The organism is Streptomyces durocortorensis, from assembly GCF_031760065.1.
In the GTDB taxonomy this organism is placed as follows: domain Bacteria; phylum Actinomycetota; class Actinomycetes; order Streptomycetales; family Streptomycetaceae; genus Streptomyces.
The window spans coordinates 5156490-5268856 of sequence record NZ_CP134500.1; the positions used below are offsets into that span (position 1 = coordinate 5156490).

Sequence of the window (112367 nt, forward strand, 5' to 3'; positions counted from 1 at the left end):
GCCCACCCCGGGCTCAATGTCACCGTCGTGCGTCCCACCGTCCTGGTCGGCGGCACCGACACCGCCCTGACTCGCTACTTCGAGTCGCCGCGCCTTCTGGTCGTCGCCGGATCGCGGCCCACCTGGCAGTTCTGCCACGTCGAGGACCTGGTGACAGCCCTGGAGTACGCCGCCCTGGAGAGGATCGACGGCGAGTTCGCGGTCGGCTGCGACGGCTGGCTGGAACAGGAGGAGGTCGAGGAGCTCAGCGGCGTACGCCGGATGGAACTGCCCTCCGCCGTCGCACTCGGGGCTGCCGCCCGGCTGCACCGGATCGGCCTCACCCCCTCCCCGGCCGGTGACCTGGCGTACACGATGCACCCCTGGGTGGTCAGCGTCAGCAGGCTGCACGACGCGGGATGGCGGCCGAAGTGGACCAACGAGGAGGTCCTCGCGGCGCTGCTCGAAGAGGTCGAGGGACGCCACACGCTCGCCGGCCGCCGCCTCGGCCGCAAGGACGCCACCGCCGCCGGAGCCGCCGGAGCCACGGTCGCCCTGCTCGGCGCCGCCGCCGTGGTCCGCCGTGCCCGCAAGGCCCGCCGACGCATCTGACCGGCCACACCGCAGCGGGCCGCTGGGCGAGTCCCTGTAGGAGGCTCCAACCCGGGAGGCCTGCCGCCGGGCGAACACGCAATTCCGGGATGTCAGTGCCGTACGGCACGATGGAGGCATGGCACGCACCCACGACCACCCCGGTGAGCTGGCGGCTTCGGACCCCATCAGGCTGCTGGCGATCCGGGAGACCCCGCTCTCCGTCGACGAGATCTTCCGCGCCGTCGGGGACGACGCGGCGGGCGGCATCGCGCTCTTCGTCGGCACCGTGCGCAACCACGACGCGGGACAGGACGTCGGCGCCCTCGGCTATTCCTGCCACCCCTCCGCCGGGGACGAGCTGCGCCGGGTGGCCGAAAAGGTCGTGGCCGACTTCCCGGTCCGGGCCCTGGCAGCAGTCCACCGTGTGGGTGAACTGGAGGTGGGCGATCTGGCCGTGGTCGTGGCCGTCGCCTGCCCACACCGCGCCGAGGCCTTCGAGGCCTGCCGCAAGCTCATCGACGACCTCAAGCACGAGGTTCCGATCTGGAAGCACCAGCGTTTCTCGGACGGCACGGAGGAGTGGGTCGGAGCCTGCTGAGCGCAAACCGGACCGCGGCGTATCAGCCCCGATTTGCGTAACCGCCCCCCCGCCATGAGCGTTGGTCTTCCGGATCGTTAATCTGCTGATCGGGCATCCGGTCGCTCATGGGGTAGGGAGGTCGTGATGGGAGCACTCGCTTGGCTGCTGATTCCGTTTTTCGCTGCTGTCGGCGGTGCGATATGGGCGAGCTGGGCTGCTCGTAATCGCACGACCGGCGATGTCACCGAACTCGCCGGCTATGCCAGGTTCCGTGACGCGATGGAGAAATCGCACTCCGGTTCCGAGGCTCTCTGAAGACCGTCGAACGCCGCGTGAGGCCCTGCCGCCGCGTACCGGTCTCCCCGTACGGACCGGCCCCGGCGGTGCACTGACAGGCCCTTCCCGTACTGTCGTTCCATGCCACGCCGCACCGCGACGATGCTCGCTTCCACCCTCGTCCTCATCGCGCTGCTCTGCGCCGGCGTGCTGATCAAAGTGCCGTATGCGGAGATGTCTCCCGGACCGACGGTCAACACCCTGGGCGAAGCGCGTGGCGAGCCCGTACTGCAGATCTCCGGTCGCAAGACGTACCCGACCTCCGGGCACCTCAACATGACGACGGTCCGCGTCACCGGAGCGGAGTACCGGATGAACCTCGTCGAGGCCGTCTACGGCTGGATGGCCCACGACAGCGTTGTGGTGCCGCACGACACCCTCTACCCGGACGGCAAGACCGAGGAGGAGTCCACCCAGGAGAACGCCGAGGAGTTCAGCCAGTCCCAGGAGAGCGCCAAGGTGGCCGCCCTGGAGGAGCTGAAGATCCCGGTGTCCACGCAGGTCGTGGTCTCCTCGGTGGTCAAGGACAGTCCCGCCCAGGGCAAGCTGCACGCGGGCGACGTGATCAGGGCCGTCGACGGTACGGCGGTCAAGGAACCCGGTGATGTGGCGAAGCTGGTCACCGAGCACCGGCCCGGCGAGGACGTCACCTTCACCATCGTCCCCGCCAAGGAGGCCGTGGCGGCCGAGAAGACGGGCCGGCCCCCCGAGGGCGAAGAGAGGATCACCATCACCACCGCCAAGGCTCCCGCCTCCAAGGACGGCGGCGACGGCGGTGAGGAGGGGCGCGCGATCGTCGGGATCGCGGCCGGGACGGACCACACCTTCCCGTTCGAGATCGACATCAAGCTGGCGGACGTCGGAGGGCCGAGCGCCGGGCTGATGTTCTCCCTGGGCATCATCGACAAGCTCACCCCGGGCGATCTGACCGGCGGGAAGTTCGTCGCGGGCACCGGCACGATCGACGACGCGGGCAAGGTCGGCCCGATCGGCGGCATCACCATGAAGCTGGTCGGCGCCCGCGAGGCCGGCGCACGCTACTTCCTCACCCCCGACGACAACTGCGCATCGGCCGCGGCCGACACCCCGAGCGGGCTCACCCTGGTCCGGGTCAAGACCATCGAGGACGCCAAGAAGTCGCTGGAGCAGATCCGCGCCGGGAAGACCGACGCCCTGCCGAGCTGCTCGGCAGGCTGACGGCCGTGCCGCCCGGGCCCCGTACGACGGACCCGGGCGGTAGCCCGGTCAGGACTCGAACGTGGCCGCGAGCGCCTCGGCAAGACCGGGGACCAGACCGGCGCCCGTCAGCACCTCGGTGGGGGAGTCCTTCTCGCGCAGCCGGACAGCGGACTCGCGCGCCCCGTCCCGCAGGACGGCCACGGTCATCCGCACCTCCTGCCGGTCGGGGTGCTTGGCCACCCACTGGGTGAGCTGCTTGTCGCTGAGCCCTTCGGGTACGGAGGCCTCGGCGGACGGCGGCAACATCAGCCGCTCCACCGTCATGGCGCAGCCGACCACCGCATCGGGCCAGGCGATGGTGGCGAGGAACTCGTCCAGCGCGGTGCCCGGGGGCAGCTCGTCCTGCTCGATCGGGGTGAGGGCGGCGACGGAGGACCCGGGGTCGTCCAGGCCGAGCTGAGAGGCGAGGCCGGGCTCCTGGGACCGCAGCCGGTCGGTGTCGACCAGGGCGAACAGCCGCGCGGGCCGGTCCCAGCCGAGGGTGGAGGCGTAGGCGTCGATTTCGAGGACGGCGACGGTGAGCGGACTCGCGGCCATCGGGGGTCCTGCGGGGGAAACATTGGGCATGGGCAATATCCTGCCTCGTCCTACCCCGGAGACGGGAACTAGGTAAAGCTTCAGTAAGTTGCATAGGTGGGCTCTAGGATCGCTGGGCCTGTTCCACTCGACCGCGAACTTCGAGGTGCGCACGTTGGCTTTCCAGATGCCGGACCGCGGCGGAGGCCCGACCGGGCCACGGATCAGAGTCGGCCGCCCGTCCCGGCGCGCCCGAACCCTGCTCATGACTTTGGGCGTCCTGGCGGTTCTCGCCATGGCCTTCGTCATGTTCGCCGGGTTCTGGACGGACTGGCTCTGGTACAGGTCGGTCGCGTATTCATCCGTCTTCACCACCACCCTGTGGACCAAGATCGGGCTCTTCCTCGTCTTCGGACTGCTGATGGCCGTGGCCATCGGCGTGAACATCTGGCTCGCGCACCGGCTCCGGCCGCCGCTGAGCGCGATGTCCCTGGAGCAGCAGAGCCTGGACCGCTATCGCATGAGCATCGCCCCCTTCAAGAAGTGGGTGCTGCTCGCCGCCACGGCGCTCGTCGGGCTGATCGCCGGAGCATCCGCCTCCGGCCAGTGGCGCACGTGGCTGATGTACGTCAACGGCGTGCCGTTCAACCAGAAGGACCCCCAGTTCAATCTGGACGTCGCCTTCTACGCCTTCGACCTGCCGTGGTACCGCTTCCTGCTGGGCTTCGGCTTCGCGGCGACCGTGCTGTCGCTGATCGCCGCCGCCCTGACCCACTATCTGTACGGCGGGCTGCGCATCACCAGCCCCGGCGCCCGTGCCACCGCGGCGGCCACCGGCCATCTCTCGGTGCTGCTCGGCATCTTCGTCTCCCTGAAGGCCGTGGCGTACTGGCTCGACCGGTACGGTCTGGCGGTGAAGTCCAGTGACTTCAAGGCCGCGGACAACTGGACGGGCCTGCGGTACGTCGACGCGAACGCCTATCTCCCGGCGAAGACCATCCTGTTCTGCATCGCGGCGATCTGTGCCGTGCTGTTCTTCGCGACGCTGTGGCGCCGCACCTGGCAGCTGCCGGTCATCGGCTTCGGCCTGATGGTGCTGTCGGCGATCCTGATCGGCGGGCTCTACCCGGCGATCGTGCAGAAGTTCCAGGTCCAGCCGAACGAGCAGGCCAAGGAAGCGCCGTTCATCCAGAAGAACATCGACGCGACACGCGATGCGTACGACATCGACGACGCGGTGATGGAGGATTACGCGGGCCAGGCCACCAAGGGGGACGGCACCAAGTTGCGGGCCGCCGCCAACACGGCCGCCAGCTACCGCGTGATGGACCCCAACGTCGTCTCCCCGGCCTTCCAGCAGCTCCAGCAGCGCAGGAACTACTACCAGTTCCCCAAGACGCTGGACGTCGACCGCTACAAGGGTGCGGACGGCAAGGAGCAGGACACGATCATCGGTCTGCGTGAGCTGAACATCCAGGGCCTGCCCAAGCGGAACTGGATCAACGACCACTTCACGTACACCCACGGCTACGGCGCCATCGCGGCCCGCGGCACCACCACCGGCACCAACCCGACGGGGTCCCCGGACTTCATGGAGTCGGGTCTGCCGTCCACCGGTGAGTTCGGGGAGTACGAGCAGCGGGTCTACTACGGCGAGAAGACCGAGCAGTACTCCATCGTCGGCGGGCCCCAGAAGGAGCTCGACTACGAGGAGGACGGCGAGAAGACCACCAGCTACAAGGGCGGCAGCGGGGTCAGCCTCTCCAACGGCTTCAACCGTGCCGCGTACGCGGTCGCTTTCAGCGAGCCGCAGATCATGTACTCGGGAGCCATCGGTGAGGGCTCGCGGATCCTGTACAACCGCACGCCCAAGGAGCGCGTCGAGGCGGTCGCCCCGTGGCTGACCATCGACGGCGACGCCTACCCGGCGGTCGTCGACGGCCGGATCCAGTGGATCGTCGACGCCTACACCACGACCAACGGCTACCCGTACGCGTCCCGCACGACGCTCGGCGACACCACGGCCGACTCGCTGACCACCAATCAGCGCGCGGTCGTCGCCCAGGAGAACCAGGTCAACTACATCCGCAACTCGGTGAAGGCCACCGTCGACGCGTACGACGGCAAGGTCAAGCTCTACGAGTGGGACACCAAGGACCCGGTCCTCAAGACCTGGCGCAAGGCGTTCCCGGGCACCGTGGAGGCCCGCTCGGAGATCCCGCAGACCCTCCTGGACCACCTGCGGTATCCCCAGGACCTCTTCAAGGTCCAGCGTGAGCTGCTCACCCGCTACCACGTCGAGGACCCCGCGCAGTTCTACAGCGGCTCCGACGCGTGGCAGGTGCCGGACGACCCGACGAACCAGGAGCCGGGTTCCGTCCCGCCGTACTACCTGAGCATGAAGATGCCGGGCCAGAGCGAGCAGGAGTTCTCCCTGACCACCACGTTCACCCCGAGGGGGCGCCCGAACCTCGGGGCCTTCATGGCGGTGAACGCGGACGCGGCCAGCAAGGACTACGGCACCATGAGGCTCCTGCGGGTCACCTCAACGGTGAAGGGCCCGGGCCAGGTACAGAGTGAGCTCAACGGTAACGACGACGTCGCCGAGTTCGTGAGGAACCTCAAGGGCACCGACTCGGACATCGAGTACGGAAACCTGCTGACGGTTCCCCTCGAAGGCGGCTTCCTCTACATCGAGCCGGTCTACACGCGCGGTGGCACACAGAACTACCCGCTGCTGCGCAAGGTGGCCGCCTCGTACGGTTCGGAGATCGTCTTCGAGAACAATCTGGGAGACGCGCTCAACGCGGTCTTCGGGGTCGACGGCGATTCGGACACGACACCGCCCGACCCCAGTGAGCCGGACGAGCCCACCAAGCCCCCGGCCACCGGCGACGAGGCACTCAAGAAGGCCATCGCGGACGCCCAGAAGGCGTACACGGACGGCGAGAAGGCGCTGAAGGAGCAGGACTGGCCCGCCTACGGCAAGGCGCAGGACGCTCTCCAGGAGGCTCTTGAGCGGGCCGCCGCCGCGCAGCCCAAGCCGGGCAGCGAGGGCGAGAAGGCGGACGGCGCAGCCAAGCCGGACGGTGCAGACAAGCCGGACGGCGATGCCGAGCCGGAGGGTGAGGGCGAGCCGGAGAGTTCGGCCAAGCCCGCGAGCGTCGGCAGGTCGGCGCCCGCCGAGGGAGCCGGGGAGGGCAGCGGCCAGGGCAGCTGAGAATGACCCACTCCGCGTCGTGGTACGGTTTGAACACAACGACGCGGGGTGGAGCAGCTCGGTAGCTCGCTGGGCTCATAACCCAGAGGTCGCAGGTTCAAATCCTGTCCCCGCTACTGAAAAGACGAAGGCCCGGATCCCATGGGATCCGGGCCTTCGTCGTGCCGTCGTCCGTGCGTGCCGTGCCTTTCGCGAGTCGAGGGCGTGAAGTGCGGTTCGCTGGGCACCAGTTGGGTCCGGACGTGTTTGACTTGTCTCCCTGTGGGCATGTCGACAAAACGCTGAAGTGACCTCACTGGCCGCGGTATACCAGGTGTACGCGGGTTGCAGGTGGTGCGACGATGGTATTTATGGGGGACAGGGCAACTCTGTTGGAGACAGGGCGGTTTGTGCAGCGGCGCGGCCAAGATGCGGAAAACACGGTAGATGCGGCTTTCGCTGCCGCCATCGCCGGCGCGGCCGTGCCGGGTATCAGCACACCCGCGGGGGAAGCCGCCGCGTTGCAGGCGAGGGCCTCCGACGAGGCCACCACGGACGCGGTCGACGCGGCGGACAGCGCCGAGACCGAGGCGCGGCACCGACGCGCCGCCGACGCGGGGGACACCGCGTCCATGAGCGTCCTGGGCGCATTGCTGCTGCGCCGGGGCGAGCTGGACGGCGCCGAGAAGTATCTGCGCGCCGCCACCGCCGACGGGGACCGGGCCGCCGCGAACAACCTGGGCGTCCTGCTGCACCAGCGCGGCTACCCGGACGAGGCCGCGGGCTGGTGGCGCATCGCCGCTGTGGCAGGATCCGCCGCCGCCGCGCACGCCCTGGGTCGGCACTTCCGCGAGCGCGGCGACGAGCCGGGTGCCGAGTACTGGCTGCGCCAGTCCGCCGAGCAGGGACACGCGCTGGGCGCCTACGCGCTGGCGGACCTCCTGGAGCACCGCGGCGACGTCGGCGCCGAGCGCTGGCTGCGTGCTGCCGCCGAGCAGGGCCACCGCGAGGCGGCCTACCGGCTGGCCCGCGCCCTGGAGCGGAACGCAGTGGAGGACCCGCACGACGCCTTCGGCCTGGGCCGGGGCACCGGTTCCGGTAGGACCGGAACGGGCCTCGGCCTTCCCGGCGATCCGGCTGTGCCCGTGGCCGATGCCGGTGAGGCGGGTGCGGCGAACACCGAGAACGCCGCCGACGCGAAGAGTGCCGGGAGCGTGGCGAACGCGGCGCAGGCCAAGGGCGGTAGGAACGCCAGGAGCGCGGGCGACGGCGACAGCCCCGTGGCGGGGCCCGCCGCCGGCCGGGTCGGCGAGGCCGAGCAGTGGTACCGCCAGGCAGCCGCCCGCGGTCACCGGCGGGCCGCGCTGCACCTCGGCGCGATCCTGGAGCAGCGCGGCGAGCTCAAGGAGGCGGGCCGCTGGTATCTCACCTCCGCCAAGGACGGCGAGCCCCGTGCCGCCTGCGCCCTCGGCTTCCTGCTGCGCGACGCGGGCGACGAGGAGAGTGCCGCCGTGTGGTGGCTGCGCGCCGCCCAGGACGGCGATGGTAACGCGGCCAACGCGCTGGGCGCCCTGCACGCGGCGCGCGGTGAGCAGCAGACCGCCGAGCGCTGGTACCGGGCGGCCATGGACGCCGGAGACGTCAACGGTGCGTACAACCTGGGGCTGCTCTGCGCTGCCCAGGACCGCACCCCGCAGGCCGAGCAGTGGTACCGCCGGGCCGCGTACGCCGGCCACCGCGAGGCCGCCAACGCACTCGCCGTGCTGCTCCTCCAGGCCGGGGACCACACCGGGGCCGAGCCCTGGTTCTCCAAGGCGGCCGAGGCGGGCAGCGTGGACGCCGCGTTCAACCTCGGCATCCTGCACGCCGGGCGCGACGAGGACCGTACGGCGCTCGGCTGGTACCAGCGGGCGGCCGCTGCCGGGCACACCGACGCCGCGCTCCAGGTCGCCATGGCCCTGCTGCGCGACGGCGAGGACCGCGAGGCCGAGCGGCACCTGCGGTGCGCGGCGGGTGGCGGCAGCGCCGAGGCGGCGTTCCGGCTCGCCGGGGTGCTGGACGCGCGCCAGCCGCCGCCGGGGCCGCCCGCGCTCGGCGAGCCGATGCCGGAGAAGACCGAGTGCGAGGAGTGGTACGAGCGGGCCGCCCAGCAGGGCCACCGCCGCGCCCAGGTCCGCGTCGGCATGCTCGCCGCCGCCCGCGGGGACATGGAGAGCGCCGCCCACTGGTACCGGGAGGCCGCCGAGGCGGGCAGCCGCAACGGGGCGTTCAACCTCGGGCTGCTGCTCGCCCGTGAGGGCAGCGAGCGCGAGGCCGCCCTGTGGTGGAGCCACGCGGCGAACGCGGGCCACGGCCGTGCGGCCCTGCGCCTGGCGCTGCTCGCCGCCCGCCGGGGCGAGCTCACCGAGGGGCAGCGCTGGTGTGCGCGGGCCGTGGAGCTGGGCCCGGCCGAGGTGGCGGAGCGGGCGGCCCGGCTGCGCGAGGCGCTCCACCAGGAGCTCACCGCGTAACGCCCGGGAAGGCTGGACCGCCGGACGGCCCTGGATCGCCGAAAGGCTGGACGGCCGGACGGCCCCGGGTGGTCGGCTGAATGAATTTGCGCCGTTCGACCTGCTGACGTAATGTTGCATTCATCGACGCGGGGTGGAGCAGCTCGGTAGCTCGCTGGGCTCATAACCCAGAGGTCGCAGGTTCAAATCCTGTCCCCGCTACTGAAAAGACGAAGGCCCGGATCCCATGGGATCCGGGCCTTCGTCATTCCCGGAGGAAGAAGGCGAAGCCCGCCTCGTGCGAGGCGGGCCCCGAAGTGCTCGGATGAGAAGTAATCAGGCTGCGGCAGCGCAGTTCGGGCAGACGCCGCGGTACGTCACTTCCACGCCGGAGACCGTGAAGCCGTAGCGCTCGTCCGTCGGCAGGTCCGCCAGCGGGTTGCCCGCGGGATGCACGTCCCTGATCGCGCCGCACTGGGCGCACACCAGGTGGTGGTGGGGGCGGTGCGCGTTCGGGTCGTAGCGCTTGGCCCGGCGGTCGGTGGAGACCTCCAGCACCTCGCCGAGGGACACCATCTCGCCGAGGGTGTTGTAGACGGTGGCGCGCGAGATCTCGGGCAGCCTGGAGACGGCCCTCGCGTGGACCTCGTCCGCCGTCAGGTGCACGTGGTCCCCGTCAAGGACCTCGGCCACGACACGCCGCTGCGCCGTCATGCGCCAGCCGCGTCCACGAAGTCGTTCCAGCAGGTCGCTCATGGGGCCCAGCCTAACAGTGGGGGAACGGAGTCCCGATCGGGTGTGACTTTGGATGCTCGCTTGACTTAGACATTGTCCATTGTAGGATCGGAAACGGCATTGGCCAAGGGACAGGGCTGTACGGAAGCTGTGCAGATAAGGACCGCTGTGCAGGGACATGACGCAGGAGGCGCACGTGACGCAGGGACCGCTCACCACGGAGGCCGGGGCTCCGGTCGCCGACAATCAGAACAGTGAGACCGCGGGTGCCGGCGGTCCGGTTCTCGTCCAGGACCAGGCGCTGCTGGAGAAGCTCGCCCACTTCAACCGTGAGCGCATACCGGAGCGCATCGTGCACGCCCGCGGCGCCGGTGCGTACGGCACGTTCACGCTGACCCGCGATGTCTCGCAGTGGACCCGGGCGAAGTTCCTCTCCGAGGTCGGCAAGCAGACCGAAACGTTCCTGCGCTTCTCCACCGTCGCGGGCAACCTCGGCTCCGCCGACGCGGTGCGGGACCCCCGCGGCTTCGCGCTGAAGTTCTACACCGAAGAGGGCAACTACGACCTCGTCGGCAACAACACCCCGGTGTTCTTCATCAAGGACGCCATCAAGTTCCCCGACTTCATCCACACCCAGAAGCGCGATCCGTACACCGGCTCGCAGGAGGCGGACAACGTCTGGGACTTCTGGGGCCTGTCGCCGGAGTCGACGCACCAGGTGACCTGGCTCTTCGGTGACCGGGGTATCCCTGCCACGCTGCGCCACATGAACGGCTACGGCTCGCACACGTTCCAGTGGAACAACGAGGCGGGCGAGGTGTTCTGGGTCAAGTACCACTTCAAGACCGACCAGGGCATCAAGAACCTCACCCAGGAAGAGGCCAACAAGCTCGCCGGTGAGGACCCCGACAGCCATCAGCGCGATCTGCGCGAGGCGATCGAGCGCGGTGAGTTCCCGTCCTGGACGGTGCAGGTCCAGATCATGCCCGCGGCGGAAGCGGCCACCTACCGCTTCAACCCGTTCGACCTCACCAAGGTGTGGCCGCACGAGGACTACCCGCCGATCGAGATCGGCAAGCTGGAGCTCAACCGGAACCCGGAGAACATCTTCGCCGAGGTCGAGCAGTCGATCTTCAGCCCCGCGCACTTCGTGCCGGGCATCGGGCCGTCCCCGGACAAGATGCTCCAGGGCCGGCTGTTCGCGTACGGGGACGCCCACCGCTACCGCGTCGGCATCAACGCCGACCACCTGCCGGTTAACCGCCCGCACGCCACCGAGGCGCGGACCAACAGCCGGGACGGCTTCCTCTACGACGGCCGCCACAAGGGCGCCAAGAACTACGAGCCGAACAGCTTCGGCGGCCCCCGCCAGACCGACCGGCCGCTGTGGCAGCCGCTCCCGGTCACCGGCGGCACCGGAAACCACGAGGCCCCCAGCCACGCCGAGGACAACGACTTCGTGCAGGCGGGCAACCTCTACCGGCTCTTCTCCGAGGACGAGAAGTCCCGGCTGATCGAGAACCTCGCCGGGTTCATCGCCCAGGTCTCGCGCGATGACATCGCCGAGCGCGCGATCAACAACTTCCGCCAGGCGGACGGTGACTTCGGCAAGCGTCTGGAAGCCGCGGTCCAGGCCCTTCGCGGCTGACCGGACGCCTGTCGTCGACGGTGGGCCGGATCCCCTCACGGGGGTCCGGCCCACCGGTCGTTCGCGTCGTTCGCGCGAGGAGCGGCCGTCAGCCCGCCGTGGCGACCGCGCGACGGGTGGGCGCCCAGCAGCGGATGATGTCGCGCACCGACACGATCCCCACCGGGCCGTCGTCGTCCAGCACGATCAGATGCCGGAAACCTCCGTGCGTCATGGCTTCCGCGGCCTCCTCCAGGGTCCAGGCCGGGGCGGCGAACACCACGTCGGTGGTGGTGTGGGCGGACGCGGTCTCCCGATCGGGATCCTGGCCGGATCCGATCGCGTCGAGGATGTCGCGCTCGGTGATGATCCCGAGCCCGCAGGTGTCCGGGTCGTGGACGACGGCTGCTCCGATGCGCCGGGCCGACATCAGCCGGGCCGCCTGGCGGAGCGTGTGGGTGGGGCCGATGGTGAGGACCACCGTACTCATGGCGTCACGGACGAGCATGAAACGAGCCACCTCCTCGGTGAGCCGACTGTGTGAGTCGATTCACAAGTTCACAAGTGGGGGGACTCTCAGAGTTGCACCCTTGGGGCGGGGCGACAAGGGGTGGACCGGGCGTGCGCCGGGGGAGTGCGCACGCGCGCGGAACTCAGTAGCGCTGGTTGAGATAGCCCAGCAACTCGTCGTGGAGCAGCCCGTTCGAGGCCGCCGCATCGGCGCCGCCCGGGCCGTCGACCCCGTCCAGGCCGGTGAACCGGCCGCCCGCCTCCTGGACGATGATCGCGTTCGCCGCCATGTCCCACAGCGACAGCTCCGGCTCCGCGCAGATGTCCACGGAACCCTCCGCGACCATCATGTACGGCCAGAAGTCCCCGTAGCCCCGCGTCCGCCAGCAGGCCCGGGTCAGGTCGAGGAGCCCGTCGAGGAGGCCCTTCTCCTCCCAGCCGGACAGCGAGGAGAACGCGAACGAGGAGTCCGCGATGTTCTCCACCTTCGACACCTGGAGGCGGGTCGCCGAGGTGAGGCTGCGGCCGGAGAACGCGCCCGCGCCCTTCGCCGCCCACCAACGCCGGTTCAGCGCGGGCGCGGAGACCACTCCGACCACCGGCTGGAAGCCCTGCTCTCCCGCCTCCATCAGCGAGATCAGCGTCGCCCACACCGGCACACCGCGTACGTAGTTCTTGGTGCCGTCGATCGGGTCGATCACCCAGCGCCGGGGCCCGCTGCCCTCGACCCCGTACTCCTCGCCCAGGATCGCGTCCCTCGGGCGGGCCCGCTGCAAGTGGCCCCGGATCAACGCCTCGGCGGCCTTGTCGGCCTCGGTCACCGGCGTCATGTCCGGCTTGGTCTCGACCTTGAGGTCGAGAGCCTTGAACCGCTCCATCGTGGCCGCGTCGGCGGCGTCGGCCAGTACATGGGCAAGGCGCAGATCATCGTGGTAGTCGGGCATGCCGTCACAGTATCCAGCGCCGCGGGCCGCGGGCTACAGCACCCCCGGCCCGCCTCCCGGCCCGCGACGTGGACCCTTGACAGCCCCCGGGAGCACATCAACTCTGAATCGCAAGGTTCCGGGGCGGGGGAGGCGATGATGCCGACAGCACGGCAGGCCCTGCTGGACGCCGCCCTCAGAGCGCTCGCCGACCGGCCCTGGCGCACCGTGCGCCTGGTCGACGTCGCCGCACTGGCCGGGGTGTCCCGGCAGACCCTCCACAACGAGTTCGGCACCAAGGACGGGCTGGCCGGGGCCCTGCTGCGGCGGGCCGCCGACCGCTATCTCGCCGGGGTCGACCGCGCCCTGACCGCCCCCGCGCCCGACCGTCCGGCCGCCGTCGCGCTCTGGACCGTACGGGCAGCCCGCCAGGACGCGCTGGTCAAGGCCCTCCTCACGGGGTTCTGGGCGGACGGGCTGCCCCGCCCGAAGCGGCCCCCGGCCCCCGGGGCGCTGCTCGCGCTGGTACGGGACAGGATGCGGGCGGTCCCGCCCCCGGCGCCCGGCAGCACGGCCGAGCGCGGCTACGCCACCGACGACACCGAGCGCTACGAGATCGCGTTACGGATCGCACTGTCCTGTGTGATCGCCCCGGTGCCGGGGGACGACGCCGCGGACGGCCACGCGCTCCGGCTCGTACGGCAGGCGTCCGGCACCGCCGACCAGCGCCAGGCGGCCGGTACCGCTCGGGTCAGTGCGCGGAGCCGGACAGCTGGAGGCCCATGACTCCGATGATCACCAGGGAGATCGACACCAGCTTCAGCGTCGAGACGACGTCACCGAGGAAGACCATGCCGTAGATCGCCGTACCGGCCGCGCCGATCCCGGTCCACACCGCGTACGCCGGGCCCACGTCCAGCTTCTTCAGCGCCATGGTCAGCAGACCGAAGCTGCCGAGCGCGAACGCGGCGAACGCGATCGTCGGCCAGAGACGGGTGAACCCGTGGGAGAGCTTCAGACACACGGCGAAGCCGGTTTCCAGCAGTCCAGCGACCACGACCAGCAGCCACGCCATCGTCGGTGCCCTCCAGATAGGTGACGGCTTCGTCCAGCTCGGTGCGATTATGCCTTTACCAGTCGTTGAATCGCGCAAACGTCCCGCGGGACGCACCGAACGATTCCGGTCAGTCGCCCTCGCGCCGTTCCCGCGTCGCGAGCAGCCGGTGCAGGGAGTCCAGCCGGGCCGGATCGGCGTGCCCCCCGGCCACCCAGGCGGGCAGTGCGCATTCGGGCTGGTTCTCGTCGTGGGTGCAGCCGCGCGGGCAGTTCCCGGTGCCCGGTTCCAGGTCGGGGAAGGCGTGGATGACGCGCGAGGGGTCGACGTGGTGCAGCCCGAAGGAGCGGACGCCCGGGGTGTCGACCACCCAGCCCCGGTCGCCCGGCAGCGGCAGCGCGAGGGCGGAGGTGGTGGTGTGCCGGCCCCGGCCGGTGACCGCGTTGACGATGCCCGTGGTGCGCCGCCGGTCCTTCGGCACCAGGGCGTTCACCAGGGTCGTCTTGCCGACCCCGGAATGGCCGACGAAGGCGGTGACCCGGCCCTCCAGCTGCTCGCGCACCCGGTCCGCCGCGTCCCCGTTCTCCAGCTCCTCGCGGCTCGTCACGATGTACGGGACGCCGAGCGGGGTGTACGCCTCCAGCAGCTTGTCCGGCGGGGCCAGGTCGGACTTGGTGAGCACCAGCAGCGGGGTCAGCCCGCCGTCGTACGCCGCCACCAGACAGCGGTCGATCATGCGCGGACGCGGCTCGGGGTCGGCCAGCGCGGTGACGATGGCCAGCTGGTCCGCGTTGGCGACGACCACCCGCTCGTAGGGATCGTCGTCGTCCGCCGTGCGGCGCAGCACCGTGCGGCGCTCGCCGATCCGCACGATCCTGGCCAGGGTGTCCTTCTCGCCGGACAGGTCCCCGACGATGGAGACGGTGTCGCCCACCACCGCGGCCTTGCGGCCCAGCTCGCGGGCCTTCATCGCCACCACGGTCCGGCCGTCGACGAGGCAGGTGAGCCGGCCCCGGTCGACGGTGAGGACCATGCCGTCCTCGGCGTCCTCGTGCTTGGGCCGGATGTGCGTGCGCGGCCGGTTGCCCTTGCGGTTGGGGCGGACGCGGATGTCGTCCTCGTCGGGGTTCTTCCCGTAGCGGCGCATGGTCTCTAGGCCCCGAGCATTCCGGTCCACATGTCCGGGAAGTCCGGCAGGGTCTTGGCGGTCGTGCCCACGTTCTCGATCTCCACGCCCTTCACTGCGAGGCCGATGACCGCTCCTGCGGTGGCCATGCGGTGGTCGTCGTACGTGTGGAAGACGCCGCCGTGCAGCGGGCGCGGGCGGATGTGCAGCCCGTCGGCCGTCTCGGTGACGTCGCCGCCGAGCTCGTTGATCTCCTTGGTCAGCGCCGCCAGCCGGTCCGTCTCGTGCAGCCGCAGATGGGCCACGCCCCGCAGGGTGGAGGGCGAGTCGGCCAGCGCCGCGACCGCCGCGATGCCCGGGGTCAGCTCGCCGACCTCGCCGAGGTCCACGTCGATGCCGTGGACACGGCCCGTACCGGTGAAGGTCAGACCGCGTTCGGTCAGCTCGCAGCTGCCGCCCATCGCGGTGAAGATCTCGCGCAGCGCGTCACCCGGCTGCGTGGTGCGCTCCGGCCAGTCGGGGACGGTGACCCTGCCCCCGGTCACCAGCGCGGCGGCCAGGAACGGCTGGGCGTTGGAGAGGTCCGGCTCGACCGTCAGGTCCCGGCCGAGCAGCGCGGAGGGGGAGACCCGCCACACGTTCGGCTCGCCGCCCGTCTCCGGCTCGTCCACCTGCGCGCCGACGGCCCGCAGCATGTCGACGGTCATCCGGATGTGCGGCATCGAGGGGAGGACGGAACCGGTGTGCCGGACCTCCACGCCCTGGTTGAAGCGCGGCCCCGAGAGCAGCAGCGCCGAGACGAACTGCGAGGACGACGACGCGTCGATCGCCACCGGGCCGCCGTCCAGCGCCCCGCCGCCGTGCACGGTCAGCGGCAGCGCCCCGCGCCCGTCGTCGTCGATCCGCGCGCCCAGTGCCCGCAACGCCTCGATCACGCCGGTCAGGGGCCGCTCGTAGGAGCGGGGGTCGCCGTCGAAACGGATCGGGCCGTCGGCGAGCGTGGCGACGGGCGGCAGGAATCGCATGACCGTACCGGCGTTGCCGACGTCGACGGTGGCCGGGCCGTGCAGCCCGGCCGGGATGACCCGCCAGGCCTCGCCGGAGGCGTCCGGGCCGGTCGCGGCGGAGGGGCTGGTCGCGGAGGACGAGGAGACCGTCTCCTCGATGCCGACGCCCATCGCGCGGAGCGCCTGGGCCATCAGCAGGGTGTCGCGGGAGCGCAGCGGGCGGCGCAGCCAGCCCGGCTCGGAGGCCAGCGAGGCCAGGACGAGCGCCCGGTTGGTGACCGATTTCGATCCGGGCACGGTGACGGTCGCGTCGACGGCTCCGCTCGCGTGGGGGGCGGGCCAGAGGGCGGGGTGCACGGAACTCTCGGTCATGGCCATCACTTTAGTGGTTCCGCGCGAACCAGGATCCTGATGAAAAGGGCGGAAACCGGTCCGTAACGAAAGAGTGGTACGGGCCGGAGCGGCCGGGTCCGCCTCACCAGCCCAGCAGCCATCGCCCTCCGCCGATCAGCGAGCACAGCGACACCGCGTGGAAGAGGAAGAGCCACAGCGCGGCCGGGGCGTGGGTCAGCCGGGCCAACTGGTCCGCGTCGGAGTCCGGAGCACCCCCGAAGCGTCGCTTGGACTGGAGCTCGAACGGCGGCCGCACCCCGCCCAGCAGCAGGAACCACACCACCGCGTACGCGAACGCCGACTGGACGTCCGCGGCGGCCAGCCAGGACACCAGCAGGAAGGCCGCGCCGGTCAGGATGACGGTGAGGGCCCCGTACACATTGCGGATCATCACCAGCATCACCGCGAGCAGCGCCGTCGCCACCCACAGCAGCAGGGTGATCCGCCCGTTGGTGAGCAGCCAGGCGCCGCCCAGACCCAGCAGTGAGGGGGCCGTGTAGCCGGCCGCGGCGGTGAGGATCATGCCGATCCCCGTCGGCTTGCCGCGGCTGACGGTCAGCCCGCTGGTGTCCGAGTGCAGCCGGATGCCGGAGAGCTGCCGTCCGGTGAGCAGGGCCACCAGGCCGTGGCCGCCCTCGTGCGCGATGGTGATCGTGTTGCGGGCCAGCCGCCATATCGGGTTCGGTACGACGGCGATGAGCGCGAGCGTGGCCGTCACCACCACCAGCCACTGCTCCGGCGCGGGCTGGGTGCCGGTCACGCGATCCCACAGATCGCCCAATTCGGTGCTGTTCATCGGCCGGGCGACTCCTTGCGGTCGGGGCGGTCGGTCGTGGCAGTGTGGCACTTATGTGCGGAAGGTATGCAGCGAGTCGGAAGCCCGAGGACCTGACCGGACTCTTCGGCGTCGAGAAGTGGGAACCCACCGAGGCCTTGGAGCCGGACTGGAACGTGGCGCCGACCAAAGAGGTCTACGCGGTTCTGGACCGTCCTGTTAAGGACGCGGACGACCGGCGTCCGGTTCGCCAGCTGCGCACCCTGAAATGGGGGCTCGTCCCGTCCTGGTCGAAGACCCCCGAGGGCGCCGCCCGGATGATCAACGCCCGCGCGGAGACCGTCCACGAGAAGCCCTCCTTCCGGAACGCCTTCGCTCAGCGCCGCTGCATCCTGCCCGCCGACGGCTACTACGAGTGGGTCACCGGCGCGGAGGAACGGCAGCTGGAGGAGAGGAAGGGCAAGAAGCGGGCGCGCAAGCAGCCGTATTTCGTGACCCCCGCCGACGGCTCGGTCTTCGCGATGGCCGGACTGTACGAGTTCTGGCGCGACCCGACCCTGCCCGGCGACCACGAGCTGGCCTGGTGGGTCACCTGCTCGGTGATCACCACCGAGGCGGAGACCGCACCGCTGGCGGTCGCCCCCGCCGAAGGACCCGGCGCCCTCGCCGACATCCACCCCCGGATGCCGCTGATGCTCACCCCGGACCGCTGGGACGCCTGGCTGGACCCCTCGCACACGGGCCTCGACGAGCTGCGCGCGCTGCTGGAGCCGCCGCCCGGCGGGCTGATGCGGGCCTACCCGGTCGCCACCGCCGTCAGCAACGTCCGCAACAACGGACCGGAGCTGCTGGAGGAGCTGGCCGCGCCGGAGGAGTCGACGCTGTTCTGAACGGGAGGGGAGGCAGGATGGGACGCGTGAGCCGTGAGAAGAGCGTGCAGAGCATCCCCACCGACGCCGGAGAGGCCCGGATCACCTGGCTCCCCGCCACGACCGGCGCGCGGCCCCGCCTCGTGCTGGCCGTGAGCCACGGGGCGGGCGGCGGCATCGAGGCCCGCGATCTGAAGGCCCTGGCCGCCGCCCTGCCCGGACAGGGCGTCACCGTCGCTCTGGTGGAGCAGCCCTGGCGGGTGGCGGGCAAGAAGGTGGCGCCCGCCCCGAAGACCCTCGACACCGGCTGGCGCGGACTGTGGCCCGCCCTGGCCGAGCCCGGGCTGCCCGTCGTCGCCGGGGGCCGCAGCGCCGGGGCCCGGGTCGCCTGCCGCACCGCCACCGAGCTGGGCGCGGCGGCCGTCCTCGCGCTCAGCTTCCCGCTGCACCCCCCGGGCAGGCCCGAGAAGTCCCGCGCCGACGAACTCCTCGGTGCCGGGGTGCCCACCCTCGTGGTGCAGGGCGGCAACGACCCGTTCGGGCGGCCGGAGGAGTTCCCGCCCGGTCCGTACGAGCTGGCCGAAGTGCCGTACGGGGACCACGGCTTCGCCGTACCGAAGAAGTCCGGGCTGAGCGAGGAACAGACGATGGGCATCCTCACCGAAGCGGTCAGCGGGTGGCTCATGTCACTCGGGTGACACGGGCCCCGGGAATGCTCCGCACGGGGGCGCTGTTGTTCGGGACGTCGGTACAACAACGTCGTACGTGGAGAGGGAGTCCGTCGCATGGGTTCGACCATCTGCCCGAGCCGCTCGAACACCGCTGACCTGGAGTGGAGCGTGCTGCCCGCGGCGAGGACCACCCCTGAGCGACCCCTGAGCGGCGGTAATCGACAGGCCGTCTCCAAGCAGGGTCGACTATTCTCCGATGCGAGCGGGTCCGGTTTCGGCTCCGCCACATCGTTGGAGGAGGTGGGTCCGGTCACTGGGACCGACACAGGGACCGACGACGGCCGCGCACCGGAGACGCCCGCCGAGCGCAACGCGCGCTTCGAGCGCGACGCCCTGGGCTTTCTCGACCAGATGTATTCGGCCGCGCTGCGCATGACGCGCAACCCCGCCGATGCGGAGGACCTGGTCCAGGAGACCTACGCCAAGGCGTACGGCTCCTTCCACCAGTTCCGCGAGGGCACCAACCTCAAGGCGTGGATGTACCGCATCCTCACCAACACCTTCATCAACTCGTACCGCAAGAAGCAGCGCGAGCCCCAGCGCAGCGCCGCCGAGGAGATCGAGGACTGGCAGCTGGCCCGCGCCGAGTCGCACATGTCGACCGGTCTGCGCTCGGCCGAGTCCCAGGCCCTCGACCATCTCCCGGACTCCGACGTGAAGTCGGCGCTCCAGGCGATCCCCGAGGAGTTCCGCATCGCCGTGTATCTCGCCGATGTCGAGGGCTTTGCCTACAAGGAGATCGCGGACATCATGGGGACTCCCATCGGTACGGTGATGTCCCGGCTGCACCGCGGCCGCCGCCAGCTGCGCGGCATGCTGGAGGACTACGCCCGTGAGCGCGGGCTCGTCGCAGCCGGTGCCGGTGACTCGGACGATCGGAAGGGCTCGGCCTCATGAGCTGCGGAGAGCCGCACGAGACGGATTGCTCGGAGGTGCTCGATCATCTCTACGAGTTTCTCGACCGGGAGATGCCCGCGGGCGACTGCACCAAGTTCGAGGTGCACTTCGAGGAGTGCTCCCCGTGCCTGGAGAAGTACGGCCTCGAACAGGCCGTGAAGAAGCTGGTGAAGCGCTGCTGCGGACAGGACGACGTCCCGGCCGACCTGCGCTCCAAGGTGATGGGCCGGATCGATCTGATCCGGGCCGGCGAGTCCGTGCCAGACCAGGATGTGTCCGTGCACAGCACGGACCGGTCGGCGACCGCCACCGAATAGTCACCCGAATGTGCTAATCGGATCCGTAGCGGCTCGGTGAGCCGGACAACTCGCTAGCGTGGCGCCTCCATCGAGCATGCTGGGGGGGGCGAGTGCGGGCGTGAGGGGCACACCGGCGGCGGCGCGCGTCTGCATCCTGGCCGCAGTCGTCTGCGCGGTCTGCTGCACGCTCCCCGTGTACGCGGCTGACGCCCCGGTCCCGTGGGGCACGACGGCCCTGCTCGCCGCACTGGGTCTCGGTTCCGAGCTGGCCGCCCGTCGCCGTCACGCGGGCGGCTCCCTCACCGTCGGCGCCGGATCGTCCGTTCCGTTGCTCCTGGCCGCGGCTTTTCTGCTGCCGCCCGCCGCCGCCGCGCTGGTGGCGGTCCCGGGAGCGCTGGCCGGGCGGGTGGAGCGGCCCCCGTACGCCGCCCGCCGGATCTGGCGGGCCGCCCAGCTCGCCCTCACCTGTGCCGCCGCCTCCTGGGTCCACACCGCCCTCGGCGGACCGGCGACCCTCGGCGGCCCCGGCCTGGCACCGGACTTCCCGCTCGCCCTGCTGCCCGTCTGCGCCGCGTCGGTCGCCTTCAGCCTGGTCCTGACCGCGCTCGACGGGGTCATCCTCGCGGCGGCGGAACGGCGGCCCGTGCACCGCACCTGGCGCGGTCTGCTTCCGCGCGCGCTCGGCCCCCACCTGGTGCACGCGCTCTCCGGGCTGCTGATGGCCGTCCTGTGGCGCAGTTCGTACGGGCCGGTCTCCGCGCTCTTCGTCCTGCTGCCGATGTCCGTCTCCTGCTGGGTCTTCGCCCAGTACCACCGCGAGCGGGCCGCCCACCGGGCCACCATCCGCGCGCTCGTCCACGCCGTCGACATCAAGGACACCTACACCCGGGGCCACAGCGAGCGGGTCGGCCGGGCCTCCGTGCTGATCGCCCGCGAACTCGGCATGGACGACAGCCGGGTGGAGGCACTCCGCTTCGCCGGGATCCTGCACGACATCGGCAAGCTCGGCGTACCCACCCGGGTGCTCCGCAAGGACGGCCCCCTCACCTCCGAGGAGCGCCGGATCATGGAGCTGCACCCGGAGTACGGGCACGAGATCGTCCGGGGCATCGCCTTCCTGGACGAGGCGCGCGACGCGATCCTGCACCACCACGAACGCCTCGACGGCAGCGGATACCCCTACGGCCTCAGAGGTTCGCGCATTCCCGAGTTCGCCCGGGTCGTCGCGGTCGCCGACGCCTTCGACGCGATGACCTCCAACCGCTCCTACCGGCGCGCCCGGCCCGTGCCCGCCGCGCTCGCCGAGCTGAAGCGGTGCGCGGGCAGCCAGTTCGACCCGCGCATGGTGCGGGCGCTGGGCCGCGCCCTGGACCGGCACGGCTGGAGCGCCGCCGACACCGCCGTCACGGCGGACGAACCGGGGGGTGCGGAGGACGGGACCCGCCGGGAGGCGGCCCAGGTGCCCGGCGCGCGGTCGGCGGGGCACGGCGCACCGGGCTCCGCCCCACGCCCGTCCCCGTCCCCCGGAGGCCGTCGGTGAGCGGCGGGTACGCGGGCGCCCCGCCCGCCCCCGTCGTCCTCGCGGTGCGCGGGACCGCCTTCGCCCTCGCCCTCGCCGCGTTCACGCACACCCTGGTGCAGGGGCTCGTCGGGCCGGGACACGCGTTGGCCTTCGGGCTGCTCGTGGTCCTCGGGGAGGCCGCCCGCCGGGGTGCGCACCCCGGAGAGCGGGAGCCCGCGCCGCTCGGGGCCGCCGGGGCGCTCGCGTACGCCCTGCTCGGGGACAGCGCCGGGCGGCCGACCGGGCACGGGGCGCTCCAGGTGGTCGCCGTGGTGGTCGCCGCGCAGGCGCTCGCCGCCGTGCCCAGGGCGGCGAGCGGCCACCGCGTGGACGCGGACCGGGCCGCCCGCCGGACGCTGACCGTGGGCTTCGCCGCCGTCTGCTTCCAGCCGCTGTACAACTCCGGGCAGGCGGTCCGCTGGTTCGGCGACGGGCTGGCCTTCGCCCTGTTCCTGCTCCTCCTGCTGGCGCTGACCGCGCTGTGCGACGCCCTGCTGGCGGCCCTCCTGGCCCGCTCGGCGGACCGGCCCGCGGGTCCCGGCGCCACGCCTCCGTACGCACCGCTCCTCGGTGACGAGCTGCGCGCGCTCGCCGGGATCGGGCCGGCGGTCGGGGCGACCGGCGTCGTGCTGGCGCTGGGCGTCGCGGTCGCCGGGCTCTGGGCGCTGCCTGTGCTGTGCGGGCCGCTGCTGCTCACGCAGGTCTCCTTCCGCCGGTACGCGGCCGCGCGCACGACCTCCCGCCAGACCGTCTCCTCGCTCGCCCGCGCCACCGAGATCGCCGGGTACACCCCGCCAGGCCACGCCCGCCGGGTCGCCGCGCTCGCCACCGCCGTAGGCCGGGAGCTGGGGCTGACCGGACCGCAGCTGACCGTCCTGGAGCACGCCGCCCTGATGCACGACATCGGCCAGCTCTCCCTTCTCGACCCGGTCGCGGGCGGGGCCACCGCCCGGCTGCCCGCCGCCGAGCAGCGCCGCATCGCCCTGCTCGGCGGGGCGGTCGTCCGGCGCACCGGTGTGGACCCGGCGGTGGCCGCGGTGGTCGAGCAGCAGGCCGATCCGTACCGGGAACAACTGCCCGCCGCCAGGATCGTCAGGACGGTAAACGCATACGACGACCTGTGCGGGGAAAGCGTGAGCGGGCCGCTCGGCGCACTGGAGCTCCTCAGGCTCGGCACCGGGCACGACCACCAGCCGCAGGTGGTGGAGGCGCTGGGACGAGTCCTGGCGCGGGGCGGTCTGACCCCGGCCGGGGCTGGGTAACCCATGGGTAATGAGCGGGCGTCGGGCCGGGCATGGTTGGATGCGAAAGCAGAGCGGATAACGAGGGTGTCCAGTCGGGACAGGCGGGAATCGTGAGGATCTTCGGGAAGGTACGGCATCGTCCGTCCGCCTCTTGGCGGCAGGCCACGGACCGCGCGTTCACGCTGATCGGCGACGGCCGGTACGAGGACGCGGGGGCGCTGCTGACGCGCGCGGCGGATCTGGAGCCCTGGCTCTCGGAGTCCTGGTTCAATCTGGCACTGCTGCACAAGTTCCGGCACGACTGGGAGCAGGCGCGCGCGGCGGGCCTGCGGGCGGTCGCGCTGCTGGACCGCGAGTCCGGCGCCCCGGACTGGTGGAACGTGGGCATCGCGGCCACCGCGCTCCAGGACTGGCCACTGGCGCGCCGGGCCTGGCAGGCGTACGGCCTCAAGGTCCCCGGCAGCGGCCAGCACAGCGCGGCGACCACCGAGCCGACCGGCATGGAGCTGGGCAGCGCGGCGGTGCGGCTCTCGCCGGAGGGCGAGGCCGAGGTGGTCTGGGGCCGCCGCCTCGACCCGGCCCGGATCGAGGTGCTGTCCATTCCGCTGCCGTCCTCAGGGCGGCGCTGGGGCGAGGTCGTCCTGCACGACGGGGTCCCCAACGGCGAGCGGGTCACCGCGGCCGGGCCCGCCTATCCGGTGTTCGACGAGATCGAGCTGTGGGCGCCCTCGCCGGTGCCGACCTGGGTGGTGCTGCTGGAGGCGGCCACCGAGGACGACCGCGACGCCTTGGAGAAGCTGGCCTCGGACGCCGGGTTCGCCGCCGAGGACTGGTCCTCCTCCGTACGGCTGCTGTGCCGGGACTGCTCGGAGAGCCGGATGGAGAGCGACGAGGGGGACGGGGAGCACCTGGACCCGCACGACCACAGCGAGCCCGGCCACCCGGGCCCGCTGGGCCACCGCACCGCGGGCGCCGGTGACCTGTGGGTCCCGGAGCGCGAGTGCGGTCTCGCGGCCCCCGCCGGGCTGGTGCGCGGACTGCTGGACGGCTGGGTCGCCGACAGCCCCGACAGCCGTGAGTGGCGGGATCTCGAAGAAGTCTGCTGACCGCTGCCCGTAGGCTGTACGCGCACCGATCGCGGTGCTGCTCCTCCCGTGGTTCCCGGTTTCCGGCGGGTTCGGCGGGGTTCACCGAGTTCAGGTTTTGCAGGAAGGCGTACGGCGGACATGTCGCAGCAGGAGACGGACGGGACGATCGGCGTGGACGACGAGGGGTTCATCGTCGACACCGAGGACTGTGAGGCGCGCGAGGCGGCGTACCGCGAGCGCGGCACCTCCCGTCCGATCACGGTCGTGGGCAACCCGGTGCTGCACAAGGAGTGCAAGGACGTCACGGAGTTCGGTGACGAGCTGGCGCAGCTGATCGACGACATGTTCGCCAGCCAGAAGACGGCCGAGGGCGTGGGCCTCGCGGCCAACCAGATCGGTGTGGACCTCAAGGTCTTCGTCTACGACTGCCCGGACGACGACGGGAAGCGGCACACCGGTGTCGTCTGCAACCCGGTCCTGGAGGAGCTCGCCCCCGAGCGGCGGGTGCTGGACGACTCCAACGAGGGCTGCCTCTCGGTCCCGACCGCGTACGCGTCCCTCGCCCGCCCCGACTATGCGGTGGTGCGTGGACAGGACGCGAAGGGCAACCCGATCCGGGTCAGAGGCACCGGCTACTTCGCGCGCTGCCTCCAGCACGAGACGGACCACCTCTACGGCTACCTGTACATCGACCGGCTCTCCAAGCGGGACCGCAAGGACGCGCTGCGGCAGATGGAAGAGGGCACGCCGCGCTACGAGACCGTCCCCAACGGCTGAGGCCGCGCCGCAGGGGCCCGACGCCGTTCCCGGGCGCCGGGCCCCTTGGCTTTCCGGATACCACCGGGCGGATAACTGCCGTTTGCTCAGGGGTAGTTGACGCGCGTCGACTCCTGGGCCAGGCTCACCTGGACACCGCCCGTGACGTTCAGAGGGAGACCCCCTGTGCTGAGACGTACCGCACGCGTTCTGCTCGGACTTGTCATGACCATCACATTCGCGTTGGGTGGGGCGGTGCTGACCGCCGGCCCCGCGCAGGCCGACGGCTGCTACACCTGGACCCGTACGCTCTCGTCCGGAGCCACCGGCAACGACGTCACCCAGCTCCAGATCCGGGTGGCGGGCTGGCCCGGCTACAACTCAGTGCTCGCCATCGACGGCGTCTACGGTCCGGCCACCACCGCCGCCGTCAAGCGGTTCCAGGCGGCCTACGGCCTGGCCGCCGACGGGATCGCGGGCCCGGCCACCCAGGCCAAGATCTACGCGCTCCAGGACAACGACTGCACCCCGATCCACTTCACCTACCCCGAGCTGAACAAGTGCAACAGCACCTGGGCCGGCGGGAAGGTCTCGGCGGGCACGGCCAGGGCCAACGCGCTGAGCAGCATGTGGAAGCTGGAGGCGCTGCGCCACGCGCTGGGCGACCAGCCCATCCGCGTCACCAGCGGCTTCCGTTCCGTCTCCTGCAACGCGGCCGTCGGCGGAGCCTCCAACAGCCGCCACCTGTACGGCGACGCGGTCGACCTCGGCGCCTCGCCGCACTCCCTGTGCACGCTGGCCAGGCAGGCCCGCTACCACGGCTTCAGGGGAATCCTCGGCCCGGGCTACGCCGGCCACGGTGACCACGTGCACGTCAACCAGGGGCCCAACCGCTTCTGGTCGGCGTCCCAGTGCGGCATCTGACCCACACTCCTCCCGGTGCCCGGCCCGGCGGCGCTCAGGCGACGTCGGGCACGGCCGCGGCCGACGGGCCCCGGAAGGCGCGGCGGTAGGCGTTCGGCGTGGTCCCCAGCGACCGTACGAACTGGTGTCGCAGGGTCGCCGCCGTGCCGAAGCCCGTCTGTCCCGCGATCGTGTCGATCGTCAGGTCGGAGGTCTCCAGCAGGTGCTGGGCCAGCAGCACCCGCTGCCGCAGCAGCCAGCGGTACGGGGTGGTCCCGGTCTCCTGCTGGAACCGCCGGGCGAAGGTGCGCGGCGACATGTGCGCCTGCGCCGCCAGCTGCTCCACGGTCAGCTCCTGGTCGAGATGGTGCTCCATCCACGCCAGGGTGGCGCCGACGGTGTCGCACGCGTTCCGGGGCAGCGGGCGGTTGATGTACTGCGCCTGGCCGCCGTCCCGGTGCGGGGGCACCACCATCCGCCGGGCGATGGTGTTGGCCGCCTCCTGCCCGTACGCCTGGCGGACCAGATGCAGGCAGGCGTCGATCCCGGCGGCGGTCCCGGCCGAGGTGACCACCGGGCCCTCGTCCACGTACAGCACGTCCGGCTCCACGATCGCCTTCGGGAAGCGCCGGGCCAGCTCCGCCGCGTGCCGCCAGTGAGTGGTGCAGCGGCGGCCGTCCAGCAGCCCGGCCGCGCCGAGGACGTACGCCCCCGAGCAGACGCTCAGCACCCGGGAGCCGCGCTCCACGGCCCGGCGCAGCGCGGCAAGCACCTCCTCGGGATACTCCCGCTCCATGAAGTGGCTGCCCGCCGGCACGGCGATGAGGTCGGCCTCCTCCAGCCGGTCCAGGCCGTGGGGCGTGCTGATGGTGAAGCCCGCGTGGGTGCGCAGGACGGGGCCCTCGGCGGAGACCACCGCGAAATCGTGCACCGGCAGGCCCTCGTCGCTGCGGTCGAGGCCGAACACCTCGCACAGCACGCCGAGTTCGAAGGGGTGGACCTCGTCCAGGAGCAGGGCGGCGACATTGGTCAGCATGGACTCAGTGTGGCAGTAATTGGATGTTCCATGGCAGTGCTGCCACTGATGATTTCTGCCCGGGTGGACCAGAGTAGAGGCATGAACACATTCCTGAACTACCTGGTCGTAGCGTCACTTTTCGCCCTTGTCGCGGCTCCGGCCGTCGTCGGCCTCGCCCGCGAGCGCCGGATCGACCGCGAACTGCGGGAGGCGGAACGGATGGCGCGGACGGCCGGGCCCCCGGAAACGGAAGGCGCCGCGCAACCGGTCACGGCTGCGCGGCGCCCCTACCTCAGAAGCTGGGCCAGGATCTGACGGATCCCGGGCGGCTAGAAGTCGTCGTCGAACCCGACCGAGCCCTCGACGGCCACCTGGTAGGCGGACGGGCGGCGCTCGAAGAAGTTCGTCAGCTCCTGGACGCCCTGGAGCTCCATGAAGGAGAACGGGTTCTCCGAGCCGTACACCGTCGGGAAGCCGAGGCGGGTGAGCCGCTGGTCGGCGACGCACTGGAGGTACTCGCGCATCGACTCGGTGTTCATGCCCGGCAGGCCCTCGCCGCACAGGTCGCGGCCGAACTGGAGCTCCGCGTCGACGGCCTCCTTCAGCATGTCGGTGACCTGCTGCTGGAGCTCGTCGTCGAAGAGGTCCGGCTCCTCCTTGCGGACGGTGTCCACGACCTCGAACGCGAAGTTCATGTGCATCGTCTCGTCACGGAACACCCAGTTGGTGCCGGTGGCGAGACCGTGCAGCAGACCCCGCGAGCGGAACCAGTACACGTACGCGAACGCGCCGTAGAAGAACAGCCCCTCGATGCAGGCCGCGAAGCAGATCAGGTTCAGCAGGAAGCGGCGGCGGTCCGCCTTCGTCTCCAGCCGGTCGATCTTCTCGACCGAGTCCATCCACTTGAAGCAGAACTGCGCCTTCTCACGGATCGAGGGGATCTCCTCGACCGCGTCGAACGCGGCGGCCCGGTCGTCCGGGTCGGGCAGATAGGTGTCCAGCAGCGTCAGATAGAACTGGACGTGCACGGCCTCCTCGAAGAGCTGCCGCGACAGGTACAGCCGCGCCTCGGGGGAGTTGATGTGCTTGTACAGCGTCAGCACGAGGTTGTTCGAGACGATCGAGTCACCGGTCGCGAAGAACGCCACCAGCCGGCCGATCATGTGCTGCTCGCCCGGCGACAGCTTGGCGAGGTCGGAGACGTCCGAGTGGAGGTCGACCTCCTCCACGGTCCAGGTGTTCTTGATCGCGTCCCGGTAGCGCTCGTAGAAGTCCGGGTAGCGCATGGGACGCAGGGTCAGCTCGAATCCCGGGTCGAGCAGGTTCTTGTTGTCGTCGGTGCTCATTACTGGCAGGCCTCGCAGGACTCAGGGTTTTCCAGGGAGCAGGCGATCGCGTCCGCGTCGGGAGCCGACGCCTGCTGTACGGGAATGGGGGCGGCGGCCGACGCCTGACCGGACGCGGCACGGGCGATCCGGGTCGCCGGGCGCGAACGCAGGTAGTACGTCGTCTTCAGCCCCTGCTTCCAGGCGTACGCGTACATCGAGGAGAGCTTGCCGATGGTCGGCGTCTCCAGGAACAGGTTGAGCGACTGGCTCTGGTCGAGGAACGGCGTACGGGCCGCCGCCATGTCGATCAGGCCGCGCTGCGGGATCTCCCACGCGGTGCGGTACAGGGCCCGCACGTCCTCGGGAATCCAGGCGAAGCCCTGCACCGAGCCGCTCGCCTCGCGCAGCGCCTCACGGGTGCGGGCGTCCCACACGCCGAGCTTCTTCAGCTCGTCCACCAGGTAGGCGTTGACCTGGAGGAACTCACCGCTGAGCGTCTCGCGCTTGAACAGGTTGGAGACCTGCGGCTCGATGCACTCGTACACACCGGCGATCGAGGCGATCGTGGCGGTCGGCGCGATGGCGAGCAGCAGCGAGTTGCGCATACCGGTCTTCGCGACCCGGGCGCGCAGGGCGTCCCAGCGCTCCGGCCAGTTCAGCTCGGTGTCGTAGTGGTCGGGGTGCAGCACACCGCGCGCGGCACGCGTCTCGGACCAGGCGGGCAGCGGGCCCGACCGCTCGGCCAGGTCGCAGGACGCCTCGTACGCCGCCAGCATGATCCGCTCGGAGATCTTCGTGGAGAGCGCGCGGGCCTCGGGCGAGTCGAAGGGCAGACGCAGCTGGAAGAAGACGTCCTGGAGGCCCATGGCGCCCAGACCGACCGGCCGCCAGCGGGAGTTGGAGCGCCCGGCCTGCTCGGTCGGGTAGAAGTTGATGTCGACGACCCGGTCCAGGAAGGTCACGGCGGTGCGCACGGTGGCATCCAGCCGGTCCCAGTCGATCGAGCCGTTCGCCACGAAGGCGCCGAGGTTGACCGAGCCCAGGTTGCAGACGGCCGTCTCGCCGTCGTTGGTGACCTCAAGGATCTCGGTGCACAGGTTCGAGGAGTGGACGACCCGGCCCGGCTCGGCGGTCTGGTTCGCGGTCCGGTTGGAGGCGTCCTTGAACGTCATCCAGCCCTGGCCGGTCTGCGCGAGGGTACGCATCATCCGGCCGTACAGCTCACGCGCGGGCATCGTCTTGCGGGCCAGCCCCCTGGCCTCGGCCGCGCGGTAGGCCGCGTCGAACTCGTCGCCCCACAGGTCGACCAGCTCGGGCACGTCGGCGGGGGAGAAGAGCGACCACTCGGTGTCGGCGTCGACGCGGCGCATGAACTCGTCCGGGATCCAGTGCGCCAGGTTCAGGTTGTGCGTACGCCGCTGGTCCTCGCCCGTGTTGTCGCGGAGTTCGAGGAACTCCTCGATGTCCGCGTGCCAGGTCTCCAGGTAGACCGCCGCAGCGCCCTTGCGCCGACCGCCCTGGTTCACCGCCGCCACCGAGGCGTCCAGCGTCTTGAGGAACGGCACGATGCCGTTGGAGTGCCCGTTGGTGCCCCGGATCAGCGAACCCCGGGCGCGGATGCGGGAGTAGGACAGACCGATGCCGCCCGCGTGCTTGGAGAGCCGCGCCACCTGGTGGTAGCGGTCGTAGATCGAGTCCAGCTCGTCCTTGGGGGAGTCCAGCAGATAGCAGGAGGACATCTGCGGGTGCCGGGTACCGGAGTTGAAGAGCGTGGGGGAGGAGGGGAGGTAGTCCAGCCTGCTCATCAGCCCGTAGAGCGCGGCGACCTCGTCCAGCGCCCGCACCGACTCGTCCTCGGCCAGGCCCGCGGCCACGCGCAGCATGAAGTGCTGCGGGGTCTCGATGACCTGGCGGGTGTGCGGGTGGCGCAGCAGGTAGCGGCTGTGCAGCGTACGGAGACCGAAGTAGCCGAAACGGTCGTCCGCGCCCTCGGACAGCGTCCGCTCGACCAGCTCGTCCAGCGCCTTCGCGTGCAGCTCGACGAAGGCGGTCGTGCGGTCCGCGATCAGGCCCTCGCGGTGGCCGACGGCGACCGAGGCGGAGAAGGACGTGGCGCCCTGGCTCGCGGCCTCGTCGGCGATCGTGCGGGTCAGCAGCCGGGCGGCGAGCTTGGAGTACGCGGGGTCCTCGGAGATCAGCCCCGCGGCGGCCTCGGTGGCCAGCGAGCGCAGCTCGGCCTCGTCGGAGCGGGCGTTGCGCCCGCGCAACGCGGCAGCGGCGACCCGTCCGGGGTCGGTGTCGGGCAGATCGACGGTGAGGTCGGTCAGGGTCCGCAGCAGGGCGGTCCCGGGTCCGTCGTTCGAGGCGTCTCCGGACGTGGTGGACACTGCGGATTCGGTGGCTGAAACCGGATCGGCGGGCGCGATGGTCACTGGGCTTTCCCTCGCTCGGCTGGGGGCCGGCAGCAGGCGGGGAAGCCGGGCAGCGCGAAGCCCGGGTCAGGGCAGCACTGCTGACGGCGTCCACCGGCCTATCCGCGAGGCCCGGACGTCTGGCATCCGGTTCGGTCGATCCGGACGCACTGTCGACAGGTCTTCGGACTTCAGGTGTGCAAAAGCACACTGATCACACCGTTGCGGGACAGTTCCGGATTCGCACCGGATTCCCCTGCGACGACAGCGAGGTCGAGCATACATGTGGGGGCCGCCTGATGAGGTAGCCCCCACATGTTGTGTCGGCCGACATAACTTTTCCGAGGCGGTGTGGATTCTTCGCCCGACTTTTCTCCGGTTCGGCCCGGAGCGGACGGGCCTGTACGAGGGCGCGAAAAGGGGCCGCCGCGCCCCTGGGCGGGGTGCGGCGGCCCCGCGGGACCGGTGGCGCTCAGCAGCAGCGGAAGCCCTCGCGGGGGTCCGCCTCGCGGGCGTCGGTGCGGCTGTGCTCGAAGACGCGGCGGGTCATGACCGGTGTGTCCGGATCGTGCGCCCGCGCGTGCGCCACGTAACGGTCGTAGGCCGACTCGCCGGTCAGCTCGCGCACGTACCAGCGGATGCGGCCGGCGATCCGGCGGACGTCCCGCACACTCATGTCCGGGCCTTCGGCAGGTCCGTACCGCCGTCCTCCACGCGGATGCCGCCCTCGGGGCCGACGCCCGCCGCGACCAGCTCGGCCTTCTCCTCCTTGGTCGCGAGGATCGACGCCGGGGCGACCAGCCTGGACTGGACGAACGGCGCCTCGTGGAGCTTGACGCTCTCCGGGTCGCGGATGGCGTTGAAGCAGACCCGTCCGGCGTCCACGAGGACCACGATGATGAGGACCGCGAAGAGCGCGCACAGCACCCCGTCGACCGTGGAGTTGGTGACGACGGTCCGCATCTCCTCCATGTTCTTCGCGGGGGCCAGCACCTCACCGGCGTCGATGCCCGCCTGGTACTTGTCGCGCTGGGCGAAGAACCCGATCTTCACGTCCTCGGAGAAGATCTTCTGCCAGCTCGCGGTGAGCGTGACCGCCACGTCCCAGGCCAGGGGCACCGCGGTCACCCAGGCCCACTTCAGTCGGCCGGACTTCACCAGCAGCGTGGTGCAGACGGCCAGCGCGACCGCGGCCAGCAGCTGATTGGCGATGCCGAACAGCGGGAAGAGCTGGTTGATGCCGCCCAGCGGGTCGTGCACACCGACCCAGAGGAAGTAGCCCCATCCGCCTACGACGACGGCGCTGGCGAACCACACGCCCGGCTTCCAGCTGACCTCGCGGAACGGCTTGTAGACGTTGCCCAGCATGTCCTGGAGCATGAAGCGCCCCACGCGGGTGCCCGCGTCGACGGTGGTGAGGATGAACAACGCTTCGAACATGATGGCGAAGTGGTACCAGAACGCCTTCATGGCGGTACCGCCGATCACCGCGGAGAAGATCTCCGCCATGCCGAGCGCGAACGTCGGTGCGCCACCGGTCCGGGACAGCAGACTCTGTTCCTCGACGTCCTTGGCCGCCTGGGCCAGCGCCTCGGGGGAGATGGAGAAGCCGAAGCCGGCCACGGCCTCGGAGGCGGCCTGGACGCTGTCACCGATCACACCGGCCGGTGCGTTGATGGCGAAGTACAGACCGGGGTCGATGATGCAGGCGGCGATCATCGCCATGATCGCCACGAACGACTCGGTCAGCATCGCGCCGTAGCCGATCATCCGGATCTGGGTCTCCTTCTGGACCATCTTCGGGGTGGTGCCCGAGGAGACCAGGGAGTGGAAGCCGGAGAGCGCGCCGCAGGCGATGGTGATGAAGACGAACGGGAACATCGAGCCCGCGAAGACGGGCCCCGAGCCGCTGCTCGCGAACTCGGTGACCGCGGGCATCTTCAGGGTGGGCAGCGCTATCACCACACCGAGGGCCAGCAGGGCGATCGTGCCGACCTTCATGAAGGTGGAGAGGTAGTCGCGCGGCGCCAGCAGCAGCCACACGGGCAGCACGGAGGCGAGGAACCCGTACACGATCATCCAGACGACCAGCGTGCCCGGTTCCAGCGTGAAGAAGTCCGCCCAGGACGACTCGGCCACCCAGCCGCCCGCGACGATCGCGAGCAGCAGCAGCGCGACGCCGATGAGCGAGACCTCGCTGACCTTGCCGGGGCGCAGGATCCGCAGATAGACGCCCATGAAGAGCGCGATCGGGATCGTCATGCCGATGGAGAAGACGCCCCAGGGCGAGTGGGCGAGCGCGTTCACGATGACCAGCGCGAGAACCGCGAGCAGGATGATCATGATGATGAACACCGCGACCAGGGCGGCGATCCCGCCGACCGGGCCGATCTCGTCGCGCGCCATCTGGCCGAGCGAACGGCCGTTGCGGCGGGTGGAGAAGAAGAGCGTCACCATGTCCTGGACGGCACCGGCGAAGATGACGCCGACGACGAGCCAGATCGTGCCGGGCAAGTAGCCCATCTGCGCCGCGAGTACGGGACCGACCAGCGGCCCGGCGCCCGCGATGGCGGCGAAGTGGTGGCCGAAGAGGACCCGGCGGTCGGTGGGATGGAAGTCGACACCGTTGTCGAGCCGTTCGGCGGGGGTCGCGCGGTTCTTGTCGGCCCGCAGTACCCGGTTGGCGATGAACCGGGAGTAGAAGCGGTAGGCGATGGCGTACGAGCCCAGGGCCGCCGCCAGCATCCAGGCGGCGGAGACCTCCTCGCCCCGCGAGAGTGCGAGGACGGCCCATCCGATGCCGCCGACCAGGGCGACCGAGACCCAGATGGCGACGGACTTCGGGGACAAGGTCCGCTGCCTCTGTTCCGGCGGGGCTGGTGTGGGCGTTTGCGGCATGACGATCCGTCCCCTCGCGCGATCACTGGCTCAACGTGCGCGAAATCTAGATCCTGTGACCGCCGTGCGTAACCCCCCGTCCGCATATCGGTACGGCAACGGGGCGACCATCGCAGGTCAGAGCCACCCCTCCTTGACGGCCCGCACCCCCGCTTCGAACCGGCTGCGCGCGCCGAGCCGGTCCCGCAGCTCCGAGCTCATCCGGCGTACGGTCCGCAGGGAGATCCCGAGCCGCCGGGCGGCGAGGTCGTCGGTGCAGCCGATGCCGAGCAGCATGAGCAACTCCCGCTCCCGCGGGGAGAGGTCGTGCTCGTCGCGACGCGGTGCCTCGCCGAAGGGGGTGCCCGTGTCCCAGAGCTGGTCGAAGAGGACCACGAGTGCGTGCACGAGGCCGGGGCTGCGGACTTCGAGGGCGCCGGCGCGCCCCTCCTCCGGGTCGACCGGGACGAGCGCGGCCTCACGGTCGACGATCACCATGAGCATGGGGACCACGGGCACGGTCCGCGCCTCGCCGCCGAGGTCGCAGTACCAGCGGACGTAGTCGACGGTCGGGGGGTCGTTGCGAAAGCTGTCCTGGTAGATCGAGCGTATCCGCACCCCGCGTTCCAGGCAGAGTTGGTCGAGCGGCTGGCTCGCGTCCATCGTGTCGGGCAGCTGCGCCCCGCCCGGGAGCAGGGAGAGGCATTCGGTGCGGGCGTTCGCGGCGAGGTCCTCCAGGCGCCGGCGGACGGTCTCCAGGCCCACCACCCGGTGCACCACGTCGTGGCGGGCGGAGCGGTCGGGGCGCGCGGCGAGGATGTCGGCCACCGCCCGCTCGGCGCGTTCGACCTGGCGGCGACGGCGGCTCAGTTCGCCCTCGGCGCGCGAGAGGAGGAAGGAGAACCCGACTTCGGGATCGAACGGCAGGATCTCCCCGGAATCGTCCTCCATGGAGATGAGTCGCGCCTCTGTGAGCCGGCCCAGTTCCTCGCGGACCCGTTGCTCGGTCCAGCCGAGTCGGCGGGCCATGTCCGCCACCCCGTAATCGGGCCGTTCGAGCATGAGCCGATAGACGATCTCGGCGGACTGTGCTATTCCCAGCGCCTCCAGCAAGGCGATCTCCCCCTGGTGAACCCCATCGTGCCGTTGACTGTCCGTGCCGACGTGCGGCCGGCCGTGTTGGCAGGCCGCCGCCGATTGTAGGTCTAGACCAATTGAACCTCCTGTGGGGCAGCTTGAAATCCCCTGCGTCGGACAGGGGTTGACCGGTCAAACGCCTGCGCCGCACGCGCGAATGATCCAAGATGGTCTAGTCCAAGTGCCTCCGAGAAGGACTGTATCCATGGCGATCCCGCAGCGCACCCTCATACTCGGCGCCCTGCCGTTCGGTACGACCGTCGACGAGGCCACCTCGTTCGCCGTGCTCGACCGCTTCACCGAACTGGGCGGCACCGTGATCGACACCGCCAACAACTACGCGTACTGGGCCGAAGGGGGCACCGGGGACGAGAGCGAGGAGACCGTCGGCCGCTGGCTCGCCGCGCGCGGCGGCCGCGACGGCCTGGTCCTCTCCACCAAGTGCGGCGGCAGGCCCGCCGCCCCCGGCTCCCCGGACGTCGAGGGGCTCTCCGAGAAGGCGGTCAGGAGCGCCCTGGAGGGCAGCCTGCGCCGGCTCGGCGTCGACCGGGTCGACGTCTTCTGGGCCCACCTGGAGGACCGCACGGTCCCGCTCGGCGAGACCGTCGCGGCCCTGGCCGACCTCGTCGACGAGGGGAAGGCCGCCGAACTCGGCGTCAGCAACCACGCCGTCTGGCGCGTCGAGCGCGCCCGCGCCCTCGCCGGAGAGCGCCCGCGCTACACCCACCTCCAGTACCGACACTCCTACCTCCAGCCCCGCTTCGACAAGGCCCTCCCCTCGTCGGGACACGTCCATGTCACCCGGGAGATCCTCGACTTCGCGCGAAACGGGGGCGACCTCACGCTGTGGGCGTACAGCGCGCTGCTCTCCGGCGGCTACACCCGCCCCGAGGTGGGGATACCCGCCGCGTACGACCACCCCGGCACCGCCCCGAGGCTCGCGGCGCTGCGCGAGGTCGCCGGAGAGCTCGGCGCGAGCGTCAATCAGGTGGTGCTGGCCTGGCTCCTCGACGGCGAACCGTCCGTACTGCCCGTCGTCGGGGCGAGCCGGGTCGAGCAGGTGGAGGAGGCCATGGGGGCGCTCGACCTCACCCTCGACCCGGAGCAGCGGCGCCGACTGGACGAGGCGGGCGCCTGAGGGAGCCACGGGCGCGGGCACGGACGGCGGGCCGGGCCCGTGGCCGGGGGAGGGTCACGGAGGGTGCGGGTCCGCCCTCCGTGACCCTCCCCGCCCGCCCCCGGTTCAGTCGGCCGGGGAGACCAGCATCTCCTGGCCCCTGTGGTCGGAGAGGCCGGACGCGGAGACCAGCGCGTAGCGGTGCACGCGCAGCCGTTCGTCGGTGAACGTCCAGTCCAGCCGCCACAGCGGCAGCCCCTCGCTGCCCCATGTGCCGGGAAGGAAGGACGAGCCGGCGGGCAGCGCGTCGCGGAACTCCCCCCGTAGCCCGTCCAGATCACCCATGGCCGGGGTCGTGTTGAAGTCGCCCGAGATGAGCAGCGGATGGGGGTTCGCACGCGCGTCGCGGAGCAGCGCCGCGTAGTGCTCCTTCCGGACGGCGTCGGTGTCGCGGACCACCCGGTAGAAGCCGGGACTCAGCCAGCTTCGCTCGATGTCCAGCTGTACCGGGATGTGCACGTTGTAGAACGACAGCACCGTGCCGGCGACGTCCACGTCGGTGCGCAGCACCTTGTGCCACTCGAACCGTTCCCGCCAGGACGACGACGGGCCCGGCGGGCGGCCCGGCCCCACTTCGGGCGCGGCGACGACCGGGTACCGCGAGAGGGTGACCAGCTCCCCGCGCGCCACGAGGTGGTAGCCGGGGAACTCGGCGCGCAGCCGGTCGAGCCGGTCGATCTCCGTATGTCTGCCGTCCTCCCGGGTCAGGTGCTCCTGGAGCAGGTAGACGTCGGCGTCCTTGGACCGCAGATGGCGGTGGAACGCTGCCGGATCGTCGGTCGTGTCCCAGTAGAGCGTGTTCCACGAGAAGACCTTGAGCGCGCCCGCCGGGGCGGGGCCCGGGCCCCCGCCGGGTACCAGCGCCCCCCAGTGGAGCCCCGCCCTCCCCACCCCCGCCGCGAGCAGCACCGCGAGGACGGGGAGCAGCCACCGGCGGGCGCGCCGGGTGGCCACGGCGCCGGACAGGGCGATCAGCAGGGCGGGCACCGCGACGAAGGCCGGCGGGGGAGCGAGGTCCGGCAGCAGCCACAGCCACCACCGGCCGCTCAGCGCCTGTCCGAGGCCGAGGAAGAGCGTCCACGCGGCGGTGGCGCCGATGAGGAGACCGGTGGCACGCCGTCTACCGCGAGTGGCTGGAACCGGACGCGGAACGGGGGGCGGCGAGACGTTCGCAGAGGCGCTCCCGACGGTCTCGTCACGGGCGCCGGGGAGGGTTCGAGGACTCACGCCCCGGAACGCTAACAGCTCTCAACTTCCTTTTTTCCAAGGCTTGTTAGCCGTCTCAGACTGCGAGAAGACGCGATACGCGATCGATATGCCGTCAATACGAGGGCCCGATGTCCTCTTCCCATGACGCGAACCGTGTCGGTCGTCATACCGGCCTACAACTCCTCACGCACCCTCGACGCCTGTCTGAGATCCGTCCATGCGCAGACCCACCCCGTCCACGAGGTCATCGTCGTCGACGACGGCAGCACCGACGGCACCGCCGAGATCGCCCGGAACCATCCGTGCGTCCTCATCGGAGGCGGGGGCAACCGCGGAGTCTCCGCGGCCCGGAACGCGGGAATCGCCGCCGCCACCGGCGACGTCCTCTTCTTCCTCGACTCCGACGAGGCGCTCACCCCGGACTCGGTGGCCAACGCCCTGGAGATCCTGCGCGACGATCCCTCCTGCGGCTGTGTGCACGGCGTCATCGCGCCCGAGCCGCTCTTCGACGACGGGCCCGTCGAGTGGTACAAGGTGCTGCACGCGTACTGGTGGCGCGCCCGGGGCGCCGGAGTGGTGGAGACCGCCTTCTTCGCCCAGGCGGCCGTCCCCCGCGAGGTCTTCGAGGTGCTCGGAGGCTTCGACGAGCGGCTGCGCGACTCGGAGGACCTGGAGTTCAGCGACCGGCTCGCCCCGCACTACCGCATCGTGCTCACCGAGAGGGTGATGGCCCGCCACGACGAGGAGCACCGGTTCGGTCCCCTCCTCTCGGAGACGTACCGCAGGGCCCTGCTCCTCGTGCCCGCCCTGCTCTCGGCCCGCCGCGGGGGCCGGAGCAACCTGACGGCCAACAGCCCGGCGTCGGTCCTCGCCGCGGCCCTGTGCCTCGGCTCCGTGCCGCTGCCGCCCTTGGCTCTCCTCCTGTCGTGGCCGGCTCCGGCCGTACCGGTCCTGTCGGCCCTCCCCGTCGCCGGGCTGCTCGCCTTCTGCCTGGCCAACCTCGGGCTGCTGCGCTTCGCGGCCCGGCGGCGAGGAGCCTCCTTCGTCCCCTTCTTCACCGGCGTCCACCTCGCCAACCACGCCGCGCTGCTGGCCGGTGCCGCGAGTGGCGCCGTCCGCGCCCTCACGGCCGGCCGGACCGCCACCGGCGGCCGGCGGAGCTCCGAGCAGGCGGCGGCGCGATGACCGTGTGGCTGCGCAGGCTCCTCACCCCGGTCGTCGTGGTGGCCGCGCTGGTCGGCGTGTTCTTCCTCGTCCGGGGCGAAGGACCCAAGGCGGTCGAGGCGTTCGCCCACGCCGACGCCGTTCCCCTGATCGTCGCCTCGGTCGTCGCCAACATCGGCGGACTGGTCCTCGCCGTGCACGCCTGGCGGGCCCTCATCCCCGGCGACCATCCCATCCGCGGCCTTCGCGCGGCGAAGATCTACTTCCTCGGCCAGCTGAGCAAGTACGTGCCCGGCAGAGTGTGGGGTGTCATCACCCATGTGGCGCACGGCCGAGAGGCCGGTGTGCCCGGCGCCCAGATGACCTCCGCCTACGTCCTGAGCCTGGCGCTGACCCTGCTCACCGGAGCGGCGGTCGGGCTGGTCGCGGCGCCCGCCGCACTGCCCGGCCACTGGATGTGGCTGTGTCCGCCGGCGCTCTTCTTCCTCGCCGGGGTCGTACGGCCCTCCCTGATCACCCGGCCGGTCGTGGCCGCGGCCCGGCTGGTGAAGCGGCCCGTCGTACCACCGCCGGACGGTGCCGTCCGCAAGGCCGTGCTGCTCGCGATCGCCTCCTGGACCGCCTCCGGACTCCACCTGTGGTTCCTGCTCCTGGCGGTCGGAGCGCCGCCCCTCGCCGGACTCGGCGCGGCCGTCGGAGGCTTCGCCCTGGCCACCGTGATCAGCAGCCTGGCGCTGATCGTGCCCGACGGCTGGGGCGTGCGCGAGCTCACCCTCACCGCCGCCCTCTCCACCGTCCTTCCCGGCGGCCTGGCCGCCACCGCGGCGATCGCCAGCCGGCTGGTGTGCGTGGTCGCCGAACTCGCCAGCTCGGCGGTGGTCCTGGCCTGGTCGCGAGCCAGGGACGCCAAAGCCGCCCGTGCCGCCCGTACCGCTGCCGGTGTCGCCGGGTCCGCCGCCGGGGCCGTCCCGGCAGCCGCAGGGCCCCGTGCCCCCGGTACCCCCCGCGTCCGCCGCGCCGGGCGGGCCCCCGACGCCCTGGCCTTCCCCGCCCCCCTCGTCCCCCCGATCCCCCCCACCGCCCCGATGGGAGAAGAAGCCCGTGTACACCCTTGACGACGTCGAGAAGCTCCAGGTCGACGAGGTCCACGACCTCTACCGCCGCTACGTGAACAAGAGCCAGGTGTCCCTGATGACCTCGTTCGGCTTCGGCCGCGAGCTCGTCCGGAGCGCCGAGGGCGCCTATCTCACCCTCGACGACGGCAGGCGAATACTCGACCTGACCGGCGGCGTGGGCGTCCTCAACCACGGCCACAACCATCCGCGCATCCTCGCCGCCCGCGAACGCTTCGCCCGCGACCGGCGCATGGAGGTGCACAAGACCTACTTCTCGCCCTACCTCGCGGCCCTCGGCCACAACCTGGCCGAGGTCCTGCCCGGCGACCTGAACATGGCCTTCCTGCCGAACTCGGGAGCCGAGGCGGTCGAGGGAGCGGTGAAGCTCGCGTACAAGTACCACAACGGCAAGCGGAACACGGTCCTGCGCGCCGACCGCGCCTTCCACGGCAAGCTGCTCGGCTCGGGCGGCCTGACCGGCCAGGCCCAGTTCGCCTTCCCCACCATCCCCGGCGTGGACACCTTCCGCTACGGGGACCTCGACTCCGTCCGCAGGGTCGTCGCCGCACACCGCGGCGACGTGTACGCCCTGCTCATCGAGCCGTTCAGCGCCTCCACCATCCAGTGGTGCTCGGAGGAGTTCCTGCGCGGCCTGCGCGAGATCTGCGACCGCGAGAAGATCGTGCTGATCTTCGACGAGATCTACACGGGGTGGGGGAAGACCGGCTCCCTCTTCCACTTCATGCGCTATCCGGGCCTGATCCCCGACGTGCTCACCACGTCCAAGTCCTTCGGCGGCGGCAAGTCCTCCATCTCCGCCTTCGTCGCCCGCGAGCCGGTCTTCCGCAAGGCGTACGACAGCCTCGGCGACGCCCTGCTCCAGTCCACGTCCACCACCTACTACGGCTTCGGCGAGGAGTGCGTCACCGCCCTCGAAGCCGTCAACATCGCGATGGAGGACGACTATCCGGCGCGAGCCCGCGCACTCGGAGCCGTACTCGGACCCGGTCTCGAACGGCTCGCCGAGCAGTACCCCGACGCGATCGGCCGCGTGGCGGGTGCCGGTGCCCTGTGGGGCGTGTTCATCGAGGGCGGCCCACGGATCCTCGACCTCGTGGCGAAGCTCGCGCCCGGCGGGATGGCCAGGGACCCGCGGTTCAAGACGAAGGTCGTCACCTGCGCCGTGATCAACGCGCTCTACCAGGACCACGGCATCTTCACGTACTACACGCTCAACGGCGACAACCCCCTTGTCATCGGCCCCTCTCTGGTCACCGAACCGGAGGAGGCCCAGCGCGTGGTCGACGCCCTCGACGACGTCCTCAGCCGCGGCCTGACCGGTCTCGTGGCCCGTTTCATCAAGCAGAAGGTGAGCTCCCAGTGGTGATCACGATCACCGGCGCGGCCGGCATGCTCGGCTCCCGGCTGGCCGAACGGCTCCTCGCCGACGGCCACGAGGTACGGGGCGTCGACCTCAGACCCGGCCCCCTGGTCCTGCTCACCGGCGACATCCGCGACCGGGAGCTCATGGACCAGGCCCTGGACGGGGCCGACGTCCTCGTCCACGCCGCGGCCGCCCTGCCCAGCTACCCCGACGAACAGATCCGCTCCATCATCGTCGGCGGGACCGAGAACGTCTTCGCGGCGGCCGGGGCCGCCGGCACCCCCCGCGTCGTGCACATCTCCTCGACCGCGGTCTACGGCCTGCCCACGATCGTGCCCACCCCCGAGGAGTACCCCCGCGAGCCGGTCGACACCTACAGCCGGGCCAAGGCCTCGGCCGAGGAGATCGCCGAGCGGTACCGGGCCGGGGGCATGTGCGTCCCCATCCTGCGGCCCAAGACCTTCGTCGGCCCCGGCCGCATGGGCCTGTTCTCGATGCTCTTCGAATGGGCCGAGGAAGGCCGCCACTTCCCCGTCCTCGGCAAGGGCGACGTACGCATCCAGATGTTCGCCGTCGACGACCTCGTCGACGCCGTCGTCACCGTCCTCACCGCACCCGACGAGGTCGCGAACGACACCTACAACCTCGCCGCGGCCGAGTTCGGCACCCTCCGCGAGGACTTCCAGGCGGTGCTCGACGCGGCGGGACACGGCAAGCGCGTCATCGGCCTGCCCGCGCGCCCCGCCCTGACCCTCCTCAACGTCCTCCAGCGGGCCAAGCTCTCGCCGGTCTACGGCCGGCTCCTGCACAAGCTGATGGACGACTCCTACGTCAGCATCGACAAGGCCAAGGCGAAACTCGGCTTCTCCCCGCGCCTGTCGAACGCGGACGCCGTCCTGCGCACCTACGAGTGGTGGCGCACCGCCCGCCACACCGCCCCGGAGACGGGAGCCACCGGCCGCACCAGCCGCGACCCGTGGAGTCAGGGCCTGCTGTCCACCGCGAAGATCTTCTTCTGAGAGGCCGTGCCATGACCCAGCTCGCCGGACACACCAGCGCCCCGGCACCGGTACGGACAGGAAGGCTGCCCGCGCCGCTCGCCCTGCTCAGACCCGGTCAGTGGCCCAAGAACCTGCTCGTGGTGCCCCTGGCCCTGCTCGGCGGCGCCCCGGACGCGACGACGGCCGTCCGGGTCGCCGTCGCGCTCGGCGCCTTCGTCCTCGCCTCATCCCTCGTCTACGTCCTGAACGACATCGCCGACGTGGAGCGGGACAAGCGGCACCCCGTCAAGCGTCACCGTCCCCTCGCCTCGGGGCAGATGAGCATGGCCTCGGCCGTGGCCACGGCCCTCGTGCTGGGCGCCCTGCTCGTCCCCGCCCTGCTGACCCTCGGGCCCGGGTCCGCCCTGATCATCCTGCTGTACCTCGCCGTGAACGGCGCCTACAGCTGGAAGCTCAAGCACCTTCCCCTCCTCGACGTCTTCGTCGTGGCCGCCGGCTTCGTGCTCCGCCTGCTCGGCGGCTACGAGGCCGCCGAACGCCCGGTCGAGATGTGGCTGGTGCTGACCGTGCTGGCGTCCTGCCTGGTCCTGATCCTGGGCAAGCGGCGGCACGAGCTGAGCGTCTCCGGCACCGGGCACCGGCCGGCCCTCGTCGGCTACTCGGCCCACTTCCTCGACCTCGTCCTGGTCCTGTGCTCGGCCCTGAGCCTCTTCGGCTACCTGCTCTATCTGCGCACCGAGTCGGGGTTTGGACCGTACGCCCTGCTCACGGCCGTGTGCGCGCTCTTCGCCCTCTTCCGCTACCTCCAGATCGTGATCGTGGACGGCGGCGGGGGCGAGCCCGTCAAGACCCTCCTGCGTGACCGGGTCATGCTGGCCAACTCCGCCGTCTGGGGCGCGCTGCTGGTCCCGCACCTGGTCCTCTGACCCCCGCCCCGCCCCGCCTCAGCCCCTCCATCACCGACGAGGAATCCCATGTCAGCACCTCTCGTGTCGGTCGTCGTCCCGATGTACAACGACCGCCGGACCATCGACCTCTGCCTGCGTTCCATAGGTGAGCAGAGCTATCCCCACATCGAAGTGATCGTCGTCGACGACGCCAGCACCGACGGCTGCGCGGAGATCGCCGCCACCCACCCCGTCCAGCTCGTCCGCGTCCCGGAGAACGGCGGACCCGGCTCCTCCCGCAACGAAGGCGTCCGCCGCTCCAGGGGCGAGATCGTCTTCTTCCTGGACGCCGACCTGACCATGCACCCGGAGGCGGTCGCCGAGGCCGTCGCGCTGTTCGACGAGAACCCCTCGTACGGCGCGGTGTTCGGCATCCCCGACAAGGAGCCGCTGTTCGACGAGCCGCTCGTCGGCCAGTACCGCATCCTCCAGTACCACTACTGGCGCAAGAGCGCCGAAGGCCTGGTCAGCGGGGGCTTCTACGCGCTGGGCGCGGTCAGCAGGGCCGCCTTCATGGAGGCCGGGTGGTTCAATACCGCGCTGCGGCAGACCGAGGAGATCGACCACGCGGAACGGCTGGCCGCCCGGCGGCCCATGCTGCTCACGTCCCGGATCAGGGGCCGGCTGTCCGATGAGAGCCGGATGCGGCCCCTGCTGCGCAAGGCGTTCGTCCGCAGCCGGCTCCGGGTGCCGTTCTACTTCGACCGGGGCCGCGCCATGCAGGGCATGGAGACCGGCGGCCGTGCCGTCGCCTCCGCGCTGGGCGGCCTGGCCGTCGCGGCCCTGCCGTTCGGGTTCCTCCATCCGGCGGCCCTCCTGGTGCCGCTGGCCGCCCTCACCGGGTCCGTGGTCGCGGACCTCGGGCAGTACCGCTTCGCGCTCCGTGAGCGCGGTCCGCTCTTCACCGCGTTCTTCACCGGCGCGCACCTGCTGGTGAACGCGGCGGTCGTGGCGGGTCTCGCCGTCGGTCTCGCGCAGTACGCGGCGAGCCGGCGCTTCCGGCGCATGTACCAGCCGCAGGAGAGCCTGGCATGACCGCGGGCAGCACACCGCCCGCGCACGCGGTGGATCCCGGGGACACCGCACCCGCCGGGGCAGTCGGAGGGGACAGGACGGCCGGGGCGGCACGCGCGGCGGTGGCGGGGGAGGACCCCGGTCGTCCGCGCCGGATCGCCCGCCTCCTCAGGCTCTGGTACGGCAGGCTCGTCCTCGCCGTCGCGGCGCTGTGGCTGCTGTACGCCGTGACGCGGGTCCTGCTGAGCGACCGCTGGCACTGGTCCCTCGTCCTCGACGCCGTACCACCGCTCCTGCTGCTCGGTGTCCCCGCCGCCCTCCTGGTCGCGGCCGCCGGCGCGTGCGGCCGGCGCCGCCCCCTCGCGGCAGGCACGGCCGCCCTGGCCCTGGCGCTGGCCCTGACCACGGGCTCGGGCCTCAACTGGCCCGCCCTCTGGCGCGATCCCGGCCCGGTGCCGCGCGGCGCGCTGCGCGTGGTGTCGCTGAACACCCAGTACTGGGGGAAGGCGGCCGGTACCGACCGGCTCCGGGCCTTCCTGGGCGAGCATCCGGCCGACGTCTACCTGCTCCAGGAGCACGTCGCCTGGACCCCGGGCCTGGGGGAGGAGGGCTACGCACGGCTCGACGACGACGAGGCGCTGCGCCGGCAGTTCCCCGGCTACCACATCGCCCGCAGGGGCGAACTCCTCACCGTCTCGCGCTTCCCCGTCCTGTCGCAGACCTCCGTGGGCGTCCCTCCCGCCACCGACGGGAAGGACGACTTCGGCCGGGAGTTCCTGCGGGAGAAGGTGCTGCGGACCGATCTCGCGGTCGGTGACCGGGTGCTCAGCACGTACAACGTGCACATCACCGTGCCCATGGCCTTGGACAACCTCAACCCCTTCTCGGAGTTCGACCACGACGCCTACTTCCGCCGCAAGGACGCCTGGCGGCGGGAGGAGCTGCGCGGACTGGAACGGGACGTGGCGGCCAACCCCCACCCGTCGGTGATCGCCGGGGACTTCAACACCACGGCCGCGAGCAGGGCGCTGGACGGGCTGCGCGCCACCGCCACGGACGCCACTCCGGTGAGCGGCGAGTTCCTCCCGCTGAGCTGGAAGTACGCCTCCCCGGGAGAGTTCTCCTTGGGAGGCGTACTCGACCGGCCCCTGCCGTTCTTCCGTCTGGACTGGGCCTTCACGGCAGGCGGGGCCGAGGCGCACCGGTACGAGTTCGTGCCGACCGACGGGCTGTCCGAGCACCGGATGCAGGACCTGTGGATCTCCTTCTGAGCCGTCCGGCGGGGGAGCGGGGCCGCCCGTGCCGGGGGCGGTCACGCGCTCAGGCACTCCCCGAGGAGGATGGACCGCTCCATCGCGCTGAGTTTCGGACCGGGCTCTATTCCCAGCTCCTCGACGAGGGTCAGACGGATGCGCCGGTACGCGGCCAGCGCCTCGGCCGTCCGGCCGGAGCGGTGCAGCGCCAGCATCAGCTGGGCGTGCAACCGCTCACGGAAGGGGTACGTCGACGTCAGGGCCATCAGCTCGCCGACGACGTCCTCGTGCCATCCGAGGTCCAGTTCGAGGCTGAGGCGTTCCTCGGTCGCCCGGATCCGCAGTTCTTCGAGGCGCCGGATACCCGGGTCGAGGGCCGGACTCGTCTGCCCGGCGAGCACGGGCCCGTTCCACAGGGCGAGCGCGTCGCGGAGCTCCAGCGCGGCCTCGGCCCTGCGGCCGTCGCCCGACAGCACGCGGGCGCGTTGCACGCGGCTCTCGAAGACGGCGGAGTCCAGGTCGTGGGGGCCGAGGCGGAGACGGTAGCCGTACGAGTGGGTCTCGATCAGCCCGGGTGCTCCGGCGGCGGCGAAGGCCCGGCGCAGCGTGGAGACGCAGATGCGGATCTGGGCACGGGCGCTGGCAGGGGGGTGGGGGCCCCAGACCGCTTCGACGAGGCCCTCGACCGAGACGGCCCAGTCGGCCTCCAGCGCGAGAGCGGCCAGGACGGTCTGCGTCCGTCTGCCCCCGAGGGGTACGGGGCGGTCGGTGACGGTGGCGTGGAGGGGGCCCAGGATATGGACGAACACGGCTGAATTCCCCGTTCACTTCTCTGTTCTCTCCGGTCGGCACGTCCTGTGCCGGACCGGCGGAGGGGTTGCGGGAGGGGTCGGGAGGTCTCACAGGAGTCTGCAGTCGGTGATGCCGTAGCCGCTGAACTCGGGGGAGTGCCCCAGCATGCGCAGGCAGATGCCCAGCGCGCGCCCGATGGCTTCCAGTTCGTCCGGGCAGTCGAGGCACAGTGCGATCCGGACGGAGCGGTCCCCGACCAGCGCGCGGGCGGTCTCGACGGGTTCCGTCGGCTCGATGGCCCGGTACAGCGCCGCCAGCACGCCGCTGGGGGTGGGGCGTTCGGGGTCCGCCGCGGCGGACGCGGACATCGAGATGCCGATGAGGTAGATGGCGGGTCCTGCGGGGAGCGTGGTTCCGGCCGGGCGCGACGTGTGCCGGTCAGCCCCACGAGAAGCCGTCGGATGAGGCGGACGGCGTCGGTGTGGGCGCCGGGGCCTCAGCGGCCGCCGAGGTGGTGGCGACGACCCGCGACGGCGTGGTCGCGTCCGGGCCCGCCGTAGCGCCGGCGGACGGTCCGGCGGTGGCGAGCAGGGCGCAGAGGGCGGCGAGCGGGGCGGCGGCGAGGGCGAGACGGCGGGCGGAAGAGCGCATGACGGAGACACCTCTGGGTTCGGGATTCTGTGGAATGTGTCGATTGCCCGTTCGTGGGGCCCTTTCGACACGTTCAAGAATGCTCGAACGAGGCCGGAGTGTCAGCGTCCACCGCTGGCAGCAACCGCCCGGGCGTTTGGCGCCACCTCGTGGCCTCCCGTCCCGAGGCGGGCCCACCAGGGCGCTCACGGGTGGTGTCACGTTGCTGCCGGGCACAAGGTGCCGAGGCTCCGGGGCGGGGTGCGGCCGGGTCCGGCGCGCGCGTGGCCGGAAACGCGAAACGAGGGGGCCGCCGTGGGTTCGGCGTCCCCCTCGTCCGGTCTGCGGCTCCGCTCAGTCGTTGGGGCGCTTCAGGCGGGCCACGAACTTGTACCGGTCGCCGCGGTAGACGGACCGTACCCACTCGACCGGCTCGCCCTGGGCGTCCAGTGAGTGACGGGAGAGCATCAGCATCGGCAGGCCCACGTCCGTGCTCAGCAGCCCCGCCTCGCGCGGGGTGGCCAGGGAGGTCTCGATGGTCTCCTCGGCCTCGGCGAGGCGGACGTCGTACACCTCGGCGAGCGCGGTGTAGAGCGAGGTGTACTTCACCAGCGAACGGCGCAGCGCCGGGAAGCGCTTGGCCGAAAGGTGGGTGGTCTCGATCGCCATCGGCTCCCCGCTGGCGAGCCGCAGCCGCTCGATGCGCAGCACCCGGCCGCCCGTCGAGATGTCCAGCAGACCGGCGAGCGTGTCGTCCGCCGTGACGTAACCGATGTCCAGCAGCTGGGACGTCGGCTCCAGTCCCTGGGCGCGCATGTCCTCGGTGTACGAGGTGAGCTGGAGGGCCTGGGAGACCTTCGGCTTGGCGACAAAGGTGCCTTTGCCCTGGATGCGCTCCAGCCTGCCTTCGACGACCAGCTCCTGGAGGGCCTGGCGCACGGTGGTGCGCGAGGTGTCGAACTCGGCCGCCAGGGTGCGTTCGGGCGGCACCGGGGTGCCGGGCGGCAGGGTGTCCGTCATATCGAGGAGATGCCGCTTGAGCCGGTAGTACTTCGGTACGCGCGCCGTGCGCGTACCGGTACCGGTCTCGTTCCCCGAACTGCCCCCGTCGGCACCCATGGCCCGCCTTCCCGACTGCTGCGTTGCTGCCGTCACCGGCTCCTCCGTCTGTTGCGGCTCACATGGTGGCACGGTCCGGTCACGGGTCCCTGCCCTCCCTCAGGTGTCGGTCCGATAACGGACGCGAGTGCACTTCTTATACACCCTTGACACCCCCAAAGGTCTAGGCCAAGCTCCCGGTACTGGTCTAAACCATTAAAGACCAGGTCCAGCCCCGGTGGAACTCGTCGAAAGTCTTCACGGTGGGTGGGGTTGCAGCATCCCTGAGGAGGGTTTGACGTGAAGCGCAAGCTCATCGCGGCTATCGGCGCCGCGGGCATGATGGTCTCTATCGCCGCGTGCGGTACGGACGGCGACACGGGCAAGGACGGCGGCAAGGGGTCCGGGGGAGACAAGACCCTGACCGTCTGGGTCATGGACGGTTCGGCCCCCGACGCATGGATGGCCGAGGTCAACAAGGCCTTCGAGGCCAAGCACCCGGGCGTCAAGGTCAAGGTCGAGAAGCAGGTCTGGAACGGCATCCAGGAGAAGATCACCACCTCCCTCTCCGAGGACACCCCGCCGGACGTCCTGGAGCTCGGCAACACCCAGACCGCCGGCTACGCCGACACCGGCGGCCTCGCCGACCTGACCGGCGACAAGGCCGCGCTGGGCTACGACGGCTGGAACAAGGGCATGGTCGCGTCCAACGAACTGGACGGCAAGCTCTACTCCGCCCCGTGGTACGCCGCCAACCGTGTCGTGGTCTACGACAAGGCGGCCTTCAAGAACGCGGGCGTCACCCCGCCGAAGACCCGCGCCGAGTGGATCGAGGGCCTGAAGAAGCTCAAGGCTGCCGACGCCAAGACCCAGCCCATCTACCTGCCCGGCCAGAGCTGGTACGTTCTCGCCGGCTTCGTCTGGGACGAGGGCAGCGACCTCGCGGTCAAGGACGGCGACGAGTGGAAGGGCAACCTGTCCTCCCCCGAGGCCGTCAGCGCCATGAACTTCTACAAGGAGCTGGCGTCCTACTCCACCGCTCCGAAGGACAAGGACGAGGCGACCCCGCAGCAGTCCACCGACATCATCCCCAAGGGCGGCGTGGCGTCCTGGATCGGTCTCGGCTGGGAGGCCGGCGGCGCGATCGACGCCATGAAGAAGGCCGGCGAGACGGCCGACTTCGGTTACTTCCCGATCCCGGGCAAGACGGCCGACAAGCCGGGCTCCGTGTTCTTCGGCGGGTCGAACCTCGCCATCGCCGAGCGTTCCCCGAACAAGGACCTCGCGAAGGAGTGGCTGGCCCTCGCCGCCGGCAAGGAGTTCATGACGAAGTACGCCGCCGCCACCGAGGGCGCGCTGCTTCCGAACAACGACGCCGCGCAGTTCAAGCCCGCCGCCGGCTCCTTCGCCGAGGCCATGGCCCTCTCCTCCGTCTCCGGCAAGATCACCCCGGTGACGCCGGGCTGGGCGAACGTCGAGACCGCTCCGAACCCGATCAAGGACTACATGACCAAGGTCCTGAAGGGGCAGGACGCCAAGGCCGCGGCCGAGGAGGCCGACAAGGTCATCAACGAGCGCGTCAACCAGCAGTAATTCGCAGTCCGGTGGTGCGGCCGGTTACTCAGCGGCCGCACCACCGGTGCTTTGCAGTGATCAGAGGCCCGTTCCCCCGGGCCGCGTCCCGGTGGGCGCGGGAGCCCCAGAACCGCGAGGAATAAGACCATGACCGTGGACTCCCAGGGGGCGGCGGATGCCGCTACCCAGGACGCGCCCGGGAGGGCGGCAGGGAAGTCTCAGACTCCGCCACCCCCTTCCGGCCCGAAGGAAGTCCTTAAGCCCTCGCGCGGGAGACGCTCCCTGCCCAGCGGGCTGTTGCCGTACCTGCTCGTCGCGCCGGCGCTGTTGTCCATGGCGGTGCTGCTGCTCTACCCGCTGTTCCGGAACGTGGTCCTCTCCTTCCAGGGGGTCAACAAGCGGGAGATGATCCGGCGCGAGACGCCCTGGGTCGGCTTCGAGAACTACACCAAGCTCCTGAGCGACCCCGACTTCTGGACCGTCGTCGTCCGCTCGGTCGTCTTCACCGCGATCAACGTCGCCCTCATCATGGTCGTCGGCTCCCTGATCGGCCTGCTGCTCAACCGCCTGGGCAAGAAGATGCGGCTCGTGCTCTCCCTGGGCCTGATGTTCGCCTGGGCCATGCCGATCATCGCCTCGGTCACCATCTTCCGGTGGCTCTTCGACGAGCAGTTCGGCGTCGCCAACTGGGTGATGCGTACGCTCGGCTTCTCCGGCTACGAGCAGCACAACTGGTTCGAGACCGGCTTCGACGCACTCACCATCGTCCTGGTGCTGCTCGTCTGGGGCTCGGTCCCCTTCGTCGCCCTCAACATGTACGCGGCCCTCACCACCGTCGGGGCGGAGCTGTACGAGGCCGCCAAGATGGACGGCGCGAGCGGCTGGCGCACTTTCTGGTCGGTGGTCTTCCCGAACCTGAAGCCGTTCTTCCTGATCACCACGTTCCTGGAGATCATCTGGGTCTTCAAGGCGTTCGCCCAGGTCTACGCCATGAACCAGGGCGGCCCCGACCGCGGCTCCGAGACCCTGCCCGTCTACGCCTACATCGAGGGCCTCGGACAGCAGCACTACGGCCTCGCGGCGGCCATTTCGATCCTCACGATCATCATGCTGATCGTCGCCATGTCCTTCTACTTCCGCCTGATCCTGAAGCAGGAGGATGAGCAGTGAGTACCACGCAGACCGCGCAGACCCCCCAGAAGCTGCGGACCCGCAAGCCCCTCCGGCCGGCCGCGGTGGCGAAGAACCTCGCCGCCCTCCTCCTCACCGGGCTCTTCATCTTCCCCGTCTACTGGATGGTCTCGTCCTCGCTGAAGCCGCAGCAGGAGATCCTCACCAAGGACCCCGTCTTCGTCTTCACGCCGACCTTCGAGAACTACACGACGGCGACCGGCGTCGACCTGTTCTGGACGTACGTCACCAACAGCCTCCTGGTGACCGTCGGCGCGGTGATCCTCGCCCTCCTCGTCGCCCTGGCAGCGAGCTTCGCGATCGCCCGCATGAAGTTCAAGGGCCGCAAGGGGATCGTCCTCATCGTGATGATGGCGCAGATGGCCCCCTGGGAGGTCATGGTCATCGCGATGTACATGATCGCCCGCGACGGCGACATGCTGAACAGCATCCCGCTGCTCACGATGATCTACTTCGTGATGGTCCTCCCCTTCACCATCTGGACCCTGCGCGGCTTCATCGCCGCCGTCCCGGTCGAGCTGGAGGAGGCCGCGCAGATCGACGGCTGCACCCGCGGCCAGGCCTTCCGCAAGGTGATCTTCCCGCTGCTCGCCCCCGGCCTGATGTCGACCTCGCTCTTCGGCTTCATCACCGCCTGGAACGAGTTCGCGATGGTCCTGGTCCTGAACAAGGACAAGGAGGCGCAGACCCTGACGCGCTGGCTGACGCAGTTCCAGACCGCGTTCGGCAACGACTGGGGCGCCACCATGGCCGCCTCCGCGCTCTTCTCGCTCCCCGTGCTCGTCGTCTTCCTCTTCCTCCAGCGCAAGGCCGTCGGCGGCATGACCGCCGGCGCGGTGAAGGGATAAAGGGCTTCCCATGACCACATTCGTACACGGCTCGGACACCCTGACCCGCGACGCGCTCACGGTGCTCCAGCCCGGATTCGCCGGAACCACCGCACCCGACTGGCTGCTGCGCCGCGTCGGCGAGGGCCTCGGAGCCGTCGGGGTCTTCGGCCGTAACGTCCACTCGCCCGAGCAGCTCGCCGCGCTCACGGAGCGGCTGCGCGCCGAACGCGAGGACATCCTCGTCGCGATCGACGAGGAGAGCGGGGACGTGACACGCCTGGAGGTCGTGCACGGGTCCTCGTTCCCCGGCAACTACGCCCTCGGCTCGGTGGACGACGTCCATCTCACCCGGTCCGTCGCCCAGGAGCTGGGCCGCCGGCTCGCCGAGTGCGGCGTCAACCTCAACTGGGCGCCGTCCGCCGACGTCAACGCCAACGTGGGCAACCCGGTCATCGGCGTACGCTCCTTCGGCGCCGACCCCCAGCTGGTCGCCCGGCACACCGCCGCGTACGTCGAGGGCCTCCAGGCCGCCGGTGTCGCCGCCTGCACCAAGCACTTCCCCGGCCACGGCGACACCGCGGTCGACTCGCACCACGCGATCCCCCGCATCGATGTGGATCTCGACACCCTGCACGCCCGTGAGCTGGTGCCTTTCCGGGCGGCCATCGCCGCGGGTTCCCAATCGGTGATGAGCGCGCATATCCTGCTTCCCGCACTCGACCCCGACCGCCCGGCCACGGTCAGCCCGCAGATCCTCACCGGTCTGCTGCGCGAGGAGCTGGGCTACGACGGCCTGATCGTCACGGACGGCATCGAGATGGAGGCCATCTCCAAGGTCTACGGCATCGAGCGCGGCTCCGTCCTCGCCATCGCCGCGGGCTGCGACGCCATCTGTGTCGGCGGCGGCCTGTGCGACGAGGAGACGGTGCTGCGGCTCCGCGACGCCATCGTCGGGGCCGTACGCAGCGGGGAACTGGCCGAGGAGCGGCTCGCGGACGCGGCCGCCCGAGTACGAGCCCTCGCGTCCTGGACGCAGAGGGCCCGGGGGGATGTCCCGGAGCCGGGCGCGGAAGTGCAGGAGGGGACCGCGCCCGGCACCGGAGTCAGCTCCGACATCGGCCTGGTGGCCGCCCGCCGCGCGGTCCGGGTGACCGGCTCCGGCGACCGGCTGACCGAGGCGGCGTACGTGGCCACGTTCAGCCCGGTGGCGAACATCGCGGTCGGCGCCGAGACCCCGTGGGGTGTCGCGACCGCCCTGACCGAGCTGCTGCCCGGCACCGACGCGGACACGTACACCGACGAGAGCGCCGACCCGGTGGCCGCGGCCCTGGAGGCTGCGGGGGACCGTCGTATCGTCGCCGTCGTCCGTGACGAGCACCGGCACGCCTGGATGGGCAGGGCGCTCGACGCCTTGCTGGCGGCCCGCCCGGACACGGTCGTGGTCGAGATGGGCCTGCCCCAGTCGGAGCCCCGGGGCGCCCTGTACGCGGCCACCCACGGCGCGGCCCGCGTCTGCGGCGAGGCGGCGGTGGAGGCGATCACGGACACGAAGCCCTGAGTCAGAGGCGCGGGTCGAAGCCTCCGGCGGCAAGATCAAGCCCGTCCGGCGATCGAGGACAAAGCCTCTCGCCGGACGGGCGGCATACGGCGAAGGGCCGGGACACCACCACGGTGCCCCGGCCCTTCGCCGTACCGCCAGGGGCCTACAGCCCCTGCCACGACGGCTTCGCCGCATACGTGGCCCGGAAGTAGTCCGCCAGCTTCAGCTTCGACGCAGCCGCCTCGTCGACCACCACCGTCGCGTGCGGGTGCAGCTGGAGCGCCGACGCGGGCACGATCGAGGCGACCGGCCCCTCCACCGTCTGCGCGACGGCCTCCGCCTTGCCCTCGCCGGTGGCCAGCAGGATCGGGTGGCGGGAGTCCAGGATCGTCCCGATGCCCTGGGTGATCACGTGGTGCGGCACCTGGTCGATGTCGTTGTCGAAGAACCGCGCGTTGTCGACCCGGGTCTGCTCGGTCAGCGTCTTGATCCGGGTGCGCGAGGCGAGTGAGGAGCACGGCTCGTTGAAGCCGATGTGCCCGTCGGTGCCGATGCCCAGCAGCTGGAGGTCGACGCCGCCCGCCTCCGCCAGCGCCCGGTCGTACGCCTCGCACGCGGCCTGGACGTCCTCGGCCGAGCCGTCGGGGCCCATGAAGGCCGCCTCGGACAGCCCGAGCGGCTCGACGACCTCGCGCAGGACCACCGATCGGTACGACTCCGGGTGGCCCGCGGGCAGTCCGACGTACTCGTCGAGCTGGCAGATCCGGGCGCGCGACGCGTCGACCGCGCCGGAGGCGACCTTCGCGGCGAGCGCGCGGTAGATGGGCAGCGGAGTCGAGCCGGTGGCAACGCCGAGCAGGGCGTCGGGCTTGCGGCTGAGCAGGGCTGCGATGGCCTCCGCGATCAGTTCGCCGCCTGCCGTGGCGTCCGGGACGATGACAACTTCCACGCTGTGCCTGCCGATCTGACTAGGGGAGCCGGTGGTATAGACCAATCAAGTTCCCAATTTAGCAGAATCGGGCGGCCGTACGGTGAACAGTCCGCCCATCGGCCCGCACGCTTGCGCGCCCACCGGCCCGCCCGCCCCGGCCCGCTGGCGGGCCTCGGCAATGCCTGGTCGACTTGTGCGGTACGGAACGGATCGCGCACCCCCGAGGACGCACCCCCCGTGGACGCGCCTGCCTAGACGCACCGCCCGTACGCCGACACCGCAGCCGACAGCGCAGGGAGGCCCCCATATGTCCGCCACCCCACCGGCCGACCGGAGCGGCCAGGGCGACGAGCCCGGCCGCATCATGTCCGGCGAGATGGCCGAGCAGCCCGCGATGCTGCGCCGCATCCTCGAACAGGGCGCGCCCCGCATCCGCGAGGTCGCCGCCGAGATCGCCGCCAAGAAGCCCCGGTTCGTGCTGCTCACCGCCCGGGGTACGTCGGACAACGCGGCGCTCTACGCGAAGTACCTGCTGGAGATCCGGCTCGGGCTGCCCTGCGGACTGGCCTCGATGTCCACCACGACGGCCTACGGGGCCAAGCCCGACCTGCGGGACGTCCTGGTGATCACCGTCAGTCAGTCGGGCGGCTCGCCGGACCTGGTGGCCTCCACGAGGGCCGCCCGGGACGCGGGGGCCGTCACCCTCGCCGTCACCAACAACCCGGACTCGGCGCTCGCCGCCGTCTCGGAGCACCACATCGACATCCTGGCGGGCCCGGAGAAGGCGCTCCCGGCCACCAAGACGTACACCGCGTCCCTCCTCTCCCTCTACCTCTTCGTGGAGGGCCTCGCCGGGGTGGACGGTACGCAGGCCGCCGCGAGCCTGCCCGACCTCGCGGGCGCGATCCTCGGCCGCCGCGCCGAGGTCAAGGCGCTGGCCTCCCGCTACCGCTTCGCCGAGCGCATGGTGATCACCTCGCGCGGCTACGGCTACCCCACGGCCAAGGAAGCGGCGCTGAAGCTGATGGAGACCAGCTACATCCCCGCGCTCTCCTACTCCGGTGCGGATCTGCTGCACGGCCCGCTGGCGATGGTCGACAACATCTCCCCGGTGATCGCCGTGGTCACCGACGGCCGGGGCGGCGAGGCCCTCCAGCCGGTGCTGGACCGGCTGCGGGGCCGGGGCGCGGACCTGTTCGTGGTCGGCCCCAAGGCCCAGGTGGAGGAGGCGTCGGCGGGCTTCTCGCTGCCCACGGCCGGGGTTCGGGAGGAGTTGCAGCCGGTCCTGGAGATCCTGCCGCTCCAGATGCTGGCGTACGAGGTGACGATCGCCCGGGGTCAGGACCCGGACGCCCCGCGCGCCCTGGCCAAGGTCACCGAGACCCGCTGAGAGCCGAGATCCGCTGCCCACCGGGCCCCGCAGGTGATACGGCCCCGAGAACACCCGCGGGCCGCGGCGCCAGAGCGGGACCCTCAGCCCGCCCGGCACCGCAGCCCGGAGCTGCCTGGCCGGCGGTGTGCGGTGCCGTCGGCCACATGAGGCACCTTGCGCGGTCAGGGCAGAGAGCGCCGGTGCCTCGGTCCGCTCTCCTGTGCGGGGAGAGCGGGGTCTTGGTGAACTCATTGTGGACTAGACCAATTGCCCGTGTCCATCCGTGTGCACGACATTCTCCGGCCCCGCATCACGCCTGTCCATCGGCCTTCACCCGATGCCCCGCAGCTTGGCACGGCCGGGCGGGCCGTTCGGTTCGAACACGCGCGGTAACCCCAGGTACGCTCCACCCGTGCCCTCCATGAACGACCTCGTCCGCCAGCACACCGCTCTGAGCGACACCGACCTTGAGTGGCTCCACCTGCTGGTCTCGGAGTGGCAGCTGCTCTCCGACCTCTCCTTCGCCGACCTCGTGCTCTGGGTCCCCACCCGCGACGGCACCCGGTACGTCTCCGTCGCCCAGATGCGCCCCAACACCGGGCCCACCTCCTACCAGGACGACATGGTCGGCCACCTGGTGCCGCGCGGCCGCCGCCCGCTGCTGGACGCCGCGCTGGACGAGGGCCGGATCGTGCGCGAGGGCGACCCGGAGTGGCGCGAGGAGGTGCCCGTACGGGTCGAGTCCATCCCCGTACGCCGCGAGGGCCGGGTGCTCGGCGTCATCGCCCGTAACACCAACCTGCTCACCGTGCGCACCCCCTCCCGGCTGGAGCTCACCTACCTGCAGTCCGCTTCCGACCTGGCCCAGATGATCGCCGCCGGGGCCTTCCCCTTCCCCGGCCAGCAGGTCGACATGGACGCCTCCCCGCGCGTCGGCGACGGGCTGATCAGGCTCGACGCCGACGGGATCGTCCAGTACGCCAGCCCCAACGGCCTCTCCGCCTACCACCGCCTCGGCCTCGCCTCCGACCTGGTCGGCCACCACCTCGGCACCGTCACCGCCGAACTGGCCCCCTCCCGGGGGCCGGTGGACGAGGCCCTGGTCAAGGTCGCCAGCGGTTACGCGCCCCGCGAGTTCGAGGTCGAGTGCGCGGGCGGGGTCATCCAGCTGCGGGCCATCCCGCTCAAGCCCAAGGGGGCCCGGATCGGCTCGCTGGTCCTGCTCCGGGACGTCACCGAACTCCGTCGCCGCGAACGCGAGTTGATCACCAAGGACGCGACCATCCGGGAGATCCACCACCGGGTGAAGAACAACCTCCAGACGGTGGCCGCCCTGTTGCGCCTCCAGGCCCGCAGGATGGACTCCGAGCAGGGGCGCGAGGCGCTCAACGAGGCCGTCCGGCGCGTCGGCTCGATCGCCATCGTCCACGAGACGCTCTCCCAGAACCTGGACGAGCGCGTCGAGTTCGACGAGATCGCCGACCGGGTCATCGCGATGGTGTCCGAGATCTCCCCGGGCAAGGTGACCTGCCGGCGCACCGGACGCTTCGGCATCCTCGACGCCGAGGTCGCCACCCCGCTGTCCATGGTGCTGACCGAGGTTCTGCAGAACGCCCTGGAGCACGCGTTCGCCGTGGCCGACCACGGGACGGTGGAGGTCTCGGCCGTGCGCGGCGGATCGCCGGCCGAGGGGCGGCTGCTGATCAAGGTCACCGACGACGGGCGCGGACTGCCCGAGGGCTTCGACCCGAAGCAGGCCGGAAACCTGGGCCTCCAGATCGTACGGACGCTGGTGGAGGGGGAGTTGGGCGGTGTGTTCGGCATGGTCCCGGCCCCCGGGCGCGGCACCCAGGTGATCCTGGACCTCCCGGTCCGGGGCGACAAGTAGGAGCAGGCGCGGGAGCGCGCACAGCAGAGCGGGCCCGGACCGTGGTGACGGTCCGGGCCCGCTCCGTGGTACTCACGTTGCGATGCGCTTCGGGGTACTGCGCGCTGCGACTCGAAGGCGGGGCTGTGCGTACGCTCTGTACGCGCCGCCGGGCTGAGGCTTGGTGCGGGGGTCGCTCAGGCGCTGGCGTTACGCGCCCGGTTGCGAGCGGCGCGGCGCTTCATCGCGCGGCGCTCGTCCTCGCTGAGGCCACCCCATACGCCGGAGTCCTGACCGGACTCAAGCGCCCACTGCAGGCACTGCTCCATGACGGGGCAGCGGCGGCAGACAGCCTTGGCTTCCTCGATCTGCAGCAGCGCAGGACCGGTGTTGCCGATGGGGAAGAACAGCTCGGGGTCTTCCTCACGACAAACGGCGTTGTGACGCCAGTCCATGGCTGCTACCTCTCCTTGGTATTACACGCTTGTTGCTTGTGAATGTGAACGCTTTCACGAATCCCCCCGCAGATGACGGGCCGACTCCCAGATGAACTGGGTGTGGTCTGTGAGGTGAGGAGGGGTTCTGGCTCTCAGTGGAGGCCGGTGTTGCGGGCCGTCCCGATCGCCATGTAGAGATTCGCAAACCTCGGCGGCGGATACAACCCCTTCTGGAAAGTTTTTTTTGATTCCTCGGTGTCGACTAGGTCACAGCCGCACTTCTAAGGGGTGGGGGCCAGTCCAAACGTTCGAGTTAAAGGACTTTAGGCCCTTCCACTCACACAATCACACGCAGTGCACGGCGTACGCCTGTGAACGTCACGCTCGTACGCAGTCCCAAGTGGTCGCCGTCCATCTGGAAGGGCAGTGGAACCTTTGAATGCAAGGTGAAGTCGGTGAGGTCGTGCAGCGAAACGGCGTGCTTGCCGCGCGGCCCCTTCTCGGGGCTCGATGTGAGCAGCTGGGTGCCGTAACGAGCCACCGCCGGAGTGGACAGACGCTTCAGTCCGAGGACGTCCAGCGCGGTGTCGAAGGAGGCCTTCGGCGAGGCGTAGACCGGACGATTGCCCAGGTAGGTCCAGGGGGCGGTGTTGCAGATTATGGAGAGCGCGAGGTCGGTGACCGGGTCCTGGCCGGGCACGTCGAGCGTGATCGTCCCGTGTCGCCGGTGGGCCTCGTTCAGGAACTGCCGCACCACCTGGCGTACGTACAGGGCGTGCGTCGACCGCTTGCCGCCCTCGCGTTTCTGTTCGACCCGGCCGACCACTCCCGCATCGAAGCCGAGTCCGGCACAGAAAGTGAACCAGCGTTCGGGGACGGACTCGTCCTCGGTGCCCGGGGTGCCGGCCGCGAGCCCCAGGCCGACCGTGCGTTCGGTCCGGTTCTCCAGGGCGTCCAGGATCGCGCCGGTCGCCTCGACCGCGTCGTTGGGCAGCCCCAGGGCGCGCGCGAAGACATTGGTGGAGCCGCCGGGAACCACGGCGAGCCTCGGCAGCCGGTCCACGTCCGGGCCCCGGTGCAGCAGCCCGTTCACGACCTCGTTCACCGTGCCGTCGCCGCCGAGGGCGACCACCAGGTCGATGTCGTCGCTGTCCGCGGCCCGCCGCCCCAGATCCCGTGCGTGCCCCCGGTACTCCGTGGTCACCGCCTCCAGCTTCATCTCGCTGGCCAGCGCGTGGATCAACACGTCACGGGTGCGCGCACTGGTGGTGGTAGCAGCTGGGTTGACCACGAGGAGTGCGCGCATGCCCGCCAGCCTACCTACCGGGCGGTTCGGTCCAGTAGTCCCGGTTCGCTGTGCTCCCCGCCGGTGACGCCCCGTGACCGCCGCTCTCCTCCCGCGTACGCGACGGGGAGGGGGCCGCGCACCCCGGCTTCACTTCCGGCCCTCCGGGATGCCAACCTGAAGGGCGTGAGCACTGAAGCGACCTCGCCCTCCCCCTCGCCCGCCGTGACGGAGCGCCCGCGAAGGATCACCCTCCTCGCCGGGATCAACGCCCTCGAAGGCGCGGCGCTCGCCATCGGCGGGATCTACCTGCTGGTCATGGGGCTGCTCGGCCGCCTCGAAAGCACCCAGCAGGCGGAGACGGTCGGCATCACCCTGATCGCTCTGGGCGCCATTCCGCTGCTCGCCGCCCGCGGGCTGATGCTGCTGCGCAGCTGGAGCCGGGGCCCCGCGCTGATCACGCAGATCATGGCGCTGCCGGTGGCCTGGACGCTGCTGCGGTCGCAGGGCGCGCTGATCCCCACCGGGATCGTCCTCGCGGTGGTCGCCGTGACCGGTCTGGTGCTCGTCCTGAACCCGGCGACCACCGAGATCCTGGGCATCCGCCGGGGACCCGCGAAGACCCCCGACGCCTGAGTCCGGCAGGACCCGGGGGCCACTGGGCCCACGGGGACCACTCCAGGTGGGCTGCTCCTGACTCCCGGGCGTTACTCCTCGACGAGCAGCCGCTCGCGCAGCTGCGCCAGGGTGCGGGCCAGCAGCCGCGAGACGTGCATCTGAGAGATGCCGACCTCCTGGGCGATCTGCGACTGGGTCATGTTGCCGAAGAAGCGCAGCAGCAGGATGCGCTTCTCGCGCGGCGGCAGGTCCTCCAGGAGCGGCTTGAGGGACTCCCGGTACTCCACGCCCTCCAGGGCCTCGTCCTCCGAGCCCAGGGTGTCCGCGACGGCGGGGGACTCGTCGTCGGTGTCCGGCACGTCCAGCGACAGCGTGCTGTACGCGTTGGCGGACTCCAGGCCCTCCAGCACCTCCTCCTCGGAGATGCCGAGCCGCTCGGCCAGCTCGTGCACGGTCGGTGAGCGGCCGTGCTGCTGGGAGAGCTCCGCGGTGGCCGTGGTCAGCGAAAGCCGCAGCTCCTGGAGGCGTCGCGGCACCCGCACCGCCCAGCCCTTGTCCCGGAAGTGGCGCTTGATCTCGCCGACCACCGTGGGGGTCGCGTACGTCGAGAACTCCACACCCCGGTCCGGGTCGAACCGGTCCACCGACTTGATCAGCCCGATGGTGGCGACCTGGGTCAGGTCGTCCAGGGGCTCGCCGCGGTTGCGGAAGCGGCGGGCCAGATGCTCGACCAGCGGCAGATGCATACGCACCAGCCGATTGCGCAGCTCGGCCTTCTCCGCGGAGCCGTCGGGCAGCTCCCGCAACTCTATGAACAGGGCCCGCGCCCCGCTGCGGTCGTGTGGATCGTGGTGCCCGTGCTCGCTCATCTGGCCCGCCCGCTCTGCCTGCGACTGCTGCTCCACCGCGACGTTGAGGCTCTCGGGCCCGTCCGCTCCGTCCACCGGATGCGGCCGGGCCTGTTGCTCCGGGATGCCTGCTGGGCGCACCACCCCGGGTCGGATCGTCTCGTCCCGCACAGGACCGTCCCCGTTCCCGTCGCTCACGCCGGCCCGGGGCCCGCGCCGCGCTGTTTGTAGAGGCTGATGCTGACCGTACGGTCATCGGCGACCGTGGACTCGACCTTGCCCGCGAGTGCGGAGAGCACCGTCCAGGCGAAGGTGTCGCGCTCGGGCGCCCGGCCGTCCGTCGTGGGGGCCGACACCGTCACTTCGAGGGAGTCGTCGACGAGACGGAAGACGCAGCTGAGGACGGAGCCCGGCACGGCCTGCTGAAGCAGGATCGCGCAGGCCTCGTCGACCGCGATACGAAGATCCTCGATCTCGTCGAGAGTGAAGTCCAAACGCGCTGCGAGACCGGCCGTGGCCGTTCGCAGCACCGACAGGTAGGCACCCGCAGCGGGCAGCCGGACTTCCACGAAGTCCTGATTCCCGGGCTCGCCTGCGATCTGGGACACCCTCACCTCCAAGGTGGCACAAACTCTTTCGAGGTTCCGGGAAGGGTGGCCCGGAGCCATGCGGTCCGTCGACGGTTCTTGGCTTGGCGACGCTATCGGATCCATGATGCCGTGTGACGCGGACCCCAGTCCCCGACCGTCACTCATGGTAGGCATATGAGTACACACAGTGGCTAGGGGTCTGCGGCCTCCAATTACGAAGAACCGGCGCCGGATTGACGTACCCAGACGTCAGGCGATCGAACCGTCCCCGAAGCACCGGCGCCCGCTCTCGCCCGCTCGAAGCTCCGCATCACGGGGTGTCCGTTCGCCTGGAAGTGTTCGGTCGCGTGCCGTGGCGGCGACGGATCCGAGGATGGCGGGAGGGCCGGCGGCAGGACGAGTGGCCGTCGGCGGGCCCTGGCCGCGGTTGTGGGGCGCCTGGGGGCGCCTCGGGGCTGCCCCGTGGGTGGGGCCCGAGCGGGGTGGCGGTCAGCCGGGTGCCCCGCGGGCGGGGCCCGAGCGGGGTGGCGGTCGGTCGGGTGACTTGTGGGCGGTCGGTGCCTCCGGGGCGCCGGTCACGACGGCGGCCACCCGGGTGCCCGGCCGGAACGCCCCCTCCTCGGTCAGCGCGGTCAGCGCGAACAGCAGTTTCGCGACGTAGACGCGCTCCACGGGCAGCCCGTGCCGGTCCTCGAAGTCCGCGGCGAACGCCTCCAGCTCCCGGGTGGAGCGGGCGTAACCGCCGAAGGCGAAGCGCTCGTCCAGCGACCAGTTCCCGGCCGGTCCGCCGAACGCCTCGCGCTGGAGCCGTTGCACCGCCTCGCCCAGGAAGGCGCCGCGCAGCACGGGGATGCCGAGGGCCCGCTGCCCGGGGGCCAGACCGGCGGCGAGACCGGCGAGGGTCCCGCCGGTCCCGCAGGCCACGGCCGCCACATCGGCCTCACCGGCCAGCTCGCGCCCCAGCGCCGTACAGCCCTGAGCGGCCAACGCGTTGCTGCCGCCCTCCGGGATGACCACAACGTCCCCGTACCGGCTCAGCAGGCCGTCCAGGACCTCGGGGGAGGCCTTCGCGCGGTACGTCGCACGGTCCACGAAGTGCAGCCGCATGCCGTCGTCCGCGCATCGGGCCAGCGACGGGTTGAGTGGCCTGCGGGCCAGCTCGTCGCCGCGGACGACGCCGATGGTGGGAAAGCCCAGCAGCCTTCCGGCCGCCGCGGTGGCCCGCAGGTGGTTGGAGTACGCCCCGCCGAACGTCAGCATGGGGCGCCCGGCGGCCGCCGCCAGGTTGAGGGCGAGCTTGCGCCACTTGTTGCCCGGCAGATCGGGGTGGATCAGGTCGTCCCTCTTGAGGAACAGCCGCACTCCGTGGCGCGCGAAACGCTCGTCGTGGGCTTCTCGCAGCGGGGAGGGCAGCCAGGGGTGCAGAAGGGCGTCGAGGCGGGACGGGCGGTTCACCCGCCCATTGTCGCCCGCTCGTGGTTTCGGATGCCTCTCCGCCGTTTCAGGGGGCGGTCGGCCAGAGGTCCGGGCCGAACGCCTCGTAGTGGATGTCGGCCGGGCGGACCCCCGCCTCCAGCAACTGGGTGCGGACGGCGCGCATGAAGGGGAGCGGACCGCACAGATAGGCGTGGGTGCCCGGCCATACGGTGATGCTGTTCAGGTCGACGAGCCCCGTGCGATTCGCCGGGTGCCCGGCATCCGGGGTCTCGTACCAGAAGTGCGCCTCGGCGTCGGGGAGCTTCTCCGTCAGCCGGACGTGGTCGGTGCGCAGGGCGTGGTCGGCGGGGGAGCGGTCGCCGTGCACCACGGTGACGGGGCGGTCGTGGCCCTCCCCGGCCAGGTGCTCCAGCATCGACAGCATGGGGGTGCAGCCGATGCCCGCCGATGCCAGCAGCAGCGGCGCGTCCAGGTCGTCGAGCACCAGGTCCCCGTAGGGGGCGGAGAGGCTCAGCAGGTGGCCCGCGCGGGTGTGCTCGTGCAGGTGGCGGGAGACCTCGCCGTCGGGGGTGCCGGCCCCGCGCACGCGTTTGACGGTGATCGAACGCAGCGGGGAGCCGGGGGCCGAGGACAGGCTGTACTGGCGTATCTGGCGGGCTCCGTCCGGGAGTTCGACCTGTACGGATACGTACTGGCCGGGGCGGAACGCGGGGGCGTCGCTGCCGTCCGCCGGGTGGAGGCGGAAGGTGGTGACGTCCTTGGTCTCCTCGATCCGGGCGGTGACCTCCCATTCCCGCCACGCCGCGCCCGCCAGGACGCCCTGCTGGGCGTAGAGGCGCTCCTCGGCGGCGATGAGGGAGTTCGCCATCAGCCAGTAGACCTCGCCCCAGGCCGCGGCGACCTCAGGGGTGACCGCGTCGCCCAGGACCTCGGCGATGGCGGCGAAGAGGTGGGTGTGCACCACCTCGTACTGCTCGGGGGCCACCCCGAGAGAGGCGTGCTTGTGGGCGATCCGGTCCAGTATCGCGTCGGGGCGGGTGCCGGGCCGCTCCACCAGCTGGGTCGCGAACGCGGCGATGGAACCGGCGAGCGCCCGTCGCTGGTCGCCGGAGGCCTGATTGCCCCGGTTGAACAGGTCCCGCAGCAACTCGGGGTGGGCGGCGAAGAGCTTCTCGTAGAAGAGGTCCGCGATGTCCCCCATGGCCGCGCCGACGGCGGGGAGGGTGGCGCGGACAGTGGCGGTGGACCGGTCGGAGAGCATGGAAGGAGCTCCTTATTGGAATGTGAGATGCATATTTTTGGCGAAGAGGAGACGTGCGGGCGCGGGCGTCCGAGGGGTGCCGACCGGGTTTGGTCGGGTGCCCGTCGGGCTCAGTCCGGTGGCGGGCCGCTGCCGATGCCCAGCAGCAGCGGGCCCGTGGGGGCGGCGACGAGGTCGGTGACGGTGATCGGGTCCAGTGAGGCATAGAAGGCTTCCTGGGCCTGGCGCAGCGCGCCGCGCAGCCGGCAGGCGGAGCGGAGCGGGCAGGGGGTGCCGCCCTCGCACTCGACGACCTCCTCCGCCCCTTCCAGCTCCCGCACCAGCGAGCCGATCGAGGCGGAGTGTCCGGCCGTCGTGAGCGTGAGCCCGCCGCCCCGGCCGCGGCGGGCGTCGAGGAGGCCGAGGTGCTGGAGTCGGGCGACGACCTTCGCGGCGTGGGTGTACGGCACCCGCATGGTGGCCGCCACCTCGCGGGTGGTCGGCGGATCTCCGCCCTCGGTGACCGCGAGGCGCATGAGAACGCGGAGGGCCACGTCGGTGAATCTCGTCAGCCGCATGAGCCCCACCGTAGATAAGTGGCATGTGTGATGCAAATTTCCCGGCCCGCACGGCGACGAGGAGCAACGTGCCCCGACCGGAGGCCGATTAGTCACACTCTTTTGTGTAATGGCGTGCGGAGTCCCCTGCTGAAAGGCTTTTCCTCGCAGGTCAGCCCATGATCGAGAGGACGTCAGATGTCCGTTGGTGAAGAGGTTCGCGACACGCAGGCGCCGCCGCAGCAGAGTCTGGGGACGGCGGCTGCGCGGAACCTCGCGACGACCACCAAGTCCGCGCCGCAGATGCAGGAGATCACCTCACGGTGGCTGCTGAAGATGCTGCCGTGGGTGCAGGTACAAGGCGGTACGTACCGGGTGAACCGTCGGCTCAGCTATTCGGTCGGTGACGGCCGGGTGACCTTCGTCCAGACCGGGGACCGGGTGGCCGTCATCCCCGCGGAACTGGGGGAGCTGCCCGCTCTGAGGGACTTCGGGGACGAGGAGGTGCTCGCCGAGCTCGCCCGCAGGTGCGAGCAGCGGGACGTGGCCGCGGGGGAGGTGCTCGCCGCCTCGGGGGACGCGGCGGACCGGGTCTATCTGCTGGCGCACGGCAAGGTCCAGAAGATCGGCTCCGGGCCCTACGGGGACGAGATGGAGCTCGGGGTCCTCGCCGACGGCGCGTATTTCGGTGACCACAGTCTGATCGACGGTGATGCCGTCTGGGAGTACACCGCCCGCGCCGTCACCGCGTGCACGCTGCTGACCCTGAGCCGTGCCGATGTCTACAACCTCGCGGAGCGCGCCGAATCACTGCACGGCCACCTCGCAGGTCTGCTCTCCATCCCGCAGCAGCGGACCAACAAGTACGGCGAGGCGGAGATCGACCTCTCCGCCGGGCATGTGGGCGAGGCCGTCGTCCCGCACACCTTCGTCGACTACGACGCCGCTCCGCGCGAGTACGAACTGAGCGTCGCCCAGACGGTGCTGAAGGTGCACAGCAGGGTCGCCGATCTCTACAACCAGCCGATGAACCAGACCGAGCAGCAGTTGCGGCTCACGGTCGAGGCGCTGCGTGAGCGCCAGGAGCACGAGCTGATCAACAACAGGGAGTTCGGACTGCTCAACAACTGCGACTACGGGCAGCGGCTCCAGCCGCACGACGGGGTGCCCAGCCCGGACGACATGGACGAACTGCTCTCGCGGCGCCGTGGATCGAAGCTCTTCCTCGCCCATCCGCGGGCCATCGCCGCCTTCGGCCGCGAGTGCAACCGGCGTGGGCTCGTCCCGGAGAGCATCGACATCGGCGGCCACCACGTGCCCGCCTGGCGCGGAGTGCCGATCTTCCCGTCCAACAAGATCCCCGTCTCCGATGCCCGCACCACCTCCATCATCTGCATGAGGACCGGCGAGGCCGAGCAGGGGGTCATCGGTCTCCAGCAGACCGGCATCCCCGACGAGATCGAGCCGAGCCTCTCGGTCCGCTTCATGGGGATCGACGAGCAGGCAATCATCTCCTACCTGGTGACGGCGTACTACTCCGCCGCCATTCTGGTGCCGGACGCCCTCGGAGTGCTGGAGAACGTCGAGGTCAGCCGCTGGCGCTGATATCGAGCTCACCCCGGGGGTCCGGGCGGCAGCGGCCGCCCGGACCCCCGGGCCCGCACCCATCGCCTCGCCCCAGGAGTGACCGTGACCATGACCAGTACGGACGCAGCGACGGAAGGGCACGAGGCCGCGGCGCTGCTGGAGCGCACCCGCGCGGTCGTCGACCCCCATCTGCGATCGGCCGTGGAGTCGCTGCCCGGCGGCATACGCCGGATCGCGATGTACCACTTCGGCTGGGAGAACGCCGACGGGACCCCCGCCGCCGGGCAGGCCGGGAAGGCCATCAGGCCGGCCCTCGTGCTGGCCGCCGCCCGCGCGCTGGGCGGCGATCCCGAGCGGGCGGTGCGGGCCGCCGTCGCCGTCGAACTCGCTCACAACTTCACCCTGCTCCACGACGACGTCATCGACGAGGACACCACCCGCAGGCACCGTCCCACCGCCTGGGCGGTCTTCGGCATCCCGGACGCGATCATCGCCGGCGACGCCATGCTCGCCCTCGCCCAGCGGCTGCTCGCCGAGGACACACATCCGGCCGCCGCCCGCGCCGCCGCCCGCCTCTCCTCCTGCGTCATCGAGCTGTGCGCGGGCCAGCAGGCGGACTGCGCCTTCGAGGAGCGCGGCCCCGACGAGGTCACCCTCGACGAATGCCTCGCGATGGCGACCGCCAAGACCGGTGCCCTGCTCGGCTGTGCCTGTGCGCTCGGCGCCCTCTACGCCGGGGCGGAGGACCGGGCGGTCCGGGCGATGGACGGCTTCGGACGGGAGGCGGGGCTCTCCTTCCAGCTCATCGACGACCTGATCGGCATCTGGGGCGACCCGGAGCGCACCGGCAAACCCGTCGGGGCCGACCTGTCCGCCCACAAGAAGTCCCTGCCCGTGGTCGCCGCCCTCACCTCCGGCACCCCGGCCGCCGCCGAGCTCGCCGCCCTCTACCGGGGCCCCATGAGCACCTCCGCCGAGGTCAACCGGGCGGCCGACGCGGTGGACCGGGCCGGCGGCCGGGACTGGGCCCAGGTCTGCGCCGCCGACCGGATGGCCCGCGCGGTCCACCACCTCTCCCGTGCGGTCCCCGACCCGAGCGGCGCGGGCGACCTGCTGGCCCTGGCCGAATTCGTCACCCGCCGCACCAGCTGACCGACCGCCATGACCGGTTCCGCCCCCTCAACTCTAGTATTTCGGAGGTTGGTTGGAGCGAACAGCAGAAGGAGCGGCAGCCGGTCATGGGCATACGGACACAGCAGGCGCAACCGGAGGACAGGGCCCGGGTCGTCTCGGTCATGGAAGAGGCGTTCCACCACGACCCGGTCAGCAGCTGGGTGTTCCCGGACGAGGCCCACCGGCGGGCCGTGCACGGAAGGTTCCTCGGCGTCTTCGTGGACGTCGCCCTCGCCGAAGGGCGTATCGACATTGCCGAGGGCGACGCGGCGGTGGCCCTGTGGCTGCCGGTGCCCGCCGGAGCCCCCGAGGAGGAGGACCCCACGCCCGCGCTGATGCGGCGGACCGCCGACCCCGGCAACGAACGCTGCGAGCTGGTGGGGAGGCTCACCGGAGCGGTCCACCCGCACGACCGCGCGCACGCCTATCTCCTGATGATCGGCGTCCGGCCCGAGCGCCAGGGGGAGGGCATCGGGGCGGAGCTGATCGGGGCGGAGCTGGAACGCTGCGACCGGGAGGGGGTGCCCGCGTATCTGGAGGCCAGCAGCGCCCGCAGCCGGACGCTGTACGAGCGGCTCGGATTCCGTTTCCTGGGCCGCACGGTCGACCTGCCGGACGGTCCGCCCATGTGGCCCATGTGGCGTGAGCCCCGTATGCCATGTGCGGGTTGAACCGCCAGGCCCGGGCGGCGGCCGGGGCTGTGCCGGGCAGAGCGCTCGGGCAGAGGGGCCGGGCAGAGGGGCCGGTCAGGGGCCGGTCAGGGGCTACAGTCCCTGCCCATGACAGATGAGTCGTGGGCCGGCTGGTACCGGGACCGCAGGGGTTCCGACGCCGTCGTCCTCACCACGGACGGACAGCAGCTCCGCATCCGGATCCGAGGGGTCGACTTCGAGGGCGAGAGCTTCGACGACCTGGCCCCGGTGGCGGGGATGCCGCCGGAGAGCGGGATGGTCGCCCTCGCGGACGGCGCACTCACCGACTGTGTACTGGAGTGGGACCTGCCGCTGCCCGTCCTCGTCGCGGGCACGCTCCGGCACGCCACGCTCAGCTGCCTGCTCTCGCTGCGCCGGGCCGACCCGGACCTCCACCTCGCCCTCCATCTGGACGGTGCGGTCTACGAGTCGGCCCGCGCCGAAAGCGACTTCGCCGCCGCCCTGGCCGCCGTCCAGCGCATCCTCCCGGACGGCATCCGCCTCCAGACCTGCATCGCCTGCGCCTTCTCCGACTACTTCCCGGCCCCCGGCCGCGGCCTGTCCGGTGGCCTCGCCTGCTTCCGTGGAGCCAAGGAGGCCTACCGGGGAGCGGCGGGCGAGGACGATGTCCTGGACCTGTGGGACCGGCGGTCCGGGTTCGTCCAGGAGGTCTGGAGCTGCCGGGAGTTCGAGGCGCGCCCGGCCGACGGCGCGGGCACCGGTCACCGGGGTGCCTTCCCCCTGGAACTCGCCTGACGGGCAGGTCCTTTCAGCTGCCGTCACTCTCCCGGCGCGTAGGCCGTGGTGTGCGGCCGGGCCCCTGCCCGTACATCGCGACCTGCGCGGCCGTGCCCCGGGCGCGTACGCCCCGAGCGCAGGCTCGCGTTCCTGGGCCCGCACGCCCTGACGTGCGGCGTCTGCCGGGAGGTTCCCCGTTCTGCTGACAGCGTGCCGGGGTTACGGGGCCGCGCCCGTGCGGGCAGGCTCGTCGCATGAGGCTTCTGATGCTGGGCGGTACGGAGTTCGTCGGACGGGCGGTCACCGACGCGGCGCTGGAGCGGGGCTGGCAGGTCACGGTGTTCCACCGCGGCCACCACGCGCCCCCGCCCGGCGTGCGCGCGCTGACCGGGGACCGCACCGCGGGCGCGGCCGGGCTCGCGGCGCTCGCGGACGGGGGTGCGACCTGGGACCTGGTCGTCGACACCTGGAGCGGTGCGCCCGCCGCCGTACGGGACGCCGCCCGGCTGCTGACCGGCCGGGCCGGGCACTACACGTACGTCTCCAGCCGCTCGGTCTACGCCTACCCGACCCCCGCGGGGCTGGGCGAGGACAGCCCCCTGCTGGCCGGGGCCTCGCCGGACGAGGGCGGGGACGTGCCCTACGGCCAGGCCAAGCGCGGCGGTGAGCTGGCCGCCCTGGACGCCTTCGGGGACCGGGCCCTGCTGGCGCGGGCCGGGCTGATCATCGGCCCCGGCGAGAACGTCGGCCGACTGCCCTGGTGGCTGTCGCGGATCGCCCGCGGCGGCCCGGTGATCGCCCCCGGCCCACGTACGGCCGGGCTCCAGTACATCGACGCCCGGGACCTCGCCCGGTGGCTCCTGGATGCGGCGGCGCGCGGGCTGAACGGCCCGTACGACACCGTGAGCCGCCCCGGCCACACCACCATGGGCGAGCTGCTGGACGCCTGCGTCGCGGTCACCGCGTCCGACGCCGAGCTGCGCTGGACCGGTCCGGACATTCTGCTGGCCGCCGGGGCCGAGCCGTGGAGCGACCTGCCGATCTGGCTCCCGCCGGGCGAGCTCCACGACACCATGCACCGGGGCGGCCACGCCAAGGCGCACGCCGCCGGGCTGCGCTGCCGGCCGGCCGGAGAGACCGTCGCGGACACCTGGACCTGGCTGAGCGAGCGGGGCGGCGTCGCTCCCCAGCGCCCCGACCGCCCCGCCGTGGGCCTCGATCCCCGGTTGGAGGCGAAGCTGCTGGCTCTCTGACGCACCGGTCCCGCGGGTTCCGTGGTTGCCGCGGTGCCCCTGCGCGTGTCGTACGCCAAAAACCTCCCATAGGCCTACGAAACGGAGCGAAACCGGCGTGTCATACAAAATGACTAGGTATTAAAGATGCATATTGCGCGGCATGGAACAGAAGGCGCGCAGGCGCGGCAACGCAATCCGGGCAGCAGTGACAGTGGCCACGGCCGCGGCGATGGTGGGCGTGCTGGCCCCGGCCGCGGGTGCCGATCCGCTGCCGGGCGGACTGGGACCCTGCCTCGGCAGCTCCTGCCCGCCCAGCTGGAACGACCCCAACAACGGCCCGGTAACCAACTTCGACAGCAACATCAATGTCTACGTCGGCGGCGACTTCCTGGTCCGGGAGGCGGCGGCCGAGGCGGAGGGGAAGGTCGTCACCCTCGGCCGGTTCGACATGGACAAGCGGGACGGGGTCTCGCAGATCTACAACGTCGGCATCGCGGGCGTCGGCTCGCGGGTGCCGCCGCCGGACGGCTCCGACTATCTGACGGCGGGCGGGGACGTCACGATCGCCGAAGGCGAGCGCCTCCTCGCGGAGGAGGGCACGCACTCCGGCCGCGTCGCGTACGCGGGTGAGCTCACGGGCACGGTGAACCCCACCACCGCCCCGCGCTTCGACGCGGACGCGGCCGCCCCGTACACCGCGCTGCGCCCGCAGCTCACCGAGGCCAGTCACTGCTACGCGTACGACGGCGACGATCACCGGGAGGTGACGGGCACGTGGCAGAAGGCAGGTGACGTCATGACGTTCACCGGTGACGGTACGTCCGCGATCCAGATCTTCGACGTGGACGCGGACCTGGAGTCGGAGGCGGGTGGCAACACGGGGTTCGTGTTCAACGGCATCCCCGAGGGCGCGACCGTCCTCGTCAACGTCTACGGCGGCACCCGCAGCGTCGCCACGTTCATGGGCTCGTTCCCCAACGAGGGCCTCCGCGAGAACCTGCTGTGGAACTTCCCGGACGCCACCGACCTGTCGCTGACCGGTCCGGCCCAGTTCGAGGGCAGCATCCTGGTCGGCCAGCCGACGAGCACCACCGTGCTCAGCATGAGCGGCACCAACGGCCGCTTCTACACGGCGGGTTCGCTCACCCACACCTCGGCGGGCGCATCGGGGGGCCAGGAGATCCACGCGTACCCCTTCGACGGCGACCTGCCGACCTGCACACCGGAGCCGACGCCGACTCCGACGGACCCGACTCCCACGCCGACGGACCCGACGCCGACTCCGACGGACCCCACGCCGACGCCGACCGATCCGACTCCCACGCCGACGCCGACGGACCCGACTCCGACTCCGACGGACCCCACCCCGACGCCGACCGATCCGACGCCGACGCCGACGGACCCGACTCCGACTCCGACGGACCCCACCCCCACCCCCACGGACCCGACGCCGACCCCGACGGACCCGACGCCGACCCCGACGGACCCCACCCCCACCCCCACGGACCCGACGCCGACCCCGACGGACCCGACGCCGACCCCGACGGACCCCACCCCCACCCCCACGCACCACACCCCGCACCCCACCCACTCGCCGAGCCACCCGGGCAAGCTTCCCGACACCGGCTCCCGGGGCGGTGAATGGATCATCGGGTCCATCGCGGCAGCGCTCGTGGCCGCCGGTGGAACGGTCCTGGTGGCCACGCGCAGGGCACGCCGCCGCACGTACTAGCAGCACTCGCCCAGCCCCCCGTTCAGCAGCCGCCGCCGGCCGCTGTACGGGAACGGGTCCGGCGGCCGGGACCACTGAGTCCCGGCCGCCGGACCCGCGGGACGGAACACGACGAGAGGAAGACGAACTCCAGTGATCGGCCCCCTGACCGCCGTGACCGGAGCGAGCGGAGCCGTCGGCGGCCGGGTTGCCCGGCGCCTCGCCCGCACCGGCGTACCCGTACGGCTCCTCGGCCGTGACCCGGCCCGCCTGCCCGACCTGCCCGGCGCGGACCGCGCGCCCGCCGCCGCTTACGGAGACGCGGAGGCCATGCGGCGGGCCCTCGACGGGGCGCACACCCTGTTCCTGGTCTCCGCGCACGAGAGCCCCCACCGGGTGCGCGAGCACACCACGGCGATCGACGCGGCCGTGGCGGTGGGCGTGGAACGGATCGTCTACGTGTCCTTCCAAGGTGCCGCGCCCGACGCCACGTTCACCTTCGCCCGCGACCACTGGGACACCGAGGCCCACATCCGTACGGCCGAGGTCCGCCACACCTTCCTGCGCGACAACTGGTATCTGGCGGGGCTGCCCGCGATGACGGGGGCCGACGGCGTGCTGCGCGGACCGGGCGGCGACGGGCGGGTCGCGGCCGTCGCCCACGAGGACATCGCGGACGCGGCGGCCGCCGTGCTGCTCGACGAGGGCACCACCTACGACGGCAGGACCTATGACCTCACCGGACCCGAGGCGTTCACCCTCGCCGAGGCCGCCGAGGAGCTGAGCCGGGCCACCGGACGTACCGTCACCTACGTCCCCGAGACCCGCGAGGAGGCCTACGCCTCCCGGGCCGGCTACGGGGCCGAGGACTGGGAGGTGGCCGGGTGGGTCACCTCGTACGAGGCGATCGCGCGCGGCGAACTGGCCGCCGTGTCGGACGCCGTGCCCCTGCTCACCGGCCACCCGGCCAAGAGCTTCGCGCAATACCTGGTGGAGAACCCGGACAGCTACCGCCACCTGCTGCCCGCCGGCTGAGCCGACCGGCCGGACGGCCCAGGCTCACCGCCACGGGATGTGGCGCCACGGACTGCCCTCGCTCTCCGCCAGCAGCCGGTGGGCGAGGACGTTCTGTTCGTAGAACGGGCCGTACTCCTCCTCGTCGAACCGCAGCACCCGCCCCAGCGCGTACCCCGCCGAGAACTCCTCCCAGGAGAGGTGGGCCGACTTGCTCAGCGCCCCCGCGTGGACGATCGCCGCCTCCGCGTCCGCCGGGGTGCAGTAGCGCGCGGACAGCCCCCAGCGCGCCAGGTTCACCGCCCGCCCGTAGTCGTAGGCGACCGTCGTACGCACCCGGCCGTCGGGCGGCAGCAGCCCGTCCGCGCGGAACCGGGCCTCGTAGCGCATGATCCGGCGTACGAGGTTCTCGATGCCCTTCACCACGTCGGCGGCGGCCCCCAGGTCCTGGGCGTGGCCGGCGGCCGTCTCCCGCCACAGATCGGCCGACGGCAGCTCGCCCAGCGCGGACGCCAGCTGGTCGCGGGTGCGCAGCACGAAGTCCGGTTCCGGCGGGCTGTTACGGGCATCCAGCAGGGCGTCCAGCTGCTCGCGCCACTCCGCGTGGCCGGTGATGCCCCAGGAGTCGCGCAGCTGATCGCGCTCGGTGGTGTACTCGCGGTAGACCGTGCCGACCTCGTTCCACGGCACCGCGTTCCCGATCGCGAGATGCGCCCCGCAGGCCAGCCCGTACGCCAGCGGTCCGTGCAGCGCGCCGTGGCGCAGCGCGAGCAGCCGGTTCTCCCGGAGGCGGTCGTTCTCCGCGTACGCGCGCTGCCACAGCGCCAGATCCGTCGGGGACGTCGGCAGCAGCAGCTGCCCGGGCGTCCCCACGTTGACCCCGAGGAACACGCGCGGGTCGGACCAGCCGAACTCGGCGGCCCAGCGCAGCGACACCCCGTGGAAGACCCAGTCCGGATGCCAGGCGGGCAGCATGCCCCGGGTGAGCACCGGCCGGCAGACGAAGCCCGCCGGGTCGTGGTGCGCACGCCAGGTGATGGTGTCCGGCTTGGCGTCCGCCTCCGCGCGCGGGGCGGGGATGTACAGCTCGGCCCCCGCCAGCGCCGCCAGTTGGGCCCGCGGGTCGCCGCGGAGCGCCGCCTCGTGGAGGAGCTGCTCGGTCTCGGAGGGCGGGACCCAGGGGGCGGGCGTCCAGGGGGCCGGGGCAGCCGGGGGTGCGGTGGGACGGTTCGGGTGGATCGGGTTCATGACCAGGGGATGTTCCGGTAGGGGCTGGTGGGGTCCTCGGTCAGAACGCGGTGCTGGGCGAGCGCCTCCCGGTACATCCGTTCCTCGCCGGGCGTGCCGTCCTCGTCGTCACCGTGCACCAGCCGGGCCAGCAGATAGCCGAGGGAGAAGGCGTCCCAGGAGCGGTAGGCCTCCCGGGCGAGAGCGCCGAGCCGCAGCACGTCCTGCCCGGCCTCCTGCGGTTCGGTGTAGCGGGCGCCCAGTGCGAGCCGTACGACGTTGACCGCGCGCCCCAGATCGAAGGCGGCGAGGGTGTCGACCCGGTCGTCCGGGGCAAGGACCCCGTCGGCCCGGAACCGCTCCTCGTACCGTACGAACCGGTTCAGCGCCCGCTGCGCCTCCGCCCGGTCGTGGCCGTCACGCGCCGCGAGCGCCCGGTCCACCGCCTGCGACCACTCCTCCCGGCCGGGCGTGCGGCCCAGCCGGGCCGCCAGGGTGTGCCGGGTGCGCAGGACGGCCTCCTGGACACGCCCCACCAGCTGGTTCTTCATCAGGGAGCCCAGCCGGTCGCGGAACTCGGCCCGGTGCGGGATGCCCCAGGGCCTGCGGAGCCTGGCCCGGTCCGCGGCGTAATCCTGGTACACCGCGCCCAGCCGGTTCCACACGAGGCCGTTGGACACGGCGAGATGGGCGCCCAGCGCCAGACCGTGGGCGAGCGGCCCGTGCAGCGGTCCGCCGCCGTCGGTGACCAGGACGCCCTGCCGGGGCCCGCCCGAACGCTCGTCCGCCTGGTGCCAGCCCCGCAGCCGACGGTGACCGGCGGCGACCAGCGCGGTGTACGGGGTGCCGTGGTTCACGGCGAGGCGGCGGGCGTCGTACGGCCAGATCCGGGCGAGCTCTCCGAGCCCCACCTCCCGGAACACCCACTCCGGATGCCAGGGCGGCAGCATCCCCGGGGTCAGGACCGGTACGCAGATCCGCCGGGTCGCCTCGTCGCGGAACGTGGGCAGCGGGGGCGTCCAGTCCGGGATGTCCGCGTGCAGCCGGGGGACGAGCACGTACAGCCGGGTGCGCGCGAGCACGTCGAGTACGGCCTCCGCACTGCCGCCCGCGACGGCCGCGGACAGCTCGCGTTCGGCCTCGGTGGGCGGAGCGGGGGGCGGGGACGCCGGCGGAGGGGGAGGAGTCCCCGCGTACGACGGTGGATGCGGCCGGTACGCCTCGTGCGCGGGCGCAACCGCCCGGCCGCCCTCTGTCTCTGCCGCGTTCCCCGTCGTCACGGAGGCGATCCTACGAAACGGGCCGCGCGCCGGCCCCGAGTGGTCAGTGGCCGGACGGGCGCACCAGCCCCGACTCGTACGCGAACACCGCCGCCTGGGTCCGGTCGCGGACGCCCAACTTGACCAGGATGCGGCCCACATGGGTCTTCACCGTCTGCTCGGCGACGGTCAGCTCCCGGGCTATCTCGGCGTTCGACAGGCCGCCCGCGATCAGCGCCAGTACCTCCGTCTCGCGCTCCGTCAGATCCCCGATGCGTGCCTTGAGGGGCGGGCGCGGGGCCTCTGCCGTCCGGGAGAACTCCACGATCAGCCGCTTGGTGATGTTCGGCGAGAGCAGGGCGTCGCCGGCTGCCACCACCCTTACGGCCTGGGCGAGTTCGTCGGCGGAGGCGTCCTTGAGCAGGAAGCCGGAGGCGCCCGCGCGCAGCGCCTCGTACACGTACTCGTCGAGATCGAAGGTCGTCAGGACGAGCACCTTCACCGTCGAGCCCTCGGCGGCGATGATCCGCCGGGTCGCCTCGATGCCGCCCAGCTCCGGCATCCGGATGTCCATCAGGACGACGTCCGGGGCGAGTTCGGCGACCTTGGCCACGGCGTCCAGACCGTTGACGGCCTGGCCGACGACCTCGATGTCCGGCTCGGCGTCGAGCAGCACCGTGAAGCCCTGGCGGACCATCACCTGGTCGTCGGCGATCACGGCACGGATGGGCGTCGTCATGGGGCGTCCTCGGTGGTGGCGGTCGTGGTGGGGGCGGTGGGCAGGACCGCGGTGACTTCCCAACCCCCGTCGGGTGCGGGCCCGGTGGCCAGGTCGCCGCCGAGCATCGCGGTGCGCTCGCGCATCCCGAGCAGACCGTGGCGGGTGCCGGGCGAGGGGGCGGCCGGGCGGTCCGGCGGGGTGTTGGTGACCCGCACGGTCAGCCCGGTCGTGCGGTGGCCGATCTCCACCCGGGCGCTCGCCCCGGGCGCGTGACGCATCACGTTGCTCAGGGCCTCCTGCACGATGCGGTACGCGGACAGCTCGACGCCGGGTGGGAGGGGGCGGGGTTCGCCGGTGGTGGTGAGGGTGACGGCCAGACCGGTGGAGCGCACGGTGGCGAGGAGGCCGTCGAGCCCGTCGAGGCCCGGCTGCGGGGCGTGCCGGGAGGCGTCGCGCGCGGGGGCGTCCTCCGAGCGCAGGACGCCCAGCACCCGGCGCAGCTCGGCGAGGGCTTCGAGGGCGTTCTCACGGATGCCGGTGAGGTTCTCCTTGAGCTCGTCGGACGGGTCCTCCACCAGATGCGGGGCGACCTGCGCCTGGATGGAGATCACCGACATGTGGTGGGCGACCACGTCGTGCAGCTCGCGGGCGATCCGGTTGCGCTCCTCCAGGAGGGTGCGCCGGGCCCGCTCCTCGGCGGTCAGCTCGGCCTGGACGACGAGGTCCTTACGGGCCAGGCGCAGGCTGCGCAGTGCGGTGCCGAGGACCAGGGCGGTGGTGAACACGAGCGCGGCCGCCGCCGGGCTCACATGCGGCAGCGGCGGCGTGCGCAGGGCGACGAACAGCGCCGTCGCCAGCGAGAGGGCCAGCGCCGCCACCGCGCGGCGGGGCCGGACCCGCAGCGCCAGCAGGAACAGGGCGCCGCCCTGTAGCGCCGCTCCTGCGAAGGGGGTGGGATACAGGGCCGCGGGGTTCACGGGGAGCCCCTTGAGCCACGGGTACAGGTGGTCCGGAGGAGCGGCGGCCACGGTGACCAGCACCGCCACGACCGCCAGCGCGGTCGCCGCCCACCAGGCACCCACCGGACGGATCATTCCGGCCACCAGCGCCGCGGACTGTGCGGCGGCCACCAGCACCGCCAAGGCGCTGACCGCGGCTCCGTGCGGGGTGAGTTCGACGGTACGGACCACCGTGACGCCGACCGCGACGATCACCAGCAGTACCAGGAACACCGGCCGCCACACCGGCGATCCGGGCTCTCCCATGCGCGGCACCCGGTCGGCGGGCGCAGCCCACAGGTCCTCGTGCAGGGCGCGCGGCGCCCGGCGCACCGCGGCCCGCAGGCGCACCGCCCCCGATGACGTCACCGCCCCCACCGTCCCCTCGGCTCCACTCGCCCTCAGACTAGGCACGACGCACCTCCGCCTTCCGTCCGGGGCAGGACTCCCGTACGAGGAGGGAGCCCCCGCCCTGTTCGTAACCCCGGAACGCCGCCCAGCACACCAGCAGCGCCAGCGCGAACACCGGCAGCCAGAGCAGCCGGGCGAGCACCCAGCCGGTGCCGTCGGGCACGGTGTGCAGCCCCGGCAGCGGCTCACCGGCGGCCAGCAGCGCGCTCGCCGTGACGACGATCATCGCGGTCTGGTGCCAGAGGAAGACGGTCATCGCCGACAGGTTCACCACCGCCACCGCGGCCCAGACCGGGGGCCTGCGCAGAGCCCGGCGCAGCGGCCCGAGCAGCAGCACGGCCGCCCCGCACTGGGCGAGGCCGAAGGTGACGGCGGCGAGGCTCGGCGGGTCCAGATTGGAGAGCGAACCGCCCGGCACCCCGACCATGGAGGCCGGGTAGCCCGCCCACCGGACGAGGACCGCGGCCGCCGCCGCCCCGCCGAGCAGCAGCGCCCAACGGCTCGTCAGGCCGCGCAGTCCGCCCCGCGCCACCAGCGCCCCCAGGCAGTACGGCACCAGCCAGCCCGCCACCACGTTGACCCATCCCAGCTCCCGCGGCCCGCCGAGTCCGAGGCGTACGAGGTCGACGTGGAGCACCACCGCGAGCGGCCACGCCGGGTGCAGCCGCGCCACCAGCGGGGTCAGCGCGGTCAGGGCGGCGAATACCAGCAGGAACCACAGCGGCGACCAGACCAGCTTGGCCAGCGCCAGCACGGTGGGCTCACCGACCCCCGAGGCGAGCATCGCGCCCGCCGCGAGGGACCACACCACCAGCACCGCCGCCACCGGCCGGAACAGCCGTACCAGACGGCCGCCGACCCACCGCCCGTACGGCACACCCCGCTCCTGGGCCGACGCCCAACTCCCGGCCGCCACCTGCCCGCCCACCAGGAAGAACACGGCGAGGGTCTGGAACACCCAGGAGACCGGGACGAGTTGAGGCAGGTGAGTCAGCGGGCTCGCGCCGCGTACGGTACCGCTGTCGGCGACCAGCGCGGTCACCAGCCAGTGCCCGCCCACCACACCGAGGACGGCCAGTGCCCGCAGGGCGTCGATCCCGCGGTCCCGGCCGGGCGGAGTGGCGGCTTCGACCCGCGCGACGAGCCGACGCACCGCCTCACGCATCGGGGGCCTCCAGCGGGGCGCGGCCGGAGACGATCCTGCCGAGGTTCGTCAGGGACCGCGACCCGGGCAGCAGATAGTCGCTGTGGCCCCCGCCGCCCGCGTCGAACACCTCCGCCCCGAACCGTTCCGCCACCGGATCGGTCCCGAACCCCACCGCCCCGACGAACGGCACCCGCACCCGCACATGGGGCACCCGGGCGATCCAGTCGGCGCCGCCCCGCCCCGCCCACACCCGAGCACCGGTGCCCAGGGAGTCCGCGTCCTCGCTCCCGACCCCGGGGCTGCCGTACAGCACCAGGGCATCGGCGGCCGTGCCCGAGGCGGCCCGGGCGCAGACCACCGAACCATAGGAGTGACAGAGCAGCGTGATCCGGGCACCCGGCAGCACCGCGGCCAGCCGGTCCACCAGCGCCCGCAGCCCCGGCGCGGCCTCGGCGGCCCGCCCGTCGGTCACCGAGGCGGGGCTCACGGTGGCGGGCGTGCGGTACCCCAGCCAGGCGAGGACCGCCCCGCCGTCCCCCAACTCCCGCTGGAGCGCCACCGCCCCGCGCCGCAGCCGCCCGTACGCGTCGAGACTGACGCCCGCCCCCGGCACCAGCACGGCGACGCGCCGAGCCGCGGCCAGCTCCCCGACGACCTCCACGCTCCGCCCCCCGTCGCGCCCGTCGAACGAGAGGAACTGCCGCCCCGGCGAGGCCATCGCGCGCAGGGTGGCCGCCCGCTTCAGGTCGCCGTGCCCCACCGCCGCCCGCTCGGCGGCCAGGATGTCCTGCCGCCCGACCGCGTACCGCTCCGCCAGCGCCGCCGGGCCCGCGTCCCGCAACGGCCCGAGCGCGGTCGGCGCGGGAGCGGGCACGGCGGCGGGCCGGGCCGCACCGGAGACCGGTACGGCCACCGCGAAGGTGACCAGTGCGGCGAGCAGGGTGCGGCGCAGACGGGGTCTGCGCGGGCGGTCCGCCATGGGGCGAAGTCCTTCCGTACCAGGGACATTGTGTGATTCCGGTACAGAAGTTATGGGCGGAGTACGGTGGTTGACGTCCCGCTGTGGAGTGGATCTTCGACGTAGCTCTCAGGTATGACGCGGGGCAGGCGTGGTGGGGTCAGCTCCCGTTCCGCCATGGCACGGCGGGTCGGCGGTTCCTCTCGTTCGACGGGCGCGGCGGGGTCGGCTTCGGGCGGTGTGCTCCAGGATCGCGGCGGCGAGCGGGGTGTGCACCCGGCGGGGGAGGGCGCCGACATCCCCACCACATGCGCCCGATCGGCGCCGAACGTGTCCAGCACGGCGACGGCACCCTCGGCCGGAACGGCCCCGGAACTACGCCCTCAGGGCCGAAAGGTGCGGCGGTAGGTGTCGGGAGGGACGCCGACGCCGCGGTGGAAACGGCGGCGCAGGGTCGTGGCGGTGCCCATCCCGACCGCCGCCGACGAGAGCGGGCGCTCGGACCAGGCCTTCCTCGTCGACGTCGTCGTCCGCTCCGGCGAAGCCGAACGCCGGGCCACGGCGGGCGGCCAGGACATCTACGCCGTCACCGCGCCCCTCGTCGCCGAGGCTCTCGAACGCGTCCTGACCGGACGTACCAAGTCGGCCGGTGTCGCCTCCGCGGGCGAGATCTTCGACGCCTCGGACTTCCTGTGTTCGCTGGAACCGCACATCGCGGTCGACCTGCACCCGCGGAAGCAGAACGCCTGACCCGGCTCTTCGTTCACGAGTTCGGGATCTGGCGCGACGTCTGTGACTGAGCACTCCGGGCAACGGCCGGGATGCTTCCAGACGTCGAAGAAAGCTGTCGCAGAAGAGGCAGGATGAGGCTGGCCGGATTCGAACCGGCGTCCTCCCACATGCGGTGAAGGCGCGACAACCACTGCGCTACGAGCCCCATCCCTGCCAGGGATCATACGAGCCCCGGCGCTCCGCTGCCCCGAATATTCGAGGGCGGCGGACCACTGGGCGTGACGGCTTCACAGAAGCTGTGCCGGAGCCCGAACTCGCGCACGTCGGCCCGCGCGGCCCGGATCGCGTGCGGGGCCTTCGCCTGGCCGCGGCGAAGGTGCCGATGAGACGGGAGACCGCCGGGTCGGAGGCGACGGGCTTTGCGAGCGGTCCCGACCAACCAGGAGCACAGCACCGGCCGGAGGCGACCACCGCCCGGCCGTTGCCCTGGACATGGACGCGGGGAGAGCGCCCGATACGCTTCTTCGCCTGGGAAGTGCCTCCGACGGCGACAGGAACAGGGGCCTCGCTAGTCCTCGTTCTTGCTGGTCAGAGGCGCTTCGCTTACTTGGCCACTCGTCGGACAGCCCACTTCATGAAAGCACGTGACCAATGTTCAACCTCGTCTTCGCGGCTCTCGTCCTGTCCATCCCGGCAGGGTTGCTGATGCTGTTTCGCGGCGTTGGACGACAGTGGCACAAGCGGCCCATCGCGCTCGTCGGTGCCGCCCTGACCGCCGGCGGCTTCACGGCCGTGGTGTGGGGGTTCGGCGTCTTCGCAGGAGGGCTGGACGTTCGTGAAGCGTGCGAGTTCACCCACAACACCAACTACGACCAGGCATGGCGTGACCGCACGGGAGCGGACGGCAGCTCCTTCTTCCCGCTGGCCAACGCATGCAACGAGCACGTCAGTCTCGTGCCCGCATGGGTGAACCCGACGATCATCGTTCTCGCTGTCCTCAGCGTCAGCGCTCTCGCCCTTGCTCTGTTCCGGATCGCTTCTGCGATCTTCCACAGGAAGGAGCGGGTCTCCGCGTGAACGGATCGGAGTCCGGCGTCCGCGCGCTTCTTCCCTACGGATCTACGCGCACCTGTGGCCAGGAGAAGAAGACCGCACCCGGTCCTTGAGGGACGCCGTTCTCGGCGGCCTGCGGACCGGGTGCGGGTCGATAGACCGTCTGGCCAGCGAAACAGCAGGTCAGACGGCATATCCGTAGATCAAGCCTTCTTGGTCTCCCAGAAGATCCTGTCGACCTCGGCGATCAGGTCCAGAGCCTTCTGGCCCGTCTTCGGGTCGTTCGAGCCCTTCGCCGCGGAGAGCGCCTTCAGGGTGTCGTTGATCAGCTGGTGCAGCTCCGGGAACTTCTCGAAGTGCGGGGGCTTGAAGTAGTCGCTCCAGAGCACCGAGACGTGGTGCTTCGCGAGCTCGGCGCGCTGCTCCTTGATCAGGACCGCGCGGGTGCGGAAGTCCGCGTCCTCGTTGGCCTGGTACTTCTCCTGGACGGCCTTGACCGACTCGGCCTCGATGCGGGCCTGGGCCGGGTCGTACACGCCGCAGGGCAGGTCGCAGTGGGCGCTGACCTTCACCTTGGGGGCAAACAGGCGGGAAAGCATGGAGCTGTCCTCCTCGTGATCGTCTTCTCAGGTGGGACATTACTCCGTGGAGCGCCGCTTTCCGTGGCTGCCCCAGGGGCTTAGGTCAAAAGTCCGGGGCGGGAACCGGGCCGTCGGCCGAATGTACGGAGCGGAACGCGGTGCGCGGGACGGTGTGCCGGAGGAGGACCGGGAGGTGGCAGAGGTGCCGGAGCGGGGACGGGTGTCCGGAGGCGGGCGGGCCGGGCGGCGGCCGTTGCGGGTGGTGGAGGTGACGGGGCCCTCGATGGTTCCCACGCTCTACCACGGGGACCTGCTGCTGGTGCAGTACGGGGTGCCCGTGCGCCCGGGTGACGTGGTGATCCTGCGGCACCCCTTCCAGCAGGACCTGCTCGTGGTCAAGCGCGCCACCGAGCGGCGGCCCGGCGGCTGGTGGGTGCGCGGCGACAACACCTTCGCGGGCGGGGACAGCACGGATTACGGGGTCGTTCCCGCGGAGCTGGTCCTCGCCCGGGTGCGGGCCCGCTACCGGCCCCTGGCGAAGGGTCAGCGGTCGGTGACCGCGGTGGTGGGCTGGGCGCTCTCCGCGCTGCGGCCGGTGCGCTCCGCCTCCTCGCGCTTGCGGGCGCGGTAGGCGGCGACGTTCGCCCGGGTCGCGCAGCGGTCCGAGCAGTAGCGCCGGGACCGGTTGGTGGAGGTGTCCAGGTAGGCGTTGCGGCAGGGGAGCGCCTCGCACAGGCCGAGCCGGTCCACCCCGTGCCCGGTGAGGTGGAAGGCGAGGCCCATGGCCGCGATGGCCGCGTATCCGGCGGTCGCGTTCGACGGGTGGTCGGCCAGGTGCATGTGCCAGTCCGGCCTGCCGTCCTCGTCCCGGAAGTCGTGCCCGGAGATCTGCGGGCTCACCGGGAAGTCCAGCAGCAACGAGTTGAGCAGGTCGACCGCGAGCGTCTCCTCGCCGTCGTCGGCCGCCTCGAAGACCGCGCGCAGCCGTGCCCGTACGGAACGGAACCGGGTCACGTCCGAGTCCGTCGCCCGCCGCGCCGCCTGCTGGCTGTCACCGAACAGCTCCCGGACCGCCTCGACGGAGGTGAGCGTGTCCTTGTTGCGGGCCGGCTCTTCGGTGTTGACCAGGCGCACGGCATAGTCCGAGTAAGAGGCCAGTTCCACTTGTAGTCCTTACGGCGTCGGTCTAGAGTCGGGATGTCGACCAGTGTAATGGTCGGTGTGCGCGAACAGGTATTACGCAACGGGCAGGGCGTAACGGGTACTGCGTACCGGTGTTACGCGAACGGGTACGACGTGGAGGCTGACGTGACGGAGACGGCTACGGGCACCGACTGGCGGTCCTGGCAGGAGAGCTGGGACCGGCAGCAGGAGTGGTACATGCCCGACCGCGAGGAGCGGTTCCGGGTGATGCTGGACATGGTCGAGGCGGTCGTCGGACCGGAACCGCGGGTGCTGGACCTCGCGTGCGGTACGGGAAGTATTACGGACCGGCTCCTCAAGCGGTTCCCGGGCGCCACGAGCACCGGCGTCGATCTCGACCCCGCGCTCCTGGCCATCGCCCGCGGCACCTTCGAGGGCGACGACCGGGTCGCCTTCGTCACCGCCGACCTCAAGGACCCGGACTGGACCACCCGGCTGCCCCACACCTCGTACGACGCCGTCCTCACCGCCACCGCCCTGCACTGGCTCCACAGTGAGCCGCTCGCCACGCTCTACGGGCAGCTCGGCGGGCTCGTCCGGGACGGCGGGGTCTTCATGAACGCCGACCGCACCATCGACCCGGCGACCCCCCGGATCAACGCCGCCGAACGCGCCCACCGCCACGCCGCGATGGACCGCGCCAAGGCCGGCGGCGCGCTGGACTGGGCCGAGTGGTGGGCCGTCGCCGCGAAGGACCCGGTCCTCGCCGCCCCCACCGCCGAGCGCTTCAAGATCTACGGCGAGCACGCGGACGGCGACATGCCGTCCGCCGACTGGCACGCCCGCACCCTGCTCGCCTCCGGCTTCGGGGAGGCCCGGGCGGTGTGGGCGTCGCCGTCGGACAGCCTCGTCCTCGCTGTGAAGTAGGCGGGCGCGGAACGAGCGGGAGGGCGGTACGGACCCGTGTCCGTACCGCCCTCCCCGCTTCAGCCGGCTACAGCACCTTCGACAGGAACGACTTCGTCCGGTCGTGCTGCGGGTTGGTCAGGACGTCGCGCGGGTGGCCCGACTCGACCACCACACCGTCGTCCATGAAGACCAGCGCGTCGCCCACCTCGCGGGCGAAGCCCATCTCGTGGGTGACGACGATCATCGTCATGCCGTCCTCGGCCAGGCCGCGCATGACGTCCAGGACGTCGCCCACCAGCTCCGGGTCGAGGGCCGAGGTCGGCTCGTCGAAGAGCATCAGCTTCGGCTCCATCGCCAGCGCGCGGGCGATGGCCACGCGCTGCTGCTGGCCGCCGGAGAGCTGGGAGGGGTAGTTCTTCGTCTTGTCGGCGAGGCCCACCCGGTCCAGCAGCTTCTCGGCGCGGGCGCGGGCCACGGCCCTGGCCTCGCCCTTGACCTGGACCGGAGCCTCCATGACGTTCTCGATGGCCGTCATGTGCGGGAACAGGTTGAAGCGCTGGAAGACCATGCCGATGTCCCGCCGCTGGAGGGCGACCTCGCTGTCCCTGAGCTCGTAGAGCTTGTCGCCCTTCTGTCGGTAGCCGACCAGCTCGCCGTCGACCGAGAGCCGGCCGGCGTTGATCTGCTCCAGGTGGTTGATGCACCGCAGGAAGGTCGACTTGCCGGAGCCGGACGGGCCGACGAGGCAGAACACCTCACGCGGGGCGACCTCCAGGTCGATGCCCTTGAGGATGTGGGCGGCGCCGAAGGACTTGTGGACGCCCTCGGCCTTCACCATGGGGGTGGTCATGCGGAGACACCTCCGGAGGGCCGGTTGCTGAACGAGGCGAGGTTGGCCTTGATGCGCTGGAACGGCGTGAGCGGCAGCGAGCGCAGCGAGCCTCGGGCGTAGCGGCGCTCCAGGTAGTACTGGCCGACGCTGAACACGCTGGTCATCACGATGTACCAGATGGACGCGACGAACAGCATCTCCATCACCGCGTACGACGTGGAGCCGATCTGCGAGGTGGAGCGGAGCAGCTCGTTGTACGTGACCGCGTAGACCAGCGAGGAGGTCTTGAGCATGTTGATGAACTCGTTGCCGGTCGGCGGGATGATCACCCGCAGCGCCTGCGGCAGGACCACGCGGCGCATGGTCTTCGCCTGGGTCATGCCGAGGGCGTGCGACGCCTCGGTCTGGCCCTCGTCGACCGACTGGATGCCGGCGCGGCAGATCTCCGCCATGTAGGCGGCCTCGTTCAGGGCGAGCCCCAGCAGGGCGCACATGAACGGGGTCATGACGTCCGTCATCTCGTCCTTGTAGATGAACGGGATGTTCAGGACCGGGAAGATCAGCGCCAGGTTGAACCAGAGCAGCAGCTGTACGTAGACCGGGGTGCCCCGGAAGAACCAGATGTACAGCCAGGCCACCCAGCTGGTGACCGGGTTCTTGGAGAGCCGCATCACGGCCAGCACGACGCCGAGGACCACGCCGAGCACCATCGCGAGGACGCTGATCAGCAGGGTGCGGCCCGCACCGGCGACGACGGTGCTGTCGAACAGCTTGTCGCCCACGGCCTGCCACTGGATGTTGCCCTGCGAGAAGGCGTACCCGAGGGCGACGAGGAGGCCGATGACCACGACGCCGCTGATCCAGCGGCCGACATGGCGGACGGGAATGGCCTTGATGTACTCCGGGGCCGTGGTGGCGGCCCCGGAGACGGGCACCTGGCCGGCCGGTGAGCCGACGGGTGCCTTGTCGAGCTTGTCAGTCATCGTGACTGCCCTTCGGTGAAGCGTCCGGTCACTTGCCGCCGTTGATGGCGGCCTTGTCGATCGCTCCCGTGCCGGCGCCCCACTTGTCGAGCACCTTCTGGTACGAACCGTCGGCGATGATCGCGTCGACGGCTTCCTTCAGGGCGTCGCGCAGCCCCGTGTTGTCCTTGTTGACGGCGATGCCGAACGGGCCGGCGTCGACCTGCTCGCCCACGACCTCGAACGCCTTGCCGCCGTCGGCCTTGCGGGCCAGGTCCACCGCGACCGGGTAGTCGTTGACCCCGGCGACCGCGCCACCGGCCTTGACCCGGGTCTGGGCCTCGGTGTCGTTCTCGAAGGCCTGGATCTTGATGGCCTTCTCGCCGGCGTCCGTGCAGGCCTTCGACTGCGTCTCAAGAGCCTTCTCGTACGTGGTGGCGCGCTGCACGGCGGCGGTCTTCCCGCAGAGGTCCTCGATGGAGTTGATGCCCTCGGGGTTGCCCTTCTTCGTGTACACGGCGGTACCGGCGAGGAAGTAGTCGACGAAGTCGACGCCCTTGCCCAGCTTCTTGCCCGACTCGTCCAGGCCCTCCTGGCGCTGCTTGTTGTCGGTGATCGACGACATCGCGATGTCGTGGCGCCCGGTGTTCAGGGCGGTGATCAGGCCCTCGAAGGAACCGGAGGTGAACTCGAACTTCACCCCGAGCTGCTTGCCGAGGGCCTCGGCGAGATCAGGGTCCACGCCCACGATCTTTCCGTTCTCGACGAACTCCATCGGGGCGTATTCGGCATTCGTGCCGACCTTGATCACACCGGACTTCTGGTACTTCTCCGGCAGCTTCTCGAAGAGCGGCGCGCCGCTCTTGGTCTCCTTGCCGCTGCCGCTCTCCTGGGAGGAGCTGTCGGTCTGGTCGCCACAGGCGGTAAGCAGCAGGGAGCCGGCGACCGCGATGGCGCCGACCGCCGCGATCCGGGTCCTGGCGGTCGTACGACGCGTGGTGCTTGCGGTCATTTCGGGATCCTCCGGCAGGTGAGGGTGAGGTGCTGATGGGCGGCTTGGCACGCACCTTCGGGTGTCGCCACCTTGTGTGATGACGGCATCCTGCCATTCGGACTGGCCCGTTCAGGGGTCTCGTCATGTCAAAATCGGATAACGGGCGACCCCCGAACATCAACGGCCGGTACGTCATGCCCGGACCTTCTGCGGGGGTTCGGTCTCCGCACCGGAGAATCTTCGGTACGTCTCGACTAGTGGACGGCATTTATACCGGTTTGCCGACTTGTCCAGATATTCGACTATGAGTCACGTCACCGCATCGGAATGGACTCGTGCGTAACAGGGTTGGTCCGGTAAGAAAGACGTTTACACCCCTCATCCGGGGCTCAGGGCGCGTGTGCGGCGCGCCCGCGCGTACGTACCTCACCCTGCCGGGGCGGGCCAACCGCCCGGCGCAGGGCGCGTACGCGGTGCCCGCCCACCCCTCCTCAACCAGGAGTGGCCACCCTCAAACGATGAAGACTTAAGGGGTCAACACCATGGCAGCGGAGATCGTCAATCCTCGCAGCGACAGCACTACTGACAGCGGCATCCAGCGCGCGAGCGCGACGGACACCGGGGCCGACGAGCCCTTCGATCCGGCCTTCGCCCTGCACCGGGGCGGGAAGATGGCCGTTCAGGCCACCGTCCCGATCCGGGACAAGGACGACCTTTCCCTGGCGTACACGCCCGGCGTGGCGAAAGTGTGCAGCGCCATCGCCGACAACCCCGAGCTCGTCCACGACTACACCTGGAAGTCCCAGGTCGTGGCCGTCGTGACGGACGGCACCGCCGTGCTCGGCCTCGGCGACATCGGGCCCGAGGCGTCCCTCCCCGTGATGGAGGGCAAGGCCATCCTCTTCAAGCAGTTCGGCGGCGTCGACGCGGTGCCGATCGCGCTCGCGACCACCGACGCCGACGAGATCGTCGACACCGTCGTCCGGCTCGCCCCCTCCTTCGGCGGGGTCAACCTGGAGGACATCTCGGCCCCCCGGTGCTTCGAGATCGAGCGCAAGCTCCAGGAGCGGCTGGACATCCCGGTCTTCCACGACGACCAGCACGGCACCGCCGTCGTCACCCTCGCCGCCCTCCGTAACGCCGCCAAGCTCTCCGGGCGGACGCTCGGCGACCTGCGCGGCGTCATCTCCGGCGCGGGCGCGGCGGGTGTCGCCATCGCCAAGTTCCTGCTTGAGGCGGGCATCGGCGATGTCGCGGTGGCCGACCGCAAGGGCATCGTCAGTCGCGACCGCGAGGACCTCACCGACGTCAAGCGCGAACTGGCCGAGCTGACCAACCGGGCCGGCATCTCCGGTTCGCTGGAGAAGGCGCTCGCCGGTGCGGACGTCTTCATCGGCGTCTCCGGCGGTACGGTCCCGGAGGCGGCGGTGGCCTCGATGGCCCCCGGCGCGTACGTCTTCGCGATGGCCAACCCGAACCCGGAGGTCCACCCGGAGGTCGCGCACAAGTACGCGGCCGTCGTGGCGACCGGGCGCTCGGACTTCCCGAACCAGATCAACAACGTGCTGGCCTTCCCCGGGATCTTCGCCGGTGCGCTCCAGGTCCGGGCCTCCCGGATCACCGAGGGCATGAAGATCGCGGCGGCGAACGCGCTGGCGGACGTCGTGGGCGATGAGCTGGCCGCCGACTACGTGATCCCGTCGCCGTTCGACGAGCGGGTCGCCCCGGCGGTCACCGCCGCCGTGGCCGCGGCGGCTCGCGCGGAGGGTGTGGCGCGGCGCTGAGTCCGCGCTGCGCTGTTGTGCGGTGCTTGGTGGGCGGGGCCTGTCTGTGCGGGCCCCGCCCATTCTTTTCGGCCCCGGAGGGGCTTGAGTGCGCGGGCCTGTCCGTGCGGGCTCCGCGCGCGTTCCTTGTCGGCCCCGGACGGCTTGAACGCGGCAGCTGGAGGGGCTCGGACCGCGGGCGCGGGGCCAGTTGGCGTGCGTCACACCCGCAGGCGGTTACGTCGTCGCCCCGCCCCGCCTATCGTCGAGCCATGTTCGCCGCCTACGCAGCCCGCATCGATCCCGACCAGCCTCTCGACGGACTTGAGCTGGGCGAGCGCCCGGCTCCCGAGACGCGTCCCGGATGGAGCACCGTCACGGTCCGCGCCGCCTCCCTCAATCACCACGACCTCTGGTCCCTGCGGGGCGTGGGGCTCTCGCAGGACCGGCTGCCGATGATCCTGGGCTGCGATGCCGCGGGCGTCGACCAGGACGGCAACGAGGTCGTCCTGCACTCCGTCATCGGACAGTCGGGACACGGCGTCGGGCCGAAGGAGCCGCGCTCCATCCTCACCGAGCGCTACCAGGGCACCTTCGCCGAGCAGGTCACCGTCCCCACCTGGAACGTGCTGCCCAAGCCGAAGGAGCTCAGCTTCGAGGAAGCCGCCTGCCTGCCGACCGCCTGGCTCACCGCGTACCGGATGCTGTTCACCAACGCCGGAGTGCGGCCCGGCGATTCCGTGCTCGTCCAGGGCGCGGGCGGCGGGGTCGCCACCGCGGCGATCGTGCTCGGGAAGGCCGCTGGGCTGCGGGTCTTCGCCACCAGCCGGGACAAGGCCAAGCGGGAGCGGGCCGTCGAACTGGGCGCGCTGGAGGCGTACGAGCCCGGCGCCCGGCTGCCGCAGCGGGTGGACGCGGTCATCGAGACCGTCGGGGCCGCCACCTGGTCCCACTCCGTGAAGTCGCTGCGCCCCGGCGGCACCCTCGTCATCTCGGGGGCCACCAGCGGGGACCGGCCCGCGCACGCCGAGCTGACCCGGATCTTCTTCCTGGAGCTCAAGGTCGTCGGCTCCACCATGGGTTCCAAGGACGAGCTGGAGGACCTGCTCGCCTTCTGCGCCGGCACGGGGGTACGGCCGGTCATCGACCAGGTGCTGCCGCTGGACCGGGCCAGGGAAGGGTTCCAGCGGCTGGAGTCCGGCGACCTGTTCGGGAAGATCGTGCTCCGCCCCACGGACTGAGAGCGCGCACCAACTCACCGGTAACCAACTCTTGATGGATCGTCAGTTCTGCTGATGGGATCGGGCCCATGCGAATGGGCAGAGCACTCATGGCAGTTGTCGTCGCGTCCGTGCTCGCGGCGGGGGCCCTCGCCCCCGCCGCCTCGGCGCGCCCCGCACCCGCACCCGCACCGGCACCGGAGTCCCGCGAACGCTCCGTACCGCCGCTCACCGACGAGCGCGGCCGCACCCTCACCCTGCGCGGCTGGAACGTCGAGGACAAGGCCAACCGCGGCGAGGCCGCACTCACCGCCATCACCGAACGGCACTTCCGCGACCTGCGGGCGGGCGGCTTCAACTTCGCCCGGCTGCTGGTCTTCTGGGACGACCTGGAGCCCCGGCGCGGCCAGTACAGCGAGCGCTACCTCCGGCGCATCGAACGCATCCTGGACTGGGCGCGGAAGCACCGCATCCATGTCCTGATCGACGCCCACCAGGACGTCTTCGGGCCCGCCTTCGGCCACCGGGGCATCCCCGCCTGGGCCACCAGGACCGACGGGCTGCCGTTCACCCCGAACCCCGACGACTGGTTCTCCGAGTACTTCGAACCGGCCGTCCAGCGGGCCTTCACCCACCTCTACGAGGACCCCGACCTGCGACGCGCCCAGGCCGCCATGTGGCAGGTCCTCGCGGAACGCTTCCGCGGCCACCCGGCGGTGATCGGATACGACCTGATCAACGAGCCGATGGGGGAGCTGCGCGAAGGCGAGGACCTGCCGACCGCCGCCCGCAGGATCGAGGCCGAGCACCTCACCCCGATGTACAACCGGCTGGCCCGCGCCATCCGCGCCAAGGACCGCTCCACCTGGCTGTTCGTCGAGCCGACCCCCATCGTCGGCGAGGGCGTGCCCACGGGGCTGGGGCGGATCGAGGACAGCCGGGCCGTGTACGCCCCGCACTTCTACAACACCGCCATGGAGGCGGGCGCGGACTACGACCCGGAGGCCGGCTGGATCGAGGCGTACGAGGCCGCCGTCACCGCCTACCCGGCCCGCTACCGGATGCCCGTGGTCGTGGGTGAGTGGGGGCCGCTGAACAACGCCCTGCCGAACATGGGCCGCTTCTACCGCGAGGCCGTCGCCTCCCTGAACCGCTACAGCTCCGGATGGGCCGGATACGTCTGGTGCTACGGCGGCGGCTACTGCGCCCTCGACGAGCGCGGCCGCTTCCGTACGAACAAGGAGCGGACGGCCACCCCCTACGCCCCGGCCGTCGCGGGAGGAGTCCGCTCCGACACCTACGACGCGGAGCGCCGGCGCTACCGGCTCGACTACCGGGCCGCCGCCCGCCCCGGAGTCACGGAGCTGTCGCTCCCGCCGTCCGTCCGAGGGTGGCGGGTCTCCGTCGCCGGGTCCGCCCGCGTGCTCGGGGACGCCCGGCACGGCGGGCGGCTGCTGGTGGTCGCCCGGCCCGGCGTGCGGGTGGAGGTGACCGTGCGGGAAGGTGGTCCGCATGGACGAACTGACCACCCCTGAAGGGTTTCTGCTGCGCCCCTGGCTGCCCGCCGACGCGCCGGCCGTGCTCCGCGCCTTCGCCCCGGCCGAGATGGACCGCCAGACCGACCGGCCCGTGTCCGACCGGGCCGGGGCGCTGGCCTGGATCGCGGACCGTACGCGTGAACGGGGGGCCAGGACCGGCTACTCCTGGGCCGTCGTGGGGGAGGAGGGCGAGGCCCTGGGCTGTGTCGCCGTTCAGGCCGTCAACCGGACCCACGACACGGGCTGGGTCTCCTACTGGACCACGGAGGCGGCGCGCGGCCGGGGCGTCGCGCCTGCCGGGGTGCGGGCGCTGGCGCGCTGGGCCTTCGGCGACCTCGGCCTCTACCGGCTGGAGCTGGGCCACCGCACCGACAACCCGGCATCCTGTGCGGTCGCCCGGCGTTCGGGCTTCGCACCCGAAGGGATCGAGCGGGCCAAGCTGCGCTACGGCCGGGTCCGCTACGACATCGAGCGGCATGCCCGCCTGGCGGACGATGATGTCAACCTTGATTGACGAGAGGCGGGTGTCAATGTAGGTTGACGCCATGACCGAGGCAACGGATCTGGCCGCACGTGCCGGCGATCGCGACCCACGTGTCGGGCTGCGGGCGGTGGCCGCGCTGCGGCGGCTGCTGGAGCAGCTCGAAGCCGTACAGGTGCGAAGCGCCCGGGCGCAGGGCTGGTCGTGGCAGGAGATCGCCGCCGAGCTGGGCGTCAGCCGGCAGGCCGTGCACAAGAAGTACGGGAGGCGTTGATGTTCGAGCGATTCACCCGAGGGGCCCGCGCGACCGTGAAGGGCGCCGTGGCCCGGGCGGAGCGGGTCGGGGCCGCCTCGGTCACCGAGGAGCACCTGCTGATCGCGCTGCTGGAACAGGAGGGCAGCCGGGCCTCCTTCGCCCTTGCCACCCTCGGGCTGGACGGCCGCCGCGCCGCTCTGGACGCCGCCTTCACCGAGGCCCGGCGGCGCGGCGGACTGACGAGGGCCGACACCGACGCCCTCGCGCGGATCGGGATCGACGTCGGCGCCGTCGTGGACCGGGTCGAGGGGGCCCATGGCGAGGGCGCTCTCGACACCGGTCGGCGCAGCCGCCGGTGGTGGTCCGGGCACCGCCCCTTCACCCCGGGGGCGAAGAGCATCCTGGAGAAGTCGCTGAGGGTGGCCCTCGGGCGCGGCGACCGGTTCATCGGCGAGGAGCACCTCCTCCTGGCCCTCACCGCGACCCCCGGAACCGTCGCCGACGTCCTCGCCGAGCACGGCGCGACGTACACGAGCGTGCACCGCGCGCTGTACGGGCCCGGGGCCGACGGCCAGGGGCACGCCGAGGCCGGGTGAGGGGTGCTGACGGGCGGGGACCCCCCACTCCTCACCCCTTCTGGTTCTCCTCGTCCTCCGCCGTCAGCAGCGCCTCGATCCGTGTCGCCGCCGCGCCCAGGTGGCGGCGGGCCTCGGACAGCTGAGCCTCGGACACCCCGTGGTCGCGGGCCGCATCGCGGATGCCGTCGCGGAAGCGGTCGAGCAGCCGGTCCAGATCGCGCACCGGGTCGCCTGTGGCCGAGGTGTCCTTGCCCCAGTCGGATGCGGGGTCGTCGGGGGTCGGTGCCGACCCGGACCCGGGCTCGGACCCCGGTCCGTCCGGCTCGGGCTTGCCGAACGGGGGCCAGGCGCCGGTCCGGGCGAAGCCGCCGAGCTGGCCGGTGATCTCGGCCAGACCCTCCCGTACGCCGGAGGGCCAGTCGCCCCGCGCGAAGTGCTCCTGTACCTGGCGGGCGGCGTTCTGCATCTGCTCGCGCGCCCTGTCCTGGGCCTCCTTGGCCTGACGGCGGGCCTGCTGGGCGTCCTCGCGGGCGCGCCGGGACTCGTCCTTCGCCCGGCGGGCCTGCTCCTTCCACTCCTGCTTCGCCCGGCGCAGCTCTTCCTTCGCCGAACGCCAGGCCTCGCTGTCTCCCAGATCGCCCAGGCCGCCGAAGTCCGCGAAGTCGCCGAACGGGGAGGACTGCCCGGCCTTGCCGCTTCCGGAGCCCGAGCCCTGCCGGGACTCGGAGGCGGCCGCCCGCATGTCGCTGCGCAGCCGGCCCGCCGCGCCCCGTACGTCGTCGCGGATCTCGGCGGCCAGCTCGGAGACCGAGTCGCGGATCTCCAGCTCCAGATCGGCCAGTTCGCCGCTGCGGCCCGCCAGCTCCTCGCGGCCGCCTTCGGTGATCGAGTAGACCTTGCGGCCGCCCTCGGTGGCGTGGGTGACCAGACCCTCGGCCTCCAGCTTGGCCAGCCGGGGGTAGACCGTGCCCGCCGAGGGGGCGTACAGGCCCTGGAAGCGTTCCTCCAGCAGGCGGATGACCTCGTAGCCGTGGCGGGGCGCCTCGTCCAGGAGCTTGAGGAGATACAGCCGCAGTCGGCCATGGGCGAATACGGGAGGCATGTCAGAGAACCTTTCCGGTCGGCTCGGCGGCGTACGCGTCGTCCTCGGCGGGCGGCCTGCGCAGCAGGGCGATCGAACCGGACACGGTCGTCGCCCGCAGGGTCCCCGTTCCGGCGCCCAGCGTGCCGGTGATCTTCTTCGTCCCCCACTGCCCGCCGACCCGCAGGTCCTCGAAGGCGTTGGAGACGGTCCCGCTCGCGGTGTTCGCCTCGACCCTTGCGTCCGCCGGGTGCGGCAGCCGGATCGCGATCCCGCCGGAGACCGTGGTCAGTCTGATGTCCGTGGGGTCCCCGGAGGTCTCGACGTCCAGCACCATGTCACCGCTGACCGACTCGGCCCGGACCGAGGCCCCCGCCCCGTCGACCACCGTCAGATCACCGGAGACCGAGTGGAAGCGCAGGTCCCCCGTGACGCTCTGCGCCTCCAGGCTGCCCGACACGGACTCACCGCGCACCGCGCCGGTCAGCCCGACGAGCGTGGAGTCGCCGGTGATGCCCCGGACCTCCGTAGGCCCGGTGATGCCGGAGACGACGGCCCCGGCGCCGATCACCCCTACCTCCACCGAGGAGGCGGCCGGTACGACCAGGGAGACCACCGCGCTGCGGCGGCGGCCCTTCGGGTCGAACCAGCGCAGCAGGTCCTGCCAGGGCAGATCCTCGTACGCCACGGTGAGGCGGCCGTCCTCCTGGGTCACGATCAGGGGCGGGCCCTCGATCGCGGAGATCTCCAGCCGGGCCACCGGCTCGTCGGTCCCGACGACGTTGACCGTGCCGTCCACGACACGCACGCTCAGCGCGGTCACCGGATCGTCGAAGCTCAGCCTCTGCGGCTCGGCGATGGCCCACGTCGACACAGCCATGGATGTGACCTCCCGGAGAGCGGCGACGCAACATATCGCGTCTCGTTACAGGACACGATATATCGCGGATCTGTGAAGTCAAGGCCGGTCAAGGGGGCGTGGGGCGGAATAGAGAGCATCAAACCGGGGCAAATTGCCCTAGCGTGTGAGCCATGAACGCGACATCCACCGGAGCGCTCCTGCTGTGCCGGGCCGACCCCGAGACCGTACGGCCGCTCGCCCACCTGCTGCGCGAGCAGATGCTGCTGACCCGGGCGGGCGAGGAGTGGTCCGTGCTCGTGCCCGAGGGGAAGCCCTGGCGGACCGGGGGAGCGGGGCAGGAGGCGGCCGAGCCGGTGGACCGGGTCCTCGGTGGCTGGGCGACCGCCCTCGCCGTCGGCTCCGCCTGGCCGGTGCTCGCCCTGTGGTGGGACGCCGACCGCGCCGGATACACCCTCGCGGCCGGATTCCGCCGCCCCGTGGGCTACGTCTGGCTCGGCGACGGCACCCCGGTGGGCGAGGACGAGGCCATGCGCACCTTCGCGGCCCGGCTCGGCCTCGACCCGGTGCTGGACCTCCAGGCGCTGGAGGAACTGAGCCGCCCGGACCCCGACGCGGACGCCGATGCCCGGCTGCGCGGGCTGCTCGCCGTCCTCACCCGCACCGGACTGACCCTGCCCGCCGGACTCACGCCCGGCGCGAGCGGGGACCGGCTGCGCAGCGTCGCCGAGGCCCGGCCCGGCACGGAACGCGTCGCGTGGGCCGGGTGGCGGGACGCCGTACGCGTCGAACTCGACGCGGTCGAGAGCAGCCGGGTGGGCCCGTGGGTGCGCGGCCCCCGGGCCCGTGCCATCGCCGCAGTCCAGCTCGCGGCCGGGCTCCCGCTGCTGCTGTGGGGCGCCCGCCGCCGCAGCGGAGGCTGGGTCGCGGCCGGGGCGCTGCTGCTGGTGCAGGGAGCGCTGGGACTCGCGTACGAACGGGCCAGGGCGGGCGCCGAACGGTAGACCGCCCCAGCGTTGCGCGTCCCGAGGGTTACGCGTCCTCGTCGTCCTCGTCGTCCAGCCGCGCCAGCCAGGTCGCGAGGCGCTCGACGGGCACCTCGAAGTCGGGGTTGAGATCGACGAACGTCCGCAGCTGCTCGGCGAGCCACTCGAAGGTGACCTCCTCCTCGCCGCGCCGCTTCTCCAGTTCCTCGATGCCACGGTCCGTGAAGTACATGGGAGAAGGATATCGAGGCCCGCGCCCGCCCGGAACGCCGGAGACCCGGCTCCGCGACAGGTGCGGAACCGGGTCTCCGGTGACGTACGAACAGCTCGTACAGCCAGGTGGTCCTAGGCCTCGAAGACCTCGTTGACCAGCTGCGTCTGCTCCGCCTGGTGACGCTTGGCCGAGCCGACCGCCGGGGACGAGCCGTGCGGTCGCGAGATGCGGCGCAGGCGCTCGCCGTGCGGCACGTCCGAGCCGACCGCGAGGTCCAGGTGGTCGATCAGGTTGAGCGCGATGAACGGCCACGCACCCTGGTTCGCCGGCTCCTCCTGCGCCCACAGGTACTTCTCGGCGTTCGGGTACTTCGCGATCTCGGCCTGGATCTCCGCACCCGGCAGCGGGTACAGCCGCTCCAGGCGGATGAGCGCCGTCTCGGTGTCGCCGCGCTTCTCGCGCTCGGCGTCCAGGTCGTAGAACAGCTTGCCCGCGCAGAAGACGACCTTGCGGACGTCCTCGGCCTTGACCGTCGAGTCCCCGATCACCGGGCGGAAGCCGCCGGAGGTGAACTCCTCGATCTTCGACGCCGCGGCCTTCAGACGCAGCATCGACTTCGGGGTGAAGACGATCAGCGGCTTGTGGTGCGGGTTGTGCACCTGCCAGCGCAGCAGGTGGAAGTAGTTCGACGGCAGGGTCGGCATCGCGACCGTCATGTTGTCCTGCGCGCACATCTGGAGGAAGCGCTCGGGGCGCGCGGAGCTGTGGTCCGGGCCCTGGCCCTCGTAGCCGTGCGGCAGGAGCAGCGTGACGCCGGAGGTCTGGCCCCACTTCTGCTCGGCCGAGGAGATGAACTCGTCCACGACGGTCTGCGCGCCGTTGACGAAGTCACCGAACTGGGCCTCCCAGATGACCAGCGACTCCGGACGGGCCAGCGAGTAGCCGTACTCGAAGCCCATCGCCGCGTACTCGCTGAGCAGCGAGTCGTAGACGTTGTAGCGGGCCTGGTCCTCGGAGAGGTACAGCAGCGGGGTGTAGTCCTCGCCGGTGACCTGGTCGACCAGGACCGCGTGGCGCTGGCCGAACGTGCCACGGCGGGTGTCCTGGCCGGCGAGCCGGACCGGGGTGCCCTCCATCAGCAGCGAACCGATGGCCAGCGTCTCGCCCATGCCCCAGTCGATCGTGCCGTTCTCCACCGAGGCCGCGCGACGCTGCATCTGCGGCATCAGACGGGGGTGCACGGTGATCGACTCGGGGATGTTGACCTGGGACTCGGCGATCCGCTTGACGACCTCCGAGGAGACCGCCGTGTCGAGCGTCACCGGGAACGCGGCCTGCGGCTCCGGTACGTGCGGGGCGGCGGGCTGCGAGGTGGCCTCGCGGACCTCCGCGAAGACCTTCTCCAGCTGGCCCTGGAAGTCCTGGAGCGCCTGCTCGGCCTCTTCCAGCGTGATGTCGCCGCGACCGATGAGGGACTCGGTGTAGAGCTTGCGCACCGAGCGCTTCTTGTCGATCAGGGTGTACATCTGCGGGTTGGTGAACTCCGGGTTGTCGCCCTCGTTGTGACCGCGGCGGCGGTAGCAGATGAGGTCGATCACGACGTCCTTGTTGAACGCCTGCCGGAACTCGAAGGCGAGCCGCGCGACGCGGACCACGGCCTCCGGGTCGTCGCCGTTGACGTGGATGATCGGCGCCTCGATCATGCGCGCCACGTCGGTGGCGTACATCGAGGAGCGCGAGGACTCCGGGGCGGCGGTGAAGCCGACCTGGTTGTTGATCACCACGTGCACGGTGCCGCCGGTGCGGTAGCCGCGCAGCTGCGACATGTTGAGCGTCTCGGCGACGACGCCCTGGCCCGCGAAGGCCGCGTCGCCGTGGAGCGCGACCGGCAGGACCGTGAAGTCCGTGCCGCCCTTGTTGATGATGTCCTGCTTGGCGCGGGCGATGCCCTCCAGGACCGGGTCGACCGCCTCCAGGTGCGAGGGGTTGGCGGCCAGCGAGACCTTGATCTGCTCGCCGTCCAGACCGGTGAAGGTGCCCTCGGCGCCCAGGTGGTACTTGACGTCCCCGGAGCCGTGCATCGAGCGCGGGTCGAGGTTGCCCTCGAACTCCCGGAAGATCTGCGCGTACGACTTGCCGACGATGTTCGCCAGCACGTTCAGGCGGCCGCGGTGGGCCATGCCGATGACGACCTCGTCGAGGCGGGCCTCGGCGGCGGAGTCGAGGACGGCGTCGAGCAGCGGGATGACGGACTCGCCGCCCTCCAGCGAGAACCGCTTCTGGCCGACGTACTTCGTCTGGAGGAACGTCTCGAACGCCTCGGCCGCGTTCAGCCGGCGCAGGATGCGCAGCTGCTCCTCGCGCTCGGGCTTGGGGCGCGGGCGCTCGACCCGGTCCTGGAGCCACTTGCGCTGCTTCGGGTCCTGGATGTGCATGAACTCGATGCCGGTGGTGCGGCAGTACGACTCACGGAGCACGCCGAGGATGTCGCGGAGCTTCATCATCGTCTTGCCGGCGAAACCGCCGACCGCGAAGTCCCGCTCCAGGTCCCACAGGGTGAGGCCGTGCTCGGTGATGTCGAGGTCGGGGTGCTTGCGCTGGTGGTACTCCAGCGGGTCGGTGTCGGCCATGACGTGGCCGCGGACCCGGTAGGAGTGGATCAGCTCGAAGACCCGTGCGGCCTTGGTGACGTCGTCGTCGTGCGAGGCGTCGATGTCCTTGAGCCAGCGGACCGGCTCGTAGGGGATGCGCAGCGCCTTGAAGATCTCGTCGTAGAACTCGTTCTCGCCGAGCAGCAGCTGGGACAGGACCCGCAGGAACTCGCCGGAGGCGGCGCCCTGGATGACCCGGTGGTCGTAGGTCGAGGTCAGCGTCATGACCTTCGAGATACCGAGCTTGTTCAGGGTGTCCTGAGAGGTGCCCTGGAACTCCGCCGGGTAGTCCATCGCGCCGACGCCCATGATGAGGCCCTGACCGGGCATCAGGCGGGGCACCGAGTGGACGGTGCCGATACCGCCGGGGTTGGTCAGCGAGGCGGTGACGCCGGTGAAGTCGTCCATGCCGAGCTTGCCGATGCGGGCGCGCCGGACGATGTCCTCGTACGCCTGCCAGAACTCGAAGAAGTTGAGCGTCTCGGCCTTCTTGATGGCCGCGACGACCAGCTGGCGGTCACCGTTCGGCTTCACCAGGTCGATGGCGAGACCGAGGTTGACGTGCTCCGGCTTGACCAGGGTCGGCTTGCCGTCCTTCTCCGCGAAGGAGTAGTTCATCGACGGCATGGCCTTGAGGGCCTGCACCATCGCGTACCCGATGAGGTGGGTGAAGGAGATCTTCCCGCCACGGGCGCGCTTGAGGTGGTTGTTGATGACGATGCGGTTGTCGAAGAGCAGCTTCACCGGGACCGCGCGGACGGACGTGGCCGTCGGCAGCTCCAGCGAGGCGTTCATGTTCTTCGCGACGGCGGCCGAGGGGCCGCGCAGCGTCACGTACTCCGGGCCGGCCGGGGCCTCGGTGGACTCCTCGGCCTTGGCGGGCGCGGCAGCGGGCTTCGCCACCGCGGGCTTCGCCGGGGCCGGGGCCGGGGCGGCCTTCGCCGCGGCCGGGGCGGCCTCGGCGGGCTTGGCCGGAGCCGCCTTCGCCGGGGCTGCCGGAGCAGCGGCTGCGGGCTTCGCCGGAGCCGGAGCGGCTGCGGGAGCGGCCGGTGCGGCCTGCGCGGGGGTGGTGGCGGTCACCGCAGCCCCCGAGGCTGCGGCGCCGGGAACGGGCTTGTCCGCCGTGCCGGACGTGCCCGGCTTGTAGTCGGCGAAGAAGTCCCACCAGGCGCGATCGACCGAACTGGGATCCTGGAGGTACTGCTGGTAGATCTCGTCGACGAGCCATTCATTGGCGCCGAACGCAGCGGCCGGGTTGGTGCCCGGGCTGGCTTGGTCGGTCGAGACGCTTGAGTTACTGGGGGACTGAGACGACACGGCGGCAACCGCCCTCTTCCGCTTCACAAGGTGATGGACAGCGGAAATCAAGGCTACGCCCCCCTGACCGTTCCTTGCAGGCCGGGCCGGTGCTTCGTCGTGCACATCACATCGGAAGACGGGTTTCGGCGCAGGAAATGGCGGGAAACAAGCGAGGTTCCACTGCACTCCGGGTACGCAGGACCGTGGATACGGCCGTCCGACCGTATCCCCTGGAGATCCCCTACTGGCATGGCACGTATGAACGTGCCCTTCCGGTTCGACCCTATGTCAACGTCATCGTCAACTGCGCTGCTCGGGGATTCCCGGAAGGGTGACCTGGATGCGGCAGCCACGAACGGATTCGGCCACCCCGATCCGTCCGCCGTGCAGATCCACTGCCCAGCGGGCGATCGCGAGCCCCAGCCCCGTACCGCCGTCGCTGCCCGGCCCGTGCGGGGACGGCACCTGGCCCCGGTTGAAGCGCTCGAACACCCGGTGGCGCTCCGTCTCCGGGATGCCGGGGCCCTCGTCGACGACCTCCAGCTCCAGAGACTCGGGATACGCCCCGCGGCGCGCCAGCACCGTGACCCGGCCGTGCGGCGGGCTGTGCTTGACCGCGTTGTCGATGAGGTTGGCGACCACCTGGTGCAGTCGCTCGGTGTCCGCGTGCGCGGTGAGCTCCGGCGGCGAGACGTCCAGGTGCAGATGGACGTCCGTACGGGAGTGATTGCCCGAACCCGACGGCAGGCGTCGGTGGGAGGCGGCGAGATTGGCCTCTTTCAGTACGCCCGAGAGATACGGCCACACCTCGAACCGGCGTGCCTTCAGTGCGACGACCCCGTTGTCCAGGCGCGACAGATCCAGCAGTGTCTCCACCAGCCGACCGAGCCGCTCGGTCTGCTTCAGCGCCGTGCACATCGTCTCGGGATCGGCGGCGGACACCCCGTCCACCACGTTCTCCAGCACCGCTCTCAGCGCCGCGATGGGGGTGCGCAGCTCGTGCGAGACATTGGCGACCAGCTCCTTGCGGTGCCGGTCCTCCGCCTCCAGATCGTCCGCCATGCGGTTGATCGTCTGGGCCAGGTCGCCCAGCTCGTCCCGCCGCCCGGCGCCGCTCACCCGGCGGGTGTAGTCGCCGTGCGAGATGGACCGGGCCACCGCGCGCATCTCGTCCAGCGGCGCGGTCAGACCGTGCGCCACGAACTGGGTGATCAGCAGTGTCGCGATCACCGAGAACACGGTGATGAACTGGAACTCGGTCCGGGTCCGCAGGGCGACGATCAGCAGTCCGGTGGTGATGAACACCGAGACCACGACGAGCGTGCCCAGCTTGGCCTTGATCGAGAAGGGCCGCATCCCGGGCCCTGGCCAGGTCATGGCGCCGGAGTCTCCAGGGCGTAGCCCACACCGTGCACGGTACGGATGCGCTCCGCGCCGATCTTCCGGCGCAGCGCCTTGATGTGGCTGTCGACCGTGCGGGTGCCAGAGGCGTCCGCCCAGTCCCACACCTCGGCCAGCAGCTGCTCCCGGGAGAGCACCGCCCGCGGGGTGTTGGCCAGGCAGACCAGCAGGTCGAACTCGGTCGGCGTGAGGTGGACGTCCTCGGCGCGCACCCGGACCCGGCGCTGCGCGTGGTCGATCTCCAGCTCACCCAGACGCAGTATCCCGCTGCGCGGGGTGACGGCGGCCAGTGCGGCCCGTTCCACTCGCCGCAGCAGCACATGCACCCGGGCGGCCAGCTCCCGCATGGAGAACGGCTTGGTCATGTAGTCGTCGGCACCGACGCCGAGCCCGACGAGCATGTCCGTCTCGTCGTCGCGCGCGGTGAGCATCAGCACCGGCACCGGGCGCTGGGCCTGCACCCGGCGGCAGACCTCCAGGCCGTCGAAGCCGGGAAGCATGATGTCGAGCACCATCAGATCCGGCTGCCAGGCCTCGGCCGCGTCCACGGCCGCGGGGCCGTCCAGCGCGGTCTGGACCAGAAAGCCCTCCGCCCGCAGCCGGGCGGAAACGGCGTCGACGATCGTGGGGTCGTCCTCGACCACCAGCACCCGGCGCTGAGCCCCCGGGGTGGCCGCGACGCCGTTGTGGGTGGTGTGTGTCTGTTCCATCGCCCCGCCCCTGCCCGTTCTCGCGGGAGGCATCCCCCCGGAGGCACGTTCTTCGCTCGTGGATTTCGTGGGTGAACCCGTGTGCCGGTCAGCAGCGTAAAGGCAGCGGAGGGCTCCCGGCTACGCAGGGTGTTGCCCCGCCGGTACGCGTTCGGGCCGGGCGCGTGGCCGGATCGTCGGGCTTGTGCCGGATGACCCGTGCCAGTGCCGTGCCGCGCATACCGGGTCGGGGCTTCAGAGACCCTTCGATGCGAGATGGACCACGTCGGGCACACCTCGGGCAACGGCCACTTCTTCGGCCCCAACCCCACTGAACCCGGCATTCCGCAACGCTTGTTCGAAGGCCGGGGACGGCTGCGCGGACCAGATGGCGAGCACGCCGCCCGGGGTCAGCCGGTCGTGGCAGTGGGCGAGTCCCGTGGGGGAGTAGAGGCTCCCGTTGTCCTCCGTGACGGTCCAGTCGGGCCCGTTGTCGATATCCAGACACAGGGCGTCGTAACGCTCCGTGGTTGTACGGAGATGGGCCACCAGGTCCGTGTGCAGGATCGAGGCCCGGGGATCGGCGAGCGCGGCCCCGGAGATCCGTGCCAGCGGCCCGTCCCGGTGCCAGCCGATGATCGCCTGCTCCCGCTCCGCGACCACGATCCGCCCCCAGCGCCCCTCCTCGGCGGCACGCACCAGCGAGAAGCCCACGCCCAGCCCGCCGATCAGCACGGAGGGGCCGGTCCGCCCGGCGGGCAGGGCATCCAGCGCGGCATCGATCAGCAGCCGCTCGGAGCGTCCGTCGGAGGTGTCCATCAGGAAACAGCCGTTGGCGATGATCTCGTAGTGCTCCCCGCGCTCCCGCAGAACGACCTCGCCGAACGGCCCGTCGCGGCGGTCGAGGGTGACGGGGGTGTCGGCGGAACGCGTCGGCATCGATTCATCGGGGGCGGTCATCGCGGACGTCGCGGACATGTCGTGGCTCTCCGGTCTCCGGTCGTGGCAGTCGGTGCCCGTCCATCCTGTCCTGCGGGCCGCGCGGAACGCCAAAGCTTTGCGGCCGCCCGCCACCGCCCCCGCCCTGGGTGCGTCCGGTTCACGGCCGAGGCGCCTTCTTCCCGTGCACCGCCGTGTACTCGGCCGCCAGCCAGGGCCCCAGGTCGTCGAGGAACAGGCGGAGCAGGCCCGGGTCGGGGGAAGCGGTACGGGCCGCGGCCGCGGCGGCGGTACGCATCCGGGCCGCGCGCCCCGGGTAGTAGCGGCCGAACACCTCGGCGGACTCCTCCAGGTCGCTCGTCCAGCCGCCCCAGCGGGGCATGACCAGCGTGAAGCCGGTACGGACGAGGCGCCGGGCCACGCGTCGGCAGAGCCGCGTCCGGTCGGCGTCGGCCAGGTCCTCCGCCGTCGCCGTCGCCGTCGCCGTCGCCGACGCCCGCCAGCGCGGCAGCGCGAGCGCGAGATCGCCGTTGGTCTCGCGGGCGAGCAGCGAGGTGGGGCGGTAGCGGGGCAGGACGGAGGCGAGGTCGGGCCCGAGCAGCGGGGTGCACAGGCAGGCGACGAAGAAGCCGAGGTCGTGCCGTTCCAGCTCGCTGAGTGCGGTACGCGCACGGACCATCAGGATGCCCGCCGTGTCGATGGCCGGGTGGTCGGTATCGAGCGCGGCGGCGACGCCGACGGCGTCGCCGCGGTCCGCGTCCGTCGGCTCCCCGCGCAGTGCCAGCAGCAGATCGAGGTCCGAGCGCCCGGGAACAGCCGACCCGCGCGGAACGCTCCCGTACAGGTAGGCACTGTGCAGCCGCTCGCTCCCGAACGCCTCGGCGATACGGGAACGGGCATCCGCAACCACCGGCGCGAACGTCTCCGGGACGCGGTCGAGGCTTCCTTCGCGGGCGATCGTGCCGTCCTCGGCGAGACCTTTTCCGTTCATGCGAGCACTGTGCCGGAAAGGCCCGAGCGGCGGCCTCCGCCCCCGGCCCCGCCCCCTCGGCGCGTGATCGCTGAGAGCGAACAGGCCCCGGGGAACATTCAACGGCTCATGAGCATTGAGTCCACATAGCTCAACTTGCCTGCCGAAGGGGAGATCATGACTAGCGAGTCCAAGGCGTTCACACCGATCGACCTGCCCGTGCTGCCGCTCGACGACGAGGTCGTCCTGCCCGGCATGGTGGTGCCGCTGGACCTGTCCGACACCGAGGTGCGCGCCGCCGTCGAGGCCGCGCAGGCCGCCGCCCGTCCCGACGGCGGCAAGCCCGAGGTGCTGCTGGTCCCGCGGATCGACGGGACGTACACGGGGACCGGTGTCCTCGGCACCGTCGAGCAGGTCGGGCGCCTCTCGGACGGCGACCCGGGTGCGCTCATCCGGGCCCGTGACCGCGTCCGGATCGGGGCCGGGACCAGTGGTCCGGGGCGGGCGCTCTGGGTGGAGGGGACCGTGATCGACGTCGTCGTGCCCGACCCCCTGCCCGGATCGGCGGCCGAGCTGGTCAAGGAGTACAAAGCGCTCGCCACCAGCTGGCTGAAGAAGCGCGGCGCCTGGCAGGTCGTGGACCGGGTCCAGCAGATCGAGGACCTCTCCGCGCTCGCCGACAACTCCGGATACTCGCCGTTCCTCTCCACCGCGCAGAAGGTCCAGCTCCTGGAGACCGTGGACCCGGTCGCCCGGCTGAAGCTCGCCGTCCAGTGGCTGAGCGAACACCTCGCCGAGCAGGATGTCGCCGAGTCCATCGCCAAGGACGTCCAGGAGGGCGTCGACAAGCAGCAGCGCGAGTTCCTGCTGCGCCGCCAGCTGGAAGCCGTACGCAAGGAACTCTCCGAGCTCAACGGCGACCCGGAGGACGAGTCCGACGACTACCGGGCCCGCGTCGAGGCCGCCGAGCTGCCCGAGCACGTCCGGACGGCGGCGCTCAAGGAGGTCGAGAAGCTGGAGCGGGCCAGCGACCAGTCGCCCGAGGGCTCCTGGATCCGCACCTGGCTGGACACCGTCCTCGAACTGCCGTGGAACGAGCGAACCGAGGACGCCTACGACATCCGCGGCGCCCAGGCGGTCCTGGACGCCGAGCACGCCGGTCTCGCGGATGTGAAGGAGCGCATCACCGAGTACCTCGCGGTGCGCAAGCGGCGTGCCGACCGGGGGCTGGGCGTGGTGGGCGGTCGCCGCGGCGGCGCGGTACTGGCCCTCGTCGGCCCGCCCGGTGTCGGCAAGACCTCGCTCGGTGAGTCCGTCGCGCACGCCATGGGCCGCACGTTCGTCCGCGTCGCACTCGGCGGTGTCCGGGACGAGGCGGAGATCCGCGGCCACCGGCGTACGTACGTGGGCGCGCTCCCCGGACGTATCGTGCGGGCGATCAAGGAGGCCGGTTCGATGAACCCGGTCGTCCTGCTCGACGAGATCGACAAGGTCGGTTCCGACTTCCGGGGCGACCCGGCCGCCGCCCTCCTCGAAGTCCTGGACCCCGCGCAGAACCACACCTTCCGCGACCACTACCTGGAGGTCGAGCTCGACCTCAGCGACGTCGTCTTCCTCGCCACCGCCAACGTGCTCGAAGCCATCCCGGAAGCCCTGCTCGACCGCATGGAACTGGTCAGGCTCGACGGCTACACCGAGGACGAGAAGGTCGTCATCGCCCGGGACCACCTCCTCCCGCGCCAGCTGGAGCGGGCCGGCCTGGAGAAGGACGAGGTCGCCCTGGAGGAGTCGGCGCTGCGCAAGCTGGCGGGCGAGTACACCCGCGAGGCGGGCGTACGGAATCTGGAGCGGGCCGTCGCCCGGCTGCTCCGCAAGGTCGCGGCCCAGCACGAACTGGGCGACCGGGACCTGCCGTTCACGGTGACCGACGCGGACCTGCGCGGTCTGATCGGGCGTCCGCACCATGTACCCGAGTCCGCTCAGGACCCGGCCGAGCGCCGCACCGCCGTGCCGGGCGTGGCCACCGGGCTCGCGGTGACCGGGGCGGGCGGTGACGTCCTCTTCGTCGAGGCGTCGCTCGCCGACCCGGAGACCGGGGCCTCCGGACTGACCCTGACCGGTCAGCTCGGCGACGTCATGAAGGAGTCGGCGCAGATCGCCCTGAGCTTCCTGCGCTCGCACGGTGCGGAGCTGGAGCTGCCGGTCGCCGACCTCAAGGACCGGGGCGTGCACATCCACTTCCCGGCGGGCGCGGTCCCCAAGGACGGCCCGAGCGCCGGTATCACCCTGACGACCGCCCTGGCCTCGCTGCTCTCCGGACGCCTCGTCCGTACGGATGTGGCGATGACCGGCGAGGTGTCGCTGACCGGGCGGGTCCTGCCCATCGGCGGCCTCAAGCAGAAGCTGCTGGCCGCTCACCGCGCGGGCGTCACGACCGTCGTGATCCCGCAGCGCAACGAGGCCGACCTGGACGACGTCCCGGCCGAGGTCCTGGAGAAGCTGGACGTCCGGCCGGTCACCGACGTCCGCCAGGTGCTGGAGATCGCCCTCACCCCGGCCTCGGCCCGGGCGGAGGAGAGGATCCCGGCCGCGGCCTGAGTCCGTCGTACGGGGCGTACGGCCTGAGCGTTGTACGGGGCGCACGGAACGGCCCGCTTACCGCATACCGGCGGGCGCGGGCCGTTCCGCATGCCCGGGGGCCGCTCAGGGGCGGTAGATCGTGCCCGGCTGCGGCTCGGCCGGGGCCATCAGCTCGGGGACGGTCACGAAGGTGTAGCCGTCCTTCTGGAGCGCGTCGATGATGCCCGGCACGGCGGGGACGGTGCCTTTGTAGATGTCGTGCAGCAGGATGATGCCGTCTTTGCTCGCCTGGTCCAGGATGCGCTTCCGGATCAGTGCGGAGTCGTTCGTCGAGTAGTCCTTCGCGGTGGCGCTCCACAGCACCTGCGACAGCCCCAGCTCCTTGCTGACCTTGCTGACCTCGTCGTCCGTGCGGCCCTGCGGCGGGCGCATCAGCCGGGGCCGCTCGCCGGTGATCCTCTCGATGGCCTTCTGGGTCTTCTCCAGCTCGGCCCGTATCTCGTCCGGGTCGTGGTCGGTGAGGATCTTGTGCGTCCAGGTGTGGTTGGCGACCTCGTGGCCCTCGTCCTGGATGCGCCGCACGGTGTCCGGGTGCTTGACGACATGGTGCTTGCCCAGCAGGAAGAAGGTGGCGTGCACCTTCTTCTCCTTCAGGATGTCCAGCAGCTCGGGGGTGTCCTCGCCCGGCCCCGCGTCGAAGGTCAGGGCGATGCACTTGGCCTCGCGGCAGTCCACCGGCCCGAACGCGCCCTTGGCGTCGGCAGCCGCCTCCCCGCGCGCCGAGCCCGGCGCGGTCGTGTCCATCGAGCAGCCGCTCAGCGTCAGTGTGAGCGCCGCCACCAGAGCCATGGCCAACCGCTTCCCGGGCAATGACGTCTTTGACGACGGCACCTTGGACAGCGGCGTCTTTTCGGGCATGGCAAAGCACTCCTCCGTGCGGGAAATCCCGCACAGCCGTGCGGTACGCCGAGGACTATACCCAGTGCGTATACATGGAGTGCATAGTGGGTCGCGCCGTCGCCGTCGGCCCCCTCCTGGGCATCCTGCGAAATACTGGCCGCGCTGCGGCGTCGACCACCCGCGGTGACATGTTTCATCGGCAGGGAGCCGTAGAGGGGGTGCTGACGTGCACGGGAGTGAGAGCGAGCCGGAGCGGGGCGTGGCCGCCGGAAGTGGTGTGGACCACGAATTCTTGGCGCTGGAGCGCGAGTTGGCTGTGTTCCTGCGCCGGGCGCGGGCCAGCTCGGGCGAGATGGCCAGGGAGGTCCACCCGGAACTGGAGCCCGCCGCCTACGGGCTGCTCGTCCGCCTGGAGTCGGCGGGCCGGCAGCGGGCCACCGAGCTGGCCGCGTACTTCGGCGTCGGCAAGGCCACCATGAGCCGCCAGCTGCACTCCCTGGAGAACCTCGGCCTGGTCGTACGCGAGCCCGACCCGGCCGACGGCCGCGCCTGGCTCGTCCACCTCACCGACGAAGGCCTGGCCCGCTTCCGCAGCGTCCGGGATGCCCGCCGCGAGCGCTACGTACGCAAGCTGACGGGCTGGGACCGGGCCGAAGTGGCTGAGCTGGCCCGGCTGCTGCACCAGCTGAACGCCCGCGCCGAAAGCTGACCCCGCGCCGAGGGCCGGCCCCGCGCCGAAAGGCCCCTACAGCTCCACCAGGATCGCCGTGGCGTCGTCGTGCGCCTTGCTGCGCCGCAGCCGCGCGCGCCCGGCCCCCGCGTCGGCGGTCTCCAGCTCCCGTACCCGGTCGATCAGCGCCTGCGGCCCCGACCTCCGCAACTGCTCCAGCGCGGCCGCCCAGTCTCCCTCGCCGAACATCTCCGTCCAGCGGCTCGCCCCGTCCGTGAGCGCGGCGAGGGTACGGACCTCGGAGGCCGGGGCGCTGCCGGTCACCGCGCGCACCGCCACCGACGGATCGGCGGCAGCCGTGAAGAAGCCGCCCTCCTTGTTGCGCACCGTGGAGTCCGCGATCTCATGGGAGGCCAGCGAACCCGGCGGCAGCCGGTCCAGCCGGTCGTCGAGGACCGCGCGGACCGAGCCGTCCGGGGCCTCCAGCAGCAACACCGAATCCGAGAGCACCAGGTACTCGACCGCGTGTTCGCCCCAACGCGCCAGGACCACGGTCGCCTGAGGAGTGCGCACGTGAGAAAGGTCACAGGTGGGCCGGTGGGCGTCGGCCGTACGGGAGATGGCCTCGGCCAGTACCTCGGTCAGGGACAGATCGAGGCGTGAACCGGACAGTTCCACCAGCGCACCGCCCAGGCGGGCCGTGAACCACGGAACCGGGTGCACACAACCGGGCTCCGTCGGCGGCGGGGTGACGCCGTCGAGCAGGACCAGCGCGCCGCCCTGACCGGACGCGGGGAGAGCGGCCGAGACCCAGTCCTCGTTGGGGCGTTCGGGGCTGCCGGGGGCGGTGGCCAGTTCGATGCGCATGACGTCAGTCTCCACGACGCCTTCACGGGACCCGCACCCCGGTCGCATTGGCTTGTACCAGCAGGTCAACAGGGCCTCAGGGGCCGGAAGGAGAGACTCCGAACGAGTGCGGGCGGGCATCTTGCCAAAGCCGGACCGGAAGTTCCACCCCATCGTCCATGCATGGTCAGGGGCGCGCCGGGGGAGACTTGTTCGCCAACTCAAGAGTGATGTTCACTCGTTCGAGTGGCGGAGCGGTTGATGCGCGCCCCCCTCTCAAAAGCACTGGAATGGTCAGAAGCCGTACCAGGAGCGGGGTGCCCCTCTGTGTGACCGTGCGTCACCTCTGCTTCAAGGGTGGACGAGTCAAGATTGCGAGCACCGGTGCAGAAGAAGCGGCCGCGGAGCAAGGGCACGACGCACGACGGTTCCGGGGCGACGCCTCCGGCGCCCGGCGCCGACAGGCGAACCGTGCGGGTGCGCAGCCGACTGGTCGCCGGAGTCGCGGTCGTCGGCGTCATCGTCCTGGCGGCGGGTGCGCCCGCCGCGCTCGGGGCCTCCGCCGATCTGACCGAGTCCCAGCGGCTCGTCACCCTCGCCGAGCTGAACCAGCAGGCCGTCACCCTCGCGCACTCCCTCGCCGACGAACGCGACGCGGTCACCGCGTACATCGCCGACGGCCGGGGCGAGGAGGACGACAGCGACGCCGCGGAGAACCGCACCGCCCGTGCCACGCGCGTCGACCAGCAGATCGACGAGATCCACGAGGCGGCCTCCGCGGCCCTGCGCCGCGACCTCTCCACGATCCCCTCCCTGCGCCGGGACGCGCTGACGGGCAAGGGCACGGCGCTGGAGGCCCACCAGGCGTACTCCGACGTCATCGTCAAGCTGCACGGCATCGCCGCCGAGCTGGCCGAGAAGACCCCGCCGCGCGCCGCCGACGCCACCCGGGCCCCGCTCACCCTCGGCGGCGCGGCCGAACAGGCCTCCGCGACCCGGGGGCTCCTCCTCGCCGCGCTCGCCGTGCCGAGCCCCGAGCCCACGGTCCCGCAGACCGACCCCTTCACCGGGCTGCCCGTGCAGACCCAGGACGAGGACGCCGCCCGGGCCGACCGCGAACGCGACGAGCTGAGCGCCGCCGCCCAGCAGGCCCGCGTACGCGAACTGGCCTCGCTCGCCGACTTCGACCAGGCGGCGAACCCGGCGGCCCGCGACAAGCTCTCCGCCACCGTCACCGGCCCGGAGGTCAACGACGCGGAGAAGTACCTCACCCGCCTCACCGACCGCCCCGAGCTGTCCGAGGCGGAGCGCAGGGTCAGCCCGAAGAAGCTGGAGGCCGCGCTCTCCGCCCGCGTCGACCGGATGCGCAGCGTCGAGTCCGCCCTCTCCGCCGGCCAGGTCCGGCACCTGGAGGGGCTCCGCGACGACGACGTCACCGCCCTCGAACTGAGCATCGCCCTGCTCGGCGGCTGCTTCCTCCTCGCCGTCGGCGTCTCCACCGCGGTCGCCCGCACCCTCACCCAGCCGCTCGCCGTCCTCCGTATCGGCGCCGCCCGCCTCGCCGAGGAGCCCGAGACCGCCGAACCGGTCCGCTACACCGGCCGCAACGACGAGTTCGCCCAGGTCGTCCGGTCGATGAACACCCTGCACGGCAAGCTCACCGCCCTGCACCAGGACTTCACCGGCCGCGTCGAGAGCCTCAGCACCGAACGCTCCGGCCTGATCAAGAGCCGCGAGTCCCTCGCCCAGCAGCGGTCCGAACTCCAGGACCGGACCGCCGAGCTGGCCACCCAGCTGGAACAGCTCAAGAACACGGTCCACCACACCTTCGTCAACCTCTCCCTGCGCACCCTCGGCCTCGTCGAGCGGCAGCTCGGCGTGATCGAGGGCCTGGAGGAGCGCGAGCAGGACCCGGAGCGCCTCGCCACCCTGTTCAAGCTGGACCACATGGCCACGGTCATGCGCCGCCACAGCGAGAACATGCTCGTCCTCGCGGGTGCCGACCACGGCCACAGTCACGCCGGCCCGATCCCGCTGGTCGACGTGGCACGCGCCGCCGTCAGCGAGATCGAGCGGTACGAGCGGGTCACCATCCAGTCCCTGCCGCCGCACGCCCAGATCGCCGGATTCGCGGCCGACGACCTCAGCCACCTCCTCGCCGAACTCCTGGAGAACGCGACCTCCTTCTCTCCGCCTGACTCCCATGTCGAGCTGTCCGGCTGGCTCCTTGAGACCGGCGAGGTGATGCTCTCCGTGTCCGACGAGGGCATCGGCATGTCGACGGTCCGGATGGGCGAGCTCAATGCCAGGCTGGCCGACCCGGCCTCGTTCGAGCCGGGGGAGCGGCACATCGACATGACCGGCGCCGGACTCGGGCTCCAGGTGACGTCGTTGCTGGCCGCCCGCCACGGAGTGCGGGTCCAGCTGCGCGAGCAGAAGGGAAGTGGAGTGGCGGCTGTCGTCGTCCTGCCGCAGGCCCTGCTGCCCAAGTCCCTGCCCGCGGCCTCGCCGCCCGCCGTGCAACTGCCGGGCGACGGCCCGGCGCTCAACCTGCCGGGGTCGGTGGCCGAGGCCAACTCCAACGCCCTGCCGAGCCGTTCGCCGGTCGCGCCGACGGCTGCGGAGAGGGCTGAGGCCGCCACGGAGACGGCTGAGGCTACGGAGACCGAGGCGGCTGCCGAGCCGATGCCGGAGGCCGAAGCGGGGGCCGCGCCCGTGGGAGTCTCCGCAGAGGCCTTCGACGGGTCCTCCGGGGAGGTCTACGAAGAGGTCTCCGGCGCTGAGCCCGGGCCTGTGTCCGAGCCCGTGTCCGAGCCCGTGCCCGTGCCCGAGCCTGACCGCGTGTCCGAGCCCGATCCCGGCCTCGCCTCCGAGCAGGCCGTCGAGCCCCAGCCCGCCGTGGACCCGATCATCGCCGCCGCCGAGCGCGCGATCCGCGAGAACGCCTCGACGGAGCCGCAGCGTGGGCCGGAGCCCGCGCCCGTACCGGAGCCGGCCGAGGACCCCGAGGCCCGGGAAGCCACCGCCGTACCGCAGCAGGGGCAGGGGCAGGGGCCGGAAGCGGAGGCCCGACCCACGCCCGACGCGGGTGCCGAACCGGACTCCGGCCCCGACGCGGAGGCACCCGCCGAATCGGACTCCGAGATCACGATGCAGGTCCGCCTGCCGAAGCCCCCGGCCACCCCCACGGCTCCCACGGGCCCCACCGTCCCCGTGGTCCCCGCAGCCCCCATCACCCCGGCCACGCGTCAGCCCGCCGACCCGTACGCGATCGGCCCCGACCGCCACGAGCGGCCCGCGGAGGGCGGCCCGGACGACGGCCCCGAGTTCCGCCCTGCTCCCCACGCCGAGGCCTTCCCCGCCGATGTCGTCCCCGGTCCCCGTCGCCCCGAGGGCGAGCGGGTCACGGACAAGGGGCTGCCCAAGCGCACGCCCAGGATCGTCCGGCCCGAGGGCTCACCTGCCGGGCTCACCGGAGGCACCCGCACCGGCGGCATCGACAGGGACGATCTCCGCCGCCGTCTCGGCAGCTTCCACCAAGCGGCGAAGGAGGGCCGACGCGACGTCGAGGCCGAGATCGCCGAGTCCACCGGCACCACGAGCACCATCCACACCACCAGCACCGCACGGATCGACCAGACCGGCGGCCGTCGTACGGACGGCCGGAACGAAGAGACGGGGGACACAGTCGAGGAGGCACGCAGTTGACTGCGCCCAGCACATTCGGGCTGAGTACCGAAGCCCGGAACCTTCACTGGTTGCTGAGCAATCTCGTGGAGGAGGTGCCAGGGGTCCACTCGGTCACCGTCGTCTCGTCCGACGGCCTGATGCTGCTCTCCTCCGACCCCGGCCATCACAGCGCGAAGGCGGCCGGGACGTCCGACGGCCCCAAGGGCTCCAGTGCCGACCTCGCCACCATCGTCGCCGGTATCGGCTCGCTGACCGTCGGCGCCGCGAAACTGATGGACGGCGGCGGCGTCAAACAGACGATGGTCGCCATGGACGAGGGCAGCGTCTTCGTCATGTCGATCAGCGACGGCTCCCTGCTCGGGGTGCACGCCGCCCCCGACTGCGACATGAGCGTCGTCGCGTACCACATGGCCCTCTTCGTCGGCCGGGCCGGACACGTACTCACCCCCGAACTCCGCAGCGAGCTGCGCACATCGATGGAGAGCGCCCAGTGACGACCGCCGCCGCAGCCGAACCCGCCCCGCGTCTCCCCGTCCGCGGCGCCGACCGGCGCCCCGCCCGGGTCCGCCCGTACTCCCTCACCGGCGGCCGCACCCGCTTCGGGCACGTCCTGCTCGTCGAGACGTTCGTCGCGGCCCTCGAAGCACCCGAGGAGCGCCGCGAGCTCACCAACGGAAACCTCGTCTCGCGCGTCATGCCCGAGCTCCAGGCCATCGTCGAACTCTGCCGCCGGATGCGTACGGTCGCGGAGATCTCGGCCCTGTTGAAGATGCCGCTCGGAGTCGTCCGGGTGCTGCTCAGCGACTTGGCCGACCAGGGAAAGATCCGCGTGTACGGGACCGGGCACGGCACCGGTCAGCCCGACCGCGCACTGCTCGAAAGGGTGCTCAATGGACTCCGCCGTCTCTGAGGCGCCGCTCTTCGCCCCGCGCCAGCCGGGGCCCCGGGACCAGGCGGAGGAATCCCTCCAGGCCTGGCAGCTCGACCACACCCGCGCACCCACCGCCACCAAGATCGTGGTGGCGGGCGGCTTCGGCGTCGGCAAGACGACGTTCGTGGGCTCGGTCTCCGAGATCACCCCGCTCCAGACCGAAGCGCTGATGACGCAGGCCAGCGAGGAGACCGACGACCTCTCCGCGACGCCCGGGAAGACCACCACGACGGTGGCCATGGACTTCGGCCGGCTCACCCTCGACGACGACCTCGTGCTGTACGTCTTCGGCACGCCCGGCCAGCAGCGCTTCTGGTTCATGTGGGACGACCTGGTGCGCGGGGCGATCGGCGCGGTCGTCCTCGCCGACACCCGGCGGCTGGAGGACTGCTTTCCCGCGCTCGACTACTTCGAGAGCTGCGGGCTGCCGTACATCGTGGCGGTC

At 71.5% G+C, this 112367-nt stretch carries 104 protein-coding genes, 3 tRNA genes, 3 pseudogenes and 1 riboswitch (2 of these 111 cut by a window edge); of the genes and pseudogenes, 60 read left to right on the top strand and 50 right to left on the bottom strand.

The window, feature by feature from the left end; translation table 11 throughout:
- The 4 genes from RI138_RS22980 to RI138_RS22995 form a co-directional block, all read left to right on the top strand.
- Window positions 1-591 carry the 3' portion of an SDR family oxidoreductase gene (locus RI138_RS22980; RefSeq protein ID WP_096625760.1) on the top strand. The gene continues 561 nt to the left of window position 1, outside the view, so the window shows 591 of its 1152 coding nt (coding positions 562-1152); the start codon falls outside the window, past its left edge; the stop codon is at window positions 589-591.
- 118 nt (window positions 592-709) lie between these two features.
- Window positions 710-1171 (top strand): molybdenum cofactor biosynthesis protein MoaE, encoded by a 462-nt coding sequence (locus tag RI138_RS22985; protein WP_311121436.1) that lies wholly within the window; start codon window positions 710-712, stop codon window positions 1169-1171.
- Window positions 1172-1297: 126 nt separating this feature from the next.
- Window positions 1298-1468, top strand: coding sequence for a hypothetical protein (locus RI138_RS22990; RefSeq protein WP_311121437.1), 171 nt, complete (start codon window positions 1298-1300; stop codon window positions 1466-1468).
- 102 nt (window positions 1469-1570) lie between these two features.
- A complete protein-coding gene (locus RI138_RS22995) occupies window positions 1571-2686 on the top strand; it encodes a YlbL family protein (protein ID WP_311121438.1) in 1116 nt (371 codons plus the stop codon).
- 48 nt (window positions 2687-2734) lie between these two features.
- On the opposite strand, the gene RI138_RS23000 is transcribed toward RI138_RS22995, so the two are convergent.
- Window positions 2735-3295: a PPA1309 family protein gene (locus RI138_RS23000; RefSeq protein ID WP_311121439.1), complete on the bottom strand. Its 561-nt coding sequence runs from the start codon at window positions 3293-3295 to the stop codon at window positions 2735-2737.
- A gap of 136 nt (window positions 3296-3431) precedes the next feature.
- Between RI138_RS23000 and RI138_RS23005 the strand changes: the two genes are divergently transcribed.
- From RI138_RS23005 to RI138_RS23020, 4 genes are all read left to right on the top strand, one after another.
- Window positions 3432-6464, top strand: a complete 3033-nt coding sequence (locus RI138_RS23005) for a UPF0182 family protein (RefSeq protein ID WP_311122985.1) — start codon at window positions 3432-3434, stop codon at window positions 6462-6464.
- 42 nt (window positions 6465-6506) lie between these two features.
- A tRNA-Met gene (locus tag RI138_RS23010) sits at window positions 6507-6580 on the top strand.
- A gap of 225 nt (window positions 6581-6805) precedes the next feature.
- Window positions 6806-8953 (top strand): tetratricopeptide repeat protein, encoded by a 2148-nt coding sequence (locus RI138_RS23015; RefSeq protein WP_311121440.1) that lies wholly within the window; start codon window positions 6806-6808, stop codon window positions 8951-8953.
- 127 nt (window positions 8954-9080) lie between these two features.
- Window positions 9081-9154 (top strand) — tRNA-Met (locus RI138_RS23020).
- A gap of 114 nt (window positions 9155-9268) precedes the next feature.
- Here RI138_RS23020 and RI138_RS23025 read toward each other — a convergent pair.
- Window positions 9269-9688 carry a Fur family transcriptional regulator gene (locus RI138_RS23025; RefSeq protein ID WP_096625772.1) on the bottom strand — a complete coding sequence of 140 codons (420 nt, stop codon included), beginning with the start codon at window positions 9686-9688 and terminating at the stop codon, window positions 9269-9271.
- Window positions 9689-9845: 157 nt separating this feature from the next.
- Here RI138_RS23025 and RI138_RS23030 point away from each other — a divergent pair, with 157 nt between their 5' ends.
- Window positions 9846-11315 (top strand): catalase, encoded by a 1470-nt coding sequence (locus RI138_RS23030; protein WP_096625774.1) that lies wholly within the window; start codon window positions 9846-9848, stop codon window positions 11313-11315.
- A gap of 88 nt (window positions 11316-11403) precedes the next feature.
- Here the strand turns inward: RI138_RS23030 and RI138_RS23035 are convergent, their stop codons facing one another.
- Together RI138_RS23035 and hisN are read right to left on the bottom strand one after the other, a co-directional pair.
- On the bottom strand, window positions 11404-11802 hold the full coding sequence (locus tag RI138_RS23035; protein ID WP_096625776.1) for a CBS domain-containing protein: 399 nt from the start codon (window positions 11800-11802) through the stop codon (window positions 11404-11406).
- Window positions 11803-11947: 145 nt separating this feature from the next.
- Complete coding sequence (hisN, locus tag RI138_RS23040; protein ID WP_096625778.1) at window positions 11948-12748, bottom strand: histidinol-phosphatase; 801 nt, start codon at window positions 12746-12748, stop codon at window positions 11948-11950.
- A gap of 138 nt (window positions 12749-12886) precedes the next feature.
- On the opposite strand from hisN, the gene RI138_RS23045 reads away from it, so the two are divergent.
- Window positions 12887-13513 (top strand): TetR/AcrR family transcriptional regulator, encoded by a 627-nt coding sequence (locus tag RI138_RS23045; protein ID WP_311122986.1) that lies wholly within the window; start codon window positions 12887-12889, stop codon window positions 13511-13513.
- Here RI138_RS23045 and RI138_RS23050 read toward each other — a convergent pair.
- The 4 genes from RI138_RS23050 to RI138_RS23065 form a co-directional block, all read right to left on the bottom strand.
- Window positions 13479-13802, bottom strand: a complete 324-nt coding sequence (locus RI138_RS23050; protein WP_096625780.1) for a DMT family transporter — start codon at window positions 13800-13802, stop codon at window positions 13479-13481. The genes RI138_RS23045 and RI138_RS23050 overlap by 35 nt on opposite strands.
- Before the next feature lie 109 nt (window positions 13803-13911).
- Window positions 13912-14928: a ribosome small subunit-dependent GTPase A gene (gene rsgA / locus RI138_RS23055; protein WP_096625782.1), complete on the bottom strand. Its 1017-nt coding sequence runs from the start codon at window positions 14926-14928 to the stop codon at window positions 13912-13914.
- A gap of 5 nt (window positions 14929-14933) precedes the next feature.
- On the bottom strand, window positions 14934-16286 hold the full coding sequence (gene aroA / locus RI138_RS23060; protein ID WP_311121441.1) for a 3-phosphoshikimate 1-carboxyvinyltransferase: 1353 nt from the start codon (window positions 16284-16286) through the stop codon (window positions 14934-14936).
- Window positions 16287-16389: 103 nt separating this feature from the next.
- Window positions 16390-17103: a M50 family metallopeptidase gene (locus RI138_RS23065; protein ID WP_096625784.1), complete on the bottom strand. Its 714-nt coding sequence runs from the start codon at window positions 17101-17103 to the stop codon at window positions 16390-16392.
- A gap of 53 nt (window positions 17104-17156) precedes the next feature.
- On the opposite strand from RI138_RS23065, the gene RI138_RS23070 reads away from it, so the two are divergent.
- The 9 genes from RI138_RS23070 to RI138_RS23110 all read left to right on the top strand — a co-directional run bounded on the left by RI138_RS23070 (window position 17157) and on the right by RI138_RS23110 (window position 25451).
- Window positions 17157-17972, top strand: a complete 816-nt coding sequence (locus RI138_RS23070; protein WP_311121442.1) for an SOS response-associated peptidase — start codon at window positions 17157-17159, stop codon at window positions 17970-17972.
- Window positions 17973-17989: 17 nt separating this feature from the next.
- Window positions 17990-18649, top strand: coding sequence for an alpha/beta hydrolase family protein (locus RI138_RS23075; RefSeq protein WP_398863527.1), 660 nt, complete (start codon window positions 17990-17992; stop codon window positions 18647-18649).
- Window positions 18650-18922: 273 nt separating this feature from the next.
- Window positions 18923-19579 (top strand): sigma-70 family RNA polymerase sigma factor, encoded by a 657-nt coding sequence (locus RI138_RS23080; protein WP_010061546.1) that lies wholly within the window; start codon window positions 18923-18925, stop codon window positions 19577-19579.
- Entirely contained in the window at window positions 19576-19896 is a 321-nt protein-coding gene (gene rsrA, locus RI138_RS23085) for a mycothiol system anti-sigma-R factor (protein ID WP_096625935.1), read from the top strand. Before RI138_RS23080 ends, rsrA begins: the two co-directional genes overlap by 4 nt.
- Window positions 19897-19996: 100 nt before the next feature.
- Window positions 19997-21418 (top strand): HD-GYP domain-containing protein, encoded by a 1422-nt coding sequence (locus tag RI138_RS23090; RefSeq protein ID WP_311121444.1) that lies wholly within the window; start codon window positions 19997-19999, stop codon window positions 21416-21418.
- On the top strand, window positions 21415-22701 hold the full coding sequence (locus RI138_RS23095) for an HD-GYP domain-containing protein (RefSeq protein WP_311121445.1): 1287 nt from the start codon (window positions 21415-21417) through the stop codon (window positions 22699-22701). Before RI138_RS23090 ends, RI138_RS23095 begins: the two co-directional genes overlap by 4 nt.
- Before the next feature lie 92 nt (window positions 22702-22793).
- A complete protein-coding gene (locus RI138_RS23100) occupies window positions 22794-23789 on the top strand; it encodes a tetratricopeptide repeat protein (RefSeq protein ID WP_311121446.1) in 996 nt (331 codons plus the stop codon).
- 120 nt (window positions 23790-23909) lie between these two features.
- The gene (gene def, locus RI138_RS23105; protein ID WP_096625943.1) at window positions 23910-24548 is read left to right on the top strand and encodes a peptide deformylase; all 639 of its coding nucleotides are present in this window, start codon (window positions 23910-23912) and stop codon (window positions 24546-24548) included.
- Between the two features lie 165 nt (window positions 24549-24713).
- Window positions 24714-25451: a D-Ala-D-Ala carboxypeptidase family metallohydrolase gene (locus tag RI138_RS23110; protein ID WP_096625945.1), complete on the top strand. Its 738-nt coding sequence runs from the start codon at window positions 24714-24716 to the stop codon at window positions 25449-25451.
- Between the two features lie 34 nt (window positions 25452-25485).
- On the opposite strand, the gene RI138_RS23115 is transcribed toward RI138_RS23110, so the two are convergent.
- Complete coding sequence (locus RI138_RS23115; protein WP_311121447.1) at window positions 25486-26466, bottom strand: GlxA family transcriptional regulator; 981 nt, start codon at window positions 26464-26466, stop codon at window positions 25486-25488.
- 81 nt (window positions 26467-26547) lie between these two features.
- Here RI138_RS23115 and RI138_RS23120 point away from each other — a divergent pair, with 81 nt between their 5' ends.
- Window positions 26548-26763: a hypothetical protein gene (locus tag RI138_RS23120; RefSeq protein ID WP_311121448.1), complete on the top strand. Its 216-nt coding sequence runs from the start codon at window positions 26548-26550 to the stop codon at window positions 26761-26763.
- A gap of 14 nt (window positions 26764-26777) precedes the next feature.
- Here the strand turns inward: RI138_RS23120 and RI138_RS23125 are convergent, their stop codons facing one another.
- From RI138_RS23125 to RI138_RS23145, 5 genes are all read right to left on the bottom strand, one after another.
- On the bottom strand, window positions 26778-27794 hold the full coding sequence (locus RI138_RS23125) for a ribonucleotide-diphosphate reductase subunit beta (protein ID WP_096625951.1): 1017 nt from the start codon (window positions 27792-27794) through the stop codon (window positions 26778-26780).
- Window positions 27794-30208 carry a ribonucleoside-diphosphate reductase subunit alpha gene (locus RI138_RS23130; protein WP_311121449.1) on the bottom strand — a complete coding sequence of 805 codons (2415 nt, stop codon included), beginning with the start codon at window positions 30206-30208 and terminating at the stop codon, window positions 27794-27796. Before RI138_RS23130 ends, RI138_RS23125 begins: the two co-directional genes overlap by 1 nt.
- A gap of 137 nt (window positions 30209-30345) precedes the next feature.
- Window positions 30346-30468: riboswitch (cobalamin riboswitch) on the bottom strand.
- Window positions 30469-30659: 191 nt separating this feature from the next.
- Window positions 30660-30863, bottom strand: a complete 204-nt coding sequence (locus tag RI138_RS23135; protein ID WP_311121450.1) for a YbdD/YjiX family protein — start codon at window positions 30861-30863, stop codon at window positions 30660-30662.
- Window positions 30860-33085 (bottom strand): carbon starvation CstA family protein, encoded by a 2226-nt coding sequence (locus tag RI138_RS23140; RefSeq protein ID WP_311121451.1) that lies wholly within the window; start codon window positions 33083-33085, stop codon window positions 30860-30862. The genes RI138_RS23135 and RI138_RS23140 overlap by 4 nt, the downstream gene beginning before the upstream one ends.
- Window positions 33086-33202: 117 nt before the next feature.
- Window positions 33203-34177 carry a helix-turn-helix transcriptional regulator gene (locus RI138_RS23145; RefSeq protein ID WP_096625959.1) on the bottom strand — a complete coding sequence of 325 codons (975 nt, stop codon included), beginning with the start codon at window positions 34175-34177 and terminating at the stop codon, window positions 33203-33205.
- Between the two features lie 229 nt (window positions 34178-34406).
- Here RI138_RS23145 and RI138_RS23150 point away from each other — a divergent pair, with 229 nt between their 5' ends.
- Complete coding sequence (locus tag RI138_RS23150) at window positions 34407-35339, top strand: aldo/keto reductase (RefSeq protein WP_311121452.1); 933 nt, start codon at window positions 34407-34409, stop codon at window positions 35337-35339.
- 105 nt (window positions 35340-35444) lie between these two features.
- Here the strand turns inward: RI138_RS23150 and RI138_RS23155 are convergent, their stop codons facing one another.
- Window positions 35445-36605: an endonuclease/exonuclease/phosphatase family protein gene (locus RI138_RS23155; protein WP_311121453.1), complete on the bottom strand. Its 1161-nt coding sequence runs from the start codon at window positions 36603-36605 to the stop codon at window positions 35445-35447.
- Between the two features lie 123 nt (window positions 36606-36728).
- Here RI138_RS23155 and RI138_RS23160 point away from each other — a divergent pair, with 123 nt between their 5' ends.
- The 7 genes from RI138_RS23160 to RI138_RS23190 are packed head-to-tail and all read left to right on the top strand — an operon-like array spanning window position 36729 to window position 44483.
- Window positions 36729-37772 carry a glycosyltransferase family 2 protein gene (locus tag RI138_RS23160; protein WP_311121454.1) on the top strand — a complete coding sequence of 348 codons (1044 nt, stop codon included), beginning with the start codon at window positions 36729-36731 and terminating at the stop codon, window positions 37770-37772.
- A complete protein-coding gene (locus RI138_RS23165; RefSeq protein WP_311121455.1) occupies window positions 37769-38866 on the top strand; it encodes a lysylphosphatidylglycerol synthase domain-containing protein in 1098 nt (365 codons plus the stop codon). Before RI138_RS23160 ends, RI138_RS23165 begins: the two co-directional genes overlap by 4 nt.
- Complete coding sequence (locus RI138_RS23170; RefSeq protein WP_096625969.1) at window positions 38853-40253, top strand: aspartate aminotransferase family protein; 1401 nt, start codon at window positions 38853-38855, stop codon at window positions 40251-40253. Before RI138_RS23165 ends, RI138_RS23170 begins: the two co-directional genes overlap by 14 nt.
- On the top strand, window positions 40247-41269 hold the full coding sequence (locus RI138_RS23175; protein ID WP_311121456.1) for an NAD-dependent epimerase/dehydratase family protein: 1023 nt from the start codon (window positions 40247-40249) through the stop codon (window positions 41267-41269). Before RI138_RS23170 ends, RI138_RS23175 begins: the two co-directional genes overlap by 7 nt.
- A gap of 11 nt (window positions 41270-41280) precedes the next feature.
- Window positions 41281-42177: a UbiA prenyltransferase family protein gene (locus tag RI138_RS23180; protein WP_311121457.1), complete on the top strand. Its 897-nt coding sequence runs from the start codon at window positions 41281-41283 to the stop codon at window positions 42175-42177.
- A 48-nt stretch (window positions 42178-42225) separates the two neighbouring features.
- Window positions 42226-43233, top strand: coding sequence for a glycosyltransferase family 2 protein (locus RI138_RS23185; protein ID WP_311121458.1), 1008 nt, complete (start codon window positions 42226-42228; stop codon window positions 43231-43233).
- Window positions 43230-44483, top strand: coding sequence for an endonuclease/exonuclease/phosphatase family protein (locus tag RI138_RS23190; RefSeq protein ID WP_311121459.1), 1254 nt, complete (start codon window positions 43230-43232; stop codon window positions 44481-44483). The genes RI138_RS23185 and RI138_RS23190 overlap by 4 nt, the downstream gene beginning before the upstream one ends.
- A 41-nt stretch (window positions 44484-44524) precedes the next feature.
- Here the strand turns inward: RI138_RS23190 and RI138_RS23195 are convergent, their stop codons facing one another.
- The 4 genes from RI138_RS23195 to RI138_RS23210 form a co-directional block, all read right to left on the bottom strand.
- On the bottom strand, window positions 44525-45274 hold the full coding sequence (locus tag RI138_RS23195; protein WP_096625979.1) for an AfsR/SARP family transcriptional regulator: 750 nt from the start codon (window positions 45272-45274) through the stop codon (window positions 44525-44527).
- Window positions 45275-45364: 90 nt separating this feature from the next.
- Entirely contained in the window at window positions 45365-45625 is a 261-nt protein-coding gene (locus RI138_RS23200) for a hypothetical protein (protein WP_311121460.1), read from the bottom strand.
- Window positions 45626-45695: 70 nt separating this feature from the next.
- Entirely contained in the window at window positions 45696-45908 is a 213-nt protein-coding gene (locus RI138_RS23205; protein ID WP_311121461.1) for a hypothetical protein, read from the bottom strand.
- A 333-nt stretch (window positions 45909-46241) separates the two neighbouring features.
- Window positions 46242-47006: a GntR family transcriptional regulator gene (locus RI138_RS23210; RefSeq protein ID WP_096625983.1), complete on the bottom strand. Its 765-nt coding sequence runs from the start codon at window positions 47004-47006 to the stop codon at window positions 46242-46244.
- Window positions 47007-47285: 279 nt separating this feature from the next.
- On the opposite strand from RI138_RS23210, the gene RI138_RS23215 reads away from it, so the two are divergent.
- The 4 genes from RI138_RS23215 (at window position 47286) to RI138_RS23230 (ending at window position 52139) form a co-directional block, all read left to right on the top strand.
- A complete protein-coding gene (locus tag RI138_RS23215) occupies window positions 47286-48578 on the top strand; it encodes an extracellular solute-binding protein (protein WP_311121462.1) in 1293 nt (430 codons plus the stop codon).
- Between the two features lie 129 nt (window positions 48579-48707).
- Window positions 48708-49730 carry a carbohydrate ABC transporter permease gene (locus tag RI138_RS23220; RefSeq protein ID WP_096625987.1) on the top strand — a complete coding sequence of 341 codons (1023 nt, stop codon included), beginning with the start codon at window positions 48708-48710 and terminating at the stop codon, window positions 49728-49730.
- 32 nt (window positions 49731-49762) lie between these two features.
- The gene (locus RI138_RS23225) at window positions 49763-50599 is read left to right on the top strand and encodes a carbohydrate ABC transporter permease (protein WP_257002117.1); all 837 of its coding nucleotides are present in this window, start codon (window positions 49763-49765) and stop codon (window positions 50597-50599) included.
- A gap of 10 nt (window positions 50600-50609) precedes the next feature.
- Complete coding sequence (locus tag RI138_RS23230; RefSeq protein ID WP_311121463.1) at window positions 50610-52139, top strand: glycoside hydrolase family 3 protein; 1530 nt, start codon at window positions 50610-50612, stop codon at window positions 52137-52139.
- Between the two features lie 145 nt (window positions 52140-52284).
- Here the strand turns inward: RI138_RS23230 and nagB are convergent, their stop codons facing one another.
- The gene (nagB, locus tag RI138_RS23235; RefSeq protein ID WP_311121464.1) at window positions 52285-53070 is read right to left on the bottom strand and encodes a glucosamine-6-phosphate deaminase; all 786 of its coding nucleotides are present in this window, start codon (window positions 53068-53070) and stop codon (window positions 52285-52287) included.
- Window positions 53071-53359: 289 nt separating this feature from the next.
- On the opposite strand from nagB, the gene RI138_RS23240 reads away from it, so the two are divergent.
- Together RI138_RS23240 and RI138_RS23245 are read left to right on the top strand one after the other, a co-directional pair.
- The gene (locus tag RI138_RS23240; protein ID WP_311121465.1) at window positions 53360-54442 is read left to right on the top strand and encodes an SIS domain-containing protein; all 1083 of its coding nucleotides are present in this window, start codon (window positions 53360-53362) and stop codon (window positions 54440-54442) included.
- Between the two features lie 403 nt (window positions 54443-54845).
- Window positions 54846-56312 (top strand): histidine kinase N-terminal domain-containing protein, encoded by a 1467-nt coding sequence (locus tag RI138_RS23245; protein WP_311122987.1) that lies wholly within the window; start codon window positions 54846-54848, stop codon window positions 56310-56312.
- 176 nt (window positions 56313-56488) lie between these two features.
- On the opposite strand, the gene RI138_RS23250 is transcribed toward RI138_RS23245, so the two are convergent.
- Together RI138_RS23250 and RI138_RS23255 are read right to left on the bottom strand one after the other, a co-directional pair.
- The gene (locus RI138_RS23250; RefSeq protein WP_003953983.1) at window positions 56489-56746 is read right to left on the bottom strand and encodes a WhiB family transcriptional regulator; all 258 of its coding nucleotides are present in this window, start codon (window positions 56744-56746) and stop codon (window positions 56489-56491) included.
- 319 nt (window positions 56747-57065) lie between these two features.
- Complete coding sequence (locus RI138_RS23255; protein WP_311121466.1) at window positions 57066-58034, bottom strand: diacylglycerol/lipid kinase family protein; 969 nt, start codon at window positions 58032-58034, stop codon at window positions 57066-57068.
- Window positions 58035-58199: 165 nt separating this feature from the next.
- On the opposite strand from RI138_RS23255, the gene RI138_RS23260 reads away from it, so the two are divergent.
- Window positions 58200-58649, top strand: coding sequence for a hypothetical protein (locus tag RI138_RS23260; protein WP_311121467.1), 450 nt, complete (start codon window positions 58200-58202; stop codon window positions 58647-58649).
- Between the two features lie 71 nt (window positions 58650-58720).
- On the opposite strand, the gene RI138_RS23265 is transcribed toward RI138_RS23260, so the two are convergent.
- From RI138_RS23265 to RI138_RS23285, 5 genes are all read right to left on the bottom strand, one after another.
- Window positions 58721-59650 carry an RNA polymerase sigma factor SigF gene (locus RI138_RS23265; protein WP_096625999.1) on the bottom strand — a complete coding sequence of 310 codons (930 nt, stop codon included), beginning with the start codon at window positions 59648-59650 and terminating at the stop codon, window positions 58721-58723.
- A 23-nt stretch (window positions 59651-59673) separates the two neighbouring features.
- Complete coding sequence (locus RI138_RS23270) at window positions 59674-60087, bottom strand: ATP-binding protein (protein ID WP_096626001.1); 414 nt, start codon at window positions 60085-60087, stop codon at window positions 59674-59676.
- 471 nt (window positions 60088-60558) lie between these two features.
- Window positions 60559-61524: a 1-aminocyclopropane-1-carboxylate deaminase/D-cysteine desulfhydrase gene (locus RI138_RS23275; RefSeq protein ID WP_311121468.1), complete on the bottom strand. Its 966-nt coding sequence runs from the start codon at window positions 61522-61524 to the stop codon at window positions 60559-60561.
- A 46-nt stretch (window positions 61525-61570) separates the two neighbouring features.
- A complete protein-coding gene (locus RI138_RS23280; RefSeq protein ID WP_311121469.1) occupies window positions 61571-62767 on the bottom strand; it encodes a globin domain-containing protein in 1197 nt (398 codons plus the stop codon).
- A 110-nt stretch (window positions 62768-62877) separates the two neighbouring features.
- A complete protein-coding gene (locus RI138_RS23285; protein ID WP_311121470.1) occupies window positions 62878-63324 on the bottom strand; it encodes an RrF2 family transcriptional regulator in 447 nt (148 codons plus the stop codon).
- 177 nt (window positions 63325-63501) lie between these two features.
- Between RI138_RS23285 and RI138_RS23290 the strand changes: the two genes are divergently transcribed.
- The 7 genes from RI138_RS23290 to RI138_RS23320 all read left to right on the top strand — a co-directional run bounded on the left by RI138_RS23290 (window position 63502) and on the right by RI138_RS23320 (window position 71474).
- Entirely contained in the window at window positions 63502-64908 is a 1407-nt protein-coding gene (locus tag RI138_RS23290) for a family 2B encapsulin nanocompartment shell protein (RefSeq protein WP_311121471.1), read from the top strand.
- A gap of 90 nt (window positions 64909-64998) precedes the next feature.
- Entirely contained in the window at window positions 64999-66042 is a 1044-nt protein-coding gene (locus RI138_RS23295) for a family 2 encapsulin nanocompartment cargo protein polyprenyl transferase (RefSeq protein WP_096626009.1), read from the top strand.
- 86 nt (window positions 66043-66128) lie between these two features.
- Entirely contained in the window at window positions 66129-66734 is a 606-nt protein-coding gene (locus tag RI138_RS23300) for a GNAT family N-acetyltransferase (protein WP_311121472.1), read from the top strand.
- A gap of 108 nt (window positions 66735-66842) precedes the next feature.
- On the top strand, window positions 66843-67511 hold the full coding sequence (locus RI138_RS23305) for a DUF6304 family protein (RefSeq protein WP_311121473.1): 669 nt from the start codon (window positions 66843-66845) through the stop codon (window positions 67509-67511).
- A 236-nt stretch (window positions 67512-67747) separates the two neighbouring features.
- Entirely contained in the window at window positions 67748-68746 is a 999-nt protein-coding gene (locus RI138_RS23310; RefSeq protein ID WP_311121474.1) for an NAD-dependent epimerase/dehydratase family protein, read from the top strand.
- Window positions 68747-68888: 142 nt separating this feature from the next.
- Window positions 68889-70460 carry a choice-of-anchor A family protein gene (locus RI138_RS23315; RefSeq protein WP_311121475.1) on the top strand — a complete coding sequence of 524 codons (1572 nt, stop codon included), beginning with the start codon at window positions 68889-68891 and terminating at the stop codon, window positions 70458-70460.
- Window positions 70461-70592: 132 nt separating this feature from the next.
- Window positions 70593-71474, top strand: coding sequence for an SDR family oxidoreductase (locus tag RI138_RS23320; RefSeq protein ID WP_311121476.1), 882 nt, complete (start codon window positions 70593-70595; stop codon window positions 71472-71474).
- A 24-nt stretch (window positions 71475-71498) separates the two neighbouring features.
- Here the strand turns inward: RI138_RS23320 and RI138_RS23325 are convergent, their stop codons facing one another.
- From RI138_RS23325 to RI138_RS23355, 7 genes and pseudogenes are all read right to left on the bottom strand, one after another.
- On the bottom strand, window positions 71499-72701 hold the full coding sequence (locus RI138_RS23325) for a DUF1266 domain-containing protein (protein WP_311121477.1): 1203 nt from the start codon (window positions 72699-72701) through the stop codon (window positions 71499-71501).
- Window positions 72698-73960 (bottom strand): DUF1266 domain-containing protein, encoded by a 1263-nt coding sequence (locus RI138_RS23330; RefSeq protein WP_398863554.1) that lies wholly within the window; start codon window positions 73958-73960, stop codon window positions 72698-72700. The genes RI138_RS23325 and RI138_RS23330 overlap by 4 nt, the downstream gene beginning before the upstream one ends.
- Before the next feature lie 43 nt (window positions 73961-74003).
- A complete protein-coding gene (locus RI138_RS23335) occupies window positions 74004-74678 on the bottom strand; it encodes a response regulator transcription factor (protein WP_311121478.1) in 675 nt (224 codons plus the stop codon).
- Complete coding sequence (locus RI138_RS23340; RefSeq protein WP_311122989.1) at window positions 74675-76036, bottom strand: sensor histidine kinase; 1362 nt, start codon at window positions 76034-76036, stop codon at window positions 74675-74677. Before RI138_RS23340 ends, RI138_RS23335 begins: the two co-directional genes overlap by 4 nt.
- Before the next feature lie 28 nt (window positions 76037-76064).
- Entirely contained in the window at window positions 76065-77234 is a 1170-nt protein-coding gene (locus tag RI138_RS23345; protein ID WP_398863556.1) for an acyltransferase family protein, read from the bottom strand.
- The gene (locus RI138_RS23350) at window positions 77227-78195 is read right to left on the bottom strand and encodes an alpha/beta hydrolase (protein WP_311121479.1); all 969 of its coding nucleotides are present in this window, start codon (window positions 78193-78195) and stop codon (window positions 77227-77229) included. The genes RI138_RS23345 and RI138_RS23350 overlap by 8 nt, the downstream gene beginning before the upstream one ends.
- A gap of 362 nt (window positions 78196-78557) precedes the next feature.
- Window positions 78558-78659: pseudogene (locus tag RI138_RS23355) on the bottom strand (AraC family transcriptional regulator); the annotation flags it as partial.
- On the opposite strand from RI138_RS23355, the pseudogene RI138_RS23360 reads away from it, so the two are divergent.
- A pseudogene (locus RI138_RS23360) lies at window positions 78640-78924 on the top strand (saccharopine dehydrogenase); the annotation flags it as partial. The pseudogenes RI138_RS23355 and RI138_RS23360 overlap by 20 nt on opposite strands.
- A 114-nt stretch (window positions 78925-79038) precedes the next feature.
- On the opposite strand, the gene RI138_RS23365 reads toward RI138_RS23360, so the two are convergent.
- Window positions 79039-79112: transfer RNA gene (locus RI138_RS23365), tRNA-Ala, on the bottom strand.
- Window positions 79113-79557: 445 nt separating this feature from the next.
- On the opposite strand from RI138_RS23365, the gene RI138_RS23370 reads away from it, so the two are divergent.
- Both RI138_RS23370 and RI138_RS23375 read left to right on the top strand, forming a co-directional pair.
- Complete coding sequence (locus tag RI138_RS23370; RefSeq protein WP_311121480.1) at window positions 79558-79983, top strand: hypothetical protein; 426 nt, start codon at window positions 79558-79560, stop codon at window positions 79981-79983.
- Between the two features lie 31 nt (window positions 79984-80014).
- A pseudogene (locus RI138_RS23375) lies at window positions 80015-80161 on the top strand (tyrosine-type recombinase/integrase); the annotation flags it as partial.
- Between the two features lies 1 nt (window position 80162).
- Here RI138_RS23375 and sodN read toward each other — a convergent pair.
- Window positions 80163-80558 carry a superoxide dismutase, Ni gene (gene sodN, locus RI138_RS23380; RefSeq protein WP_096626899.1) on the bottom strand — a complete coding sequence of 132 codons (396 nt, stop codon included), beginning with the start codon at window positions 80556-80558 and terminating at the stop codon, window positions 80163-80165.
- Window positions 80559-80679: 121 nt separating this feature from the next.
- Between sodN and sodX the strand changes: the two genes are divergently transcribed.
- The gene (gene sodX / locus RI138_RS23385) at window positions 80680-81171 is read left to right on the top strand and encodes a nickel-type superoxide dismutase maturation protease (protein ID WP_311121481.1); all 492 of its coding nucleotides are present in this window, start codon (window positions 80680-80682) and stop codon (window positions 81169-81171) included.
- Here the strand turns inward: sodX and RI138_RS23390 are convergent.
- Window positions 81084-81704: a CGNR zinc finger domain-containing protein gene (locus tag RI138_RS23390; RefSeq protein ID WP_311121482.1), complete on the bottom strand. Its 621-nt coding sequence runs from the start codon at window positions 81702-81704 to the stop codon at window positions 81084-81086. The genes sodX and RI138_RS23390 overlap by 88 nt on opposite strands.
- Before the next feature lie 144 nt (window positions 81705-81848).
- Here RI138_RS23390 and RI138_RS23395 point away from each other — a divergent pair, with 144 nt between their 5' ends.
- Window positions 81849-82610 (top strand): class I SAM-dependent methyltransferase, encoded by a 762-nt coding sequence (locus RI138_RS23395; protein WP_311121483.1) that lies wholly within the window; start codon window positions 81849-81851, stop codon window positions 82608-82610.
- Between the two features lie 67 nt (window positions 82611-82677).
- Here RI138_RS23395 and RI138_RS23400 read toward each other — a convergent pair whose 3' ends face one another.
- The 3 genes from RI138_RS23400 to RI138_RS23410 are packed head-to-tail and all read right to left on the bottom strand — an operon-like array spanning window position 82678 to window position 85398.
- Window positions 82678-83442, bottom strand: coding sequence for an amino acid ABC transporter ATP-binding protein (locus RI138_RS23400; protein WP_096626895.1), 765 nt, complete (start codon window positions 83440-83442; stop codon window positions 82678-82680).
- Entirely contained in the window at window positions 83439-84407 is a 969-nt protein-coding gene (locus RI138_RS23405) for an amino acid ABC transporter permease (RefSeq protein ID WP_311121484.1), read from the bottom strand. Before RI138_RS23405 ends, RI138_RS23400 begins: the two co-directional genes overlap by 4 nt.
- Before the next feature lie 28 nt (window positions 84408-84435).
- Complete coding sequence (locus RI138_RS23410; protein WP_311121485.1) at window positions 84436-85398, bottom strand: ABC transporter substrate-binding protein; 963 nt, start codon at window positions 85396-85398, stop codon at window positions 84436-84438.
- 524 nt (window positions 85399-85922) lie between these two features.
- Here RI138_RS23410 and RI138_RS23415 point away from each other — a divergent pair.
- From RI138_RS23415 to RI138_RS23440, 6 genes are all read left to right on the top strand, one after another.
- Complete coding sequence (locus RI138_RS23415; RefSeq protein ID WP_311121486.1) at window positions 85923-87164, top strand: NAD(P)-dependent malic enzyme; 1242 nt, start codon at window positions 85923-85925, stop codon at window positions 87162-87164.
- 251 nt (window positions 87165-87415) lie between these two features.
- Window positions 87416-88384: a zinc-binding dehydrogenase gene (locus tag RI138_RS23420; RefSeq protein ID WP_311121487.1), complete on the top strand. Its 969-nt coding sequence runs from the start codon at window positions 87416-87418 to the stop codon at window positions 88382-88384.
- Window positions 88385-88473: 89 nt separating this feature from the next.
- Window positions 88474-89898, top strand: a complete 1425-nt coding sequence (locus RI138_RS23425; protein ID WP_311121488.1) for a glycoside hydrolase family 5 protein — start codon at window positions 88474-88476, stop codon at window positions 89896-89898.
- On the top strand, window positions 89876-90415 hold the full coding sequence (locus RI138_RS23430) for a GNAT family N-acetyltransferase (protein ID WP_311121489.1): 540 nt from the start codon (window positions 89876-89878) through the stop codon (window positions 90413-90415). Before RI138_RS23425 ends, RI138_RS23430 begins: the two co-directional genes overlap by 23 nt.
- 31 nt (window positions 90416-90446) lie before the next feature.
- The gene (locus tag RI138_RS23435; RefSeq protein WP_064068547.1) at window positions 90447-90656 is read left to right on the top strand and encodes a helix-turn-helix domain-containing protein; all 210 of its coding nucleotides are present in this window, start codon (window positions 90447-90449) and stop codon (window positions 90654-90656) included.
- Window positions 90656-91234: a Clp protease N-terminal domain-containing protein gene (locus RI138_RS23440; RefSeq protein ID WP_311121490.1), complete on the top strand. Its 579-nt coding sequence runs from the start codon at window positions 90656-90658 to the stop codon at window positions 91232-91234. The genes RI138_RS23435 and RI138_RS23440 overlap by 1 nt, the downstream gene beginning before the upstream one ends.
- Before the next feature lie 31 nt (window positions 91235-91265).
- On the opposite strand, the gene RI138_RS23445 is transcribed toward RI138_RS23440, so the two are convergent.
- Together RI138_RS23445 and RI138_RS23450 are read right to left on the bottom strand one after the other, a co-directional pair.
- The gene (locus tag RI138_RS23445) at window positions 91266-92318 is read right to left on the bottom strand and encodes a PadR family transcriptional regulator (protein WP_311121491.1); all 1053 of its coding nucleotides are present in this window, start codon (window positions 92316-92318) and stop codon (window positions 91266-91268) included.
- A 1-nt stretch (window position 92319) separates the two neighbouring features.
- Window positions 92320-93177 (bottom strand): DUF4097 family beta strand repeat-containing protein, encoded by an 858-nt coding sequence (locus RI138_RS23450; protein ID WP_311121492.1) that lies wholly within the window; start codon window positions 93175-93177, stop codon window positions 92320-92322.
- A 152-nt stretch (window positions 93178-93329) separates the two neighbouring features.
- Between RI138_RS23450 and RI138_RS23455 the strand changes: the two genes are divergently transcribed.
- Window positions 93330-94160 carry a hypothetical protein gene (locus RI138_RS23455; RefSeq protein ID WP_311121493.1) on the top strand — a complete coding sequence of 277 codons (831 nt, stop codon included), beginning with the start codon at window positions 93330-93332 and terminating at the stop codon, window positions 94158-94160.
- A gap of 28 nt (window positions 94161-94188) precedes the next feature.
- Here RI138_RS23455 and RI138_RS23460 read toward each other — a convergent pair whose 3' ends face one another.
- The 6 genes from RI138_RS23460 to RI138_RS23485 all read right to left on the bottom strand — a co-directional run bounded on the left by RI138_RS23460 (window position 94189) and on the right by RI138_RS23485 (window position 102326).
- Window positions 94189-94374: a DUF6104 family protein gene (locus RI138_RS23460; RefSeq protein ID WP_003966321.1), complete on the bottom strand. Its 186-nt coding sequence runs from the start codon at window positions 94372-94374 to the stop codon at window positions 94189-94191.
- Window positions 94375-94487: 113 nt separating this feature from the next.
- On the bottom strand, window positions 94488-98324 hold the full coding sequence (locus RI138_RS23465; RefSeq protein ID WP_311121494.1) for a multifunctional oxoglutarate decarboxylase/oxoglutarate dehydrogenase thiamine pyrophosphate-binding subunit/dihydrolipoyllysine-residue succinyltransferase subunit: 3837 nt from the start codon (window positions 98322-98324) through the stop codon (window positions 94488-94490).
- A 282-nt stretch (window positions 98325-98606) separates the two neighbouring features.
- The gene (locus RI138_RS23470; RefSeq protein ID WP_311121495.1) at window positions 98607-99683 is read right to left on the bottom strand and encodes a HAMP domain-containing sensor histidine kinase; all 1077 of its coding nucleotides are present in this window, start codon (window positions 99681-99683) and stop codon (window positions 98607-98609) included.
- A complete protein-coding gene (locus tag RI138_RS23475) occupies window positions 99680-100417 on the bottom strand; it encodes a response regulator transcription factor (protein ID WP_096626884.1) in 738 nt (245 codons plus the stop codon). Before RI138_RS23475 ends, RI138_RS23470 begins: the two co-directional genes overlap by 4 nt.
- Window positions 100418-100651: 234 nt before the next feature.
- Window positions 100652-101374, bottom strand: a complete 723-nt coding sequence (locus RI138_RS23480; RefSeq protein ID WP_398863567.1) for a spermidine synthase — start codon at window positions 101372-101374, stop codon at window positions 100652-100654.
- A gap of 121 nt (window positions 101375-101495) precedes the next feature.
- A complete protein-coding gene (locus RI138_RS23485) occupies window positions 101496-102326 on the bottom strand; it encodes a nucleotidyltransferase domain-containing protein (protein WP_311121496.1) in 831 nt (276 codons plus the stop codon).
- Between the two features lie 156 nt (window positions 102327-102482).
- Between RI138_RS23485 and lon the strand changes: the two genes are divergently transcribed.
- Window positions 102483-104903, top strand: a complete 2421-nt coding sequence (lon, locus tag RI138_RS23490) for an endopeptidase La (protein WP_311121497.1) — start codon at window positions 102483-102485, stop codon at window positions 104901-104903.
- Between the two features lie 105 nt (window positions 104904-105008).
- Here the strand turns inward: lon and RI138_RS23495 are convergent, their stop codons facing one another.
- Window positions 105009-105803, bottom strand: coding sequence for a polysaccharide deacetylase family protein (locus RI138_RS23495; RefSeq protein ID WP_096626881.1), 795 nt, complete (start codon window positions 105801-105803; stop codon window positions 105009-105011).
- Window positions 105804-106011: 208 nt separating this feature from the next.
- Here RI138_RS23495 and RI138_RS23500 point away from each other — a divergent pair, with 208 nt between their 5' ends.
- Window positions 106012-106494 carry a MarR family winged helix-turn-helix transcriptional regulator gene (locus RI138_RS23500; RefSeq protein WP_096626880.1) on the top strand — a complete coding sequence of 161 codons (483 nt, stop codon included), beginning with the start codon at window positions 106012-106014 and terminating at the stop codon, window positions 106492-106494.
- 36 nt (window positions 106495-106530) lie between these two features.
- Here RI138_RS23500 and RI138_RS23505 read toward each other — a convergent pair whose 3' ends face one another.
- The gene (locus RI138_RS23505; RefSeq protein WP_311122992.1) at window positions 106531-107322 is read right to left on the bottom strand and encodes a hypothetical protein; all 792 of its coding nucleotides are present in this window, start codon (window positions 107320-107322) and stop codon (window positions 106531-106533) included.
- 363 nt (window positions 107323-107685) lie between these two features.
- Between RI138_RS23505 and RI138_RS23510 the strand changes: the two genes are divergently transcribed.
- The 4 genes in view from RI138_RS23510 to RI138_RS23525 are tightly spaced (each overlapping or abutting the next) and all read left to right on the top strand, a layout consistent with a single transcriptional unit that may run on beyond the window.
- Window positions 107686-111009: a sensor histidine kinase gene (locus RI138_RS23510; protein WP_311122993.1), complete on the top strand. Its 3324-nt coding sequence runs from the start codon at window positions 107686-107688 to the stop codon at window positions 111007-111009.
- Complete coding sequence (locus RI138_RS23515) at window positions 111006-111485, top strand: roadblock/LC7 domain-containing protein (RefSeq protein WP_096626877.1); 480 nt, start codon at window positions 111006-111008, stop codon at window positions 111483-111485. Before RI138_RS23510 ends, RI138_RS23515 begins: the two co-directional genes overlap by 4 nt.
- A complete protein-coding gene (locus RI138_RS23520; protein WP_311121498.1) occupies window positions 111482-111901 on the top strand; it encodes a DUF742 domain-containing protein in 420 nt (139 codons plus the stop codon). Before RI138_RS23515 ends, RI138_RS23520 begins: the two co-directional genes overlap by 4 nt.
- Window positions 111882-112367, top strand: partial view of a GTP-binding protein gene (locus RI138_RS23525; RefSeq protein ID WP_311121499.1) — the 5' portion only. 165 nt of this gene lie beyond the right edge of the window; only the first 486 of its 651 coding nucleotides appear in the window; its start codon is at window positions 111882-111884; its stop codon lies off the right edge, out of view. Before RI138_RS23520 ends, RI138_RS23525 begins: the two co-directional genes overlap by 20 nt.

Coding starts and splice junctions, on each gene's coding strand:
- RI138_RS22985 (WP_311121436.1), top strand. CDS start 710: ATGGCACGCACCCACGACCACCCCGGTGAGCTGGCGGCTTCGGACCCC.
- RI138_RS22990 (WP_311121437.1), top strand. CDS start 1,298: ATGGGAGCACTCGCTTGGCTGCTGATTCCGTTTTTCGCTGCTGTCGGC.
- RI138_RS22995 (WP_311121438.1), top strand. CDS start 1,571: ATGCCACGCCGCACCGCGACGATGCTCGCTTCCACCCTCGTCCTCATC.
- RI138_RS23000 (WP_311121439.1), bottom strand. CDS start 3,295: ATGCCCAATGTTTCCCCCGCAGGACCCCCGATGGCCGCGAGTCCGCTC.
- RI138_RS23005 (WP_311122985.1), top strand. CDS start 3,432: ATGCCGGACCGCGGCGGAGGCCCGACCGGGCCACGGATCAGAGTCGGC.
- RI138_RS23015 (WP_311121440.1), top strand. CDS start 6,806: ATGGTATTTATGGGGGACAGGGCAACTCTGTTGGAGACAGGGCGGTTT.
- RI138_RS23025 (WP_096625772.1), bottom strand. CDS start 9,688: ATGAGCGACCTGCTGGAACGACTTCGTGGACGCGGCTGGCGCATGACG.
- RI138_RS23030 (WP_096625774.1), top strand. CDS start 9,846: ATGACGCAGGAGGCGCACGTGACGCAGGGACCGCTCACCACGGAGGCC.
- RI138_RS23035 (WP_096625776.1), bottom strand. CDS start 11,802: ATGCTCGTCCGTGACGCCATGAGTACGGTGGTCCTCACCATCGGCCCC.
- hisN (WP_096625778.1), bottom strand. CDS start 12,748: ATGCCCGACTACCACGATGATCTGCGCCTTGCCCATGTACTGGCCGAC.
- RI138_RS23045 (WP_311122986.1), top strand. CDS start 12,887: ATGCCGACAGCACGGCAGGCCCTGCTGGACGCCGCCCTCAGAGCGCTC.
- RI138_RS23050 (WP_096625780.1), bottom strand. CDS start 13,802: ATGGCGTGGCTGCTGGTCGTGGTCGCTGGACTGCTGGAAACCGGCTTC.
- rsgA (WP_096625782.1), bottom strand. CDS start 14,928: ATGCGCCGCTACGGGAAGAACCCCGACGAGGACGACATCCGCGTCCGC.
- aroA (WP_311121441.1), bottom strand. CDS start 16,286: ATGACCGAGAGTTCCGTGCACCCCGCCCTCTGGCCCGCCCCCCACGCG.
- RI138_RS23065 (WP_096625784.1), bottom strand. CDS start 17,103: ATGAACAGCACCGAATTGGGCGATCTGTGGGATCGCGTGACCGGCACC.
- RI138_RS23070 (WP_311121442.1), top strand. CDS start 17,157: ATGTGCGGAAGGTATGCAGCGAGTCGGAAGCCCGAGGACCTGACCGGA.
- RI138_RS23075 (WP_398863527.1), top strand. CDS start 17,990: ATGGGACGCGTGAGCCGTGAGAAGAGCGTGCAGAGCATCCCCACCGAC.
- rsrA (WP_096625935.1), top strand. CDS start 19,576: ATGAGCTGCGGAGAGCCGCACGAGACGGATTGCTCGGAGGTGCTCGAT.
- def (WP_096625943.1), top strand. CDS start 23,910: ATGTCGCAGCAGGAGACGGACGGGACGATCGGCGTGGACGACGAGGGG.
- RI138_RS23115 (WP_311121447.1), bottom strand. CDS start 26,466: ATGCTGACCAATGTCGCCGCCCTGCTCCTGGACGAGGTCCACCCCTTC.
- RI138_RS23120 (WP_311121448.1), top strand. CDS start 26,548: ATGAACACATTCCTGAACTACCTGGTCGTAGCGTCACTTTTCGCCCTT.
- RI138_RS23125 (WP_096625951.1), bottom strand. CDS start 27,794: ATGAGCACCGACGACAACAAGAACCTGCTCGACCCGGGATTCGAGCTG.
- RI138_RS23135 (WP_311121450.1), bottom strand. CDS start 30,863: ATGAGTGTGCGGGACGTCCGCCGGATCGCCGGCCGCATCCGCTGGTAC.
- RI138_RS23140 (WP_311121451.1), bottom strand. CDS start 33,085: ATGCCGCAAACGCCCACACCAGCCCCGCCGGAACAGAGGCAGCGGACC.
- RI138_RS23150 (WP_311121452.1), top strand. CDS start 34,407: ATGGCGATCCCGCAGCGCACCCTCATACTCGGCGCCCTGCCGTTCGGT.
- RI138_RS23160 (WP_311121454.1), top strand. CDS start 36,729: ATGACGCGAACCGTGTCGGTCGTCATACCGGCCTACAACTCCTCACGC.
- RI138_RS23165 (WP_311121455.1), top strand. CDS start 37,769: ATGACCGTGTGGCTGCGCAGGCTCCTCACCCCGGTCGTCGTGGTGGCC.
- RI138_RS23180 (WP_311121457.1), top strand. CDS start 41,281: ATGACCCAGCTCGCCGGACACACCAGCGCCCCGGCACCGGTACGGACA.
- RI138_RS23185 (WP_311121458.1), top strand. CDS start 42,226: ATGTCAGCACCTCTCGTGTCGGTCGTCGTCCCGATGTACAACGACCGC.
- RI138_RS23190 (WP_311121459.1), top strand. CDS start 43,230: ATGACCGCGGGCAGCACACCGCCCGCGCACGCGGTGGATCCCGGGGAC.
- RI138_RS23200 (WP_311121460.1), bottom strand. CDS start 45,625: ATGTCCGCGTCCGCCGCGGCGGACCCCGAACGCCCCACCCCCAGCGGC.
- RI138_RS23205 (WP_311121461.1), bottom strand. CDS start 45,908: ATGCGCTCTTCCGCCCGCCGTCTCGCCCTCGCCGCCGCCCCGCTCGCC.
- RI138_RS23210 (WP_096625983.1), bottom strand. CDS start 47,006: ATGGGTGCCGACGGGGGCAGTTCGGGGAACGAGACCGGTACCGGTACG.
- RI138_RS23220 (WP_096625987.1), top strand. CDS start 48,708: ATGACCGTGGACTCCCAGGGGGCGGCGGATGCCGCTACCCAGGACGCG.
- RI138_RS23230 (WP_311121463.1), top strand. CDS start 50,610: ATGACCACATTCGTACACGGCTCGGACACCCTGACCCGCGACGCGCTC.
- RI138_RS23240 (WP_311121465.1), top strand. CDS start 53,360: ATGTCCGCCACCCCACCGGCCGACCGGAGCGGCCAGGGCGACGAGCCC.
- RI138_RS23245 (WP_311122987.1), top strand. CDS start 54,846: ATGAACGACCTCGTCCGCCAGCACACCGCTCTGAGCGACACCGACCTT.
- RI138_RS23250 (WP_003953983.1), bottom strand. CDS start 56,746: ATGGACTGGCGTCACAACGCCGTTTGTCGTGAGGAAGACCCCGAGCTG.
- RI138_RS23255 (WP_311121466.1), bottom strand. CDS start 58,034: ATGCGCGCACTCCTCGTGGTCAACCCAGCTGCTACCACCACCAGTGCG.
- RI138_RS23280 (WP_311121469.1), bottom strand. CDS start 62,767: ATGCTCTCCGACCGGTCCACCGCCACTGTCCGCGCCACCCTCCCCGCC.
- RI138_RS23285 (WP_311121470.1), bottom strand. CDS start 63,324: ATGCGGCTGACGAGATTCACCGACGTGGCCCTCCGCGTTCTCATGCGC.
- RI138_RS23290 (WP_311121471.1), top strand. CDS start 63,502: ATGTCCGTTGGTGAAGAGGTTCGCGACACGCAGGCGCCGCCGCAGCAG.
- RI138_RS23295 (WP_096626009.1), top strand. CDS start 64,999: ATGACCAGTACGGACGCAGCGACGGAAGGGCACGAGGCCGCGGCGCTG.
- RI138_RS23300 (WP_311121472.1), top strand. CDS start 66,129: ATGGGCATACGGACACAGCAGGCGCAACCGGAGGACAGGGCCCGGGTC.
- RI138_RS23305 (WP_311121473.1), top strand. CDS start 66,843: ATGACAGATGAGTCGTGGGCCGGCTGGTACCGGGACCGCAGGGGTTCC.
- RI138_RS23310 (WP_311121474.1), top strand. CDS start 67,748: ATGAGGCTTCTGATGCTGGGCGGTACGGAGTTCGTCGGACGGGCGGTC.
- RI138_RS23315 (WP_311121475.1), top strand. CDS start 68,889: ATGGAACAGAAGGCGCGCAGGCGCGGCAACGCAATCCGGGCAGCAGTG.
- RI138_RS23325 (WP_311121477.1), bottom strand. CDS start 72,701: ATGAACCCGATCCACCCGAACCGTCCCACCGCACCCCCGGCTGCCCCG.
- RI138_RS23335 (WP_311121478.1), bottom strand. CDS start 74,678: ATGACGACGCCCATCCGTGCCGTGATCGCCGACGACCAGGTGATGGTC.
- RI138_RS23345 (WP_398863556.1), bottom strand. CDS start 77,234: ATGCGTGAGGCGGTGCGTCGGCTCGTCGCGCGGGTCGAAGCCGCCACT.
- RI138_RS23350 (WP_311121479.1), bottom strand. CDS start 78,195: ATGGCGGACCGCCCGCGCAGACCCCGTCTGCGCCGCACCCTGCTCGCC.
- RI138_RS23370 (WP_311121480.1), top strand. CDS start 79,558: ATGTTCAACCTCGTCTTCGCGGCTCTCGTCCTGTCCATCCCGGCAGGG.
- sodN (WP_096626899.1), bottom strand. CDS start 80,558: ATGCTTTCCCGCCTGTTTGCCCCCAAGGTGAAGGTCAGCGCCCACTGC.
- sodX (WP_311121481.1), top strand. CDS start 80,680: ATGTACGGAGCGGAACGCGGTGCGCGGGACGGTGTGCCGGAGGAGGAC.
- RI138_RS23400 (WP_096626895.1), bottom strand. CDS start 83,442: ATGACCACCCCCATGGTGAAGGCCGAGGGCGTCCACAAGTCCTTCGGC.
- RI138_RS23405 (WP_311121484.1), bottom strand. CDS start 84,407: ATGACTGACAAGCTCGACAAGGCACCCGTCGGCTCACCGGCCGGCCAG.
- RI138_RS23410 (WP_311121485.1), bottom strand. CDS start 85,398: ATGACCGCAAGCACCACGCGTCGTACGACCGCCAGGACCCGGATCGCG.
- RI138_RS23415 (WP_311121486.1), top strand. CDS start 85,923: ATGGCAGCGGAGATCGTCAATCCTCGCAGCGACAGCACTACTGACAGC.
- RI138_RS23420 (WP_311121487.1), top strand. CDS start 87,416: ATGTTCGCCGCCTACGCAGCCCGCATCGATCCCGACCAGCCTCTCGAC.
- RI138_RS23425 (WP_311121488.1), top strand. CDS start 88,474: ATGGCAGTTGTCGTCGCGTCCGTGCTCGCGGCGGGGGCCCTCGCCCCC.
- RI138_RS23430 (WP_311121489.1), top strand. CDS start 89,876: ATGGACGAACTGACCACCCCTGAAGGGTTTCTGCTGCGCCCCTGGCTG.
- RI138_RS23435 (WP_064068547.1), top strand. CDS start 90,447: ATGACCGAGGCAACGGATCTGGCCGCACGTGCCGGCGATCGCGACCCA.
- RI138_RS23440 (WP_311121490.1), top strand. CDS start 90,656: ATGTTCGAGCGATTCACCCGAGGGGCCCGCGCGACCGTGAAGGGCGCC.
- RI138_RS23445 (WP_311121491.1), bottom strand. CDS start 92,318: ATGCCTCCCGTATTCGCCCATGGCCGACTGCGGCTGTATCTCCTCAAG.
- RI138_RS23450 (WP_311121492.1), bottom strand. CDS start 93,177: ATGGCTGTGTCGACGTGGGCCATCGCCGAGCCGCAGAGGCTGAGCTTC.
- RI138_RS23455 (WP_311121493.1), top strand. CDS start 93,330: ATGAACGCGACATCCACCGGAGCGCTCCTGCTGTGCCGGGCCGACCCC.
- RI138_RS23460 (WP_003966321.1), bottom strand. CDS start 94,374: ATGTACTTCACGGACCGTGGCATCGAGGAACTGGAGAAGCGGCGCGGC.
- RI138_RS23470 (WP_311121495.1), bottom strand. CDS start 99,683: ATGACCTGGCCAGGGCCCGGGATGCGGCCCTTCTCGATCAAGGCCAAG.
- RI138_RS23475 (WP_096626884.1), bottom strand. CDS start 100,417: ATGGAACAGACACACACCACCCACAACGGCGTCGCGGCCACCCCGGGG.
- RI138_RS23480 (WP_398863567.1), bottom strand. CDS start 101,374: ATGTCCGCGACGTCCGCGATGACCGCCCCCGATGAATCGATGCCGACG.
- RI138_RS23485 (WP_311121496.1), bottom strand. CDS start 102,326: ATGAACGGAAAAGGTCTCGCCGAGGACGGCACGATCGCCCGCGAAGGA.
- lon (WP_311121497.1), top strand. CDS start 102,483: ATGACTAGCGAGTCCAAGGCGTTCACACCGATCGACCTGCCCGTGCTG.
- RI138_RS23495 (WP_096626881.1), bottom strand. CDS start 105,803: ATGCCCGAAAAGACGCCGCTGTCCAAGGTGCCGTCGTCAAAGACGTCA.
- RI138_RS23505 (WP_311122992.1), bottom strand. CDS start 107,322: ATGCGCATCGAACTGGCCACCGCCCCCGGCAGCCCCGAACGCCCCAAC.